The following is a 108,599-nucleotide window of genomic DNA, read 5'->3' as shown; positions in this document are numbered from 1 at the left end:
AAATTCGGCGTCGAGCTGCGCCATGCTCTCGATATGCGCAAAGGGCGAGTCCGCCGTCAGCACCCCGATCAGCTTGTCGTCCTGCTCGCCGCCGTCGAGCATCTTGAGCACGCCGATCACGCGCACGTCGACGATCTCGCCACGTGGGGCGGCCTGCCCGAGGATGATGATGTCCAGCGGGTCGCCGTCGCCGCCCAGCTCCTTCGGCAGGGCGGTGCCGGGAATGCTGCCGTAGTTCCCGGGGTAGCCGAGGTAGTCGACGATCCGCGGCGCATCGTTGCGGAACTCCCAGTAGACGGCCCGAGGGTCGTCCTTGCTGACCTCCCACTTGGCCGAGGTGCCGGTCGGGATCTCGACGATCGCCCGGACGCTGCCGTCCGCGTTCATCGGCGACAGGGCCATCAGGTCTTCCTCGCCGACGATCGTGTAGGCGTCGGACGGCGTCATGGCGGTGCTGTGGCGCGTCGCATCGGAGAAGGCGAGGCCGCCGATGGTTTCGGCTTGCGCCGCGGCGGACAGGGCGGCGAGGAAGAACGTTCCGGACAGGATCGCGAGATGTCTCATGGCAGTCTCCGTTGATCGGGCCACGCCTTGTAACCTCATCAACGTGACGGTTTCTTCACGGTCCACCCGACGCGATGCCGATGAACCGGCGCAGGCGACCGACTCGGGGCAGAGGAGGTGCGAAGCGTGGCACGGCCGCGTTTCGCAGAACCGTTACGGTGTCCTGCCATGACACGGGCTCGTCTCTCTCCGCTGAGGAGCCTCGACATGACTCGTCCCTTCAAGCGCAGCGCCGGGGCGCTGCTCTGGGGCGAACCCTCATGGCTGGGATGGCGCCATCGTGGACAACACCGCGGTGTTCCACCTGATGAACCGCGTCTTCGCCGAAAGCGCCGGGGTGCCGCAGCCGGGCCAGTGAGCCCCGACGCCGGGACAGGGTTCCCTTACGGCAAACCGCGGGCCCCTCCGGTCGGTCGAACGCGTGAGGCCGAAACGCATGAAGCCGCCCGGTCGCCCGGGCGGCTTCGTCGTCTTCGCTCGTGCCGTCTCGCCCCGGGCCGTTCGGCCCGAGGACGAACCATCAGCGCGAGTAGAACTCGATGACGAGGTTCGGCTCCATCTGCACCGGGTACGGCACCTCGGAGAGGGTCGGGATCCGGGCGTAGGTGGCGACCATCTTGGAATGGTCGACGTCGATGTAGTCCGGCACGTCGCGCTCGGGCAGCTGCGCGGCCTCGAGCACCACGACGAGCTGCTTGGAGGCCTGCTTGACCTCGATCACGTCGCCCGGCTTGACGAGGTAGCTCGGGATGTTGACCCGGCGCCCGTTCACCCGGATGTGGCCGTGGTTGACGAACTGGCGGGCGGCGAACGGGGTCGCCACGAACTTCGAGCGGTACACCACCGCGTCGAGACGGCGCTCGAGCAGACCGATCAGGTTCTCGCCGCTGTCGCCCTTCTGGCGGATCGCCTCGGCGTAGTAGCGGCGGAACTGCTTCTCGGTGATGTTGGCGTAGTAGCCCTTGAGCTTCTGCTTGGCGCGCAGCTGCGTGCCGAAGTCGGAGATCTTGCCCTTGCGGCGCTGGCCATGCTGACCGGGGCCGTACTCGCGGCGATTGACGGGGCTCTTCGGGCGGCCCCAGATGTTCTGACCGAGGCGGCGGTCGATCTTGTACTTCGCCTCAATGCGCTTCGACATCGCGGTTCCTCTTTTGCGTTGTCTGGTCTTCGAGGAACGCGCCCTCCTCTTCCCCTTCGGCGAACCGATCGGGACGACAGGCCCGGCCTGCCGGCCGGATCCGCGGGTGCGTGAACGAGAACGCGGGCCTCTGGCGAGACCCGCGCTTCGACGGGCGACATAGCCGAGGCGGCGGCGGGTGTCAACGAAGGGGGCGCGGCGACATCGCCGTGGACAAGCGCGCCGGGACGCTTCACGACCCGCGTGGCGCGCGCTACGTCTTCGTCATGCACGCGCGCGCGCCTCTCCACCTGCTCAAGCTCTGCGTCGGCGCCGAGTCGATCGCCGATCTCGAGGGCTGGATCGAGGAGAACCGGCTCTGGGCGGCGCGGGCGGGCCGGGCGTACGAGCAGCGGCACACGACGCGGATGGTGCCCAAGCGGATGGACGAGATCGCCGGGCGCGGCTCGCTCTACTGGGTGATCAAGGGCCAGCTCTGCGCCCGCCAGCGGCTCCTCGAGATCCGCCCCTTCACCGACGACGGCGGAATCGGGCGCTGCCATCTCGTGCTCGAGCCCGTGGTCGTGCCCGTCCAGCCGCGCCCCTGCCGCCCGTTCCAGGGCTGGCGCTATCTCGAGGAGAAGGACGCGCCGGCGGATCTCTCGGGCGAGGCCGCCGCCGGGCTCGCCGAGATGCCCGAGGGGCTCAGGCGGGAGCTGGCGGAGCTGGGGCTGCTCTGAACTCGCGCTCCCGCCCCATCGGGGCAGGGACGGTCCGCGCAGCGGATCAGGGGCGGGGTCCCGCAGCGCGACGGGTGCGAGTTCGGCTGCCGCCGAAGCGCCTCGCGGCGTACCCCCTCCGTCTCGTCGCTTCGCGCCGATCCACCTCCCCCGATGGGGCAGGAGCGCTCCCGACAGCCCGCCTTCAGGGCGAAGACCGCGGGCTCGCCCAAGCCTCGCGTTCGAGTCGATACACCACGCAGTCGTCCTTCCCGAAGAACCGCCGCTCCACCGCTCGGAAGCCCAGCCGCTCGTAGAACCGGCAGGACCGGACGTTCTCGGCGAGCGGGTCGAGCAGCACCGCCGTGACCGAGGGGTCGGCGAAGCATCGTGCCAACGCGAGTCGCATCATCGCCGTGCCGAAGCCGCGGCCGCGATCGCCGGACGCGCCGATCCAGACGTCCAGCGCCCGCAGGCCCGGGCCGCAATCTCCCCAGTAACGGCTCTCCTCCCGAGCCGGGTCGATCGAGACGAGGACGCCGATCGGCCGGCCCTGTGCCTCGAAGATCAGGATCTCACGCCAGTCCACCGTGCGGGGAATTTCGCCCGCCCAATCGAAGGCGTCGTCCGCGCCTGTGGAGGCGACGACGTCGGGGTCCTCGTTCCAGGCGAGCAGCGTCGGCAGGTCTGCGAGCGTGGCGGGCCTCAGGCGCATCGTCGTCTCCCCTCCCCCGTTCGTCGGCGATGCTCTACCATAGCCCGATGCAGCGCATCGATCACGTCTTCGTCCTCACCGGCGCCGGGATCTCCGCCGAGAGCGGGCTCGGCACGTTTCGCGACGTGGGCGGCATCTGGGCGACGTTCGACCCATCGAGGCTCGCCACCCCGGAGGCCTTCGCCCGCGATCCCGAGACGGTCCAGGCCTTCTACAACGCGCGGCGGCAGAACCTGCTGGCGGCGGAGCCGAACCCCGCGCATCGTGCGCTTGCCCGGCTGGAAGCCGGCCTCGCCGAGCGGAGCGGGCGGCTCACCCTCGTCACCCAGAACATCGACGACCTGCACGAGCGCGCCGGCCACCGCGAGGTGCTGCACATGCACGGCGAGCTGCTGAAGGCGCGCTGCACGGCCTGCGAGGCCGTCGCGGAGGTCCGCGCGGACCTCACGACGGCGGACCCCTGCGGCGCCTGCGGGTGCGCCGGCGGCCTGCGCCCGCACGTCGTCTGGTTCGGCGAGATCCCCTTCCACCTCGACGTGATCGAGGAGCGGCTGATGGCCGCCGACCTGTTCGTCGCCATCGGCACGTCGGGGGCGGTCTACCCCGCCGCGGGCCTCGTCGGCGCCGCGCGCCGGGCGGGGATCGCCACGCGCGAGATCAACCTCGAGCCGTCGGACAACGCTCACCTGTTCGACGCGGCCGACTACGGACGCGCGAGCGAGACGGTGCCGCGCTGGGTCGACGGGATGCTGCGCCACGGACCCTGCGCGGGGCCGTAGGCCGGGTGCGGCCGACGGCTCGCCGCGCTCGATCAATCGTAGCGCAGCGCGCCGGCCTTGCCCTTGAAGATCCAGTAGGACAGCGCCGTGTAGCCGAGGATCATCGGCAGGACGAGGCAGGCCCCCACCAGCATGATCATCAGCGACGCGTCGGCCGCCGCAGCCTCCCAGATCGTCATCCGCTCCGGCACGACGTAGGGGAAGAACGAGTAGGCCAACCCGTAGAAGCCCAGCGCGAACAGCGCGATCGCGCCCGCGAAGGGCACCCAGGAGAAGCGGTCGGTGCGCGTCGGCAGCGCCTTCAGCGCGAGGTGGAGCACGACGAAGATCGCCGCCGCCGTCGCCGGGAGCGGCGCGAGCAGCACGATCCAGGGCAGCTCGAACCACTTGGCGAAGATGCGCTCGCTCATCAGCGGCGTGACGATCGAGACCGCGACGAAGCCGAGCGCGACGAGCCAGAGCGTGCCGCGCGCCCAGCGAACCGCCCGCCGCTGCAGATCGCCCTCCGCCTTGAGGATCAGCCAGGACGCGCCGATGAAGGCGTAGCCCGCGACGAGCGACACGGCCGTGAGCAGCGAGAAGGCGACGTTGACCGCCGTGCGCTCGAAGCCGACGATGTAGAGCCCGAGCATGTAGCCCTGCGTCAGCGCCGCGAGGGTCGAGCCGGCGAAGAAGGCGCGGTCCCACCAGATCCGGTGCCCGTCCACCGCCTTGGCGCGGAAGTCGAAGGCGACGCCGCGCAGGATCAGCCCGAGCAGCATCAGGGCGACCGGCAGGTAGAGCGCGCCGAGCACGACGCCCTGCGCGAAGGGGAAGGCGACGAGGAGGAGGCCCACCGCGAGCACGAGCCAGGTCTCGTTGGCGTCCCAGAACGGCCCGATCGAGGCGATCATCCGGTCCTTGTGGGCGGCGTCCTCCCCCGCGCCGAGGGCGCCGGTGAGGATGCCCACGCCGAGGTCGTAGCCGTCCAGGACGACGTAGAGCAGGATCGAGAGCCCGAGCAGGCCCGCGAAGGCGATCGGCAGCCAGGATTGGCCTTGGGTGATGACGTCCATCGTCTGTCGCTTTCGATTCAGGCGGAGGCGGAAGCGGCGAGGCGCTCGCCGCCCTGCGCGATCGGGTCGGTCTTCGCGGCGCGGCCGGTCGCGGCGACCGTCGCCTTCCCGGCGAGGTGGTAGAGCGTGCCGACATAGGCCGCGAGCAGCACCACGTAGATCGCGAGATACATCGCCAGCGACGTCCAGACCATGCCGGCGCCGGCGGTCCGCGTCACGGCCTCGGCAGTCGTCAGCACGCCGGTCACGAGCCAGGGCTGGCGGCCGATCTCGGTGACGTACCAGCCCGCGATCGTCGCGACCCAGCCGGAGAAGGTCATGGCGACCAGCGTCCAGGCCAGCACCGTGCCCGGCTCGCCGCGCTTCCACAACCGCCAGCCGGTCGCCCAGGAGACCGCCAGCATCAGGAAGCCGACGCCGACCATGATGCGGAAGGCGTAGAAGACCGGCGCGACGGGGGGATGCTTCACCGTGCCGTCCTCCGCCACGAAGTCGTTCAGGCCCGGCACGACGCCGGCGGGGTCGTGCTTCAGGATCAGGCTCGCGCCGTTGGGGATGGCGATTTCGAGGCGGTTCTCGCGCGCCTCCTCGTCGGGGACGGCGAAGAGCACGAGGGGCACGTTGCCGCGCGTCTCCCAATTGCCCTCCATGGCCGCGACCTTGGCCGGCTGGTGCTCCAGCGTGTTGAGCCCATGCATGTCGCCGGCGAGGATCTGGAGCGGGATCAGCCCCGCCGCCAGGACCACGCCGGTGCGCAGCGCCACGCGCACGCCGCCGGAGCGGTCGCCGCGCAGCCAGCGCCAGGCGGAGAGGCCGGCCACCAGGAAGGCGGCGGTGAGCCCCGACGCCAGCAGCATGTGCGCGAGCCGGTAGGGCATGGACGGGTTGAAGACGATCGCCCACCAGTCGGTCGCGTGCACGACGCCGTCGATCACCTCGTAGCCCGCGGGGGTGTGCATCCACGAGTTCAGCACGAGGATCCAGAAGGCCGACATCGTCGTGCCGAAGGCGACGAGCACTGTGGCGAGCGTGTGCAGCCAGTTCGGCACCTTGCGGAAGCCGAACAGCATGATGCCGAGGAAGGTCGCCTCCAGGAAGAAGGCGGTGAGGATTTCGTAGGCGAGCAGCGGCCCCGCCACGTTGCCGACCGTCTCCATGAAGCCCGGCCAGTTCGTGCCGAACTGGAAGGACATGGTGATGCCCGACACCACGCCGAGGGCGAAGGAGAGCGCGAACACCTTCACGAAGAAGCGGTAGGCGTCCATCCAGCTCTCGTCGCCGGTGGCGTTGAAGCGCAGCTTGAAGAACAGGAGCACCCACCCGAGCGCGATCGTGATCGTCGGGAACAGGATGTGGAAGGTGATGTTCGCGCCGAACTGGATGCGCGAGAGGAGGAGGGCGTCCATCATGACGGTGTCTCGAAGCCTCGGGCGGGGGAGTGGGCGACGGCGTCTCGGGGGGAAGCGGCGTCGTCACGGTTCGTCGGGATCGCCTCCGGGGCGCTGTTCCCGGCGGTCGGAGGAAGCGTCGTCTGCGACGCCGGGCGTCGGTTTCTTCTTCTTCGGCGCCATGAAGTTGAAGCGGTCGGCGGCCTCGAGCACGCGGGTGATGCGCGAGCCGAGCTTCATCAGCTGGACGAGACGCTCCGTCTCGATGCGGCGCACGTCGTCGTACCAGTCCGACATCATGTCCATGAGCTCGTGCATCACGCGCATGCGCTCCTGCGCGTGGCGCTCGTAGTCGCTCTCCGGACGCTCCATCAGCGCCTCGCGCAGCATGGAGAGCGTCGGGTCGATCTCGCGCTTCTTGCGCTCCTCGACGAGCGTGCGCACGATCTGCCAGACGTCGTCGGGGGCGGAGTAGTAGTCGCGCCGGTCGTTGGGCTTGTGCTGCAGGCGCACCAGGTTCCAGGCCTGGAGCTCCTTGAGCCCCATCGACACGTTGGAGCGCGAGACGCCGAGCGCGTCGACGATGTCGTCGGCGACGAGCGGCTGCGGCGAGACGAACAGCAGGGCGTAGATCTGCCCGACCGTGCGGTTGACGCCCCAGCGGCCGCCCATCTCGCCGAAATGGAGCACGAAGGTCTGGACGAGGGGAGGGAGGTTCATGGCTTCGGCCCGAGTGTTTCCGGCGGGGGATGCCGTCGTTTCCGTACTTTCAGTGTTTTCTGAAATATCGGAAGTGCTAGGACCATATCCATGCGACGGGACGTCGCGACGGCCGTTTCGGTGAACGATTTCCCACCCGCGGGCCCGAGCGCTTTTTTCTCGCCGGCCCCGAAACCCGGCGCCTCCTCGCCCCGTACCTGCGCCCCGACGGACGCCGACGCGATCCCGCGCCGGCCCGCTCGCCACCAACGTCAGGGAGACAGACGCATGATCACCCGCACGCTCATCGCCGCCGCCGGCTTCGCCGCGCTCGCCACCGCCGCTCTCGCCCAGGACGCGCCCATGATCGAGGCCGTGGACCAGGACGTGTCGAACGGCGTGGTCTCGGCCACGGCGGTCAATGCGCCGGCGAACGGCTGGCTCGTCGTCCACCGCACCGACGACGACATGACGCCCGGCCCGGTCGTGGGTTACGCCCCGCTGCGCGCGGGCATGACCCAGGACGTCGCCGCGATCCTCACCGAGGAGATCGCAGCCGGCGACATGCTCATGCTGATGATCCACTCCGAGGACGGCGGCATGGAGACCGGCATCTTCGAGTACACGCTCGGCGCCACCGAGGACGGCCCGATCCGTGTCGACGGCGCGCTCGTGACGACCATCGTCACGGCGCAGTGACGAACGCCGCCTCGCCAGGTGTGGCTCACCCGTCGGCGGAGGCCGGCGGGTGGTGCCGCGCGGGGGCGAAGAGTGCGCGGATCGTCCCGCGCAGCGTCAGGATCTGTCGCGACAACGCCGACGGCTCCTGCAAGGCCTTCGACAGGACGATCCCTCCCTCCAGCACGGCCGAGACGAAATCCGCCAGATCGTCCAGATCGACCGGCTCCCTCGGCGGATAGATCTCGGCGATCTCGCCGAGCATCGCTCGGAATCGCCGCCGCCAGATCAGCGCCGCCTCGCGGTTGAGGTCGCGTACCTGTCGATCGAACAGGCGTTCGCCATAGCAGCTCACCGCGACGAGACAGCCGGGATGCCCCTTGGGCATGTCCGCCATCAGCTCGGCGAGCAGCTTCAGGCCCACGAGGAAGCTCTGCAGCGGATCGTCCGCGAGTTCGCGGGCCCGGGAGAACACCTCGTCGTAGATCTTCTCGTCCGCTTCGACATAGCGCTCGATGAGTGCGCGGGCGAGTTCGTTCTTGTCCTTGAAATGGTAGAAGAAGCCGCTCTTCGTCAGCCCGGTCGCGGCGATCAGCTCGTCGATCGAGGTCGCTGCGAACCCCTTCTCGAGGACGAGGGTTTCCGCCTCGTCGAGAACGCGCCTGCGGGTCTCCTCGCCTTTGCGCATCCGGCCCACCTCCCGCCGACTGTACCGCCGGTACGGTTCTCGCGGGGCGAACCCTCGCGCACTCCCCGTCGCGGACGCTCAGGATGGCCCGCAAACGCCCGCGGCGCCAGCAGAATTCATCCGTGCCCGCGGACGTGTACCAACCGCCCGCTGGATCGCGCGCGAGCATCCGGTCGATAAGGCGTGCAGCCGAGCGGTCGCCGGACGCGACCGCGCAACGCCCACCGGAGCCCGCAGCATGATGTCCTGCGCCCCCCCGAGCGCGCGCCTCGCCGCGCGCCTGAACGACCTGCCGTTCCTCTGCGACGGCGGCCTCGAGACCCACCTCGTCTTCCACGAGGGGATCGATCTGCCGGCGTTCGCATCGTTTCCCCTGCTCGAGACGGCCGCGGGACGCGCGAGGCTCGAGAGGTGGTTCGCCCGCTTCATCCGTCTCGCGACGGAGCGCGGCGTCGGCTTCATCGTGGATACGGTGACCTGGCGCGCCAACGCGGACTGGGGCGCCCGGCTCGGCTACGACGCGGCAGCGCTCTCGCGGATCAATCGTGAAGCCGTGCGCTTCGCACGCGACCTCGTCGCGCGCTACGCGACCCCGGATGCGCCCATCCTCGTCGCCGGGATCGTCGGCCCCCGGGGAGACGGCTATCGTGCCGGCCGCGTCGACGTCGACGAGGCGCAGGCCTACCACGCGCCGCAGATCTCGACCCTCGCGTCGGCCGGCGTGGACCTCGTCTGTGCGATGACGCTGTCGACGGTCGAGGAGGCGATCGGCATCGTCCGCGCCGCGGCGGCGGTCGATGTGCCGAGCGCGATCTCCTTCACGGTCGAGACCGACGCCCGTCTCGCCGACGGGACGCCCCTCCCGGACGCGATCCGCTGGACGGACGCGGCGACGGGATCCTCGGCCGCCTACTACATGATCAACTGCGCGCACCCGAGCCACTTCGCGCCCGCGCTGACGAGCGGCGACGACGGATGGCGCGCGCGCATCCGCGGGGTGCGCGCCAACGCCTCGACGAAGAGCCATGCCGAGCTCGACGAGAGCGAGACGCTCGACGAGGGCGATCCGAGCGACCTCGCGGAGCGGACCCGCGCGCTGCGCGCCCACCTGCCACGGCTCTCGATCATCGGAGGGTGCTGCGGAACCGGCGAACGCCACATCCGGGCGATCTGCGAGGGCGTCTTCGCCCCGGCCCCGCTCGCCGGACGAACCACGCCGCGAACCGCCTCGCGAGCGACTCTGCATGGAGACCCGACATGACCGCATTCGACCTTTCCGTCTCGTCCGCGACCCCGGCTCTGCGCCCCGCGACGCCCGACGACGCGCCCCATCTCGCCCGCTTCGTCGTCGCCGCCGGCGAGGGCATGCCGCTCGTCTTCTGGGCGGAGGCGGCCGGCCCCGGCGAGAGCGTGTGGGACGTCGGAACCGCCCGCGCCCGGCGCGATACGGGTGCATTCTCCTGGCGCAACGCGACGATCGCGACGATCGACGGCCGCGTCGTCGGGGGCGCGATCTCCTACCCGCTGCCCGACGTCCCGGAGGGCGACGACACCTCCGATCGCCCCGCCATCGTGCGTCCGCTCCTCGCGCTGGAGGCACGGGCACCCGGTCATGTCTATCTCAACGTGCTCGCGGTCGATCCGGAGGCGCGTGGCCGCGGGGTCGCCCGCGCGCTCCTCGACGCCTTCGAGGCGTCGGCGCGCGTCTGCGGGCGCACGACGGCGATCATCGTCGACGACGCCAACGTCCGCGCCTTCGATCTCTATCGGGGCTTCGGCTACCGCGAGATCGCCCGCGAGGCGATCGTCACGAGCGACCGATGGCGCGCGGCGGGCGAGCATTGGGTGCTGCTGACGAAGGGGTGATCGCGCGCGCCATCACCCCGGCAGCGCGAAGCGGTCGACGTCGCGCAGGAGCGCGACGAAGGCCCGCGCCCCGAAGTCCGCCGCAGCCGCGCCCTTCTCGGGCGTCGCCGCGGCGGCATCGCCCGCGACGCCGGCGGGATGAATGTCCTGCGCCATCCAGCCGAAGCCCGTGGGCTGGATCGCCGAGAGATGCGCGTTCTCGCGTGCCATGCGCACCATGATCGGCTCGAAATCCGCAGCCCGCTCCATGCGCACGAGATCCGGGCGGAAGGCGAGCATCAGCGAGGTCTCGATCTCGCCCCCGTGGATGCCGTGGCGCAGCTCGTGGGCGGAGAACAGCCCCTCCGGATAGCCGAGACGGTGCCAGGCGCTCGTCACGCACAGCATGCCGTGCCGCACCCGCAGCTCCCGCGCGACGATGTCGACGACGGGGACGTTGCCGCCGTGGGAGTTGACGAAGACGAGCTTCCTGCAGCCGGCGCGCAGGACGCTCTCGCCGATCTCGCGCCAGGCGGCGATGGTCGTCTCCGCCGAGAGCGTCAGCGTGCCCGGGAAGGCGAGGTGCTCGTTCGACTTGCCGATCGCCTGGGTGGGGAGCAGCAGCACGTCGAGATCGTCGGGCACGAGCGGGCGCACCCGCGCGAGATAGCCCTCGGCGATGAGCGTGTCGACGCCGGTCGGCAGGTGCGGACCGTGCTGCTCGATCGCCGCCACCGGCAGGACCGCGACGGCGCGGGACATGTCGCGCTCGGCGAAATCGGCGGTGGAGAGGGCGTGCCAGTCGAGGAGCGGCATCAGGCGGCCTCCCCGCCCTCGCCGCGCCCGTCCATCTTCGCCGCGATCACCTCGATCTCCACCTTGAACACTTCCCGCGCGAAGCCCGAGACGATCATCAGCGTCGAGGCCGGTGCGGGCGAGGGCACGAATCGGTCGCGCGCCTCCATGTAGGGCTTCAGGTACGCGCGATCGGACACGAAGGCATCGATGCGCACGATGTCCGCCGGCCCCATGTCCGCGGCCGCCAGCACCGCGGCGATGTTGGAGAAGCACAGGTCCGCCTGCGCGCCCGCGTCCTCCGGCACGTGCTCGTCCTTCGCGATGCCGAGCTGGCCCGAGGCGAAGACGAGCCGCGCCCCCGGCGGCACCTCGACGGCGTGGGCGTAGTTGGCGAAGGGCGGGCGGATCGTGTCGGGGGTGATGCGGCGCATGGGTTCGGCGGTCTCGTGCTCGCGGCGGGGACGCGCATCTTGGACCCGCGCCGCGCGTCCGCCAAGCCCGCCGCGGATCACCAGGGCGTCCAGTTCGAGGGCGTGGCGATCGCGACCTTCGGGGGACGACACCTCCAACTCGGGCCTCTCCGAGCGCGGCTCGATCGGCATCGCGGACGACGAGTGCCGTCGAATTATCTCACAGGGAGCCTCCAAGACATCTCCGGGGGTCGCTCCAGGCGATCCGCGCAGCCCGCTCACGCCTTCGTGCTCTTGCGTCTTCGCAAGAACCTCTCTGCCGTCGAGCATCCGATCCTGCCTTTTTTGCACAGCCGATCTCCACTAGCTTGCAGTCCCGAAGCGCCCGCGGGGCGCGCCCGACACGTCCTTCGGAGAGCCTGACCCATGCTGCGCATTCCCTCCCTCGCCGGCGCCACGCTGGCCGCCGCCCTCCTCGCCGCGCCCGTCGCGCAGGCCGAGACCTACGTGCTCGATCCGAGCCACAGCCAGATCCTGTTCTCGTACGACCACCTCGGCTACTCGACGACCTGGGGCATGTTCTCCGGGTTCGAGGGCACGATCGAGTTCGTGCAGGACGATCCGGCCGCCTCCTCGGTGGAGGTGTCGTTCCCCGTGCGCTCGATGTTCACCGGCTGGGAGGCGCGCTTCGCGCACTTCATGGCCGACGACTTCTTCGGCGCCGACGAGGACGAGATGGTGACCTTCGTCTCCACCGGCATCGAGGTCACGGGCGAGAACACCGCGCTCATCACCGGCGACCTGACGCTCAACGGCATCACGCGACCCGTCGTGCTCGACGCGACGCTCAACCAGGCCGGCATGCACCCCATGGAGAACAAGCCCTGGGCCGGCTTCGACGCCACGACGACGCTGGTCCGCAGCGACTACGAGCTGGGCATGTTCGCTCCCTTCGTCGGCGACGAGGTCGAGGTGCGCATCTCCATCGAGGCCATGCGGGCCGAGTGATCCGTACACCGAGCGATCCGCGTGCGGATCGAGAGGCCGGGCCGCCGCGTGCGGCCCGGCGACGGCGTTCGACGGAGGTCGCCATGCAGGCACGCAACACCACCACCGGCTACGGCGCGGTGTCGAAGGCCCTGCACTGGGCGGTCGCCGCGCTGATCCTCGGCATGATCCCGCTCGGGCTCGTGGCGGTGGAATGGCCCTACGACACGTCCGACGCGCTCGCGACGAAGGCGCTGCTGTTCTCGATCCACAAGACGCTCGGCGTGGCGGTGTTCTTCCTCGCGCTCGTGCGAATCGGCTGGATGCTGACCCAGCCGCGTCCGGCCCCGCTCCATCCCGAGCGGCGTCTCGAGACCGCCCTCGCCGAGGGCGTGCACTGGCTCCTCTACGTCTCCCTCGTCGCCGTGCCGCTCTCGGGCTGGGTGCAGCACGCGGCCGCCGCCGGCTTCGCCCCGATCTGGTGGCCGCTCGGACAGACGCTGCCCCTCGTGCCGCAAACCCCGGACGTCGCCGCGGCCGCGGGCGCGGTGCACGCGACCTTCACCAAGCTCTTGATGGCGGCGCTCGCGCTGCACGTGGCGGGCGCGCTGAAGCACCATCTCGTCGACCGCGACGGGACGCTCGCGCGCATGCTGCCCGGCCGCCCCGCGCACGCCTCGACCGCGCCGCTGCCGGCGCGGCGCCACGCCCTCGCCCCGGCGCTCGGCGCGCTGCTGGTCTACGGCCTCGTCGGCGGCGCCGTCGTGACGCTGGCGCGGAGCGGCGGCGAGAGCGGCGCGCGCCCCGGCGTCGCGCTCCCGGCGGCGACCGCCGCCGCCACCCCGTCCGCCTGGATCGTCGAGACCGGCGAGCTGACCTTCACCGTGCGCCAGATGGGCTCGCCGATCACCGGCGGCTTCGGGCGGTTCGACGCCGACATCGCCTTCGAGGAGACGCGCGACGCCGCGGGGCACCACGGCTCCGTCACGGTCGCGATCCCGATCGAATCGATGACGCTGGGCTCGGTCACGCAGCAGGCGCGCGGACCCGAGTTCTTCGATGCCGAGGCGCACCCCGCCGCGCGCTTCGCCGCCGACATCGTGGCGGCGGAGGGGGGCGGCTACCGCGCCGAGGGCACGCTCGCACTCGCCGGTGCGGAGGTGCCGGTCACGCTGCCCTTCACGCTCGACATCGTCGACGGCGTCGCGACGGCCTCCGGCACCGTCACCGTGGACCGCCGCGACTTCGGCATGGGCGAGAGCTACCCGGACGAGGCCACGGTCGGCTTCGCGGTGGAGATCGCGGTCTCCCTCACGGCGCGCCGCGGCGGGGCGGGCGAGGGCGGCGGCGCCTGACCGGCGTCACGCGCTCGCCATCTGCGAGCGCTGCGCCCAGCCGGTCATGCGCTTCTCGACGATCGCGGTCGCCGCGTACATGATCACGCCGAGCACCGCGAGCGCGATCAGCGCCGCGAACAGGAGCGGCACGTTGAAGTCCGCCGAGGCGCGGGCCATCAGGTTGCCCACGCCGAAGTTCGAGGCGTTGTACTCGGCGATCACCGAGCCGACGAAGGCCAGCGTGATCGCCACCTTCAGCGAGCCGAAGAAGTAGGGCATCGCGCGGGGGATGCCGACCTTGACGATGATGTCGCGTTTCGAGGCGCCGAGCGCGCGCAGCACGTCCTCGGTCTCCGGCTCGATCGTGGCGAGCCCCGTCGCGACGTTCACGACGATGGGGAAGAACGAGATCAGGAAGGCGGTGAGCACCGGCGGCAGCCAGCCCACGCCGAACCAGATCACCAGGATCGGCACCACCGCGACCTTGGGGATGGCGTTGAAGCCGACCAGGAGCGGGTAGGATCCCGCGTGCACCAGGCGGGAGGCGCCCAGCGCCATGCCGAGCAGGAGCCCGAACACGACGGCGAGGACGAAGCCCGCGAGCGTCATCCAAGCCGTGTGGAAGGAGTGCACCGAGAGCGGACCGCGGAACTGCCAGATCGCCTCCGCGATCACGCTGGGCGCCGGCAGGACGAAGGTCGACATCCCGGTGACGCGCACCAGGATCTCCCAGAGCGCGAAGAAGCCCACCGTGAAGATCCACGGGGCGGCGGCGAGCATCGCGCGGCGGCGGCGCTTGACGTGCATCACGACGGGCCTCCCCTGGCCCTCAGGCCGCTTGCCGCGCGTCGGCGATGTGGCCGCGCAGCTCGTGGACGATGTCGGTGAAGGCGGCGGTGTACATGATCTCTAGGTCCCGCGGCCGCGGCAGGTCGACCCGCCGCTCGGCGATGATCCGCCCGGGCCGCGCCGACATGCAGAACACGCGATCGGCCAGGAACACCGCCTCGCGCAGGTCGTGGGTGACGAGGATCACGGTGAAGCCCTGCTCCGCGTGGAGATCGCGGATGATGCACCACAGCTCCTCGCGGGTGAAGGCGTCGAGCGCGCCGAAGGGCTCGTCGAGCATCAGGAGCTTGGGCTCGTGGATCAGCGCCCGGCACAGCGAGGCGCGCTGCTGCATCCCGCCGGAGAGCTGCCAGGGGAACTTGGATCCCTGGCCCGCGAGCCCGACCTCGGCCAGCAGATGCTCGGCACGGGCGACGTATTCCGCCTTGTGGCGGCGCAGCCGTGCCCGATGCGGCTGGACGATCTCGAGCGGCAGCAGGAGGTTGTCGAGGGTGGTGCGCCAGGGCAGCATCACCGGGTTCTGGAACGCCATGCCGGCGAGCTTGACCGGCTTCGTCACCTCCTCGCCGGCGACGATGACCGTGCCCTTCGCGGGAAACTGCAGGCCGGTAGCGAGCTTCATCACCGTCGACTTGCCGCATCCCGAGGGACCGACGATGGCGGCGAACTCGCCCTCGCGCACCTTCAGCGTCATGTGCTCGACCGCCGGCGCCCCGTCCTCGGCGCCGGAATAGACGTGGGTGACGTCGTGGATGTCGACGAAGGCCTGCACGCGTCTCTCCGGATGCGTCGGCCCCGGCGCATGGCCGGGGCCGTCCTCGTTCGGGGCGATTGCGTCTCGCGCCCCGCTCACTGGAGCATGCGCTCCTCCTTCGGCGGCAGGAACTCGGCCGTGAACACGTCGTCGAGCGCCGGACGGTTCTGGAAGTCGAAGGTCAGGTCGATCTGCTCGAGCGCCCGCTCGTAGCGATCGGGATCGATGTCGCCGAAGCCGTTCTGCGCGACCTCGTCGGTGAGGATGTTGTTCTCGATCGTCATGCGCCAGCGGTCGGCCTCGACCTCCTGGCGGGCGACGTCGTTGTACTTCACCACGAAGCCGGCCCCCTCGTTGGGGCTCGCGATCGTGGCCTCGAGCCCGCGGATGAAGGCGCGCAGGAAGCCCGCCACGGCGTCGGGGTTCTGCTCCATGAACTCGGGCTTGGCCATGATCACGTTGCCGTAGAGCTCCACCCCGTAGTCGCCCATGTTGAGGACGACGATGTCGTCCATCGGCACGCCGCGGGCGGCGAGGTTGATGGCCGAGGACATGGCGAAGCCGAACACCGCGTCGACCTCGCCCTGCGCGAGCATCGGCTCGCGCACGGGGAAGCCGACGTTCTCGAACGTCATCTCCCACTCGGCCTCGTCGATGTCGTTGACGTCCTTGAAGATCGGCCACTGCGCATAGGCGGCGTCGGCGGCGGGGGCGCCGAAGGTCTTGCCGCGCAGGCTCTCCAGGTCCTCGGTGATGCCGCGCGAGGCGCGCCCGACGATGGCGAAGGCGGGCTTGTTGTAGACCATGGCGACCGCCTTCACCGGCACGGAGGCGGGGTCCGAGCGGTAGCGGATCAGCGAGTTGAAGTCGCCGAAGGCCATGTCGTAGGGGCCGGACGCCACGCGGTTGATCGATTCGACCGAGCCGTTGCCCGCGTCGATCGTGACGTCGAGCCCCTCCTCCTCGAAATACCCCTTCTCCAGCGCCGCGAGGAAGGGCGCGGACGGCCCCTCGAAGCGCCAGTCGAGCGAGAAGCGCAGCGGCGTGAGGTCCTGCGCCACGGCCGGGGCCGCGGCGAGGCCGCAGAGCGCGACGCCCCCGGCGAAGGCGGCGATCAGGCTGCGGCGGGTGAGGCTGGCGGGGCGGGAAGACATGCGGCGGCGCTCCTGCATACGGGTACGGGTGATCTCTCGTGGGGCGACCCTGGCAAGGGCCGTGCCGGACCGGGCGGGCGGAACCGGGCGCGGCCATGCAAGCACATGGCTCCGCAGCGTCAAGCGAAATGCCTCATCGTTGGGCATGATCGACGTCGCAGGGCGCACACGGGGGAGGCAGGGTGGGGCCGCTTCCCCCGCTTCGGAGGGCGCGCTACACTGAAACCCTACGGAGATACGGCATGGCCGAGCCCGCCCCACGCGACTGGACGATCGACGAGTTCCTCGCCTGGCAGGAGCATCAGCCGGAGCGCTGGGAGCTCGTGGACGGCCAGCCGCGCGCGATGGCGGGCGCGAGCAATGTTCACGACGACATCGTCGTGAACATCCTCACGGAGCTGCGGCGCCTGACGAGGGGAGGTCCCTGCCGGCCCTTCACCGGCGACGGCGCCGTCGAGACGCGTCCCGGCCGCCTGCGGCGCCCGGATGTCGGCCTCGACTGCGGGCGCCGCGATCCGCAGGCTCGGATCGCCGCCCGGCCCCGTCTCGTGGTCGAGGTCCTCTCGCCGTCGACGCGCGACTTCGACGCCTTCGAGAAGCTCGAGGAATACAAGCGTGTCGCCAGCATCGAGGCGATCCTCCTCGTCGAGCCCAACCGCCCGCTCGTTCTCGCCTGGACGCGCGAGGGCGACGATGCCTGGAGCCGGACGACGGTGGAGGGACCGGAGGCCCGGCTCGACCTGCCGGCCCTCGACCTCTCCCTGCCCCTCGCCGCGATCTACGCCGACGTCGCCTTCCCGAAGGAACCGCCGCGGGTGGTCGGCGGGACATGACGCGCGCTCAAACCGGCAGCGCCCCGTCCGTCTTCACCTCCTCCATCACCGCGTAGGTGCGCGTCTCGCGCACGCCCGGCAGCGCGAGGAGGACGTCGCCGAGGAAGCGGCGGTAGGCGGCCATGTCGGAGATGCGGGTCTTGACCAGGTAGTCGAAGCCGCCCGCCACCATGTGGCACTCGAGCACCTCGGGCGCGCGCCGCACCGCGTCGGCGAAGCGCTCGAACACGTCGGGCGTGGTCTTGTCCAGCGAGACCTCGACGAAGACCAGCAGGCCGAGCCCGACGCGGTGCGGGTCGAGCAGGGCGGAGAAGCCGAGGATCACGCCGTCCTTCTGCAGGCGGCGCAGGCGTTCGCCCGTCGCGGTGGGCGAGAGGCCGATGCGCTCGGCGAGCTCGACGGCGGAGATGCGCCCGTCCTCCTGGAGCACGCCGAGAATGCGCCGGTCGACCCGATCCAGCTCCGTGATCTTCACTGCCAACCCCCCGAGTTCCTCGCGCTTTCGACGGCACGGATCACGATACTCCAGTGGAAGCGCGGCGCAAGTCGCGCTATGCTGGGATATCGCCCGATGCCCCTTCGGCCATCGCCGGGAGCCCCGCCATGGACGCCCTCTCCCCCGCCTTCCCGCCCTTCTCGGCCCCCTATGCCGAGGACGACGTCGCCCTCGCGAAGCGCCTGTTCTCGCAGGTCCGCGCCACGCCGGCGACGGAGGGCGCGGCGGACGCGCTCGCCCGCGACCTGATCGGCGCGATCCGCGCGCAGGAGCGGGGCTTCGGCGGCGTCGAGGATCTCCTGCGCGAGTACGCCCTGTCCACCCGCGAGGGGCTCGCGCTGATGGTGCTGGCGGAGGCGCTCCTGCGCGTGCCCGACGGGGCCACCGCCGATCGCCTGATCGAGGACAAGCTCGGGCAAGGGGACTTCGCGCATCACGAGGCGAAATCCGGCGCGTTCCTCGTCTCGGCCTCGGCCTGGGCGCTCGGCGTCACCGCGCGCGTCATCCGCCCGGGCGAGACGCCGGAGGGCATCCTCGGGCAGATGACGAAGCGGCTGGGGCTCCCCACCGTGCGCACGGCGACGCGCCAGGCGATGCGCGTGCTCGGCTCGCACTTCGTGCTCGGCCAGACCATCGAGGAGGCGCTCTCGCGCGCCCGCACCGGCAAGGGCCGGGTCTACCGCTATTCCTTCGACATGCTGGGCGAGGGCGCGCGCACGGCGCTCGACGCCGAGCGCTACTTCGAGAGCTACGCGGAGGCCATCGACGCCATCGGCCGCGGCGCCGGCGACGAGCGCCTGCCCGATCGCCCCGGCATCTCGGTGAAGCTGTCGGCGCTGCATCCGCGCTACGAGGCGCTCTCGCGCGAGCGGGTGCTGGCCGAGCTGACGCCCCGCGTCGTCGCGCTCGCCCGCAAGGCCAAGGCCTGGGACCTCAATTTCACCGTCGACGCCGAGGAGGCGGACCGGCTCGAGCTCTCGCTCGAGGTGATCGCCGCCGTCGCCGCCGACCCCTCGCTCGCCGGCTGGGACGGCTTCGGCCTCGCGGTTCAGGCCTACCAGAAGCGCGCGCCCGCGGTGATCGACTGGGTCGCGGCGCTGGCCGAGCGGCTCGGCCGGCGCTTCATGGTGCGCCTCGTCAAGGGCGCCTACTGGGACACCGAGGTGAAGCGCGCCCAGGAGCGCGGGCTGCCGGACTACCCGGTCTTCACCCGCAAGGCGATGACGGACCTCTCCTTCCTCGCCTGCGCCGAGCGGCTGCTCGCCGCGCGCCCGCGGCTCTTCCCCCAGTTCGCCACCCACAACGCGCTCACCGTCGCCGAGATCGTGGCGCGGGCGGGGGACGGCGTCGGCTACGAGTTCCAGCGCCTGCACGGCATGGGCGAGGCGCTCTACGGGCGCCTGCGCGCGCGCCATCCGGGACTCGGCTGCCGGGTCTACGCCCCCGTCGGCGGGCATCGCGACCTCCTCGCCTACCTCGTGCGGCGGCTGCTCGAAAACGGGGCGAACTCCTCCTTCGTCTCGATCGCCGCCGATCCGAACGTGCCGGTCGAGCGCCTGCTCGAGCGTCCGCAGGCGATCATCGGCACGCCGGAGCGCGCGCGCCATTCGAGGCTGCCGTTGCCGCGCGACCTCTTCGGTGCGGCGCGTGCGAACGCGCAGGGCGTCGAACTCGGCGACCGTGCGGCGCTCGCCGCCTTCGCCGCCGAGATCGAGGCGGGCCGCGCCGGCGCGGCGCTGGCACGGCCGGTGATCGGCGGGCGAGCGCGCGACGGCGCGGCGCGAGACTTGGCGGCGCGCGACGTCACGAGCCCGATCGACGGGCGCACCGTCGCCGGACGCGTCGTCGAGGCCTCCCTCGCGGATGTCGACGCCGCCATGGCCGCGGCGCTTGCGGCGCATCCCGACTGGGCGGTCACCCCCGCCACCCCGCGCGCGGGCGCGCTGCGGCGCATGGCCGACCTGATGGAGCGCGATCGCGGGCGGCTCGTCCACCTCATGCAGGTCGAGGCGGGCAAGACCGTCGACGACGCGCTGGCGGAGATCCGCGAGGCGGTCGACTTCTGCCGCTACTACGCCGCGGAGGCCGAGCGCGTCTTCGGCGCGCCGATCGACTTCCCCGGTCCCACCGGCGAGACGAACCGCATGACCCTGCGGGGGCGTGGCGTCTTCGTGGCGATCTCGCCCTGGAACTTCCCGCTCGCGATCTTCGTCGGCCAGGTCGCCGCGGCGCTCGTCGCGGGCAACACCGTCGTCGCCAAGCCCGCCGAGCAGACGCCGCTCGTCGCGGCGCACGCGACGGCGCTCTTCCACGAGGCGGGCGTCCCCGCGGGCGCGCTCGCCTTCGTGCCGGGCGACGGCGCGATCGGCGCACGGCTGGTGGCCGACGCGCGCGTCGCCGGCGTCGTCTTCACCGGCTCGACGGAGGTGGCGCGGATCATCAACCGCACGCTGGCCGGCAAGGACGGACCGATCGTGCCGCTCGTCGCCGAGACCGGCGGCATCAACGCCATGATCGTCGACGCCACCGCGCTCCCGGAGCAGGTCGCCGACGACGTGGTCATGTCCGCCTTCCGCTCCGCCGGCCAGCGCTGCTCGGCGCTGCGGCTGCTGTGCGTGCAGACGGACGTCGCCGACAAGATGATCGAAATGATCGCCGGCGCCGCCCGCGAGCTGAAGGTCGGCGACCCGCGCGACCTCTCGGTCCAGGTCGGCCCCGTCATCGACGCCGAGGCGAAGGCGAAGCTCGACCGGCACATCGAGGCCACCAAGGCGCGGGCGCGCCGCACGCATCTCGCCATGGAGGCGCCTTCCGAAGGCACCTACGTGGCGCCCCACCTCTTCGAGCTGGCGCGCCCCGAGGACCTCGGCGAGGAGATCTTCGGCCCCGTGCTCCACGTCGTGCGCTACCGCGCCCAGGACCTCGACACGCTCCTCGACGCCATCGACGCCAAGGGCTACGGCCTGACGCTCGGCGTGCACTCGCGCATCGAGGCGACGATCGAGCGGGTGGTGCGCCGCATGACGACCGGCAACGTCTACGTCAACCGCAACATGATCGGCGCGGTGGTGGGCGTGCAGCCCTTCGGCGGCCATGGCCTCTCCGGAACCGGCCCCAAGGCCGGCGGCCCGCACTACCTCCAGCGTTTCGGCACCGAGCAGGTGGTGACGGTCAACACGGCCGCCGCGGGGGGGAATGCGGCGTTGATCGCGATGGAGGAGTGACGGACGTCCGCGAAGGCCGCCGCGGGTCTCCCCTCTCCCTCGTGGAGAGGGGCCGGGGGTGTGGGGCGTGCAGAACTGCGACCGGCGCGGACGCCGGGCTCCGGCGACGCCCGCCGGCATCGACGCCGCGCCCCATCCTGCACGCCCCACATCCGCCACCCCCTGTCCATCGGCGAGAGGGGAGCTCCCCATCGCGAGTCGGTGCGAACCGGCTTTGCCGCTCGCGTCCGACGCGCTAAACCTCGCCTCCCCACGAGGAGACCCGAGGTCGATGCTCGACGAGGCCCGCGACTACGACAGCCTGAGGCGCGCGTTCCGCTGGGGCGTGCCGGAGCGCTACAACATCGGCGTCGACGTGTGCGACCGCTGGGCCGCCGTCACGCCGGACCGGATCGCGATCGTCGAGGTGGACGGCGCGGGGGCGGTCGTGCCGTGGAGCTACGGGCGTCTGCGGGAGGCCTCGAACCGGCTCGCCAACGCCCTCGTCGCCGGCGGCATCGGCCCCGGCGACCGGGTCGCGATCCTGCTGCCGCAATCCGCCGCCGTCGCCGTCGCCCACGTCGCGCTCTACAAGATCGGCGCGATCGCCCTGCCGCTCGCGCTCCTGTTCGGCGTCGACGCGCTCGGCTACCGCCTCGCGGACGCCGGCGCCAAGGGCCTGATCGCCACCGGCGCGGGGCTCGACAAGATCGCGGGCCTCGACCTGCCGGACCTCGCCTGCGTACTCTGCGTCGACGGTGCGATCTCCGGCCCCGGGCGAGAGGCGGCCTCCTTCCACGCCGCGCTCGAGGCCGCGAGCCCCGACTTCACTGCGCGCGACACCGCCGCCGACGATCCGGCGATGATGATCTACACGTCCGGCACGACGGGCCAGCCCAAGGGCGCGCTGCATGCGCACCGGGTCCTGCTCGGCCACCTGCCGGGCGTGCGGATGCATCACGAATTCCTGCCGCAGGCGGGGGATCGCCTGTGGACGCCGGCGGACTGGGCCTGGGCCGGCGGGCTCCTCAACGTGCTGCTCCCGGGCCTGCACTTCGGCGTGCCGGTGGTCGCGCGCAAGTTCGAGAAGTTCGAGCCCGACGCCGCGTGGCGGCTGCTGGTCGAGCAGGAGATCGCCAACGCCTTCATCCCGCCGACCGCTCTGCGCATGCTGCGCGCCGCCGGAAAGCCTCCCACGGGCCTCGCGCTGCGCACCGTCGGCTCCGGCGGCGAGGCCTTGGGCGCGGAGACCTTCGCCTGGGGCCGCGAGGTGCTGGGGCTGACGATCAACGAGTTCTACGGCCAGACGGAGTGCAATCTCGTGCTCTCGTCCTGCGCCGCGATCGGCGTCGCCCGTGCCGGCGCCATCGGCAAGCCGGTGCCGGGCCACGTCGTCGCCGTCATCCGGGAGGACGGCACGGTCTGCGACCCGGAGGAGCCCGGGCAGATCGCAGTGCGCCGCCCCGACCCTGTGATGTTCCTCGGCTACTGGAAGCGCGAGGCGGCGACCCGCGCGAAGTTCGTCGGCGACTGGATGACGACCGGCGACCAGGGCGTCGCCGACGCCGACGGCTACGTGCGCTTCGTCGGGCGCGACGACGATCTCATCACCTCGGCGGGCTACCGCATCGGTCCCGCCGAGATCGAGGATTGCCTGCTTCGCCATCCCGCGGTGTCGCTCGCCGCCGTCGTCGGCAAGCCCGACCCCGTGCGCACGCAGATCGTCAAGGCCTTCGTGGTGGCGCGCGAGGGCGTGGTGCCGTCGGACGCGCTCGTCGAGGACATCCGCGCCTTCGTGCGCACCCGGCTCTCGGCGCACGAGTACCCGCGCGAGATCGTCTTCCGCGACAGCCTGCCGCTGACCACGACCGGCAAGGTCATCCGCCGGCTCCTGCGCGACGAGGCCTGACGGCCGACGCCGACCGTTCCGCCCCCACCGCCAGCCACGCGCAAGCTCGAAAGCGTCTCATCCTCGGCAAGGACCCTCATCTTGCCTCACGGAGACGCGGACATGAGCCTCTACGGAGTGATGCGCACGGGCGTGTCGGGCATGGCGGCGCAGTCGTCGAAGCTCGCGACCGTCGCCGACAACATCGCCAACGCCAACACCAACGGCTACAAGCGCGCGAAGACCGAGTTCTCCTCGCTGATCCTCGGCAACTCCTCGGGCCAGTACAATTCCGGCGGCGTCACGCCCCACGTGCGCCACGCGATCAGCCAGCAGGGGGCGCAGGTCTTCACCACGTCCTCCACGGACCTCGCGATCAACGGCCGCGGCTTCTTCGTCGTCTCCGACGGCAACGGCACGCCCTACCTCACGCGCGCCGGCTCCTTCGTTCCCAACGGCGCGGGCGAACTCGTCAACGCGGCGGGGTTCAAGCTGATGGGCCAGCGCATCGACGGCGCCACGCCCGCGATCGTGGTCAACGACCTCCAGGGCCTCCAGGCCGTCAACATCGGCCAGACGGCGCTCGAGGCCACCGCCTCGACCGCGGGCACCTTCGCCGCGAACCTCGATTCCAACGCCGACGCGATCGCCGCCCCGGCGACGCTGCCCTCGGGCAACGCCGCGACCGCGGCCTACGAGGCGACTTCGTCGCTCGTCGCGTACGACAACCTCGGCAACGCCGTCGTGCTCGACGTCTACTTCGCCAAGACGGGGCCGAACACGTGGGAAGCCACGGTGTTCAACCGTGCCGACGCCCCCGCCGGTGGCGGCTTTCCCTACGGCGCCGGCCCGCTCGACACGGTCGCGCTGACCTTCGACCCGGCGAACGGCCGGGTCACCGGCGCGCCGGCCCTGAACATCGCCATTCCCGGCGGCCAGCCGCTCGCCCTCGACCTCTCGCAGATGACCCAGGTCGGCGCCGACTACACGGTGATGCGGGCCTCGGTGAACGGTAACGCGCCCTCCGCCATCCGCGACGTCGAGATCTCCGACGACGGCATCGTCTACGCCGTGTTCGAGAACGGCGAGCGCCGGGCCACCTGGCAATTGCCGCTCGCGGACGTGACGAGCCCGGACAACCTGATCCCGCAGGCCGGCAACGTCTACTCGCTGGGTCTCGAATCCGGCGACGTGAAGCTCGGCGCGGCGGGTCAGGGCGGGCTCGGCGGCATCGTCTCGGGGGCGCTCGAGCAGTCCAACGTCGACCTCGCCGCCGAGCTGACCTCGATGATCGAGAGCCAGCGCAGCTACACCGCCAACTCCAAGGTCTTCCAGACCGGCTCCGAGCTGCTCGACGTGCTCGTCAACCTGAAGCGCTGATCGCGCCGGCGCCGTCGTCGCCGACGGCGTCCTCTCGCACCGAGGCCCCCCGATGTCCCTCTCGCTCGCGCTCAACTCCGCCCAGACCGCGCTCTCCGTCACCTCGCAGCAGACGGCGATCACGGCGCGCAACATCACCGGGGCGAACGATCCGTTCTACTCGCGCAAGACCGCGAACGTGGCGACGACCGGGCTCGGCTCGACCTACGTGGCCTCGATCGGCCGCGCGCAGGACCAGGCGCTCTACGCCCGCATGCTCGAGGCCCGCTCGGACGCGGCGGCACGCACCGCCCACCTGGAGGGGCTCGGGCGCCTCGCCCTGACGGTCGGCGACCCGCAGGACGACTTCTCCGTCGCCGGCGCGCTCGGCGCCTTCCAGAACGCGCTGCAGATGCACGCCGACGGGCCGAGCGATCCGATCCTCGCCGGCGCCGTGCTCGGCCGCGCGCAGGACCTGGCCGAGCGGCTCAACCTCGCGACCCGGACCGTCCAGGGCGCCCGCGCCACGGCGGACGCCGAGATGGCGACCTCGGTCGGCACGATCAACGACCTGCTCGCGCGCTTCGAAACCGTCAACCGCGCCGTCGTCGCCGGCACGGCGGCGGGGAGCGACGTGACCGACCACCTCGACACCCGCGCGCGGATCCTCACGGAGCTGTCGCAGGAGATCGGCGTCACGACGATCACGCGCGGCGACAACGACATGGTGATCTACACCGATTCCGGCGTCACCCTCTTCGAGAAGACGGCGCGGGCGGTCACCTTCGAGCGCACCTTCGCCTACGATGCGGGGATCGACGGGGCGGCGGTGTTCGCGGACGGGGTTCCGATCACCGGGCCGAACGCCACGATGGCGATCGAGTCCGGCGCGCTCTTCGGACACGCGACGCTCCGCGACGAGACGAGCGGCGTCTACCAGAAGCAGCTCGACGAGATCGCCCGCGGGCTGATCCTCGCCACCGCCGAGACCGACCGGCTCAACGATCCGCCGGTGCTCGCGCCGCTCGCCGGGCTGTTCACCTGGGACGGCGGCCCCGCGCTGCCACCGGGGACGGCGGCGATCGACAACCTCTCGGCGCGCATCCGCGTCAATCCGGGCGTCGACCCGGCGCAGGGCGGCGACCTGACGGCGATCCGCGACGGCGGCATCAACGGTGCGGCCTACGACTACAATCCCGCCGACGCCGCGTCGTATTCCGGCCGGCTCCAGGGGCTCCTCGGGACGCTCGGCGCACAGCAGCCCTTCGACGCGACCGCCGGGGTCGACCCCGACACGACGCTCGCGCGCTTCGCGGCGGGCTCGGTGGGCTGGCTCGAGGCCGCCCGCAAGCAGGCCGACGCCGAGGCGGCCTATCAGGTCACCTTCCTGGAACGCACCCAGGAGGCGCTCTCCAACGCGACCGGCGTCAATCTCGACGAGGAACTCGCCCTGATGCTCGAGCTCGAGCGCAGCTACGGCGCCTCGGCGCGGATCATCGCCGCGGTCGACGCGATGCTCGATTCGCTCCTGCAAGCCGTGAGGTGAGATCCGATGAAGACCTCCTTCGTCTCCACGCTGGGCGTCTCGAACGCCACCCGCCTCTCGCTGGTGAAGAGCCAGTCCGAGCTCGCCCGCGCGTCGCACGAGCTCTCCTCGGGCCGCCACGCCGACGTCGGGCTCAAGCTCGGCGCGCGCACCGGGCAATCGGTCGAGCTGCGCCAGGAGCTCGCGCGCATCGAGACCATCCTCGACACGAACGGGCTCGTCTCGGCGCGGCTCGACACGATGCAGGCGGCGCTCTCCAACGTGCAGGGCACGGCGGAGGACTTCCTCGGCGTCCTCATCGCGGTGCGCGAGAACGCCCAGGCCGCGGAGGTGGTGGCGCCGCAGGCGGAGCTCAACCTCAAGGGGCTCGTCGGCACGCTCAACGCCAACCTCAACGGCCAGTATCTCTTCGCCGGCATCGACACCGACACGCCGCCGCTCGCCGACTACGCCGGGCCGCCGGCCTCGCCGGCGAAGCTCGCGGTGGACGCGGCCTTCCTCGGCTTCTTCGGCTTCGACCAGGACGATCCCGCGGTCGCCGGCATCACCCAGGCGCAGATGGCGACCTTCGTCGACACCCAGCTCGCGCCGCTCTTCGCCGATCCGCAATGGGGCACGATCTGGTCGAGCGCGTCCGACGAGAACCTGTCGAGCCGCATCTCCGGCAACGAGGTCATCGCCACCTCGGCCAACGCCAACGAGCAGCCGTTCCGCGACCTCGCCATGGCCTATACGATGCTCGTCGGGCTCGGCGGCGACGGGCTCGCCCAGCCCGCCTACCGCGAGCTGGTCGAACGCGCGATCGGGCTCGTCGGCGGCGCGATGCAGGACGTCACCACCGTCCAGGCGCGCCTGGGCGTCGCCCAGAATCGCGTCGCGGACGCCACCGAGCGCATGGGCATCCAGCGCGACATCCTCACACGGCAGGTGACGGGCCTCGAGAACGTCGATCCCTTCGAGGCAGCGACGCGGGTCAACGCGCTGATGTCCCAGGTCGAGGTCTCCTACTCGCTCACTGCGCGCATCCGCCAGATGAGCCTGCTCAACTACCTCTGACGCCCAACCGAAAGAGGCGACGATGTACCAGTTCTCCTATGCAGAGATCGTCGAGGACACGTTCTCGGACACGCGCGCGCGCGAGCGCGAGGCCGTGGAGCAGGCGATCGGCCTGCTGCGCCGGGCGCAGGCGGCGGGTGCCGCCTCGCGCGAGACCGTCGAGGCGCTGCACTTCACGCGCCAGCTCTGGGCGATCCTGATCGAGGACCTCGCCAGCGCCGAGAACGACCTGCCGCAGAAGCTGCGCGCGGACCTGATCTCCATCGGCCTGTGGGTCATGCGCGAGGCCGAGGCGATCCGCATGGGCCAGACGGAGGACTTCACCGCCATCATCGAGATCAACCAGACGATCGCGGAGGGCCTGCGATGAGCCGCACCATGCGCCTGTCCCTGCGCGCCGGCGAGCGCGTGTGGATCAACGGGGCCGTCGTGCGCGCCGAGCGCAAGACCACGCTCGAGATCCTCAACGACGCCACCTTCCTGCTCGAGAGCCACGTGCTCCAGCCCGACGAGACGACGACGCCGCTGCGCCAGCTCTACTTCGCGGTGCAGACGACGTTCATCGACCCCAAGGCCGCGGGCGAGGCGCAGGCGCTGTTCGAGCGCTGGCTCGCCGCGGCGCTGCGCACCTTCGCGAGCCCGGAGATCCTCCAGGGCCTCCTCGCGGTGCGCGACCAGATGGCGGCCGGCCGCCGGCTCGACGCCATGAAGACCCTGCGCGCGCTCTTCCCCGCCGAGGATGCGATCCTCGCCCTGCCTGCGGCGCGCCGCAGCGCCGCCTGACCCGCCACGACACCGGAGCCCGAGAGATGGACGTCGCCTCCGCCACCGCCGCGCAGCCCGGCGCCCCCGCCGAGGGCGCGGCCCGCGCCACCAGCGCCGGCAGCATGGACTACGACAGCTTCCTGCGCCTGCTCATCGCGCAGATGAAGAACCAGGACCCCCTGAACCCCATGGATCCCTCCGAGCAGGTGGCCCAGCTCGCGACCTTCTCCATGGTCGAGCAGGCGATCATGACGAACAAGAAGCTCGACGGCCTGCTCTCCGCCACCTCGCTCGCCCAGGCGAGCGACCTGATCGGCCGCACCGCGACCTCCGCGGACGGGTCTGTCTCCGGCGAGATCACCGGCGTGCGCCTCACCGACCAGGGGCCGCTCGCCACGCTCTCGGGCGGCGAGACGCTGCTCGTCGGCCCCGGCGTGAGGCTCGCCTGATGAACGCGGTCGACGCGCTCGACCTCGTCCAGGCGGCGATCTGGACCGTCATCGTCGCCTCCGGCCCGGCGGTCGCCGTGGCGATGGGGGTCGGCGTCGTCATCGCGCTCGGCCAGGCGCTGACCCAGATCCAGGAGATGACGCTGACCTTCATCCCCAAGATCGTCGCCATCCTCCTGATGATCCTCGTCACCGCCCCCTTCATGGGCGCCCAGCTCTTCACCTTCACCGAGAGCGTCTACGGCAGGATCGAGACGGGGTTCTGACGCGGCGCACGCGACGCGACGCGTGAACCGACGTGCCCCTGCGGGGAAGGACGTCAATCCGCGATCTTCTCCACCGACACCGCGTGCAGCGGCGCGCCGGTCCTCGCGAAGGCGTCGATGTTGGCGAGCGTCGTCTCGGCGATGTTGCCGAGCGCTTCCTTGGTGAAGAAGGCCTGGTGGCCGGTGATCAGCACGTTGGGGAAGGTGAGGAGCCGGGCGAAGACGTCGTCGCCGAGGATGGTGTTCGACAGGTCCTCGAAGAACAGGTCGCCCTCCTCCTCGTAGACGTCGAGCGCGAGGTTGCCGATGCGGCCGGACTTCAGCCCCGCCAGCACGGCGGGCGTGTCGATCACCGCGCCGCGGCTCGTGTTGACGATCATCACGCCGCGCTTCATCCGCGCGATCGCGTCGGCATCGATCATGTGGCGGGTCTGCGGGGTGAGCGGGCAGTGCAGCGAGACGATGTCGGCGCGTGCGAACAGATCGTCGCGCGACACGTAGGCGATGCCGCGGGCGACACAGTCCGGGTTCTCGGCGACGTCGTGGGCGATCACCGTGCAGCCGAAGCCCTGGAACAGCCCCGCGGCGATGGCGCCGATCTGGCCGGTGCCGACGATCCCCACGGTCTTGCCCTGGAGATCGAAGCCGAGCAGGCCTTCCAGCGCGAAGTTGCCCTCGCGCACGCGGTTGTAGGCGCGGTGGATCTTGCGGTTCAAGGCGAGCACGAGGGCGAGCGTGTGCTCGGCCACCGCGTGCGGCGAGTAGGCCGGCACGCGCGCCACCGCGATGCCGAGGCGCCGTGCCGCCTGGAGGTCGACGTTGTTGAAGCCCGCGCAGCGCAGCGCGACGAGCCGCACGCCGAGCTCCGCGAGCCGCTCGAGGGCGGCGGCGTCGCAATGGTCGTTGACGAAGACGCACACGGCCGTCGCCGAATCGGCGAGCACCGCGCTGTCCGCGGTGAGCGTCGCCTCGACGAAGACGAGCTCGTGGCCCAGGGGGCGCGCGGCCTGGTGCAGGAAGGCGCGGTCGTAGGGCTTGGCGCTGAAGACGACGACTTTCATCCGGTCCGGTTCCTCGCTCGCTGTGGTCGATCTCGCGGTCTCGCGTCCCGTCACGCGCCGATCTCCGCGCGCAGGCGCGCGACGTCGGCGCGCTTGCACAATTCCGTCCCGGGCGTCAGCACCGCGGCGGTGCCCGCCGCCATGCCGAGCACGAAGGCCTCGCGCGGGGAGAGGCCGGTCGCGAGGCCGAAGGTCATGCCGGCGACGAAGGAATCCCCCGCTCCCACCGCGGAGCGCACCTCCACCCGGGGAACTTCCTCGCGCACGACGCCCTCGCGCGAGGCCAGGATCGCGCCCTCGTGGCCGAGGGTCACCGCGACGAGATCGACCTTGCCGGCGGCGACGAACTCCATCGCCGCCGCGCCGATCGCCTCGGCGTCCGCCAGCGGTCGCCCGATCGCCTTCTCGAGTTCGCCCTGGCTCGGCTTGACGAGATGGATCCCGCCGTGCGCGAGCGTGTCGGCGAGCGCGGCGCCGGACGTGTCGAGCACGAGCTTCGCGCCCTTGGCGGCGGCGATGTCGGCGATGCGCGCGTAGAAGCCCGGCGGCGTGCCCCGCGGCAGCGAGCCGGAAGCGACGATCCAGTCGACGTCGCGGCCCTCGATCTCGGCGAGCACGGCCGCGCACTCGCCCTCGCGCAGCAGCGGCCCCTCCGGCACGAAGCGGTATTCCTTGCCGGACGAGCGCTCGAACACGACGTGGCTGATGCGCGTGTCGTCGTGGATCGGGATGCGCGTGAAGGCGATGCCGCGCTGGGCGACGAGCGTGTCGAGCACGCCCCCGGTCGCGCCGCCCGCGGCGTAGACCGCGCAGGCCTCGGCGCCGAGCTCGACGAGCACCCGCGCGACGTTGATGCCGCCGCCGCCGGGATCGTAGCGCTCGTTCGAGGTGCGGATCTTGTGCGTGTGGCGCACGGTGTCGGCCTCTGCCGAGCCGTCCACGGACGGGTTGAGGGTGAGCGTGAGGATGGGCTTCATGCGCTCTCCGTTGGCATGCGCGCTCCACTTGGCCGGGCCGGGCGCGCCGGCATCCCGTCGACGGCCGGGCGGCCCGATCGTTCCGCGTCGCGGCTGCGAGGACCGGGATCGGCCCGCACCCTCGACGACTTCGCTGCGCTGCGCAATTGCGGGCATGTCCGGACGCGCGAACGCCGCGGGCCGCGGAACCGTGGCGCTGTTCCGCGGCTTGCCTAGCCGACGATCACGACCGGACGACGACGAGACAGGACCCATGGACGCCCCCGCCCCGCCGCCCCGCCGCGACGCGCCCCCCGCGCGCATCCCCACGCTCGGCCTCGTCGCCGCGACCGCCATCGTCGCCTCGGCGGCCTGGCTGCGCCGGGACAGCCGGGCGCGCGGCCCGGTGGAACTCGCCGGGGACGATCCCCGGAGCGTGTCCGCCCGCGAGAGCCGTGCCGGCCCGCGCCCCTCGTCGCCCCCCGATCGGCCCGCCGAGCGCGACCCCGCCCGCGGCCGGCTCGCGACGACGCCTCACGAGATCCCCCGCGGGGGCTGGATCGACATCGCCCAGCGCGTCGTCACCGCCTTCTCCCGCGACCGGCTGATGTCGGTCGCGGCGGGCGTGACCTTCTATGCGCTCCTCGCGCTGTTCCCGGCGATCGCCGCCTTCGTGTCGCTCTACGGCCTCGTGTTCTCCCCCGAGCAGGTGAGCCGCCAGGTGGCGAGCCTCTCGGGCGTGATCCCGAGCGGCGCCATCGACATCGTCGAGGGCGAGGTCGCGCGCGTCGCGTCCCAGGCGGGTGGCGCGCTGACGCTCGGTTTCGCCGGCGGCCTGCTGCTCACGCTCTGGAGCGCGAACGCGGGCATGAAGGCGATCTTCGACGCACTGAACGTCGCATACGGCGAGGAGGAGGCGCGCGGCTTCCTCGCGCTCAACGCGCTGACGCTGCTGTTCACGCTGGGGGCGCTGGTGATCGGCGGCGGGCTCGTCGCCGCGATCGCCGTGCTGCCGGCGGTGCTCGCCGCCGTGCCGCTCGGCGCCGAGATCGAGACGCTGCTGCGCTGGCTGCGCTTCCCGATCGCGCTCGTCCTGGTGGCGGGGCTGCTCGCCCTGATCTTCCGCTACGGCCCGAGCCGCACCCGGGCGCGCTGGCGCTGGGTCCTGTGGGGCGCCGGCGTCGGCGCGGTCGCCTTCGTCGGCTTCTCCATGCTGTTCACCTGGTACGTGTCGAACTTCGGCTCCTACAACGCCACCTACGGCTCGCTGGGCGCGGTCGTCGGCTTCATGGTGTGGATCTGGCTCTCCACCACGATCGTGCTGCTGGCCGCCGAGCTCAACGCCGAGATGGAACGCCAGACCGCGCGCGACACGACCGTCGCGCCCGAACGCCCGCTCGGCCGGCGCGGTGCGCAGGCGGCGGACACGGTGGCGCCGTCGCCGTGACGCGACAGGTGCCGGCCGACGTGCTTGCATGGGCGCCGCTTCCACTTCATGGATGAACCGACAGCCGAGCCGTTCGTCCGGATCCCATGCCCGCGTTCCTTCGCATCGCCGCCGCCGTCGCCAGTGCGAACCTCGCGATCGTCGCGGGCGCGCACGCCGCGAGCCTCGACCGGCTTCCCGTCACGATCGAGAACCGCCCGAGCGCGCCCGATCTCGCGTTCGGGCGCTTCGAGCCACGTTGAGGAGAACGGGATGCGCATCGCCGGCCTCTACCGCTACCCCGTGAAGGGGCTCTCCCCGGAGCCGATGGCCCGCGTCGCGCTCGCGGCCGGCGCTTTCGTGCCGGGAGACCGCATTCACGCCATCGAGAACGGTCCCTCCGGCTTCGACCCGGCGGCGCCCGTGCATCGCTCCAAGCGCCACTATCTGATGCTCATGCGCAACGAGCAGCTGGCGCGGCTCGAGACCGCCTACGACCACGAGACCGGCGTGCTCGTCGTGCGCGAGGCGGGATCGGAAGCGGCGCGCGGGGATCTCGGCACGCCGGAGGGACGCGCGGCGATCGAGGCGTTCTTCGCCGGCTTCATGGGAGATGCGCTCGACGGCCCGCCGAAGGTGCTGAGCGCGCCCGACGGCTACCGCTTCACGGATTCGCCCACCGGCCACGTCTCCCTCGTCAACCGCGCGAGCCTCGCCGAGATCGAGGCGCGCGTCGGGGCGCCCGTCGACCCGCTGCGCTTTCGCGCCAACCTCCTCGTGGAGGATATGGCGCCCTTCGCGGAGCACGATCTCGTCGGGCGTACGCTGGTCGCGCCGTCCGGCCTGCGGCTCGTCGTACGCGAGCGAACGGTGCGCTGCGCGGCGACGAACGTCGATCCGGCGACCGGCATCCGCGACCTCGCGATCCCGCGTACGCTGATGCAGGCCTGGGGCCACATGGATTGCGGGGTCTACGCCGAGGTGGTGGCCGACGGCACGCTCGCGGTGGGCGAGCGGCTCGCGATCGTCGCTCCCGAGGAGACGCGACGCCCTGCGCTGCCGTTCTGACGCCGCTCCGGGGCGGTGCCGTCATCCGCGGGCGGTCAGGCGAACTTCTGGTCGAGGGCCTTCAGGTAGCGCTCCACCTTCTCGCGGCCGTCCGCCGTGAGGCGCACGAGGATGCGCCGGCCGTCGCCGGGGTCGCGGCGGCGCTCGATCAGGGCGGCGGCGGCCATGTCGTCGAGCCGCCTCAGCGCCGTCGTCGTCGAGACGCCCGAGACGAGGCACAGGCTGGTGACCGGCACCTCCTCGCCCCGCGCGGCGGCGTTCGCGAGGTCGAGCAGCATCTCCCAGACGGGGTCCTCGAACAGGTCGGGCCCGAAGATGCGCTTGCGCTCCTTGCGGATCGCGAGCACCGATGCGAGCCGCTCACCGGCCGTCGGGTTGCGGCGCTGCGCTTCTGCGGGGCCGGCGGGCGCAGGGGCGTCCTCGCGGCGTGCGGTGGCGGCGCGCAGGGCGGCGGCGACCTCGTGCGCGTCGACGGGCTTCTGGAGGAAATCGTGCGCCTCGACCCTGAGCGCCGCGACGGCGCGCTCGAGGGTCGCCTCGCCGGTGAGCACGATCGCCGGCAGCGGGCGCTCGCGCCGGCGCGCGCGCAGCTTGCGGAGCAGTTCGATCCCGTCGATGCGCGGCAGGCCGACGTCGACGACGACGACGCCGATCTCCGGCACGCGGTCGACGGCGGCGAGCGCCTCCGCGGCATCGTGGGCGCACACGACGCGCAGGCCCAGCCGCTCCAGGCCCTCGGCGAGCTCCTCTAGGAAGGCCACGTCGTCGTCGACCAGGAGCGCGGTCGGGGCCTGCGCCGCCGCCGTCGTCGTCTCCTCGCGCGTGCCCGCCGCAGTCCCGATCACGACCGTCCTCGCTCGCTCTTCGTTCGATACGCCTACGATAGCCCACAGGTCTTCACGTTTCGTATGCGCGATCCTCCAAAGCGGCGATCAACTCCTCCGGCGCGAAGGGCTTGCGCAGCACGCCCGCCGCGCCGGCGGCGAGCGCCTGGGCGAGGCCCGCGTCGCCCTCGTGCCCGGTCATGACGAAGAAGCGTCGGTCGCGCCGGGCGCAGGGATCGCAGCGCGCGGCGCGCATCAGGGCGAGCCCGTCGAGGCCGGGCATGCGCCAGTCGGTCACGACGACGGCGATCTCCGGGCGCAGCGCCAGCAGGTCGAGCGCCGCGCGCGGCCGGCTCTCGCCGACGACGGCGAGGCCCCGGCGCTCCAGCATCTCGACGAGTTCCTCGAGGAGCTCCTCCTCGTCGTCCACGACCAGGATCATCCGTTCTCTCCCTCAGGCGGCGGCGGCCCGGGCCGGCGCGGCGAGCGGCAGGCGCACCTCGAACAACGCCCCGCCCGCGACCGTGTCCGCGCCGATGCGCCCGCCCATGTCGACGACGATCTTGCGCGACAGCGCGAGCCCGAGCCCGGTGCCCTCCCCGGCGGGCTTCGTCGTCACGAAGGGCTCGAACAGGCGCTCGGCGATCTCCGGCGGCAGGCCGCCGGCGTTGTCGTGCACCTCGACGACGAGCATCCCCTCCTCGACGCGCGCACGCACCCGCACCCGCGGCTCGCGCGTGTCCGGCGCCCTGCGCTCGGGCGGGCCGAAGGCGTCGTGGGCGTTGACGAGCAGGTTGACGAGCACCTGCTCGAACAGGGTCGGGTCGCCCGAAACGAGGCTGCCGCGGGCGTCCTCCACCCGCAGCGCCAGCGCGATGCCCGCGCGCTGGTACTGCTCGGCCACGGCGCCGACCGCGAGCTCGATCGCGTCGGGCGGCGAGAAGGGCGGGTGCGGGCGATCGTCCCCGCGCCGCACGAGCCGGCGGATCTGGTCGGTGATGCGCCGGGCGCGGTCGACCTGCGCGTCGATGCGCGCGAGCTTGGGGCGGAGTTTCTCGGGCGGGCCGCCCTCGTCGAGGAGGGCGAGTGCGTTGGAGGAGGCCATCTTCATCGTGGCGAGCGGCTGGTTGATCTCGTGCACGATCGCCGCCGCCATCTCGCCGACGGCGGCGAGCGTCGAGGCCTGCATGGCCTCGCGCTCGGCCGCGCGCGAGCGGGTGGTCTCGACGAGGGCGTAGAGGCTCTGCTCGCGGCCGTTCCAGACGATGCGGCTGTGGAGCACCGTGCAGCTCATCAGCCAGCCGCCGGGATGGCGCAGCGTCACCGGCACGGACGGGTCGGCGGGACGCCGGGCGAGCGCGCCGCGGGCGCCGACGGCGCGGCGGCACTGGCCGATCGCCGCGCGCCAGGCGCCGTCGCGCGGATCGTCGGCGACGAGGGCGGCCGCGCTCGCGTTGATGAACACGGCGGCGTCCGTGTGCGGGTCGGCGACGACGAAGGCGACGGGGGCGGCCTCGATCATGCGCCTCAGGCTCGCCTCGTTCTCCGCGGCCTGCGCGCGCGCGGCGCGCATCTCGTCGAGCCCGTGCTCGGCGCGGCGGACCTGGACGATCAGCAGCCCGACGAGGATCGCCCCCGAGATCACGAGCGAGCCGAGCGGCAGGATCGCGGTCGCCTCGCTCAGCTCGTTCTCGCGCCGGTAGAGCCGCTCGTTGTAGGCGACGGTCTGCTGGAGCATCTCCTGGAGCGGCACCTCGAAGGCGGCGATCCGCGCCCGCCAGCCGTCGATGCGCGCGCGGATGCCGGGCTCGTCGAAGTCCGCCGTGTAGACCTCGTCGGCGACCGCCGCGACCTCCGCCTCCATCCGCGCGGCGAGTTCCGGCACGCCCGGCAGCGAGGCGAGGAAGTCGCCCTCGTCGGAGGCGGTGATCAGCGGCAGGCGCGAGAGCAGGATCTCCAGCCGCAGCGCCGCCTCCGCGAGCCCGTCGGCGGAGGGGCCACGCGCGGCGAGCTCGAGCGCGGCGAGGCTGCGCACGTGCTCCAGCTTGGCCTGGTAGGCGGTCCAGCCCGACGCGCGGATCGTTTCCGTCAGCAACGCCTTCTGCTCGATCTGGCGCACGTAGACCCCCGCCGTCGCCGCGATGAAGACGCCGCAGGCGAGGATGAGCAGCGCGACGAGGGCGACGCGCCGGCGCCGGATCATGGCCGGACGCGCGACCGGGCCGCTCATTCGCCGGCCACCGCGAAGACGATCTCGCGCACCTGCCAGATCATGCGCGCATGGTAGCGCTGGTTCTGGAGCGCGGGATCGGCGTCGAGCGGGTAGACGAGCCAGATCGGCCCGCGGTCGCGCACGCGCATGCGCGTGCCGTCGAGCCGCGTCGCCAGCACCGGGTCCCATCGCGACCAATCCTCCGCCGGCACCGCGATCGTATAGTCGTTGAGCGCGGTGAGACGCGCCTCGACGATCTCGCCGGCATCGGGCTCGAGCGCGGCCAGGGCGCCGAGCCGTGCGCCTTCGAAGCGCACGACGCCCCGGGTCCAGGGGGTGGTCGTCTCGATCGCGATCGGGTCGAGCGCGTCGAGCGCCGCGAAGTCGAGGCCGCGGCGGACGATCTCGCTTCCGTCGGGGCCGACCCAGCGGGCGACGAGGACGTCCTGCGCCGCCGCCGGCGGGGCGGGCAGGGCGGCGGCGAGGAGCGCCGTCGCGAAGGCGAGGACGAGGGCGAAGGCGGGGATGCGGTACATGCGCGAGGGTCTCCGCGGGACGGCTCGGCGCGGCGGCCCGCTCGCGGGCCGGCCACGCCTGGTTTCGTTCGCACGAGGAAAGCAGAAATTCCTTGCTCAATTCACCGCGCCGTCTCTCCGAATCGATAACGACCTGCCCGAAACCGCTCCATTCTGGAGTGATCGCCGATCGAAGGACGTCCCATGCTCCTGAACGACTTCTCCCGTGCCGACGGCGACGCCGTCCCGGACACGCGCACCTGGCGCCTGATCTCCGACCGGGTGATGGGCGGCGTCTCGGACGGGCGCGCGATCGTCGAGACCGTCGCCGGCCGCCGGGCCCTGCGGCTCACCGGGCGCGTCAGCCTCGAGAACGACGGCGGCTTCGTGCAGATGGCCCGCGATCTCGCCCCCGACGGCGCGCCGGTCGACCTCGGCGGCTTCGCGGGGCTCGAGCTCGAGGTGATCGGCAACGGCGAGGGCTACGGCCTGCACCTGCGCACCCGCGACGTGACGCGGCCCTGGCAATCCTATCGCGCCGGCTTCGTCGCGGGGCCGGAATGGACGCGCCTGCGCCTGCCCTTCGCCGGCTTCCGCCCGCATCGGATCGAGACGCCGCTCGATCTCACGGGGGCACGGCGCATCGGGCTCGTCGCCATCGGGCGGGCGTTCGAGGCCGACCTCGCACTCGCGCGGCTTTCGCTCTACCGCTGAGCCGCGGCCTCGCCGCGGGCCGCGCGGGCGCCGTGGCGGATGCGATCGGCCACCATGCGCTCGTGCAGCTCGGTCACGGCGCGCGAGCCGGTCCTTGTGCACAGGAACGGGAAGACGCCGTGGACGAGACAGGCGAGCCCAGCGAGCAGCAGGCGCCCGCCGAAGGAGAAGGCGACGCCCATGTGCTGGAGATAGGTCTCGCCGACGGAGGCGGGGTGGTCGGTGAAGGACAGGCGGCGCGGGGTCTCGCGGGGTGTCTCGCGGGTCATCGAGCGTCTCCGGGGTGGCGTCTCGTCGAGGAGGCCCATCCTGGCCCGGCCGGCCCGGCAGCGCTTTGCCAATGTCGCGTCCGCGCGCTAGGTTCGCGCAACGTCTTTGCGCGAGATGTCGCGATGCCGGAAAAATTCACCCTGGACGCCATCGATCGCAGAATCCTGGCCTGTCTCCAGGAGGATGCGACGCAGCCGCTCGACGCGCTCGCGGCGCAGGTCGGGCTCTCGCCCTCGCCGCTGTGGCGGCGCATCCGCAAGCTGGAGGAGGCGGGGGTGATCGTGCGCCGGGTCGCGCTGCTCGACCCGGATAGGCTCAACGTCGGTGTGACGGTGTTCGTCATGGTGCGCACGAGCCGCCACGAGGCGGACTGGGCGCGACACTTCTGCGAGGCGGTCTCGAAGATCCCCGAGGTGGTCGAACTCTGGCGCATGAGCGGTCAGGTCGACTACCTCCTGCGCGTCGTCGTGCCCGACATCGCCGCCTACGACCGGGTCTACAAGCGGCTGATCGCGGTGGCGGACCTCTACGACGTGTCCTCGTCCTTCGCCATGGAGCGCATCAAGAACACGACGGCGCTGCCGCTCGACTACGCCTGAGCGGCAGCGATCGCTCCGGATCCGCTCGCGGGCGTCAAACGCCGGCGCCGCCCTCGAGCACGGTGACGCCCCGGCGGTTCTGCGACTGGCAGGACGCGTCCGAGCAGGCGGCGGCCGGGCGCTCCTTGCCGTAGGAGACGGTGCGGATGCGACCCGTGTCGACGCCGCGTGCCGCCAGGTAGTCGCGCACCGCCTGCGCGCGGCGGGCGCCGAGCGCGAAGTTGTACTCGCGCGTGCCGCGCTCGTCGGCGTGTCCCTCGATGAGGATCGCGTAGCGCGGATAGCGGGCGAGCCACTGCGCCTGCAGGTCGAGCGTCGCCTGGGCGGTGGAGGTGAGGGTCGACTGGTCGGTCTCGAAGAAGACGCGGTCGCCGACGTTGACGGTGAAGTCCTGGGCGGAGCCGGGCGTGGCGGAGCCGGCGACGCCGCCGGCGCCCGCGCCGAGCTCGGCGCCGGGCGGGGTCGCCGCGCAGGCGGCGAGCGCGAGGGGCAGGGCGACCACGGCCGCGAGGCGGAGGGCGCGAACGGAAGAGAGCGACGCGAGCATGGCGGACCTGTGACTCCTGGCGAGACCGGGTGCGGGCGGGCGCGCGTGCCCCGTCGCACGCCGGCCCGTCCCTGTGTGTGCCCCGCCGTGGTTGACGAAGCCTTGACGCACGCGGCGCGAATCCTCCGCGCCGCGTTTCGAATCGGTCAGGGTTAATCGATCGTGAATACGGCGTAACGGCGGCGCGCTCGGAACGGGGCGGCGCGCGCGTCGATCACGGGCTCGCGAGGTCGGCGAGGATCGGGCAGTCCGGCCGGTCGTCGCCGGCGCAGCACTGCGAGAGGTGCTCGAGCTGGTCGACCATGGCCTGGAGGTCGGCGATGCGCGCCTTGAGGTCCGAGACGTGCCGGTCGGCGATCTCCTTCACGTCCCGGCTCGGCCGCCCCCGGTCGCGCCACAGCGCCAGCAGGCGGGCGATCTCCTCGATCGAGAAGCCGAGCGCGCGGGCGCGGCGGATGAAGACGAGCTCGTGCAGCTCGCGCTCGTCGAAGTCGCGGTAGGAGTTGCCCGCCCGCCCCGCGGGGGCGAGCAGGCCGATCTCCTCGTAGTAGCGGATCATCTTCGCCGAGACGCCGGAGCGCCGGGCGGCTTCGCCGATCCTCATGCTGCGCCTCCCGACCCCGTGCCGGCGGAGCGCGCCTTGGGCTTCCAGCGCCGCAGCAACAGGGCGTTCGAGACCACCGACACGCTGGAGAAGGCCATCGCCGCCCCCGCGACGATCGGGCTGAGCAGTCCCGCCGCCGCGAGGGGAATGCCCGCCGTGTTGTAGGCGAAGGCCCAGAACAGGTTCTGGCGGATCTTCGCCTGCGTCGCCCGTGCGATCTCGATCGCGTCGGCGACCGCCTCGGGATCGGCACGCATCAGGGTGACGCCCGCCGCCTCCATGGCGACGTCGGTGCCCGAGCCCATGGCGATGCCGAGATCGGCGGCGGCGAGCGCCGGCGCGTCGTTGATGCCGTCGCCGACCATGGCGACCTGGCCGAAGCGCGCCTTCAGCTCGGCGACGATGCGCGCCTTGTCCTCCGGCAGCACCTCGGACACGACTTCGTCGATGCCGATGGCGCCGGCCACCGCCCGGGCGGCGCCGGCATTGTCCCCCGTCAGCATCACGGAGACGATGCCCATGGCCTTCAGCCGCGCGACGGCGTCCGCGGCGGTGCCGCGGGGCAGGTCGGCGAAGGCGAGGAGGGCGACGAGCCGGGGCGCCTCGTCCGGCGTCGCCCCGAGCCGCGCGAGGTAGGAGACCGAGCGGCCCTCCTCCTGCGCGCCGCGCGCCGCGTCCGCGGCCGTCTCGATCGCGACGCCGAGATCGGCCATGTGCCGGGCGCTGCCGACGGCGACGCGCGCATCACCGACGCGGCCTTCGAGGCCTCGGCCGGCGACGGCGCGCACGTCCGTGGCCGCTGCGGGCACGACGCCCTCGGCGGCGGCCGCGTCGACGACGGCGCGGGCGAGCGGGTGCTCGCTGCCCGCCTGGAGGCCCGCCGCGGTGGCGAGCGCGGCCTCGCGCGCGCCCTCGAAGGCCGTGAACGTCGCGAGCCGTGGCCGGCCCTCGGTGAGCGTGCCGGTCTTGTCGAAGGCGACCGCACGGATCGCCTTCGCCCGTTCCAGGCTCTCGGCGTCCTTGATCAGAACGCCGCCGCGGGCGGCCGCGCCCGTCCCGGCCATGATCGCGGTGGGGGTCGCGAGCCCGAGCGCGCAGGGGCAGGCGATCACGAGCACGGCGACGGCGGTGACGATCGCGGTCTCGAGATCGCCCGTGATCGCCCACCACGCGACGAAGGTCCCGACGGCGATGGCGACGACGATCGGCACGAAGATCGCCGCGACGCGATCGACCAGCTTCTGGATCGGCGCCTTGGAGGACTGCGCGGTCTCGACGAGGCGCACGATGCGCGCGAGCGTCGTGTCGCCGCCCACGGCCACCGCCTCGGCGACGAGGACGCCGGAGCCGTTGACCGAGCCGCCGATGATGCGCTGGCCGGGCTCGCGGGTCACGGGCAGGCTCTCGCCGGTGACCATGCTCTCGTCCATCTCGGAGGCGCCCTCGCGGATCGTCGCGTCGACGGGCACGCGCTCGCCGGGGCGCACGACGATCGCGTCGCCGAGCGCCACCTCGGAGACCGGCACCTCGACCTCCGACCCGTCCGGGCGGCGCAGCCGGGCGACGTCGGGGCGCAGGGCCATCAGCGCCCGCACGGCGTCCGCCGTGCGTCGCTTGGCCCGCGCCTCGAGGTGCTTGCCCAGCAGCACGAGGGTGATGATGACGGCGGAGGCCTCGAAGTAGAGCTCCGGCGCGTGGTGGCCCGAGGCCGTCAGCAGCAGGTAGAGGGACAGGAAGTAGGCCGCGCTCGTGCCGATGGCGACGAGCAGCTCCATGTTGCCCGTGCCCGCCCGCAGCGCCTTGAAGCCGACGCGGTAGAACCGCAGTCCAAGCCAGAACTGCACGGGCGTCGCGAGCAGGAGCTGCATCCAGCCCGGCGGCATCGCGTGCACGCCGAAGGGCATGGCGAGCATCGGCAGCGCCAGCGGCGCGGTGAGCGCGAGGCCGATCGCGACCTGGACCCGCTCGTGCCGCTCCTCGCCGGCGATGCGCGCCTCGCGGGTCGGCTCGCCCTCGTCCACGACGGGCTCGGCCCCGTAGCCCGCCTCGCCGATCGCGCGTCGCGCCGCGTCCTCCAGCTCGCGGCCGAAGCCGACGATCGTCGCGCGCTCGCTCGCGAGGTTGACGCGCGCCTCGATCACGCCCGGCACCGCGGCGAGCGCCGTCTCGACGCGGGAGACGCAGGAGGCGCAGGTCATGCCCTCGACGGCGAGGGTGATCGTCACCCGCCGCGGCTCGTAGCCGGCCTCCTCGATCGCCGCCGCGACGGCGGCGGGACCGGCGCGGGCGGGGTCGTAGCCGAGGCTCACGCGCTCGGCGCCGAGATTGACGGCGACCTCGGCGACGCCGGGCACGGCGCCGACCGCGCGCTCCACGTGGCGGACACACGACGCGCAGGTCATCCCGCCGACCTCGAGATCGAGCCGGGCGAGGGGGGCGGCGTCCGTCGGCGTCTTCTGGGCGATGGTCATCGGGATCTCCGGGACGGGGGGAACGCGCCCGCTTCCTCTGGTGTCCCGGGATCGTTAGACCCTCCCATCATGGGAAGGTCAATGCGTGTTTCCGCGTGCTCCCGCGGCGGTGCCGGCTCGTCCCGCGGGCGCCTCGGGCCGGCCCCCGGCGGCCCGCGCGGCGCGGCGCGCGACGAGGAAGCCGCGTACCCTGCCGCCGACGCGCCCGACGAGCCCGCCCGGACCCTCTCGGCCCTCCTCCTCGAACTCGACCACGGCCTTGGCGACCTGGTCGTCGCGGATGGCGGTGGCGAGGAGGAAGGCGGGCTCGATGGCGATGCGGTCGCCGATGTCGACGCGGTCCTCGAAGCGCTCGGCGAAGCCTTCGGCGACGCTGAGCCCCTTGAGGTCGGCCGGCACGTGCAGGCCGTAGAGGGTGCACACGTCCTCGATCGCCGCATCCCCCCCGAAGGAGAAGGTCCCCACCGCGAAGGCGGAGGCGCCGTCGAGCGTCGCGAAGAGCCGGTCGAGGCGCCCCACGCGGGCGGGCGGGGCGAGGACGTAGACGTAGTCGCCCACCGCGAGCTCCCCCGCCGATTCGGGGGTGAGCACCTCGCCGCCGCGCACGATCATCACGGTGCGCATCCAGGAGGGGAACACGGCGCCGGCGAGGACGGGGCTCGAGGGCGCGACGGGATACCCGACGAGCTCGAGCTCGAGCTGGCCCGGCAGGTCGATCTCGAGCCGCTTGATCTCGGGTCCCGCGTCGCGGACCTTCAGCCCGAGCCGCCCCGCCGCCCAGGCCACCGTCCAGCCCTGGACGAGGAGCGAGACGAGCACGACGAAGAAGGCGACGTTGAAGTACGTCTCCGCGTTGGGCAGGCTCGCGAGCGTCGGGATCGCGGCGAGGAAGATCGAGACCGCGCCGCGCAGGCCCACCCAGGAGACGAAGGTCTTCTCGCGCCGGGAGAAGCCGAAGGGCGTGAGGCACAGCCACACCGCCACGGGCCGGCCCACGACGATCAGGAAGACCGCGAGCAGCGTCGCCGGCAGCGCGTACTCGACGAGGGTCGAGGGGGTGACGAGGAGCCCCAGCACGAGGAACATCACGATCTGCGAGAGCCAGGTCGTGGCGTCGTGGAAGGACAGGATGGACGGGAAGGCGCGCACCGGCCGATTGCCGAGCATCAGCCCGGCGAGGTAGGCGGCGAGGAAGCCCGAGCCTTCGAGAACGCTCGCGAGGGCGAAGATCAGCACCGCCGCGGCGACGACGAGGAGCGGGTGGAGGCCCTGCGGCAGGCTCACCCGGTTGAGGGTCGCGGCCAGCGCGAGGCCTCCGGCGACGCCGATCGCCGCGCCCACCAGCGCCTGCCGGCCGAGGATGAGCGACACCTCGACCCACCCCGTCGCCTGCGGCGCCAGCACGAGCTCGACGAGGACGAGTGTCAGGAAGACGGCGACGGGGTCGTTGGTCGCGCTCTCGATCTCGATCGTGTTGGCGACGCGCCGGCGCAGCTGCACCCCCTTCGAGCGCATCAGGAAGAACACCGCGGCGGCGTCCGTCGAGGCGATGATCGCGCCGACGAGCAGGCCCTCGACGAGCCGCAGGTCGAGAATCAGTACCGCCGCCGCGCCTGTGATCGCGGCGGTGACGACGACGCCGATGGTCGACAGGAGCAGCGCGGGCGCCAGCACGCCGCGGAAGCTCGCGAAGCGCGTGCGCAACCCGCCGTCGAACAGGATCACCGCGAGCGCCAGCGAGCCGACGATGTAGGCGAGGCGGAAGTCGTTGAAGACGACGCCGCCGAGCCCGTCCTGGCCGGCGAGCATGCCGAGGCAGAGGAACAGGAAGAGCAGCGGCGCGCCGAAGCGCGAGGCGAAGAGGCTCGTCGCGATCCCCGCCACGACGAAGACCGCCCCGAACAGGAGCGCGACGTTCGAGACCTCGAGGCTCTCCATGCCGCTTTCGCCGCCTCCGTCCCGGACATCGGGACCCGAGCGGCATCCTTAGCCGAGAGGCGGCGCTTCGCGAAGTGCGTTGGCGAGATGCCTCGCGGGTCGGTCGCGCCGCACGATCGCGCCGTACCAGCCGAGCCCCGCGTAGGTCTCGTAGCCGGGGGTGGCGTGGAAGGCGACGAAGCCGCCGTCCGCCTGGTGCTCGAAGCCGGCGCGGCGGCCCTGGATCGGCAGCGAGAGCCGCTCGGAGAGGACGCCGCGTCCGTCGGAGGCGGCGAGGACGCGCTGCTCGGCGTCGAGCAGCAGCACGCGCGTCGCCTCACGCTCCTCGGGGGCGATCCGCACGCCCTCGACGATGGCGCGCGCCTGCGGCTCCCAGTCGAAATGAACGGCGAGCACCCCGAGCGGGCGTCCGTGCGCCTCCCCGCCCGTGCGCACGCCGGCGCAATAGGTCGCGACCTGCGCGTCCGCGAGACGGGCCTGGCGGGAGACGTCGGCTGCGACGTAGTCGTCTCCCGACGCGAGGCTCGCGGCGCGGCGGAACCAGGGCTCGTGGGCCACCGAGGACCCGCAGACGCGGTAGCGATCCGGCCGGCCGTTGGCGACGATGGTGCCCTGCATGTCGCAGAGCCACAGGTCGAGGTAGACCGTGTAGGCGTCGAGGATCACGCCCAGCCGCTTCGAGGCGTGGCGGCAGGCCTCCTCCGACGGGTCGGCGGCGGCGTCGACGACGGCGGAATCGGTGGCCCACCAGCGCACGTCGCAGGTGCGCTCGTACAGGTTCCGGTCGATCAGCTCGATGGCGTTGAGGGCCAGATCGACGTAGCGTTGCCCCTGCGCCTTCTCCGCCAGCGCCTCGACCTCGGACTGGAGGTGGTGGATGCGCTGGGCGAGGTGATCCTCCAGCTCGCGGGAGACGGAGGCGACGATGTCGCCGACCGAGCGCACCTCCTGCGCCACCACCGAGAAGCCGCGCCCCTGCTCGCCGGCGCGCTGCGCCTCGATCATGGCGTTGAGGGCCAGGATCTTCATCTGTCCGGTGATCTGCTGGATGCGGCGCGTCTTCTCGACGGCGACGGTCCGCAGCTCGGCCGTCCGCGAGGCGATGGAACTGAGGGAGGCGTCGGAGCCGGTCGGCTGTGCTGGTGGCATGGTGCGTCCCTGTCGGCGTGTCGTCGGCAATGCTGCATGATTTTCGAAGGCAGCTGAACCAATCATTAATAACAATGAATTCGCGAGGCCTGAAGCTGCGTTTCTTTTGTGCACGGGCGACGGCGCGCATCCGTGCTATGCGGCCCGCCCGATCAGGAAGCCGGTGCATGCCGGCGCATGCGAGCGATCGTCATGACAACCCGCCGCCTCCGCGCAGAGAACCCCGCCGCGATCGCGGACGCCGCCGCGCTGCTGCGCGCGGGCGCGCTGGTGGCGTTTCCCACCGAGACGGTCTACGGGCTGGGCGCGGACGCGACCGACCCTTCCGCCGTCGTGCGGATCTACGAGGCGAAGGAACGGCCTCGCTTCAACCCGTTGATCGCCCATCTGCCGGACGTCGCGGCGGCTCGGGTGCAGGGCCTGCTCGACGACCCCGCGCGCCGCCTCGCCGAGGCCTTCTGGCCGGGCCCGCTGACCCTCGTCGTGCCGCGTGCGCCGGAGGGCACCGTCTGCGACGTCGCCCGGGCGGGCCTCGACACCGTGGCCCTGCGCGTGCCCGCGCATCCGGTCGCCCACGCGCTGCTCATGGCGGCGGAGCGTCCGATCGTCGCACCGTCCGCCAACAGGTCCGGCCGCGTCAGCCCGACGGCCGCGGACCACGTGCTCGACGATCTGGACGGGCGAATCGCCGCCGTCCTCGACGGGGGCGAGACACGGGTCGGCGTCGAATCGACCATCGTCGCCTGCATCGACGGGACGCCGCGGCTGCTGCGGCCCGGCGGCGTGCCACGCGCGGCGCTCGAGGTGGTGCTTGGGACCCCGCTCGCGGGCTCGCGGGAAGACGAAGGCGTGCGGGCGCCGGGCATGCTCGCCTCGCACTACGCCCCGCGGGCGCGGGTGCGCCTCGACGCGGCGGAGATTCGCGACGGCGAGGCGGCGCTGCTGTTCGGCGGGGCCGAGCCGGAGGGGCTCGCCCGCGCGGTCGCGACGCTGAACCTGAGCCCGCGCGGCGACCTCGCCGAAGCCGCCGCGCGGCTGTTCGGCGCGCTGCGCCGGCTCGACGCCAGCGGCGCGGCGACGATCGCCGTCGCGCCGATCCCGGGCCACGAGCTGGGCGAGGCGATCCGCGACCGCCTCGCCCGCGCCGCCGCGGAGCGGTGAGCGGGATGCGTCAGCCCGCGAGCTTGCCCGCGATCCCGGCGACGTGACGGCCCTGGAAGCGGGCGCCCTCGAGCTCGATCGCGGAGGGCTGGCGCGAGCCGTCGCCGGCGGCGATGGTCGAGGCGCCGTAGGGCGAGCCGCCCTTCACCTCCTCCACGCCCATCTGCCCGGCGAAGGCGTAGGGCAGACCGACGATCACCATGCCGTGGTGCAGGAGCACGGTGTGGAACGACAGGATCGTCGACTCCTGCCCGCCGTGCTGCGTCGCCGAGGAGGTGAACACCGAGCCCACCTTGCCGACGAGCTTGCCCTGGGCCCAGAGCGCGCCGGTCTGGTCGAGGAAGTTCTTCATCTGGGCGGCCATGTTGCCGTAGCGCGTCGGCGTGCCGAAGATGATCGCGTCGTAGTCGGCGAGCTCGTTCGGGTCGGCGATCGGCGCCGCCTGGTCGAGCTTGTAGTGCGCACCCTTCGCGATCTCGTCGGGGACGAGCTCGGGCACGCGCTTGACCACGACCTCGGCGCCGGCCTCGCGCGCGCCCTCGGCGGCGGCGTTCGCCATCTGCTCGATGTGGCCCCAGGTGGAGTAGTAGAGGACGAGGACCTTCGCCATGACCGGGATCTCCTGCGTTGTCGGGGCGCCTCGGCGCGGGGTCGCGCGCGGGCAGGCGCCGTCGACGCGAAAAGTAGACTTTCCTCGACGCAACGCTAGCTGTATCCTCGACAGCGAAACTTTGCGCGGACGCAAGAGATCATGACCACCAGCCAGCTCGCCTGGGACGACTTCCGCCTCGTGAAGACCATCGCGGAGGCGCGCGGGCTCACCGGCGCCGCGGCGGCGCTCGGCGTGAACCACTCCACCGCCTTCCGCCGGCTCGGCCAGCTCGAGACCGCGCTCGGCGTCAAGCTGTTCGACCGCCACCGCACCGGTTACGTGCTGACCACGGCGGGCGAGGAGATGTGCGCCATCGCCGAGCGGATGGACGAGGACATCAACGGCTTCGCCCGCAAGATCGCCGGACAGTCGATCGCGCCCGCCGGCGAGCTGCGGGTCACGACGAGCGATTCGCTGCTCGTCCACCTGCTGATGCCGATCTTCGCGGAGTTCCGGCTCCGCTATCCCGAGATCCGGCTCGACCTCGTGCTGGCCAACCAGGCGCTCAACCTGTCCAAGCGCGACGCGGACGTCGCCGTGCGCGCCACCGACGCCCCGCCGGAGACGCTCGTCGGCCGGCGGCTCGCGACGATCAACTGGGCCTTCTACGGGCGGCGCGCGGACTTCCCCGATCCGCAGCCGCCGGACATCGCCTCGCTCTACGCGCGCGACTGGGTCTCGCTCGGCGACAACCTCTCTGGGCTCAAGGTCGCGAAGTTCGTGCGCGACCACGTCGCCCCCGAGCGCGTCGCCGCCAGGATCTCCACCGTGCTGGGGCTCGCGGAAGCCATCGAGACGGGGATGGGCATCGGCGCCATTCCCTGCCTGATCGGCGATGGCCATCCCGCCCTGCGGCGGCTCTCCGACCCGCGGCCGGACTTCTCGGCGGGGCTGTGGCTCCTCACCCATCCGGACCTGCGCCGCTCGGCGCGCGTGCGCGTCTTCCTCGACTTCGTCGCCGCCGAGATCGGCGCGCGCCGGGCGCTGATCGAGGGCTGAGATGCGTCGCCTCATCGTCGAGGACCCGATGTCGCGGCCGGCGACCTGGTCGCTGCGGTTCGGCTGGCTCGGGCTGGCCGTCCTCCTGATCGCGGGCCTCGTCGTGCGCGCGCGGCGCGTCGAGCTGGAGCCCGGCCTCGCGGCGCTCGCCGCCGCCTGCGTCGTGGCGTGCCTCGCCGCGCTGCTCGCGCTCCTCGCCTTCGTGCGCATCTGGCGCGAAGGGCATCGCGGCTTCGGGCGCGCGGTGGGAGGACTCCTGCTCGCGGTCCTGACGCTCGTCTATCCCGCGCTGCTGGGCGTGCGCGGCGTCGCCGGCCCGCCGATGCTCGACGTGACGACGCGCGCCGCCCCGCCGCTGACGTTCTCGGCGTCGCGTGCCGCGAGCGAGGCGCGCGACGGCTGGCGCCCGGCACCGACGCCCGCCGGCCTGCGCGAGCGCCAGCGGGCGGCCGCCCCGGCGCTCGCCGGGCTCGACGTCGCCCTGCCGGAGGACGCCGCCTACGCGCTCGCCCGGGAGGCGGCGGACGCGCTCGGCTACGCGGTCCTGGAGGCCGTGGCGCCCGGCGGACGCGGCCCGGTGGCGCGTCTCGAGGCGCGCACGGAAACCCTCGTGCTGCGCTTTCCCGTGGAGCTGACGCTGCGCGTCTCCCCGACGGCGACGGGAGCCCGCGTCGACGCCCGCGCCGTCACCCGCGCCCCCCTCGCCGACCTCGGCGGCGCGCGCTGGCGCATCGAGCGGCTCCTGGCGGAGATCGACGCGCGCGCGAGCCTGCTGTGAGCGCACGCACGGTCACGATGGGGAGCGCGCGGTTCAGCCGACGCCGACGGGGGTGCGGGCCTGGCCCGGCTCGGGGACGGCGAGGCCGGCGGCGGTGTACTCGTTGAGCTTGTTGCGCAGCGTGCGGATCGAGATGCCGAGGATCTTGGCCGCATGGGTGCGGTTGCCCAGGCAATGGTCGAGCGTGTCGAGGATGAGGTCCTGCTCGACCTCGGCCACGGTGCGCCCGACGAGCGCGCGGGTCACCGCCTCCGCCGTGCGCGCCGCGCGGGCGGCCGCGTCCGGCTCGGCCCCGAGGGCGTCGCCTTCGGGCGTCATCAGCGCGTCGGGCCCGATCTCCGCGCCGGACGCCAGCAGGACGGCGCGATGGACCGCGTTCTCCAGTTCGCGCACGTTGCCGCGCCAGGGGTTCTTGAGCACGACGCGCTTGGCGTCGTGGGAGAGCCCGCGCTCGGGCAGGCCGTTCGCCTGGGCGTACTTGCGGGCGAAGTGCTGGGCGAGCTCGATGATGTCGCCCGGCCGCTCGCGCAGCGCCGGCAGGCGCAGGTGGACGACGTTGAGGCGGTAGAACAGATCCTCGCGGAAGGTCCCGCCGCGCACGGCGTCGGCCATGTTGCGGTTCGAGGTGGCGAGCACGCGGATGTCCACCGGCACGGGCTTGGCCCCGCCGACGCGGTCGATCACCCGCTCCTGGAGCGCCCGGAGCAGCTTCGCCTGCAGCCGCACGTCCATCTCGGAGATCTCGTCGAGCAGCAGCGTGCCGCCGTTCGCCTCCTCGAACTTGCCGATGCGCCGCGCCACCGCGCCGGTGAAGGCGCCCTTCTCGTGGCCGAACAGCTCGCTCTCGAGCAGCGCGTCGGGGATTGCGGCGCAGTTGACGCACACGAAGGGCTTCGAGCGGCGCGCGGAGCGCTGGTGCAGGTGGCGCGCGAGCACCTCCTTGCCGGTGCCGCTCTCGCCGGTGATCAGCACGGAGGCGTCCGACCGGGCGACCTGCTCGGCCATCTTGACGACCTTCTCCATGGCGGGATCGCGCCACACGAAGGCCGCCTGGTCGGCGGCGACGGCCTCCAGGATCGCCGCGATCATGTCGGCGTCGGGCGGGAGCGGGATGTACTCCTTCGCCCCGGCGCGGATCGCGTCGACCGCGCCGCGGGTGTCCGCCCCCGCGCCGCAGGCGACGACGGGGGTGCGGATGCGCTCGGCCTCGAGCGCGCCGACGAGGTCGGCCACCGAGAGCGCGACGTCGACCATGATCAGGTCGGCGCCCTTGGCGCGCAGCACCGCGAGCCCCTGGTCGAGGTCGTCGGCCTGGACCACGGCGGCGCCGCGGCTCATGGCGATGCGCGAGGCGGTGGTCAGCTCGCCGTCCAGGCGTCCGATGATGAGAAGGCGCATGATCCGGCTCCTTAATGGTCGCTCTTGATGATCTCGGTCATCGTGATGCCGAGGCGATCCTCGACGAGGACCACCTCGCCGCGGGCGACGAGGCGGTTGTTGACGAAGATGTCGACCGCCTCGCCGACCTTGCGGTCGAGCTCGAGCACGGCGCCCGGCGCGATCTTCAGGAGATCGCCCACGGGCATGCGCGCGCGCCCGAGGACGGCGGAGACGGCGACGGGAACGTCGAAGATCTGCTCGAGATCGGCGGCCGTGCGCTGGATCACGGGCCCGTCGCGGGTCGATTCCGCCGGCAGCGCCGCCTGCGGATCGAAGCCGATGTCCTCGTCGTCGAGCTGGGGCAGTGTGAACTCGTCGCTCATCGCGTCGCCGCTCCGGGTGTGCTCTCGTCGGGTGCGTCGGTCCGGGGGGCGTCGCCACCCTCGCCGACGAGCTTGCGGGCGATCTCGGCGGCGAGCGCGGCGCCGTCGCGCACCACTCCGCCGTCGGCCCATTCGAAGCGCGCGTCGCCGCGCGCGATGTCGGTCTCGCCGATGACGACGAGGCGGCCCTCGAAGCCGCGCTCGCGGGCGAGGCCCTTCATCATGCGCTCGACGTCGTCGACGAGGCTCTCTTCGACGCGCACGACGAGGTGCGGCACGCCGCGCAGGTGCGCGAAGGCCTCGCGCGCCGCCTCCATGATCGTATCGAGCGGGAAGCGATCCAGCGCCGCGCCGGCGAGCGTGCGCGCGAGCGTGTCGGCGAAGGCGATCGACTCCGTCTCCAGCGCGCGCCCGCGGGCGTCGGCGTCGGCGAGGAGGGCGCGGGAGGCCTCGGCGACGCGCGCGAGCGCCTCCCGCAGGCTCCCGTCCGCCTCGGCGTGCGCCGCCGCGCGGCCCTCCGCGAGACCGCGGGCGTGCCCGCGCGCCTCCGCCTGCGCGAGCGCCGCCTCCGCCTTCGGCGAGGGCGTGCCCTTCGGGCGGGAGAAGTCGCGGTCGAAGACGAACCCGGCGCTCATCTCAGCCTCTCTCGTGGATCCACTGGCGCATCACGGACACGGTCTCCGAAGGGCTCTGCTTGACGAGGTCGGCCACGCGCTCGAGCGATTCCTGCTGCACCTGCCCGTTCACCTTGGCCATCTCGATCATCTGGGAGGTCGCGTCCGAGCGCGCCGGGAGCGCCGCCGTCCCGCCGCCGCTGCCGTCGCCGCCGGCGATCGCCGCCGCCTCGCCGCCGCCGGCGCCCGCCGCCACCAGAACCGGAGAGGCGGAGAACGCCCGCATCATCGGTCGCAGGACGGTGAAGATCACGACGAGGGTGAGGAGGAAGAGCACCGCGAGCTCGATCGCGCGCAGCACGTCCTCGCGGGTGGGGTCGAGCAGGCTCTCGAGGAGGGTCGGCGCCTCGGGCAGGAACTCCGGCTGCGGTCCCTCGGCGAAGCGCAGGTTGACCACCTCGATCTGGTCGCCGCGGTCCGCGTCGAAGCCGATCGCCGTGCGCACCAGCGCCTCGATGCGCTGGAGTTCCTCGGCGGTGCGCGGCTCGTAGGTCACGCTGCCGTCCGGCCCGGTCGCGTAGGCGCCGTCGACGAGGACGGCGACGGAGAGTCGGGCGAGCCGCGGGCCCTCCAGCATCTCGACGCGGGTCGAGCGCGAGATCTCGTAGTTGATCGTCTCCTCGGTCGTTTCCTGCTGGTCGCGGGGGCCGGCGCCGGCCGCGTCCCCGCCCGCGCCGGGCAGCTCGTTGCCCACGGTGACGCCGGCATCGCCCTGGGTGGAGACCGCGTTGTCGGTGCGCGTCTGCATCGAGCGCGCGACCTGGCCGTTCGGGTCGAAGGTCTCCGAGCGGGCCTCGACGCGGTTCGTGTCGAACTCGGCGGCGATCTGGACGCGCGTTCGCCCGCGCCCGACGATGCCCGCCACGATGTCCTCGACCTGGGCGCGCAGCCGGTTCTCGAAGCCGATGCGGGTCTCGTCCGCTGCGGCGGCCGCCATCGAATCGCCGGCGGTGGCGCCGTCGGCGAGGAGCCGTCCGCCCTCGTCGACGATCGAGATCCGGTCGGGCCGCAGGCCCTCGACCGCGGTCGCCACGAGGTGGCGCACGGCGCGCACCTGCGCCTGGTCGAGCTCGCCACGCACGCGCAGCACGATGGAGGCGCGCGGGTCCTCGCGGTCGCGCTCGAACAGCCGCCGCTCGGGAATCGCGAGATGCACCCGCGCCGCCTCGACCCGCGCCAGCGAGGAGATCGTGCGCGACAGCTCGCCCTCCAGCGCCCTCAGCTGGTTGATGTTCTGCACGAAGCTCGTGGAGGAGAACGAATCGCCACGGTCGAAGATCTCGTAGCCGACGCCGGCACCCGCCGGCAGCCCGTCGGAGGCGAGCTCCATGCGTAGACGCGCGAGATCGTCGCGCGCGGCGAGGATGACGCCGTCGCCACGCGTCTGGTAGCGGACACCGCGGCTCTCGAGCGCCCGCACCACGGCGCCGGCGTCGGACATGGACAGGTCGGCGTAGAGCACGCCCATGTCCGGCTGCGACATGCGCATGATGACGAACGCGAAGAAGCCCACGAGCGCCAGCGTGACGGCGCCCATCACCGCGAGGCGCGCCGGGCCGAGCCGGGTCAGGATCTCCATCGTCTGGTTCACGCGCGACACGCCCCTCGAAATCGTCCGTCCACCGGGCCGCGTGCGCCGCGACCGGTAGGCAGGAATTTCCCAGCGGACGGTGAACGACTGGTTAACGGCGCGCCGATCGGCCGGATCGCGCGGACCCGGTCGCTTTTCGGGTATCGCGCCGACGCGATCCGCGCTATGACGCTGTTCTCCATACGTTCGGCTGCAGGCGCATGGCTTCGCGCAACGTCACGATCGTGGTGCTCTGGATGGCCGGGGCGCTCGTCTCCTTCTCGGCCATCGCGGTAGCGGTGCGCGAGCTCTCGGGCGCGCTGTCGGCGTTCGAGATGCTCGCCTTCCGCAACGCGGCCGGGCTCGGGGCGATTCTCGTTTCGGCCGTGCTCTTCGCGCGGGTGCGCGCGAGCCTCTCGGCCCGGCGGCTCGGGCGCCATGCCCAGCGCAACGTCGTGCATTTCGCCGGGCAGTACGCCTGGACGGTGGGCGTCACGCTGCTGCCGCTCGCCGTCGTCTTCGCGGTGGAGTTCACGGCCCCCGCCCTCACCGCGCTCCTCGCCGTCCTGCTGCTCGGCGAGCGGCTGACGCGCACGCGCGCGCTGGCGATCGGGCTGGGCTTCCTCGGCGTTCTCGTGATCGTCCGCCCCGGCGCCGGCGAGATCGGCTGGCCGGCGCTCTACTTGCTCTTCGCCGCCTTCGCCTTCGCGCTCACCGCGATCGCGACGAAGAGCCTCACCCGCACCGAGACGACGGCCTCCATCATGCTGTGGATGAACGCGATGCAATTGCCGCTCAACCTCGCCGGCGCGGGGGAGGGGTATCTCTCGCGGCTCGCGGAGGCGCCGGCGCTGCCGCTCGCGGCGCTGGCGATCTGCGGCTTCACGGCCCATTGGTGCCTCACCAACGCCTATCGCAACGGAGACGCCATCATGGTCGTGCCGCTCGATTTCCTGCGCATCCCCCTGATCGCGGTCGTGGGGCTCCTGCTCTACGCCGAGCCGCTCGACCCCTTCGTGTTCCTCGGCGCGGGAATCATCGTCGTGGGCATCCTCGTCAACCTGCGCGCCGAGACGGCGCGTGCGCCGCGGCCGCGGGGGGCGTGAGATGGCCTGGTCGGGACAGCAGGAGGCGGCGCTCGCCGCGGTGGGCGCCTGGCTGAAGACGGGCGAGCCGCAGGTGTTCCGCCTGTTCGGCTTCGCCGGCACGGGCAAGACCACGCTCGCGCGCCACCTCGCCGAGGGGATCGACGGCGACGTCGCCTTCGGCGCCTTCACCGGCAAGGCGGCGTCCGTGATGCGTGCCAAGGGCTGCACGGACGCCTCCACCATCCACGCCATGATCTACCGCTCGCGCGGGGACGAGGAGGAGGGGCCCTCCTTCACGCTCAACCGCTCGGGCCCCGCCGCCAAGGCCGACCTCATCGTCGTCGACGAGTGCTCGATGGTGGACGAGGAGCTCGGCCGCGACCTCCTCGGCTTCGGCAAGCCGGTGCTGGTGCTCGGCGATCCGGCGCAGCTGCCGCCCGTCAAGGGTGGGGGCTTCTTCACCGACGCCGAGCCGGACGTGATGCTCACCGAGGTCCACCGCCAGGCGGCGGACAACCCGATCGTCCACCTCTCGATGCTGATCCGCGACGGCGGGCGGCTCGACTACGGCACCTGGGGCGAGAGCCGCGTCATCCACCGCCGCGACGTCGACGCCGGCATGGTCCAGGGCGCGAATCAGGTCCTCGTGGGCATGAATAAGACCCGGCGCCTCTACAACGGGCGCATCCGCGAGCTGAAGGGCCTGCGCGACCCGTATCCCGCGGCGGACGAGAAGCTCGTCTGCCTGCGCAACGACAAGAGCAAGGGCCTCCTCAACGGCGGGCTGTGGTCCGTGACGGAGGCGAAGCACTGGCCCAACCGCGGCCTCGTCGCCATGCGCATCGCCGCCGAGGAGAACCCGCGCCAGACCGTGAAGGTCGAGGTCCCCACCGCCTTCTTCGAGGGCGGCGACGAGGAGCTGCCCTACGCCCTGCGCCGCCAGCACGACGAACTCACCTACGGCTACGCGCTCACCGTCCACAAGGCGCAGGGCTCACAATGGGACGACGTGGTGCTGTTCGACGAGAGCTTCGCCTTCCGCGAGCACCGCGCCCGCTGGCTCTACACGGGGCTGACCCGCGCGGCGGAGCGGATCGTGGTGGTGCGGTGACGCACGCCGCGCGCGGGCGCTTGCGGGCGCGCGCGCGCGCTGCTACTCGGCAGGCGGACGAGGCGCCGCGGCCAGAGCGGACGAGGAAACGACAGAGTGCTCAACCGCTTCCGCAGCACGGAGTCCCGCACCGCCCGGCGGCTGGCGCGCATCGCGCGCTGGGACCGCCCGATCGAGGGCGCCTTCGGCCGCGTGCGGGCGTGGGCGCACATGGCCCTCGCCGACCACGGCGTCTTCCGCTTCGCCTACCTCAACCTGCACCGGGTGTCCGGAGACCTCTGGCGCGCCGCGCAGCCGGCGCCGCACCAGCTCGCGCGCCTGCGCGACGAGGGCCTGCGGACGGTGGTCTACCTGCGCGGCGGGCGCGAGCACGGCTCCTGGCAATTGCAGAAGGAGAGCTGCGAGGCGCTCGGGCTCGAGCTCGTCGACTTCGTCGTGCGCTCGCGCGCGGCGCCCGACAAGGAAACGCTCCTGCGCGCCCGCGCCTTCTTCCGGGACCTGCGATACCCGGCGCTCGTGCACTGCAAGTCGGGGGCGGACCGCGCCGGCTTCATGTCGGCGCTCTACCTCGTCGTCCACGAGGGCCGCAGCGCGGACGAGGCGCTGCGCCAGCTCTCGCTGCGCTACGGCCACTTCCGCTTCGCCAAGACCGGCATCCTCGACGCCTTCTTCGAGCGCTGGCGCGACGACGGCGAGGCGCGGGGGCTGACCTTCGAGGAGTGGGTCGAGACCCGCTACGACCCCGAGGCGCTGACCCGGGAGTTCGAGCCGGGCCTCGTTTCCGACATCCTGGTCGACCGGATCATGCGCCGCGAGTGAGCGGCGGCCGGGGCGGGGTGTCGGCGGCGTCTCGCCGCCGGCCGCGTCGCCTCACTGCGGTGCGGGCGCCGCGCCCGGCACCGCCCCGCCTTGCGCCGCCGCGCCGGGGCGGGCGATCTCGACGCCCTCGCGCAGCGACAGGAGCAGGGTCTGCTGCGCCTGGCGGGCGAGGAAGGTGTCGATCTGCTCGCGCATCTGCTCGAAGCTCGGCGTCGGCCGATCGCGGCGCTCCTCGGCCTTGATGACGTGCCAGCCGAACTGGCTCTGCACCGGCGCGGAGACCGCGCCCGGCTCGAGCGCGAAGGCGGCCTCGGCGAAGGGCGCGACCATCTGGCCGCGGGTGAAGAAGCCGAGATCGCCGCCCTGGGCGGCGGAGCCCCGGTCGGTCGAGAGGTCGGTCGCGATCTCCTCGAAGGACTCGCCGGCCGCGATGCGGTCGACGACGGCCTGCGCCTCCTCCTGCGTGTCGACGAGGATGTGGCGGGCGCGCACCTCCTGCTCGGGCTCAACCTCGGCGACCATCTCGTCGTAGACGGCGCGGGCGGCCTCCTCCGTCACCGCGGCGTCGATCGTGTCCTCGAGCAGCGACTCCAGCAGCAGCTTGTCGCGCTGGTAGGCGAGGCGGCGCTCGAACGACTCGCTCGCGCCGATGCCGGCCTCCTCGGCCGCGCGGGCGGCGAGCTCGAGGTTGACGAGGTAGTTGATCAGCGTCTCGCGGCGCTGCGCGTCGTTCATGCCCGGCAGCGGGAGGGCGGGGTCCTGTGCCGCGAGCGCGATGTCGCCCTCGGTGATCTCGGCCCCGTTCACGGTGGCGACGACGGTCGCCGGGTCGACGGGCGCGGCGGCCGCCGCGGTCTCGGCGACGGGGGCGGCGGTGTCCTGCGCGAGCGCGGAGGCGGGGATCGCGGCGCCGACGAGGAGCGCGAGGGCGAGGCGGGGGAGTAGGGCGTTCGACGGCATGCGTTTCCTCCGGGCGCGGCGGACGGGCGAGGGGCGCGCCCTCGGCGCGACGGGTTCCGGCCGCAGGTCTGGCCCATCGGGCGATGCAATGCAAGCCGGGCGGGGGGGCGGCCGCCGCCGTCACCGCCCCGTGATCGCCCCTGTGCCTTTCGGATGCGCTCCGCGATGATTAGGTCTATATAGCGCGCGGCCCTCCGCGGCATCCGACGACCCACTGAGACGACAGGACCCCATGTTCGGCGCACTCGCGAAGAAGCTCTTCGGCTCGGCCAACGACCGCCGGCTGAAGTCGTACGCATCCCGCATCCAGGCCATCAACGACCTGGAGAAGGAGCTGGAGGCCCTGTCCGACGACGCGCTGCGCGCGCGCACCGAGGACCTCAAGGCGCGGGTCGCCAAGGGCGAGAGCCTCGACGACGTGCTGGTGCCCGCCTTCGCCACCGTGCGCGAGGCCTCCAAGCGCGTGCTGGGCCTGCGGCCCTTCGACGTGCAGCTGATCGGCGGCATGGTGCTGCACGAGGGCTCGATCGCCGAGATGAAGACCGGCGAGGGCAAGACGCTGGTCGCCGTGCTCGCGGTCTACCTCAACGCGCTCGCCGGCCGGGGCGTGCACGTCGTCACCGTGAACGACTACCTCGCCAGCCGCGACTCCGAGTGGATGGGGCGGATCTACCGGTTCCTGGGGCTGACCGTCGGCGTCATCGTGCACGGGCTCGACGACGCCCAGCGCAAGGCGGCCTACGCCTGCGACATCACCTACGGCACCAACAACGAGTACGGCTTCGACTACCTGCGCGACAACATGAAGTACGACTTCGGCCAGATGGTGCAGCGTGGCCACGTCTACGCCATCGTCGACGAGGTGGATTCCATCCTCGTCGACGAGGCGCGCACGCCGCTGATCATCTCCGGCCCGCTCGACGACCGCTCCGAGCTCTACCAGGCGGTGGACAAGCTGATCCCGCAGCTGACCCCGGAGCACTACGACCTCGACGAGAAGCAGCGCGCGGTCTCGCTCTCCGAGGCGGGCACCGAGAAGATGGAGGAGGTCCTGCGCGCACACGAGCTCCTCAAGAGCGACGACCTCTACGACGCCCAGAACGCCACGCTCGTCCACCACATGAACCAGGCGCTGCGCGCCCACAAGCTGTTCACCCGCGACAAGGACTACATCGTCCGCAATGGCGAGGTGGTGATCATCGACGAGTTCACCGGCCGCATGATGCCGGGCCGGCGCTATTCGGAAGGGCTGCACCAGGCGCTCGAGGCGAAGGAGAACGTCAAGATCCAGCCCGAGAACCAGACGCTGGCCTCGATCACCTTCCAGAACTATTTCCGCCTCTACGACAAGCTCGCCGGCATGACCGGCACCGCCTCGACGGAAGCGGACGAGTTCGCCGAGATCTACAACCTCGACGTGGTCGAGATCCCCACCAACCGCCCGGTCGCGCGCCTCGACGAGGACGACGAGGTCTACCGCACCGTGCAGGAGAAGTACGACGCCATCATCCGCGACATCGAGGAGGCCTCCGCCAAGGGCCAGCCGACGCTGGTGGGCACGACCTCGATCGAGAAGTCCGAAATGCTCGCCGCCCAGCTGAAGAAGGCGGGCTTCACCCAGATCGACTTCGCCGACCCGAAGGCGCTCTCGCCGCTGTTCGAGGCGGCCCGCGCCGCCACCGCGCCCAAGACCTTCGCGGTGCTCAACGCGCGGTTCCACGAGCAGGAGGCCTTCATCGTCGCCCAGGCCGGCGTGCCGGGCGCGATCACGATCGCCACCAACATGGCCGGACGCGGCACCGACATTCAGCTCGGCGGCAATGCCGACATGCGCATCGGCTTCGAGCTCGCGGACCTGCCCGAGGGCGAGGAGCGGACCGCGCGCGAGGCGGCGATCCGCGAGGAGGTCGCGGCCTTCAAGCAGCGCGCGCTGGCCGCCGGCGGCCTCTACGTCATGGGCACCGAGCGCCACGAGAGCCGGCGCATCGACAACCAGCTGCGCGGCCGCTCCGGCCGCCAGGGCGACCCGGGCCGCTCGAAGTTCTTCCTCTCGCTGCAGGACGACCTGATGCGGATCTTCGGGTCGGACCGCATGGACGGCATGCTGACCAAGCTGGGCCTCCAGGAGGGCGAGGCGATCGTCCACCCCTGGATCAACAAGGCGATCGAGAAGGCGCAGTCCAAGGTCGAGGCGCGCAACTTCGACATCCGCAAGAACATCCTCAAGTACGACAACGTCATGAACGACCAGCGCAAGGTCGTCTTCGAGCAGCGCCGCGAGTTCATGGGCGAGGCCTCCGTGCGCGAGACCATCGACGAGATGCGCGAGAGCGTCGTGGAGGACGTCGTCGCCCGCCACATCCCCGCCGACGCCTATCCCGAGCAGTGGGACACGGACGGCCTCGACAAGGAGGTCCGCCGCCTGCTCAACCTCGACCTGCCGGTGATCGACTGGGCCAAGGAGGAGGGCATCGCCGACGAGGAGATGCGCGAGCGGCTCCTGAAGGAGGCGAACGAGGCCTATGCCGCGCGGATCGAGAAGAACACCACCGAGGTGATGACCTACGTCGAGAAGCAGGTGCTGCTGCAGTCGCTCGATCAGCTCTGGCGCGAGCACATCGTCACGCTCGAGCACCTGCGCCAGGTCATCGGTTGGCGCGGCATGGCCCAGCGCGATCCGCTCAACGAGTACAAGTCCGAGGCCTTCCAGCTGTTCGAGGCGCTGATCGCCCGCCTGCGCGAGGTTGTCACCTCCCAGCTGATGCGCATCGAGGTGGTCTACCAGCGCCCGCCCGAGCCGAAACTGCCCGAGATGGCGGCGCACCACGCCGATCCCGTCACCGGCGAGGACGAGATGGCGACGGGCGGCTCGACCGGGCTCGGCTCGCCGGGAGCTGCGGGCGCGGGCGTCGCGGTCGGCCTCGTGGCGCCGGAGAACCGCGACCCGAACGACCCCGCCACCTGGGGCAAGGTCGGCCGCAACGAGGCCTGCCCCTGCGGATCGGGCAAGAAGTTCAAGCACTGCCACGGCGTGCTGGCGTGAGGGCGCGATGGACGAGCCCCTGATCCTGATGCCCGCCCGGATGATGCCGCTCGTCGTCGAGCGGCTCTCCGAGCGCTTCGGCCTCGCGCGGCTGTGGGAGGAGGCGGATCGCGAGGGCTGGCTCGCAGCGCACGGCGCCCGCGTGCGCGGGATCGCGGCGGGGGCGCACCGCGCGATCGACGACGCGTTGATGGCGCGCCTGCCGGCGCTCGAGATCGTGGCGAGCTTCGGCGTCGGCTACGACCACGTCGACGCGGCGGCCGCCGCGCGCCGGGGCGTGATCGTCACCAACACGCCCGACGTCCTCACCGAGGAGGTGGCGGACCTCACGATCGGCCTCCTCCTCGCGACGCTGCGGCGACTGCCGCAGGCGGAACGATGGCTGCGCGCCGGGCGCTGGACGGCGGACGGCGCGTTCCCGCTCTCGCCGACGCTGCGCGGGCGCACGGTCGGCATCCTCGGCTACGGGCGCATCGGCAAGGCGATCGCGCGCCGGCTCGACGCCTTCGGGGTGGAGGTGGTCTACCACGGCCGCCGGCGCCAGGAGGGCGTGGCGCACCGCCACTTCGACAGCCTCGTCGCGATGGCGCGCGCGGTGGATACGCTGATCTGCGTCGCGCCCGGCGGGGCGGGCACGCGCCACCTCGTCTCGACGCCGGTGTTCGAGGCGCTCGGCCCCGACGGCGTCGTGATCAACGTCGGCCGTGGATCGGTGGTGGACGAGGCGGCGCTCGTCGCCGCGCTCGAGGCGGGCACGATCCTCTCGGCGGGCCTCGACGTCTTCGAGGACGAGCCGAACGTCCCCGACGGGCTCCTCGCGCGCGACGATATCGTGCTGCTCCCCCACGTCGGCTCCGCCTCGGTGCACACCCGCGAGGCGATGGGCCGGCTCGTGGTGGACAACCTCGTCTCCTGGTTCGAGGGCGCGGGGCCGCTGACGCCGGTGGCGGAGACGCCGTGGGGAGGCGAGGGCGCCGCGGCGGGGTGATCAGGGGTGGGTGGCGGCGTTGGTCGACGCCGCGGCCAGCCTTCACGGCGCGCCCCCACAAAGCAGAAAGGCCGCCTCGCGGCGGCCCTTCGTCGTCTCTTGCAGGCGTCGCCCGTCGGGCGGGTCAGAGCCCCAGCCGGGCCTTCACGTCGCGCAGCTGCGCGACCGTGTCGGCCGCCTCCGCCTTGAGGACGGGGTCCTCCATCGTCTCGTGCTCCGCCTCGGCGCGGGAGATCTCCCGGGAGAGGATGTCCCCGGTGACCTCGGAGACGGGCATGGCGCGTTCGGCGAGCACGGTGGCACCCTTGGGGCCGACGTCGACGAAGCCGCCCTGGACGAGGATGCGCTCCTCGCCCTTGCCGGACCCGACGACGAGGAAGCCGGTCTTGAGCGAGGCCATCATCGGGGCGTGGCTCGCGAGCAGCGTCATCTCGCCTTCCGTCGCGGGGATCACCACCGTCTCGACGTCGCCGGAGAAGACGATGCGCTCAGGCGAGACGAGCTCGAAGGGGAAGCTGGCCATGGAACCCTCTTGGAACCCTGGTGGATTGGACACCGGGCGCGCCGCAGGGCGCGCCCGTCGGGGGTCGTCCCGGTGACGGCGGTCAGGCCGCCTGGGCGAGGCGCTCGGCCTTCTCGACCGCCATGTCGATGGAGCCGACCATGTAGAAGGCGGCCTCCGGCAGGTGGTCGTACTTGCCCTCGACGAGGCCCTTGAAGCCCTTGATCGTGTCCTCGAGCGACACGAGCTGGCCCGGCGAGCCGGTGAACACCTCGGCCACGAAGAAGGGCTGCGACAGGAAGCGCTCGATCTTACGGGCGCGCGCCACCGTCATCTTGTCCTCCTCGGACAGTTCGTCCATGCCCAGGATCGCGATGATGTCCTGCAGCGACTTGTAGCGCTGGAGCACCTGCTGGACCTGACGGGCGACCTGGTAGTGCTCCTCGCCGACGATGCGCGGGTCGAGCATCCGCGAGGTCGAGTCGAGCGGGTCCACCGCCGGGTAGATGCCCTTCTCCGAGATCGCGCGGTTGAGCACGGTCGTCGCGTCGAGGTGGGCGAAGGAGGTGGCGGGCGCCGGGTCGGTCAGGTCGTCGGCGGGCACGTAGATCGCCTGCACGGACGTGATCGAGCCCTTGGTCGTCGTGGTGATGCGCTCCTGCAGCTGGCCCATGTCGGTGGACAGGGTCGGCTGGTAGCCCACCGCCGAGGGGATGCGGCCGAGCAGCGCCGACACTTCCGAGCCCGCCTGCGTGAAGCGGAAGATGTTGTCGACGAAGAACAGCACGTCCTGGCCCTGGTCGCGGAAGTGCTCCGCGATGGTGAGCCCGGTGAGGCCGACGCGGGCGCGGGCGCCGGGCGGCTCGTTCATCTGGCCGAACACGAGGGCGCACTTCGAGCCCTCGGTGGAGCCGTTGTTCTCGTGCGGGTCCTTGTTGACGCCCGACTCGATCATCTCGTGATAGAGGTCGTTGCCCTCGCGGGTGCGCTCGCCGACGCCGGCGAACACCGAGTAGCCGCCGTGGGCCTTGGCGACGTTGTTGATCAGCTCCTGGATCAGCACGGTCTTGCCGACGCCGGCGCCGCCGAACAGGCCGATCTTGCCGCCGCGGGCGTAGGGGGCGAGCAGGTCGATGACCTTGATGCCGGTGACGAGGATCTGCGCCTCGGTCGACTGGTCGGCGTAGCTCGGCGCCTCGGCGTGGATCGGGCGGTAGGCCTCGGCCGGGACCGGGCCGGCCTCGTCGATCGGCTCGCCGATGACGTTGACGATGCGGCCGAGGCAGCCGGCGCCGACGGGCACGCGGATCGGTGCGCCGGTGTCGGTGACCGGCTGGCCGCGGGTCAGGCCCTCGGTCGTGTCCATGGCGATGCAGCGCACGGCGCTCTCGCCGAGCTGCTGGGCCACCTCGAGCACGAGACGCATGCCGTTGTTGTCGGTCTCGAGCGCGTTCAGGATCTCGGGCAGGTGCCCTTCGAAGGTCACGTCGACGACGGCGCCGATGACCTGCGAGATGCGTCCGGTGGGTTCAGCCATGGGTCTCGTCCTCGTTGACTGCTCAGAGCGCCTCGGCGCCCGAGATGATTTCGATGAGTTCCTTGGTGATCTGAGCCTGACGCGTCCTGTTGTAGGTCAGCGTCTGCTTCTTGATCATCTCGCCGGCATTGCGCGTGGCCGAGTCCATCGCCGACATGCGCGCGCCCTGCTCGGAGGCGCCGTTCTCGAGCAGCGCCGAGAAGATCTGCACCGAGACATTGCGCGGCAGCAGCTTCTCCAGGATCTCCTGCTCGGAGGGCTCGTACTCGTAGATCGCGCCCGAGCCGGCCTCCTCGACCTGCGGGATCTCGGTCGGGATCAGCCGCTGCGCGGTGGGGATCTGCTGGATCACCGAGCGGAAGCGCGAGTAGAACAGCGTGGCGACGTCGAACTGGCCCTCGGCGTAGAGGTTCAGCACCTTCTTGCCGATCTCCTCGGCATTCGCGAAGCCGAGCACCTTGACGTTGCGCAGCTCGATCAGCTCCATGATCAGCTTGCCGTGTGTGCGGCGCAGGACGTCGTAGCCCTTGCGGCCCACGCAGATGATCTTGACCGTCTTGCCCTCGGCCAGCAGCCGGTTGGCGGTGTCGCGGGCGAGGCGCGAGATCGAGGAGTTGAAGGCGCCGCAAAGGCCGCGCTCGGCGGTGCAGACGACGAGCAGATGCGTGTCCGTCTTGCCGGTGCCGGACAAAAGCTTGGGCGTCTCCGGCCCGATCTGCACGCCGGCGGCGACGTTGCCGAGCACCTTCGCCATGCGCTCGGCATAGGGGCGCGCCGCCTCCGCCTGCATCTGGGCGCGGCGCAGCTTCGCCGCCGCGACCATCTGCATGGCCTTGGTGATCTTCTGCGTCGCCTTCACGGAGGCGATGCGGTTGCGCAGATCCTTCAGAGACGGCATCGAGCGCCCAGACCTCTTCTCGTGTTCGCGACGGGTGCGGAAGCCCCGCCGCCGGCGGGCGGCGGCGAGGGTCTAGGGCCGCCTCAGGCGGTGAAGGTCTTGGCGAAGTCCGACACGACCGTCTTGAGCTTCTCGGCCACGTCGTCCTTGAGATCCTTGCTCTCGCGGATCGCGTCGAGGATCTCCGAGTGCTTCTGGCGCAGCAGCGACAGGAGCCCCTCCTCGAAGGCGCGCACCTTCGCGACCGGCAGGGCGTCGAGGTAGCCGTTCACGCCGGCGTAGATGACGCAGACCTGCTCCTCCATCTTCAGCGGCGAGAACTGCGGCTGCTTCAGGAGCTCGGTGAGGCGCGCGCCGCGGTTGAGCAGGCGCTGGGTCGTGGCGTCGAGGTCCGATCCGAACTGCGCGAAGGCCGCCATCTCGCGGTACTGCGCGAGCTCGCCCTTGATCTTGCCGGCGACCTTCTTCATCGCCTTGGTCTGCGCGGCGGAGCCGACGCGCGACACCGAGAGGCCGACGTTCACGGCCGGGCGGATGCCCTGGTAGAACAGGTCGGTCTCGAGGAAGATCTGCCCGTCCGTGATCGAGATCACGTTCGTCGGGATGTAGGCGGAGACGTCGTTCGCCTGCGTCTCGATCACCGGCAGCGCGGTGAGCGAGCCGAGCCCCGCGTCCTCGCCCATCTTGGCGGCGCGCTCGAGCAGGCGCGAGTGCAGGTAGAACACGTCGCCCGGGAAGGCCTCGCGGCCCGGCGGGCGGCGCAGCAGCAGCGACATCTGGCGGTAGGCGACGGCCTGCTTCGAGAGGTCGTCGTAGATGATGACCGCGTGCATGCCGTTGTCGCGGAAGTACTCGCCCATGGCGCAGCCGGCGAAGGGCGCGATGAACTGCATCGGAGCCGGGTCGGAGGCGGTCGCCGCGATGACGACCGAGTACTCCATCGCGCCGTTCTCCTCGAGCGCCTTCACGAACTGGGCGACCGTGGAGCGCTTCTGGCCCACCGCGACGTAGACGCAATAGAGCTTCTGGCTCTCGGGCGCGCCCTCGACGTTGAGCGGCTTCTGGTTGAGGATCGTGTCGAGCGCGATCGCGGTCTTGCCGGTCTGGCGATCGCCGATGATCAGCTCGCGCTGGCCGCGGCCGATCGGGATCAGCGCGTCGATGGCCTTGAGGCCCGTCGCCATCGGCTCGTGCACGGACTTGCGCGGGATGATGCCCGGCGCCTTCACGTCGACGCGCGCGCGCTCGGTGTACTGGATCGGGCCCTTGCCGTCGATCGGGTTGCCGAGCGCGTCGACGACGCGGCCGAGCAGGCCCTTGCCGACAGGCACGTCCACGATGGAGCCCGTGCGCTTGACCGTCTGGCCCTCGGAGATCTCGCGGTCGGAGCCGAACACCACGACGCCGACGTTGTCGGTCTCGAGGTTGAGCGCCATGCCGCGCACGCCGGACTCGAACTCCACCATCTCGCCGTACTGGACCTTGTCGAGGCCGTAGCAGCGCGCGATGCCGTCACCGATGGACAGCACCTGGCCGACTTCGCTGACCTCGGCCTCCTGGCCGAAGTTCTTGATCTGCTCCTTGAGGATCGCGGAGATCTCGGCTGCACGAATGTCCATCAGCGGGCCTCTTTCAGGCTGAGACGAATTGCATTGAGCTTGGTGCGCAGGGACGCGTCGATCATGCGCGAGCCGACCTTGACGACGAGGCCCCCGATCAGCGCGGGGTCGACCTTCACGTCCAGCGACACCTCGGATTGGGCGATGTCGCGCACGGTGGCGCGAATCTCGTCGAGCAGGGCGGGGGAGGGCGCCTCCGCGACGCGGATCTCGGCGGGGACGATGCCCTTGGCCCGCGCGTTCAGCGCCTTGTAGGCGCGGATCATCTGCAGGAGGAGGAAGAGACGGCGCTTGGAGGCGACGAGCCGCACGAAGTTGCCGGCGAGCCCGCCGATCCCGGCCTTGTCGAGCAGCGCGCCGATGGCGCCCTTCTGCTCGTCGGCGGTGTAGATCGGGCTCCTGAGCAGGCGGCGCAGGTCCTCGCTCTCGGCGGCCATCGCCTCGATGCGGGCGAGGTCCGACTCGACCGCGTCGACCGCGTTCTGGTCCTGCGCCAGCTCGAACAGGGCGGACGCGTAACGGCCGGCGACCCCCGACACGATCGAGCCGCCGGACGACGACCCGCCTTCTTGATTTCGCTCAGCCACCGAAAGTCTCTTCCCGAATGGGAGCGCTCGGCCGCCGCGGGGCTGCGAAGGAGCGCTCGCTGAGGTCTGGATTGCGGCTCGGCCGCGGGTGTGCGAGGCACCCGGTGCCCGCGAGGCGTGGCTGCGATACCATGGGATCTCAGGGGGCGCAAGCGCCGCGCACGCCGTTGCGGCACGGCTTCGCCGCAGCGCGAAAGACCCCCGCGAGAGGCGGGGCGAGCGACGGCTTTCAGGCGCGCTTGCGCGCCGCCGGCTCCTGCGCCCGCACCGTCGTGCCGGGGGCCCGCTCGGCCGGGGAGGGATCCTCGCGGTCGCGCTGGAGCGGCAGCCGCGGCGGCGCGTCGATGCGCTGCCTGAGCTGCTCCATCTGCCGCGCCACGGTGGCGATCTGCTCGATCATGGCCTGGGCGACCCGCGCGGGCGGGATGCCGGCCTCGCCGGCGAGGCCCTCGGGCGCGAAGGTCCGCGACACGCCCACCGCCTTGCGCCGGTCCGCGAAGGACGCGTTCTCCATCGCGGCGATGTAGGCGGCGCAGCCCGCGGCCATTCCGGCCACGCCGTCGATGGCGCTGGCGAGCTTCTTGATGGCGGCACGGGTCTCTGCGTCCACGTCGTTCGGCCCCTGGTCTGCCCCCCGGCGCATTCCGGGACGGGCGGAGCGTAGGTGGCGACCCGTCACCTTTGCGTTAAACGCGACGCATGCGGTCGGGCCTCCGGCGGTTGCCGCGGACCTGCGACCGCTGGACGCGGGGGCGCGTCGCGTCGGGGGCGTGACCCGGCCTCGGGAGGCGACGGGGAGGAACCCGGGCGCGAGGGGCCGCCCGCGGCTTGCGCCGCGCCCCGCCCGAGCGGGGGCTCCGCGGCGATTCAGTCCGCCGCAGGGGCGGCGGCGCCGTCGAGCTCGATCATGTGCCCCGCCTTGTCGCGCTTGGTCGCGAGGTAGCGCACGTTCTCGGGGTGCCGGCGCCCGGTGCTGCGCACGTCGGCGACGACCTCGAGCCCCGCGCCGCGCAGCGCCGCGATCTTCTCGGGGTTGTTCGTCATCACGCGCACCCGCGCGACGCCGAGCTGGCGCAGCATCTCGGCGGCGAAGCCGAAGCGGCGCTGGTCCTGCCCGAAGCCGAGAGTCTCGTCCGCCTCGTATGTGTCGAAGCCCTCCGCCTGGAGCTGGTAGGCGCGGATCTTGTTGGCGATCCCGTTGCCGCGGCCTTCCTGGTCGAGATAGAGGAGGATGCCGCCCCCGCCCTCGGCCATGGCCTGGACCGTGCCGCGCAGCTGGTCGCCGCAGTCGCACTTGAGCGAGCCGAAGAGATCGCCGGTCAGGCAGGCGGAATGCAGACGCACGAGCACGGGCTTGGCGAGATCGGGCTCGCCGACGACCACGGCGACCTGGTCGCGCATGCCCTCGCCGCCGCGGAAGACGACGAACTCGGTCTGGGGCGCGCCCTCGAGCGGCACCGGCGCGCGGCTCGCGATGCGCAGCGTCTTCGCCTGGCGGGCGCGAAAGCCGCGGATCGCCTCCGCCGACACGCGCAGCAGGCACGGCTCGCGCTCGATCCCCGCGCGCACGGGGAAGGTCACCACGGCCGGCGTCACGAAGGAGAGGCGCGCGAGCTCGAGCGCGTCGGCGTCGAGCGTCTCGATCGGGTGGGCGGGGGCGTCGAGCCGCGTCTCGGTGCGCCGGGAGAGGCACTCGATGCGCTGCGCGTCGAGCCGCGGCAGGGCGACGGCGCCGGGCTCCGCGCGCTCGCGGCCGATGCGCGACAGGCGCTTTCCGGTGAGCACGAGACGGGCGGAGCCGCCGGCGACGACGTCGAGCCGGGCGCAGGCCTCCGCGTCGAGGTCCTCCACGCCGAGCGCGACGATCGCCCCGTCGCCGTCCTCGATCAGCACCGGACGGGCGTGGCGGAACTCGGCGATGGCGCGCTCGACCCGCGTCAGGTCGATATCCCCGCTCAAGCCCATTACGAGACGCATCATGACTTCCTGGCCTTTCACCCGTGGCGGGACACGCTCTTCGCCAGAGGGCCGCACGACAAGCGTCGACCCTGGCCGTTCGTTCCCGCCACGCTAGTTCGAGAGGGTCTCTCCGCGAGACGTTACTCCAGTCGCGCGCGCCGAATGCCGGCTCGCGTTATATCGGGCGCAAGTCGCGCGAGGCAATTCGGGTACGGCGCATGCGAAATCACGGATCAGGGAGGAGCGCGGCCGTATTGCCGCAGGGGGACGGTGCGGCGGCGCCCCGAGCGCCCGAGCGTGTGCCGCCCGAGGCCGTCTTCGCCCCCTTCGCCGCGGGGCGTCCCGGCGCGCCCTTCGTCGTGGGCCAGCTCGGCCAGTCGCTCGACGGGCGCATCGCCACGGTCACGGGGCACTCGAAGTACATCAACGGCACGGCGGCGCTCGATCACCTCCACGCCATCCGCGCCCGGGTCGACGCGGTGCTCGTCGGCGTCGGCACGGCGCTCGCCGACGATCCGCTGCTCACCGTGCGCCGCGTGCCCGGCGAGAGCCCCGCCCGCGTCGTGCTCGACCCGAGCGGGCGCCTGCCTCCCACGTCCGCGGTCTGGCGGGCGGACGGCGCGCGGCGCATCGCGCTGCGCCGCGCCGGCGTCGAGACGCCGCTTCCCGCTGGCGTCGAGGCGCTCGCGCTGCCGGCGGACGAGGCCGGCCGCGTCGATCCGAAGGCGATCGTCGCGGCGCTCGGAGGGCTCGGCATCGCGCGGCTGCTGGTGGAGGGCGGGGCGGACACGGTGTCGCGCTTCCTCGCGGCGGGGGCGCTCGACCGGCTCCACGTGCTCGTCTCGCCGATGCTGATCGGCTCGGGGCGCCCGGGCCTGACGCTTACGCCGATCGAGACCATCGGGGAGGCCTTGCGCCCGAGCGCGCGGGCCTATCTCCTGGCGGACGGGGACGTTCTGTTCGACTGCGACCTGCGGTCCGAGGCCGCGGGGGGCGAGTGAGGGAGGGAGCCGATGGCGGGACGAGACATCGCGGCCGTGCCGCGCTACGCGGCGGTGCAGATCTGGATCCACTGGCTGACCGCGCTGGTGATCGTGGGCATGATCGCCGCGGGGTTGACGATGACGCGCATCGGCCCCGGCGCGCTGACGAACGCGCTCTACGAACTGCACAAGTCCTTCGGGCTCGTCGTCGTCGGCCTCGTGATCCTGCGCCTCGTCGCTCGCGCGGTCCACGGTGCGCCGGCGCACGCGCCGATGCCGGGATGGCAGCTCCTCGCCGCGCGCATCAGCCACGGCGCGCTCTACCTCCTGCTCGTCGTCGTGCCGCTGTCGGGCTGGGCGGCGACCTCCGCCTGCTGCGCGCCGGTCAACCTGTTCTGGAGCGTCGAGATGACGCTGCCGGTCGCGCGCGGCTTCGAGGTCGCGCGGCCGATCTTCGCCGTGCACAACTATGCGGCCTACCTGCTCGCCTTCGTCGTGCTCGTACATGCGGGCGCGGCGCTGCAGCACCACTGGCTGCGGCGCGACGACACCCTGGCGCGGATGACCGGAGGTCGCCCGCGCCGCGTCGGCCTGACGCGGGGCTGAGGCTCACGCCTCCGCGGTGCTCGCGCTCACCCCCGTCGGGCAGGAGACGCCGGTCCCGCCGAGCCCGCAATAGCCGCCGGGGTTCTTGGCGAGGTATTGCTGATGGTAGTCCTCGGCGAACCAGAACGGGCCGGCCTCGCGGATCTCGGTCGTGATCGCGGGGAAGCCCGCCGCGCGCAGGCGCTCCCCATAGGCCGCCCGCACCGCCTCCGCCGCGCGGCGCTGGCCCTCGTCGTGGACGTAGACGCCCGAGCGGTACTGGGTGCCGACGTCGTTGCCCTGGCGCATGCCCTGGGTCGGGTCGTGGCTCTCGAAGAAGGCCTCGAGCAGCCGCTCGTAGGAGATCGCGGCCGGGTCGAAGACGACGCGGACCACCTCGTTGTGCCCGGTCATGCCCGAGCAGACCTCCTCGTAGGTCGGGTTGGGGGTATGCCCGGCGGCGTAGCCCACCGCGGTGACCCACACGCCGGGCAGCTGCCAGAAGGCGCGCTCGGCGCCCCAGAAGCAGCCGAGCCCGAAATCGGCGATCGCCGCGCCCGGCGGGTACGGACCCTGCAGCGGGCGTCCCGAGACGTGGTGGCGCTCGGCCGTCGGGATCGGGCGATCGCGGCCCGGCAGCGCCTCGGCCGGCGTCGGGATGGTGGTCTTCTTGCGCATGAAGAACATGGGAGAGGCCTCCTCGTGGCGTCCCCCGTCATATGGCGCCGCGGGCCGCTCGTTGCGAGGGGCGGGGCCGTCGCGGTGCGGGCCCTCACCGCTCCGTGAGGTAGCCCACGGGCTCCGGCCGCTTCTGGGAGAGCCACAGGAGCAGCGCGCCGAGCACGAAGGAGACGATCGAGGCCGGCCAGAGCAGGATCGTCAGCAGGACGGGGTCCCACAGGACCGGCGAGACGTGGCGCGTGATCGCCGGCTCCAGCATGGGGAAGCTCTGCGGGAAGGCCTGGAACAGCACCTCGCCCAGCGGCGTGAAGGCGATCTCGTGGTTGGCGATCGAGCGCGTGCCGTCCACCACGAGCCCCACGAACCCCGCCGCGACGAGGAGGAGACCGAGTACACGCACGATGAAACGGATCATGGGGACACGCTCGCGAACGCGGAAGGACACGATGTTGCCACAAGCCTTACCCGCTCGCGGCAATCGCGCAACAGCGAAATGCGGCCACGCTTCGCCGTGCGCCGCGGGATCCGGGCGACACACGACTCGGGGCCGGGGCTCGACGGCGGAGCCGGAATGGGGCTTGCGCCGCGGGGGGCGCCGGATATATGCAGAGCCTCCGCGGGCGGGCGTCGCGGAATTCGGCGCCCCCCGCGATGCGGACAGGTGGCCGAGTGGTTTAAGGCGCACGCCTGGAAAGTGTGTATACGGGAAACCGTATCGCGGGTTCGAATCCCGCCCTGTCCGCCACCTCGGACCATGCGGGCGAACGCCGTTCGCCCCACTCCTGCGCCATTCCCGGAAATCGGGACCCTCGAAAGTCCGTGGCGCGAGCCCAGGATCCGAACCTCGCGCCCGGCGGCCTCGACCCGCAGGGCGAGCGCCCACGGACGATCCCGCCGAAATCGGCCGTCCGATCGTTTCGCCTGGCGTGATGTAGCTGACGCGAGTGCCATGGACCATCAGGACCATGCCCTCGACGCGGTGGAGGGTCTGCGCCCGACAACGGGCGAGGTTCCCTTCCTTCCGATGCGCCGTAGCGGCCGGCGGGCTCCGAGGTGCAGGACGCTCTGCCCGTCCGCATTGTGCCGCGCGCGACTGTCGGTCGGTCGGCAATGTCGACCCGTTCGATCGCACATTGTTTTCGTCCGATCGGGCGAAAAAAGTTGCGCGCGGTGCGCGACTCGCTTATTTCGTCCATATGGACGATGAAAGGAGGTCGGGATGCCCGAGAGAATCCTGCAGGCCGGGGCAACCGGTCATCTCGGGCGCGCGCTTGGTGCTGCGCCCGTATCAGCCGGCTACGATGTACGCGCTCTCGTGCGACGAAGCGAACGGGACGCCTCGATTGCCCGATGGGCCGACGAGGTGGTGTGTTCTCCCGCGACCGATCGCAATGCTCTGAAGGGATCTGCGCGCGGCGTGGATGCCGTCGTCGGCGCCATCGGAATCACGCTGCAGAACGACGGCATGGCCGACGAGGACGTGGATTACGGGCTGGCTGCCTGCGAGATCGGCGGCAATGCGTAGCGAATCGGCTGAGGAGGTCGCAGCATGACACAGGCGACAACATCCCACGTCATCGAGGTGCCGAAGTGGCTGCGCGAGCTTCACGGAACCCGCAGCACGCGGCGCGATCTGGTGCTCGTGCAGGGCTGCGCGTGGGGCGTGACGGCGCTGGTCGCCGCGCTCGCTTTCGCCGAGGGGCTGCCGCTCTGGGCGGTGGCGCTGCTGGCGCTGCTGGTCGTGGACATCGCCGGCGGCGTCGTGTCGAACGTCACGCCGGGCACCAATGCGCATTACAACAGAAGTCGGCGCGCGCGTGTCGTGTTTCTGGCGCTCCACGTACTGCAGCCCGCAGCGCTCGTCTGGCTCTTTCCGGGCTGGGCCGTGCCGGTCGCAGGGATCGCGGTGCTCACGCTCGTCACGGCTTTCGGCATCGAGGCCCAAGGCCGCCGCGCTGCGGCTGCGCCCGTTGCCGTCTCGGCTGCCGTCGGGCTGGTCGCACTGATCATGCTCGCCCCGGCCGCGTTCGGCACGGCCCCCTTCCTCGGACTGCCGCTGATCCTCGTGCTTTACGTCCTCAAGGTCGCCGTGGCCTTTCCGGTGGACTGGCACCCGACGCACGGGCACGGCGGCTGATGCCGAAGATCGTCGATCACGATGCGCTCCGGGCCGATCTGGCCCGGCGCGCGATCCCCGTCTTCCAGGCGCATGGCTATCACGGCATCGGCATGCGCAAGATCGCCGAGGCGCTGGGCGTGCCGAAGAGCTCGCTCTATCACTACTTTCCCACCAAGCAGGATCTGTTCATCGCCTGCACCGGGGCGCTCGACTTGTCGCCCGCCGAACCCGAACCGGACCCGGTCGCGGCGCTGGTGCAGATGATCGCGCGGCTGGAGGAGAGTTTCAGCGGCGAATTGCGGCTGATGGTCGATTACGTCGGCGCCCGGTCGCGGGCCGAGATCGCCGACGACGCAGCGCTCACGCTCTATCGCGAGCGCATGGACGCAGCGATCCGCCAGACCGTCGGCCCGGAGTGGCTGCCGCTCGCGCGGGCGTTGGTCTACGGCCTCCTGCTGGACCGCTGGCTCGCGGGCGAGAGCGGCGATCTCGATGGCGTTCGTCGGCTGATCGAAGGCACGCTCGGTGCTGCAGCCGACGCCGATTGAGCGCATGCGGCGCGCTCCCGGTGGCGCTCGCCTTCACCCATCCTGTGGTTCCGCGTTCCGCCCGGCCCGATGACGGCCGGGCGAACCGTGACCGTCATCCGGCTTCGGGCGCATCTCCGCGGCCCTTCCCGATGTCGCGATGCTCCCCGTCCGTCGCTCGCCCGTGTTCGACGCGCGGCCCGTTCCGGCGATCCCGCCCCCTCACGGCCTCGTCGTCCCGCCGGAAACGGACATCGGTGATCCGCCCCGACCAGAAGGGCATGATGTCTCCGTCGGCCATGCGCGAGACCTCGAAGGCCATGGGAACCCGCACCTCCCCGACCAGCCGGTAGTCGGACCGGGTCACGTGTTCGCCCGAGCCATGGTAGGGCGTGGTCAAATCCCCGTCCTCCTCGGCATGCATGCTGATCAGCGCGCCGCGTTCATCGAAGCCGGCGACCATGCTGGCCCGATGGCCATGCGCCTCGACGACGGCGCGGGCGCTGTTCTCGTCGATCGCCTCCCACTCCACCAGACCGCCGGGAAGCAGCGCATAGGGGTTGGTCGGTGTCTCGAGCAGCCAGCGACGCAGCGAGATGCGGTCGAGTTCCGGCGAGCTGGTCTCGTGCATGACCGAGACGGCCGAGAGCACCCGCGCCTCCATCTCCATCTCGCCGTCGATGAAGGCGTCGTAGGCGATAGCCCGGATCGGCCCCCAGACCGGCGTGTCGGCCGCGAACACCAGATCCGGTGCCCCCGTCGCGACGACCTGCCGCGCCGTGGTCGGCGCGAAGCTCTCGGTCTGCGGGCGGCGGAAATCGCCCGCCTGGTCGAATTCGATCCAGGCGGGGATCTCGCCGCCGTCCTCCGGCACGCCGCCCGGGAAAACGAAGGCGAGATAGCGCTGTACCGGTTCGGGGAGCTCCGATGTCCTCTCCGGTACGAAGGACCGTCGATCCATGGCGGCTTGCATCAAGCTGCGTTCATGGGCGGTGATCTGCTCCTGCGTGGCCTTGCCCGACCAGGCCAGCCAGCCGGCGGTGCCGAGGGAGAGGGCAGCGCCGCCGATCAGGAAGAGTATCCCGGGTTTCATCCTGTGTCTCCTGTCATGGGGATTGGGGTCGTCCGGCCTGTCCGGGCCGGTCCTGTCGATCTCGCCCGGCGCCCGAAGGCCCCAGCGCTCGCAGCGCGAGGGCGGCCGCCGTCAGTGCGGCGATCGTGCGCAGCCCATTCAGCCGGCCCCAATCCGCGGCATAGCCGGGCCAGGCGGCCCGGAGCGCTTCGGGACCAGCGATGACGGCGAGCTCCCGGTTCAGCGGCACGTTACCGGCGGCGGTCACGGCGAGGACGCCGGCGAGGTAGCAGCCCGCTGCGGCCAAGAGCCAGGACCAGCCCGGCGCCCGCCCGAGGAGCGCGGTGGGCAGCGCGACCACGGCCAGCCCGACCGCCCCCCAGAATCCGAGCGCGAAGAGCGGGTTGGCGACGGCGGCGTTGACGGCCTGCATGGCGACGGCCGCCTCGGCCGGAGGCAGGCGGTCGAGCCCCGGCATCACCACTGCCGCAAAGGCGAAGAAGAAGCCCGCCATCAAGGCGAACCAGAGCGAGCAGGTCGTGGTCAGCATGCGCACGGGGATGTCCTTTCGCGTGTCGCCGCGCCGTCGTCGGCCGATGGTCGTCGGCGGAGGCCCGGGGCGCCTGCCCGAACCAAAAGCGTATACATCCATACGCCTTGCACGATGCCGTATCAATCTATACGGCTTCGCGCAAGGGGTCCGAGGGAAAACCATGAAGGACGACAGACGGGAGAACCGCGAATCCGCCATCGAGACCGCCGCCTATGCGGTGTTGGCCGAGCGCGGTTACGGCGGCACGTCCATGCTGAACGTCGCCAAACGCGCGAAAGCCTCGAACGAGACCATGTATCGCTGGTTCGGCGACAAGAACGGGCTGTTCGCGGCCCTGGTGCAACGCAATGCGCAGCGCAGCGCAGAACGGCTCAGGGCCGCGATCGAGGGCAGCGGCGAGCCGCTCGAGACGCTGCGCGCGGTCGCGCCCGTCCTGCTGTCGATGGTTCTGGGCGAACGCGCGGTCGCGCTGAACCGGGCCGCGGCCGGCGATCCCACCGGCGGCCTCGGCCGGATCATCGCAGAAGGCGGGCGGGCGCGCATCGTGCCTCTTCTGACGTCGGTGATCGCCCGGGCATCCGAGACCGGCGCCCTGCCACCGGGCGACCCGACGGAGCGCGCCGAACTCTTCGTCACGCTCCTGATCGGTGACCACCAGATCCGCCGCGTCATCGGTGCCCTACCCGAACCGACCGAGCGGGACGTTCGGGCGCGCGCGGAAGTATCGCTCTCGCAGTTCATGACGTTCTGCACGGCGCCGGTGCCGAGCACCTGAGGCAACGCTTCTCCCGCGTCCGTCGTCGCGGCGCCGCGTCCGAGCGCGGACCCGCTTACGACCCGGCGACGGACGCGTCCCCGCTTCGGTGCCGGCCCAGACGGGACAGGAGATCGTGCGTCACGAGGCGCGACGAGAGCTTGAAGGGCGTTCCATCCGCGAGCGCCGACGCGACCGCGTCGATCGGCAGCCGCCGGCTCTCCTCGATCTCGCCGTCGAGGTGCACGGGACGAAAGTCGGCGGGAATCGCGAGGTCGTAGATCGCGATGAGTTCCTGGTGGAAGCCGCGCTCGCTCACGTATTGCACGATCATCGTCCGGACGAAGTCGGCCCGCGCCACGACGTCCGCGTCGAGGCCGACCTCCTCGTGCGCCTCCTTGATCAGGGTTTCCCGACGGCTCGCGTCGCAGGGTCGCCCTCCGGCGACCAACGTGTCGAAGGCCAGCGGGTTGGAGGGCGCGGTCCTGGCCCGCAGGGACAGCCAGACGCCCGACGGCCCGCCGCCGGGATCGACGGCGATGCCGTTGACGTGGATCTTCTCGGCCCAGAACCCCAGGGCACGCAGCGCGCTCCGGTCGACCCGGGCGATCTCGGGACCGTCGCAGCGCGCCCGCACCGGCATCGGCTCGTCGCGCCGCGGGCCGATCAGGCCGGCATGGGCGAGGCTCTCGCGCACGTCCTCGAGACGATCCGTGAGACGTGCGGCGGCGTCGAGCCGCAGGCCGGCGTCGACGCCGCAGGCGAGGCCCCGGCGCACCAGATGATCCGCGACGGCGAGGGTCGCCGTGCCGATCGGTCCGTCCGCGTGGGGAACGTGGAGCGGGACGAAGACGGTATCGTGCATGTCCATCGGCTCGGGCCTCACGACGGGAAGACGATCGCCGCGTCGGGCGTGAACGCCAGCACGACGGAGGCGTCGGCAGGGACGGGCGCGGGGGCGTTCGTGGAGACGCTCTCGCCCTCCACCGCCACGACCACGCGCCAGTCGCGCCCCTCGTAGAGGGCGTGCACGACACGGCCGGCGAGCCGCGCCTCGCCGGCTGCTACCGGCGCATCGACGGGCAGCAGCCGGGTGCGGGCCGGATGAAGCATGAGGGTCACGTCGTCGCCCGCCGCGACGGCGCCGGCGGCCGCCGCGTGCGGCACGACGATCGTCTGCGCGCCGACGTCGAGCGCGAGATCCGAGCCGCGGATCTCCGCCACCCGCGCCGGCAGCCGCGCCTCGTAGCCGGCGAGCGTCGCGATCCAGGCGGAGCGCGGGCGCGCGAACAGCGCCTGCGGCGCGCCCGCCTGCTCGATCGCGCCCGCCCTCATCACGACGAGGAGATCGGCGAAGGACGCCGCCTCGAGGGGATCGTGGGTGACGTAGAGCACGGTCCGGCCGAGCCGGCGGAACAGGTCCGCGAGCTCGATGCGCATGGTCATCCGCAACTGGACATCGAGGTTCGACAAGGGCTCGTCGAGGAGCAGCACGTCCGGGTCGGTCGCGAGCGCGCGGGCGATGGCGACGCGCTGCTGCTGGCCGCCCGAGATCTGCGAGGGCAGCCGATCGGCGAGCGCGTCGATGCGCATCGCGGCGAGCAGCGCGTCCACCCGCGCCGCCCGCGCCTTGGCCGGCAGCCGGGCGAGCCCGTAGCCGACGATCGCGCGAACGGTCATGTGGGGCCACAGGGCGTAGTCCTGGAAGACCATGTTCAGGCGGCGCCGCTCGGGTGCCAGCGCCCAGCCCGGGGCCGAGATCGGCTCCCCGCGCAGGAGGATTCGGCCGTCGTCGGGCCGGTCGAGCCCGGCGACGAGGCGCAGGATCGTCGACTTCCCGCAGCCCGACGGCCCGACGAGGCACGTCACGGCGCCCTCCGCGATCTCGAGGTCGATGCCGTCGAGCACGGTGCTCGTGCCGAACCTGCGGGTGAGGCGTTCGAGGGTGAGCATCAGGCGGTCTCCGGTGCGGCTCGGCGAGGTGGTGCGAACAGCCCGCGCATCAGCCGCCGGGCGAGCGCGTCGACGCCGGCGATGATCGCCACGGTCGTGCCGCCGGCGACGAGGGTCGCGGCGGTCGCCGCGCCGAATTCGCCCTGCTCGAAGGCGCGGTTGACGTAGACGGGCAGCACGTCGAGCCGCGGCGGGCGCAGGATCGCGTTGATGGCGAGGTCGAAGACCGCCGAGCCGAAGGCGGTCAGCGTCGCCGCCACGAGGGCGGCGGCGACGAGGGGAACGACGATGGTCAGGATGCGCCGCACGAGCCCCGCGCCCTGCAGCGCCGCGGCGGAGAGCTGGCTCGCCGGGACCTGCGCCATGGCGCCGATGAGCACCCGCACGGCGATGGGGATCGCGCCGGCCATGCCGGCGAGCACGAGGAGGTGCCAGGTGCCGTAGAGAGAGAGGCCGGCGCGGTCCAGGAACGGTGCGTTCCACACGAAGATGTACCCGATGCCGAGGACGACCCCCGGCACCGCGAGGCTGAGCGTGCAGGTGAGGTCGATGAGGCGGTTGAGGCGGAAGTCGCAGAAGGTCATCACGTAGGCCGCCGCGCCCGCGATCACCGCACTGCCGAGCGCCGCCAGCGCGGCGATCCCCATCGAGTTGCCGAGCGCCGACAGGAAGGCGCCGCCGGTCTCGAGCACGAAGGCGTAGTGACGCAGCGTGAAGTTGTCGGGCGTGAACCCGCCGTGCAGGCGGTCCGCGATCGAGACGAGGAAGCTCGAGCCGATCGGCAGCACGAGCGCGACGAGGAGCGCGAGCGCGACGACGGCGTCGGGCCAGCCGAGCCGCGTTCCTCCGGTCGCCTCCCCGACCCGGGCCCGGGCGCCGAGGAAGTCGTAGCGTCGCCGCCTCAGGATCCAGAAATAGGCGCAGACCGCGGCGAGCATGATCCCCGTCACGTAGAAGGCGAGCACCCCGGCCAGATCGAAGCGGATCGGCGACTGGTTGATCGCGACGTAGATCGCGTAGGTCAACGTCGGGAAGCGGTAGGTGGTGGCGAGCGCCGCGGGCAGCCCGAAATCGCCGAGCACGTCGATGAAGATCAGCACCGCGCCGGCGAGCACCGCCGGCATCAGCATCGGCACGCGCACCGTCGCGAGCACCCGCAGGGGGGACGCGCCGCACAGGCGCGCGGCGGCGACGTAGTCGTCCATGCGCCAGTGGAGGGCGGCGCACACGGTGATGTAGGCGTAGGGAAACGCCTTGAGGCTCATCACGACGGCGAGGCCCCACGGGTTGAAGACGAGGTCGGGGACGAAGGACAGCCCGAGCCACTGGTTGGCGATGCCGCCGCGGCTCGCGAACAGGATCCAGCCCTGCGCCACGATGAAGGAGGGCAGGATCAGGATCGCCCAGGCGGCCGCGTCGAGCGCCCGTCCGAGCACGAGCCCGCTCCCGTGCCGCAGGATCGCGAGCCCCGTCCCGAGGGCGCAGCCGACGACGGACGCGATTCCCGCGAGGAACAGCGAGTTCTCCAAGGCGCGGCGCCAGAGCGGGCGCTCGAAGATCTCCAGCAGGCCGTCGATGCCGATCGCGCGCACCCGGCCGCTGAACAGACCCGGCACGAAGGCCTGGACGACGACCGTCGCCATCGGGGCGAGGACGAGCACGACGAGCGCGCCGACGACGAGGAGCCCGAGCCAGTCCTCCGCCCGCAGGCGGCGTGGAGGGCTCGATGCCGCGTGCGGTGGGGAGACGGCCGTGGCGGCGGCGTCTGGCATCGGACGAGCTCCGGGCATCGCGGGGCGGGAAGACGGCCCGGTCGCAGGGACCGGGCCGCGGTGCGCGCTCAGTTCAGGGCCTGATCGGCGAACCAGGTCTTGATCGCCTCCTCGTGCTCGACCGCGAAGGCGTCCGGCGCGACGCGGTAGACCGCGCCCTCGGGCGGGCCGTCGGCGCGGCGCTCGGCGCCGACGACGGTCGGCTCGAACAGCCCGTCGCTGGGGACGGCCTGGGCGAGATAGGTCTGGGTCGCGGGCTCGAGCAGCCACTCCACGAAGGCCTTGGCGCCTTCGGGGCGCGCGGTGCGCGCCTGGATCGCGACGCCGCGCACCGAGCCCGGCGCTCCCTCCTCGGGCCACACCACCTCGACCGGCGCGCCGGTCGCCTTGAGCGAGAAGGCCACCTGCGAGGTGATCAGCGCCACGGAGACGTCGCCCGACGCGATGGCGCGCCCGACCGGGCCATTGGTGCGGAACACCCGCAGCCCGTTCTCGAACAGGGACGAGAACAGGCCCTGCGCGTCCTCGAAGCCGCGCGCGTGGAAGAACTGCGCGACGCACGGGTAGGCGGGGGCGGCCACCGCCGGATCGGCCATGCCGACCATGCCGTTGAAGCGCGGATCGGCGAGATCCTCGAAGGTGGCGGGCGGGTTCTCGACGAGATCCGTGCGATAGAGCATCACGCAGGAGGAGGAGAGGCCGATCGGGAACCAGGACAGGCTCTCGGGCAGGTAGGTGCGCCCGATCTCGTTGAGGTTGTCGAGATTGGCCGGCGTCACGCCGCGCAGGAGTTGCTCCTGCAGATCGAGCCCGTGCATCACATAGGAACCGTTGAAGATCAACGCGTCCCATTGGGGGTTCGACGCCTCGGCGGCGATGCGCGCGAGGAGCTCGCCGCCGCTCATCTGCACGACGTCGATCTCGCGGCCGGTATCGGCCTCGAACCGCTCGGTGACGACGCCTTCGAAGTCGTTGGTGTAGAGCACGAGCGGGCCCGTGGCGTCCTGAGCGAGCGCGGCGCTCGCGAGGCCGGCGGACAGGGCGGCCGCGCCGACGGCTTTGAGGATCGGGGTCATGGTCGTCTCGCTTTCGAGGTCGTTCGGACACCCGTCCTCGGCGACGGGCACGACCGGGGTAGGCGCCGCACATGACGTTTGGACAACATTTGCCGGGCGCGAAAGCGGGATGCGGGGTCCCATCCATGGAACCCCCGCGGCGAGCGCGTGCGCCTTGGCCGCCTCGGCCAGCGTGTCGGCGACGAGCCGGGTCGTCGCCGACATCAGCCGCCGCGGCGGAGTGAGGAGCGTCACGGCGATCGGCGGGGCGGCGAAGCCCGGCAACGTCCGCAGGAGGCGCCCGGCGGCGAGATCCTCGCGCACCGCGATCTCCGGCACGATGGCCAAGCCGGCGTTCGCGAGCGCCGCCTCGCGCAGGAGCGCGACGGACACCGAGACGAGCCGCGGGGCGAGGGCGACGCCGGTCTCGCTCCCGTCCTCCCCGCGAAAGCTCCAGGGGGTCGTGCTCGCGAGGCCGTAGACGAGCACGTCGGCCGCGGCCAGGTCGGCGGGGTCCGCCGGGTGCCCGGCGCGATCGAGGCTCGCGCGCGTGCCGACGACGACGAGCGGATTGCGCGCGACGCGCCGCTGCACCAGCGCGGAATCGCGCAGGGTCCAATGGTGCGCGCGCAGCACGAGGTCGAAGCCGTCGCCGATCTGGTCGGCGTCCCGCTCGGCGATCTCCACCGAGAGGGCGAGCCGAGGGTGCGCGGCGGTGATCCGGGCGAGCAGCTCCGGCAGGAGCGGTGCGAAGAGGTCGCAGACCGACAGCGAGACATTGCCGCCGATCTCGCGGCGGGCCTCGAGCAGGCGCTCCTCCGCCCGCCGCGCCGCCTCCACCATCGCGAGCCCGTGGGCGTAGACCTCGGCGCCCACCGGGGTGAGGGCGAAGTCCTCGCCGCTGCGTACGATCAGCCGCGCGCGCAGGCTCTCCTCGAGCGACGCGAGCCGCCGGCTGATCGTCGATTTCGGCAAGGCCAGCGCGCGCGCGGCTTTCAGTATTCCCTGATAGTCGACGATGTGGACGAACAGGCGCAGGTCGTTGAGGTCGAGCATGCCGGTACCTCCTTCCCGACGGCCGCAGCCGCCCGCACGAGCCGCTGCCGTCCTCGGCGCGGGAGCGCACCCGCGCCGCCCCGGGAGAGCCACCGGTCGACCGCGCGCAGGATACCGACGGGCGATCGGCTCGCCCACCGCCCCGAGGATGATCGTGAGCTTCGGAAGGCGGGTCGCGAGCGGTACATCCGCCGCGTGACGCCTGGATGACGTCGCCCAGCCGAGCCCGCCGGCACGCACACGGTGGCGGGCTGTTCGCGGCCGTGCCCAGGGCTCGCCGGCGCCCGCGCGCCCGGCGGGACGCTCACCCGCCCCCGTCCCGGGTCGGGCTCGTGCCGCGGAAGATGTTGGTCTCGCCGATCATCCGCTCCAGAGCCGAGATGCGCTCCACGCTGGAGCGGGAGCTGCGGCTCTGGACCTCGGCGATCAGGCTCTCCGCCAGGATGTTGATGGACAGCGTCGAATCCCAGCTCGACGGTACCTCGACGGCGCAGCGGAACGTGTGCAGCGCGCAGCGCTCGATCGGCGAGCCCCATTGGTCGGTGAACAGCACGACGCGCGCGCCCTGCTTCACCGCGAGCTGCGCGAGCTTCTCGAGTTCTCGCTCGTAGCGGCGGATGTCGAAGCAGATCAGCGTCGAGGTCCCGTCCATGTCGAGCAACGATTGCGGCCAGACGCTGGGGGAGCTGTCGAGCAGGAAGACGCGCGGGCGGATGATCTGCAGGTGATTGTAGAAGTAGTGCGCGTTCGAGCGGGTGATGCGCCCGCCGACGAGGTGCAATTGCTGCTCGGGCGCCGACAGGAGCGCGGCGACACGGTCGAACTCGTCGAGGTCGATCTGCTCGAGCGTGCGGCCGATGTTCTCGAAGGCGGCCTTTCCGAAGCGCGCCAGGATGTGGTCGCGCGGGGCCTGCGGCTCGGCCATCTCGAGCTTGGCGAGCGGCTGCTTGATGCGCGCGGCGATCTCCTCGCGGATCGCGTCCTGGAGCCCGCCGTAGCCGTCGAAGCCCAGCTTGCGGGCGAGACGGATGACGGTGGGCGTCGAGACCTCGGCGCTCTCGGCGAGCTTCGTGATCGACTGCAGCCCGCCCACGAGCGAGTCCTGGAGGAGAACCGCGGTGAGCCGGCGCTCGGCCGCGGTCAGCTCCGCCTGCCTGCGCCGCAGGAGGTCGCGCACGAGGGGCTTCCTGCTCAAGAAATGTCCTTTCCGCTTCAGCGCAGATCGATGATGATCGATCTGCTACAGAAACAAGCTTGACACGCCTCGAACCCCTGTAGTGAATTTTACATGCGCTCGGCAAGGGGTTTCGGCCGCGGGGCGAGGGGAGGGTGCGGGGTGGCGGAGTCCGGGTGGACGGCGGTGGAGATCACGGGATCGGCCGGCGCCGCGCCGCTCGTCCTCGTGTGCGAGCACGCCTCCCGCGCGATCCCCGCGGAGCTCGACGCGCTCGGCCTCGACGACGAGGCGCGGAGCGCCCACGTCGCATGGGACATCGGCGCCGCCGTCCTGGCGCGCCGCCTGTCCGAGCGGCTCGACGCGCCGCTGGTGTCGGGCGGCCTGTCGCGGCTCGTCTACGACTGCAACCGCCCGCTCTCGGCACCCGACTGCATCCCCGCGCGCAGCGAGCGCTTCGACGTCCCCGGCAACCGGGGCCTCGACGAGGCGGCACGCCGGCTGCGCTTCGAGCGCGTGCACGAGCCCTTCCACGCCGCGCTCGCCGACGTCTGCCGCACCCAGGAGCGGCGCTGCGGGCGCGCCATCGACCTCGTCACGGTCCACAGCTTCACGCCGGTCTATCTCGGCGTTTCCCGCGCGGTGGAGATCGGCTTCCTCCACCACGATGAACCGGCGCTCGCGCGCGCCGCCCTCGCCGCCGAGCGCGCGCGCGGCATCCATCGCGCGGAGCTCGACGAGCCCTATGCCGCCGCCGACGGCGTCACCTACACGCTCGCGCGCCACGGCGAGGGTGCGGGACGGCGGTCCTTGATGATCGAGGTGCGCAACGACCTGATCGCCAGCGACGCGGCGGCCGCACGCATGGGCGATCACCTCGCGGGCACGCTGGCGCGCGCGCTCGCGGTGGCGCCGCAGGCGGCGGGGGCGTCGCCATGAGGATGCTGCGCGCCTACGTCGCCGTCGTCGACCGCTGCAACTGGGCCATCGGCCGCGTGGTCATGTTCGGGCTCTTCGCGTTGATGGGCATCCTGCTCTGGTCCTCCATCTCGAAGACCTTCTTCGTGCCGTCCCTGTGGACGCTGGAGATGGCCCAATTCGTGATGGTCGCCTACTTCATCCTGGGCGGCCCCTACGCCATGCAGATGGGCTCGAACGTGCGCATGGACCTGATCTACGGCGCGCTCTCGCCCCGGCGCAAGGCGCTGATGGACGCGCTCACCGTGGGCTTCCTGATCTTCTATCTCGGCGTCCTGCTCTGGGGCGGGATCGAGAGCACGATCTACTCCTTCTCCTTCGGCGGCGAGCGCTCGTCCTCGGCCTGGAGGCCGTACATGTGGCCGATCAAGGTGACGATCTGCATCGGCGTGACGCTGATGCTGCTCCAGGCGCTGAGCGAGCTGGCCAAGGACGTCCTGTTCCTCGCCACCGGCGAGCCGCCGCGCCACCAGGACCGGGAGCGGACGAGCAAGGAGCAGAAGGGCGAGGAGGCTCGCGATGCCCTATGAGCTGATCGCGATCCTGATGTTCTCGACGATGATGCTGATGCTGTTCACGGGCCAGCGCGTCTTCGCGGCGATCGGCTTCGTGGCGGTGATCGCCGCGATCCTGCTCTGGGGCGACCGCGGCGGCTACGATCTCGGCTTCTCGGCCATCATCAAGGTGATGCGCTGGTACCCGCTGCTGACGCTGCCGATGTTCGTGTTCATGGGCTACGTCCTGTCGGAATCGAAGATCGCCGACGACCTCTACCGGATGTTCCACGTCTGGACCGGCGGCATGCCCGGCGGTCTCGCCATGGGCACGATCGGGCTCATGGTGCTGATCTCGGCGATGAACGGGCTCTCCGTCGCCGGCATGGCGATCGGCGCGACGATCGCCCTGCCGGAGCTGCTCAAGCGCAACTACGACAAGCTGATGGTGACGGGGGTGATCCAGGCCGGGTCCTCGCTCGGCATCCTCGTCCCGCCCTCCGTCGTGCTCGTGCTCTATGCGATGATCGCGCGCCAGCCGGTGGGGCAGCTGTGGCTCGCCGGCGCGATCCCCGGGCTGATGATGGCGGCGCTGTTCATCGTCTACATCGCGATCCGCTGCCGCCTGAACCCGAAGCTCGGCCCCACGCTCTCGCTCGAGGAGCGCGAGCAGATCACGCGTGCCGAGAAGATGCGGCTGCTGCGCGCCGGGCTCCTGCCGGTGGGCATCTTCGCCGTCATGATGGTGCCCTTCGTCAACGGCTGGACGAGCCTCGTCGAGAGCTCGGCCGTGGGCGCCATCGCCGCCTTCCTCGCCGCCGTCGCCAAGCGGCGCATGACGTGGAGGGTGTTCGAAACGAGCGTGCGCCAGACGCTCGGCATCACCTGCATGTTCATGTGGATCATCACCGCGGCGCTCGCCTTCGGGGCGGTGTTCGACGGGCTCGGCGCGGTGCGCGCCATCGACGACCTCTTCACCGACAAGCTGGGGCTCAACCCGTGGGTGATCCTCATCCTGATGCAGCTGAGCTTCATCCTGATGGGCACGTTCCTCGACGACACGGCGATGCTCGTCATCGTCGCGCCGCTCTACGTGCCGCTGGTGGCGGCGCTCGGGTTCGATCTCGTGTGGTACGGCGTGCTCTACACGATCACCTGCCAGATCGCCTACATGACCCCGCCCTTCGGCTACAATCTCTTCCTGATGCGCGCGATGGCGCCACCCGAGATCGCGCTCGGGGACATCTATCGCTCCATCATCCCCTTCGTCTTCATCATGATGCTGGCGCTCGCGCTGGTGATGATCTTCCCGCAGATCGCGCTCTGGCTCCCCGCTCGGGTGTACGGTCTGTGATCGCAAGGACCAGAGCCGGGGCAACCGGCCGGCCAATCGAACCAGAGGAGAAGCCGAGATGACCACACGACGCACATTCCTGAAGAGCGCCGCCCTCGCGGCACCCGCCACGCTCGCCGCCCCGGCCATCGTGCGCGCCCAGTCGCCGATCCGCTGGCGCTTCCAGACCTATGCCGGCGCCGCGCTCGGCGAGCACGTGACCAAGCCCATCATCGACGCCATCAACGCCGCCGCCAACGGCGAGCTGGAGATCGAGCTGTTCTACGCCGACCAGATCGTGCCCACCGGCGAGCTGTTCCAGGCGCTCCAGCGCGGCACGATCGACGGCGTCCATTCCGACGACGATTCGATGGCCTCGCCGACGCCGCTGCGCGTCTTCGGCGGCTACTTTCCCTTCGCCACGAAGCACATCCTCGACGTGCCGGTGCTGTTCGACCAGTACGGGCTGGCCGAGATCTGGGACGAGGAATACGCCAAGGTCGGCGTGAAGTGGCTCTCCGCCGCGGGCCAGGACCCGTGCAACTTCAACACCACGAAGGAGATCACCTCCGTCGCCGATCTCGAGGGCCTGCGGCTCTACACCTTCCCCACCGCCGGGCGCTTCCTCAGCCGCTTCGGCGTCGTGCCGGTGAACATCCCCTACGAGGACGCCGAGGTCGCGGTGCAGACCGGCGAGCTCGACGGCATGGCCTGGTCGGGCATCACCGAGGACTACACGGTCGGTTGGGCCGACGTGACGGACTACTTCCTGACGAACAACATCTCCGGCGCCTGGATCGGCTCCTTCTTCGTCAACGAGAGGCGCTGGGCGGACCTGCCCGACCACCTCGAGCGGCTCGTCCTGTCGGCGATCGACGCGGGCCATACCTACCGTAACCAATGGTACTGGGGCGGCGAGGCGCGGCTGCGGGCGACCGGCGACAAGCTCGCGCTCCGCACCGTGCCGGCCGAGGAATGGGCCGAGGTCGAGAACGCGGCCAAGGAGTTCTGGACCGAGATCGCCGAGGAGGGCGAGGTGCACGCCAAGATCGTCTCGATCTTCCGAGAGTACAACGAGATCATCAACCAGGCGGGCCCGCCCTACACGTTCTGACCTCCGCCCGCCTCGAAGAGAACGAGGGCGGCCCCGCGCGGGCCGCCCTCCCGCGCCCGCCATCGGAGCCCGCCATGCCCGCGAACCTGACCCTCGAGACCCTCGCCGCCAAGGCCGCCTCGGGCGAGATCGACACCGTGCTCGTCGCCATGGTGGACATGCAGGGCCGCCTGATGGGCAAGCGCTATCACGTCGCGAACTTCCTCGAGCACGGGCACCGCGAGACCCATTGCTGCAACTACCTGCTCGCCACCGACCTCGTGATGTCCACCCCCGACGGCTACGCCGCGACGAGCTGGGCCAAGGGCTACGGCGACTACGTGATGCAGCCGGACCTCTCGACCCTGCGCCTCATGCCCTGGCTGCCGGGCTCGGCGCTGGTGCTCTGCGACGTGCTCGACCACCACACGCACGCGCCGGTGCCGCATTCCCCGCGCGAGATGCTGCGCCGGCAGGCGGCGCGGCTCGAGGCGATGGGCCTCGAGGCGATGATGGCGACCGAGCTCGAGTTCTTCCTGTTCGAGGGCGACTACCGCAGCCTCCAGAAGCGCGGCTACCGCGATCTCGTGCCGCTCAACGGCCACAACGAGGACTACAACCTCTTCCAGACCACGAAGGAAGAGGCGGTCATGCGGCCCCTGCGCAACCACCTGGTGGGCGCCGGCGTGCCGGTGGAGAACTCGAAGGGGGAGGCCGAGACCGGCCAGCAGGAGCTCAACATCCGCTATGCCGGCGCGCTCGACTGCGCCGACCATCACACGATCGCCAAGCATGCCGTCAAGGAGATCGCCTGGATGAACGGCTGCTCGGCGACCTTCCTGCCCAAATGGGCGGCGAACAAGGTCGGCTCGTCGAGCCACGTGCACCTGTCGGTCTGGAAGGACGGCGAGCCCGCCTTCCACGACCCCAAGGCCGCGCACGGCATGTCCGAGACGATGCGCAGCTTCACTGCGGGGCTCCTCGCCTATGCCCGCGACTACACCATCTTCCTCGCGCCCTACGTGAACAGCTACAAGCGCTTCGCCGCGGGCACATTCGCGCCGACGAAGGCGGTCTGGTCGGTCGACAATCGCACGGCCGGTTTCCGATTGTGCGGGGAGGGGACGCGGGGCGTGCGCATGGAATGCCGTATCGGCGGCTCCGACATGAATCCCTATCTCGCCCAGGCGGGGATGATCGCCGCGGGCATCAAGGGCATGGAGGAGGGGCTCGTCCTGGAGCCGCCCTACCAGGGCGACGCCTACGCGAGCGGCGACGTCGTCGAGATCCCCCGCGCGCTGCGCGCCGCCATCGGGACCTTGCGCGGCTCGACGATGCTGCGCGAGGCCTTCGGCGACGCCGTCGTCGACCATTACGTCCGCTGCGGCGAGTGGGAGCAGGAAGAGTTCGACCGCGCGGTCACCGACTGGGAGATCGAGCGGGGCTTCGAGAGAGCGTGAGCATGACGCAAATCCTCAGATGTATCTCGCCGATCGACGGATCGGTGTTCGCCGAGCGCCCGGCTCTCTCCACGGACGCCGCCCGCGCCGCCGCCGCGCGCGCCCACGCGGCGCAGCCGGCCTGGGCGGCGCGCTCGATCCGCGAGCGGGCGGAGCTGGTCCTCGCCGGCATCGCCGCCGTCGGCGCCATGAACGACGAGGTGGTGCCCGAACTCGCCCGCATGATGGGCCGGCCGGTGCGCTACGGCGGCGAGTTCCGCGGCTTCTCCGAGCGTGGCACGCACATGGCGGCGATCGCCGAGGAGGCGCTGGCGGACATCCCCGTGAGCGACGACGACGCCTTCCGCCGGTACATCCGCCGGCTGCCCTGGGGCGTCGTCCTCGTGGTGGCGCCGTGGAACTACCCGTACATGACGGCGATCAACACCGTCGCACCGGCGCTGATCGCCGGCAACACGGTGCTGCTCAAGCACGCCACGCAGACGCTGCTCGTCGGCGAGCGCATGGCGAAGGCCTTCCACTCGGCCGGGGTGCCGCAGGACGTGTTCCAGAACGTCTTCCTCGACCACGACGCGACGAGCGGGCTCATCGCCGCACGCGCGGTCGACTTCGTCAACTTCACGGGCTCCGTCCCGGGCGGCCAGGCGATGGAGCGGGCGGCAGCGGGCACCTTCGTCCCGGTGGCCACCGAGCTCGGCGGCAAGGACCCCGGCTACGTCATGGACGACGCCGATCTCGACGCGGCCGTCGACGGGCTGATGGACGGCGCGATGTTCAATTCCGGGCAATGCTGCTGCGGGATCGAGCGCATCTACGTCCACCAGAGCCTCTACGACGCCTTCGTCGAGAAGGCGGTGGCGTGGGCGAGCGGACAGCGCCTCGGCGATCCGCTCGACCCGCAGACGACGCTCGGCCCCATGGCGCACGTGCGCTTCGCCAAGCTCGTGCGCGAGCAGATCGACGAAGCCGTCGCGGCCGGCGCGACGGCCCACCTGCCCAAGGACCCCGCCGACGACGGCGGCGCGTACCTGACGCCGCAGGTGCTCACGAACGTCACCCACGACATGGCCGTGATGCGCGAGGAGAGCTTCGGCCCGGTCGTCGGCATCATGCCCGTGGCCGACGACGCGGAAGCGATCCGGCTCATGAACGACAGCCGCTTCGGCCTCACCGCGAGCCTCTGGACGGCCGATCCGGAGCGTGCGATGCGCGTCGGCGACCGGGTCGAGACGGGCACCGTGTTCATGAACCGCGCCGACTACCTCGACCCGGCGCTCTGCTGGACCGGCTGCAAGGACACCGGCCGCGGCGCGGGGTTGTCCGTGCTCGGCTACCACGCCCTCACCCGCCCGAAATCGTACCACCTCAAGAAGGTTCGCTCATGAGCCCGCCCGCCGGTCCCCGCGCCACCTGGTCCTACCCCACCGCCATCCGCTTCGGCGCCGGCCGCATCGCGGAATTGCCGGACGCCTGCCGCGCGGCGGGGATCGGCAAGCCGCTGCTCGTCACCGATCGCGGGCTGGCGTCCATGGAGATCACCGCCCGCGCGCTCGCGATCCTGGAGGAGGCGGGGCTGGGCCGCGCGCTCTTCGCCGAGGTCGACCCGAACCCCAACGAGATCAACCTCGGGGCCGGGCTCGAGGCCTACCGGGCCGGCGGGCACGACGGCGTCGTCGCCTTCGGCGGCGGCTCGGGGCTCGATCTCGCCAAGATGGTCGCTTTCATGTCGGGCCAGACCCGGCCGATCTGGGATTTCGAGGACATCGGCGACTGGTGGACCCGCGCCGACGCCGCCGGCATCGCCCCCATCGTCGCCGTGCCGACGACGGCGGGCACCGGCTCGGAGGTGGGGCGCGCGAGCGTGATCACCAACTCGCGGACCCACGTGAAGAAGATCATCTTCCACCCGAAGGTGCTCCCCTCCGTCGTCATCGCCGACCCGGAGCTGACGGTGGGCATGCCCGAGGCCATCACCGCGGGCACCGGGCTCGACGCCTTCGCCCATTGCGTCGAGGCCTTCTCGAGCCCCTTCTACCACCCTATGAGCCAGGGCATCGCGCTCGAGGGCATGCGGCTCGTGATCGAGAACCTGCCGCGCGCCTACGATACGCCCGGCGACATCGAGGCGCGCGCCAACATGATGTCGGCCGCCGCCATGGGCGCGGTGGCCTTCCAGAAGGGGCTCGGCGCCATCCACGCCATGAGCCACCCCGTGGGCGCGCTGTTCAATACGCACCACGGCACGACGAACGCGGTCTGCATGCCCGCCGTGCTCGACCTCAACGCGCCGGCGATCCGCGCGCGCTTCGACCGTGCGGCGCCCTATCTCGGCATCGAGGGCGGGTACGAGGGCTTCCGCGCCTTCGTCCAGGCCTTCAACGACCGCTTCGGCATCCCCCGGCGCCTGTCCGACCTCGGGGTCACCGCGGACCGGATCGACGAGATGGTCGCCATGGCGCTCGACGACCCGTCCTGCGGCGGCAACCCGGTCACGCTCACGGCACAGAACGTGCGGGGGCTGTTCGAGGCGGCGCTCTGAGGGGCCGGGGTGCGCGGGCGTGGCTCGGGGTGGGGGGCGTCAGGGAATCGTCAAGGCGCCCCCGCTAGCCTCCTGCGCGTCCCCCGCCGCCAGGAGCCCCGAGCCCGCCCATGCCCTTCATCGAGCTGACCGTCGAGACCGTCCAGAAGCCCAAGGTGCTGATCAACATCGCCCACATCGTCCGCGTCGAGCCCCACCCCCACGCCAAGGGCACGCTCGTCTACACGAGCCCGAAGGCGGACGGCAGCCCGGCCGTGCACGCGGTGGAGGGGTACAAGGCGATCAGGGATCGGTTGATGGGGGAGGGGTGAGGGGGGAGCGCTCTACCGTCGGCCGCCCAGCACCTCGGGCCCGTCCAGCGGCCATGCCGGGACGTCGTCCATCCAGTCGAGGAAGTCCGCGGGAAGCGCGTCCAGGCGTGCCAACGCGGCCTCGAAGTCGGCGGAGCCCGTCGCACCCCGTGGCTTGCGAAGGCGAACCTTGCCCGAGGGAGCCACGGCGACGGCATACGTGAGCACGTGCCCCGCCCGGGACGTGCGGGTCTTGATGGACGCCCGTCGAATCGTGCCCGTCGTCGCTCTCTTCGTCATCTCGGTCATCTCGCGGCTCTCTCCTTCGCAAGATAGCGCGAAAGCTCCGGGTCCGCCACAGGCAGGTAGCCGCGAAGGCCGTACCAGGCAATCAGATCCGGGTCCGGGTCCTCCAGCATCGTCCGCGTCGATCCCAAGGCCGCAGCCAGAGTCTCGAGAACAGCGATCGCCAGATCGGTGATGTGCCCTTTCAGGACGTGCTCGCCAGGGGCGCCCTCCAATCGAGTGAGCGCCGGCCCGTGCGTCGTGATCTTTCCGTACGCCAAGCCGCAGAGAGTCTCGTCGACCCAGAACGCGGCGTCGATGCGCCGAACCTCCGTCCGCTTCGTGATTCGGGTCCAGTCCCAGTCGACCTTCCGGTCCGTCATCGGCCACTTCCTCGCGGCCGCCCTGGCGCGGAAGCCGATGGCCTCGATGGCGAGGCCCGGATGGGCATGTCGGCGAGCGCGGGCGACGACATCGCGGGACGCCGCCCGGAGCCGGTCCAACTCGTCCGGAGTCACGCGGCACCCTCTCCCGTACTGGTGAGGGTATGCTACTCTTCGGCGAGAACGGCGGCAACCTCGAACCGAAGACGGCGATTGCGTCGAATTTCGCCGGAAGGGTCGAGCCGGCGGCCCGTCGTCCTGCCGCCTGGGAATGGAGCGCTCGGCAGTACTCGACGCCCTCGCTGCGCGCGGAAGCGGGCACGGCAAGAGAATAGAACATCCGTGCGCAGCACGGTGCGGCATCGAGAATTAAATCCGGATCCGGGAGCTCGACGCACAACGGCATTGCCGGTGCTTGGTGCCCAGGAGAGGACTCGAACCTCCACGGCTGTTAACCACTGGTACCTGAAACCAGCGCGTCTACCAATTCCGCCACCTGGGCCCGCTCGCGCGGTGGGGGGCTTCATAGCAGGTCCGCGGGCGCCGTCAATCGTCTTTCTCGCCGCCTTCTCGCATCCGCGAGAATGGCGTCCCCGGCGACGTTCCGCCGCGTCTACCAGGGAGATGCAGGAAATCCGTAACGGGGACGGATCCAGAATGGCCTCGGATGCGTACTCTTCCATAGACGCGCTCTTGCTCGAGAAGGAGGGCCGCCATGCGTGCCCTGATGAAGCAGCCGCTGATCCGCCTGTTCGTGACGAACGGGTTCCTGGGGATCGGCTTCGGCATGGCGATCGCCGCCGTGCTCGTCGCGGTCGACTTCCGCGGCGTGGCGACCCTCGCGCTCACCGATCCCAACGGCTTCGTCGCCGTGATCCTCCTCGCCTTCGGGCTCGCCGTCACCTGCGGCGGCGCGGCCATCGCCACCGCGGTGATGCTGCTGCCCTGGGAGGACGACGACCACGAGGGCGGCTCCGGCGGCGGGGGCGGTGGGCATCGCGACGAGGATCGCATGCTGCGGCCGATCCCGGTGCGCGTCGCCGACCGCGGCCGCCACGGCGTGCCGCAGATTCCGCGGCGCGATTGACGCGCACGGATTCGGAAGCCGGAAAGCCCGCGCCGGGCGCGGCAAATTCACCGCGCGCCCTTCCCCAGCGCTGCGGAACGCTCTAGAGATCCCCCGCATCGTGAGCGAGGGGTGAGGGACCATGCAGGCGGCAGGCTGGCCGAGCGCGAAACTGATCACCGTCTTCGGCGGATCCGGCTTCCTCGGCCGGTACGTCTGCCAGATCCTGGCGCGGCGCGGCTACCGCGTGCGCGTCGCCGTGCGCCGCCCGGATCTCGCCTACCACCTCCAGCCGCTCGGCACCGTCGGGCAGATCATGCCTGTGCAGGCGAACCTGCGCTTCCCCGAGTCGGTGCGCGCCGCGATGAAGAACGCGGACGGGGCGATCAACCTCGTCGGCATCCTCCAGGAGGGCGGCAAGCAGACCTTCTCCGCCGTGCAGACGGAGGGCGCCGCCGCCGTCGCGCGGGCCGCGGCCGAGGTCGGCGCGCCGCTCGCCCACGTCTCCGCCATCGGCGCCGATCCCGAGAGCGCGTCCCGCTACGGCCGCACCAAGGCGGAGGGCGAGGCGCGGGTGCTCGAGGCGCTGCCCGACGCGGTGGTGCTGCGCCCCTCGATCGTGTTCGGGCCGGGCGACGGTTTCTTCACCCGCTTCGCCGTGCTCGCGCGCGCGCTCCCGGTGATGCCGATCGCCGCCGCGGGCACCCGTTTCCAGCCGGTCTACGTCGCCGACGTCGCCGAGGCGATCGCCCGCGTGATGGACGGGACGGTCGCCGGCGGAAAGGTCTACGAGCTCGGCGGGCCGGAGGTCTTCACCTTCCGCGAGGTGGTGGAGCTCGTGCTGCGCTACACCGAGCGCCGCCGCCCGATCCTGACGCTGCCCGACAAGCTCGCGCGCTTCCAGGCGGGGCTCACCGAGACGCTCGACAAGGTCACGCTCGGCCTCCTTCCCGACGAGATCGTGCTCACCCGCGACCAGCTGAAGATGCTCGCCTCCGACAACGTCGTGTCCGAGGCGGCGAAGGCCGAAGGCCGCACGCTCGAGGGGATCGGCATCGCGCCGACGGCGGTCGAGGCGATCGTCCCGGCCTACCTCAAGCGCTTCCGCAAGCGCGGCCAGTTCGAGGCCCCGCGTGACCCGCGGGAGGGGACGGCGGCGTAACGCGTCGCGCGTCCTCGCCGCTTGACAGCGCAGCCGCCCGGCTCCTTAACCTCCGGCGATCCACAGCCGTCCGGAGGCCGCCCGTGCCCGCTCTCGCCGAACTCACCACAGACGCCCTGCGGGCGCTCGCCGCCGACGTCGCGCGCGACATCGAGGCGTTCCGGGCGAAGGGGCTGAAGCTCGACATGACCCGCGGCAAGCCCGCGCCCGAGCAGCTCGACCTCGCCAACGCCATGCTGGCGCTGCCCGGCAACGGCGACTACCACACCGAGGCCGGCGAGGACGCGCGCAACTACGGCGGCCTGCAGGGCATCGTCGAGGCCCGCCGGCTCTTCGCCGGCATGGTGGGCGCGCCCCCCGAGCAGGTCGTGGTCGGCGAGAACGCGTCGCTCGCGATGATGCACGATTGCCTGGTCTGGGCGCTGCTGCACGGGGCGCCCGGCGGCGCGGGTCCCTGGTCGCGCGAGGCGGGGGGCATCGCCTTCCTGTGCCCGGTGCCGGGCTACGACCGCCACTTCGCCATCACCGAAGGCTACGGCGTGCGGATGATCCCCGTGCCGCTCACGGGCGAGGGGCCGGACGTCGACGCGGTTGCGCGCGCCGTCGAGGACCCGTCGGTCAAGGGCATGTGGTGCGTGCCGAAGTACTCCAACCCCACCGGCGAGACCTATGCGCCGCGGGTGGTCGAGGCGCTGGCGGCGATGAAGACCGCGGCGCCGGACTTCCGCCTGTTCTGGGACAACGCCTACACCGTCCACGACCTCGTGGAGGAGGGCGACACGCTCGCGAACGTGCTCGACGCCTGCGCGGCCGCGGGAAACCCGGACCGTGCCTTCGTCTTCGCCTCGACCTCGAAGGTGACCTTCGCCGGCGCGGGCCTCTCCTTCTTCGGGTCCTCGCCCGCCAACGTCGCCTGGTACCTCGCCAAGGCGAGCCTGCGCACGATCGGCCCCAACAAGCTCGCCCAGCTGCGCCACGTGCGCTTCTTCGGCGACGCGGCCGGTCTCGCCGCGCACATGGACCGGCACCGCGCGCTGCTCGCGCCGAAGTTCGCGGCGGTGGAGGCGGCGCTCGAGGCGCGTCTCGCGGGCACCGGCGCCGCGCGCTGGGCGCGCCCGCGGGGCGGCTACTTCGTCTCGGTGGATGTGCGCCCGGGCACGGCCAGGACGGTCGTCGCCACCGCCAAGGCGCTCGGCATCGCCATGACGCCGGCGGGCTCGACCTGGCCAGGCGGCACCGACCCGCGCGACGAGAACCTGCGCATCGCCCCGAGCTTCCCGTCCCTCGCCGACGTGAAGGCGGCGGCGGAGGGCGTCGCGCTCGCCATCCTGGCGGCGGCGGTCGAGGCCGAGCAGCAGGCCCGCGGCGAGGGTGGCGCGCCGGCCTGAGCGGCGGCGCCTGCCCGCCCGGACGGCGCCTCCACGCGCCATATTTTGGCCGCCCGGGGCGACTGTGGTATCGGGAGGTTCCCCCGCTTCGATCGGTACCGCGCTCCATGCTCCTTCCCCGTTCCCATCGCGTGCTCGCTCCGGCGCTCGCGCTCGTCGCGCTCGCCTTCGCCGTCCCGTTCGCGGCCCTCCTCGCGGGCACCGCGCCCGTGCGTGCCCAGAGCGCGACGGAGGTCGTCGTGCGCCTCAACCAGCTCGAGGAGGAGGTGCGCCGCCTCTCCGGGCAGGTGGAGGAGCTGACGTTCCAGAATCGCCAGCTGCGCGAGCAGCTCCAGCGCTTCCAGGAGGACGTCGACTTCCGCTTCCAGGAGATGGGCGGCCCCGCCTCCGCCCTGCCGCCGCCGGCCTCGGCGCCGTCCGGAGCGCCCTCGGCCGCGCCCGGCCAGCGCTCCGACGCCTTCGACCCGGGCACGAGCCCCTCGGCGCCGGGAGCGCCGCAGCCGCTCGGCACCACGACGCCCTCGGCGCCGCTCGGCGCCGCCGAGGCGCCCCCGCCGGAGGGCGGCGGCGCGCCGCTCGACATCGCCGCGATCCTGCGCGGCGAGGCGCCGCTGCCGTCTGTGGAGCGCGCCGGTCCGTCCATCGCCGCCACCGGCTCGGAGGACCCGCGCTTCGACTACGATTCCGCCTACGCCTACCTGCTGCAGCGCCAGTACGAGCGCGCCGAGATGGGCTTTCGGCAATACCTCCAGTCCCACCCGCGCGACGCGCTCGTTCCGGACGCCACCTTCTGGCTCGGCGAGACCTACGCCCAGCGCGGCCGCCACCGGGAGGCGGCGGAGCAGTTCCTCAAGGTCTCGACCGAGCACGCCGACTCGCCCAAGGCGCCCGACGCGATGCTCAAGCTCGGCACCTCGCTCGTCGAGCTCGGCGCCCGCGAGCAGGCCTGCGCCACCTTCGCGGAGCTGACGCGCCGCTACGACGACGCCTCCATGCCCGTGCGCGAGGCCGTGGAGCGCGAGCGCCGCCGCGCCTCCTGCGGCTGAGCCTTCGCCCGCGATGGCCGTGCCGGACGACGCTCCCCTCGCCGATGCCGAGGCGCGGAGCCGTCTGACGCCGCTCTTCCGTGATTTCCGCGACACCGGGCTGATCCTCGCCGTCTCCGGCGGCCCCGATTCGGTCGCGCTCATGCGCCTGGCAGCCCCGCTCGCCCGCGAGACCGGCACCCCCGCCCGCGTCGTCACGGTCGATCACGCCCTGCGCCCCGGCTCGGCCGACGAGGCGCTGCGCGTCGCAGACTGGGCCGACGAGGCCGGGCTTCCCCACGAGATCCGCGCCTGGTCGGGCGAGAAGCCGGCCCGAGGCCTCCAGGACGCCGCGCGCGCCGCGCGCTACGCCCTTCTCGCGGAGGCGGCCCACGCGGCCCGCGCCGGCGCGATCCTCACCGCGCATCACCGCGACGACCAGGCCGAGACCGTGCTCATGCGGCTGTGCGCCGGCTCCGGCCCCGCCGGCCTCGCGGGGATGCGTCCACGCGCCGACCTCGACGGGCTCGTGCTGGCGCGGCCCTTCCTCGACCTGCCCAAGGCCCGCCTCGTCGCCACCTGCGTCGCGCGCGCGTGGGACTTCGTCGAGGACCCGTCGAACGCGGCCCCGCGCTTCGCCCGCGCCCGGCTGCGGCGGATCGCGCCGCTCCTGGCGGCGGAAGGCCTCGGCCCCGCGCGCCTCGCCCGGCTCGCGGCGCGCGCGGCGCGGGCCGAGGACGCGCTCGAGGCGCAGAGCGCCGCCGCCTTCGCGCGGCTCGCGATCGGGGAGGCTCCGCTCGCGCTCGACGCCCCCGGCCTCATGGCCGAGCCCGAGGAGATCGCGCTGCGCGTCCTGTCGCGGGCGCTTCGGGAGGCGGGGGGCGCCGCGGGCTACGACAGGCTCTCCCGGCTCGAGGCCTTCTGGAGCCGCCTCGCCCCGGCGATCGCGGCCGGCGCGCCGTTCCGCGAGACGCTCGGCGGCGCGCTCGCGACGCTCGCGGCGGGGCGGCTGGTGCTGACGCCGGAGCCGCCGCGGCGCGGGCGTTGATCTCCTTTGCACCGGGCGTCGGGAGTGCTAGGAGCCCTGCCCATGCTCGAAGGCCTGCACCCCAACCGCCCGACCCACGTCATGCGCCTCGCCACCAGCGAGCGCGCCGCGCGTGCCACGACCGACGTGATCGGCGAGATGTTCGACCCCGCCGAGACGGCGGTCGCCGCCTTCGAGGCCGAGGACGGCAGGACCTGGCTGCTCGAGGCCTACTTCGCCTCGCCGCCGGACGAGGACGCGGTGCGCGCCATGATCCGGCCGGTGATCGGCACGGAGGCCGATCGGGCGGTGTTCGAGGCGATCGCGCAGAAGGACTGGGTGGCGGCGTCGCTGGAGGGGTTGAAGCCCGTGCGCGCCGGGCGCTTCCTCGTGCACGGATCGCACGACCGGCACACGCGCGCGGCGAACGATCTCGCCATCGAGATCGAGGCGGCGCTCGCCTTCGGCACGGGGCATCATGGCACGACGCGCGGCTGCCTCCTGGCGCTCGTCGACGAGCTCAAGCGTCGGCGGCCGGCGCGGGTGCTCGACGTCGGCACCGGCACGGGCATCCTCGCCTTCGCGGCGGCGAAGGCGGTGCGGCGGCGCGTGGTGGCGGGGGACATCGATCCGGTGGCGATCGCGGTGGCGCGCGACAACGCGCGGGCGAACGGCGTGGCGCCCTGGCTCGACCTCTACGTAGGCCCGGGCATCCGCTCGGGCTCGGCCGCGCGGACCCGGCATTTCGATCTCGTCTTCGCCAACATCCTGGCGCGGCCCTTGAAGCGCCTCGCGCCGGATCTGGCGCGCGTCGCGGCGCCGGGCGGGACGCTGGTCCTGTCGGGCCTGCTCGCGCGCGACGTGCCGGGCGTGCTCTCGGCCTATCGCGCGCAAGGCTTCGCGCTCGCGAAGCGGCGCGACCTCGAGGGCTGGGCCGCGCTCACCCTGAAGCGGGGCGGCGCGGCCGCGAGGCCAGTGGGTCGCTGATCAGCGCACGAAGGGCAGGCGGGCGTCGTCGGCGAGGCCGGCGGTACGCACGCCCTCGTTCTCCATGCGCGCCTCGAGATGCGGCGCGTAGAGGCGCAGCTCCCGGCGCACGCGCTCCATCTGCGCGGCCTGCATGCGGCGCAGGATGCGCGTGAACAGGCCGGGGCGGGCGGTCTCGCCGGCGGGAGCGGCGGTGTCGCGGGCGGCGCCGCGGAAGGTATCGAGGGCATAGGCCATGGTGCGGTCTCCGATCGTGGATCTCGGCTGTGGGACGGCCCGAGCGTTTCCTTGTTGCGACGCAATATAGGTCAGTGACGCTGTCCTAGCTACGCCGTAGGCACGGGAGCCGTCATGCGTCTCACGCAGGCCTCGCTCGAGATGTGAGCCGAGGTGCCCATTTTCTGCATGGTTCGTGGGCAGTCGAGGCGGCTCCCCGACGCCGCCGCCGCGGCTCCCGTTGCACGTGCGCCCGCTTGCGCGTACCCCTTGGCCATGAGCCGCTTCCAGACCTTCGACGACCTCGCCGATCCTGCCCGCACCGCCCCGCGTGTCGCCGCGCTGCGCGCCGAACTCGCCCGCCGCGGCATCGACGGTTTCGTCGTGCCGCGCTCGGACGAGCACCAATCCGAGTACGTGCCGCCGAGCGCCGAGCGGCTCGCCTGGCTCACCGGCTTCACCGGCTCCGCCGGCGCGGCGGTGATCCTCGCCGATCGCGCGGCGCTGTTCGTCGACGGGCGCTACACGCTGCAGGCGCCGGCGCAGACGGACACGGGGGTGATCACGGTCGTCGACAGCGGCGAGACGTCGGCCGCGCGGTGGGTCGAGGCGAACCTGGCCGAGGGCGCCGTCCTCGGGTACGACCCCTGGCTCCATACGGCGGACGCGGTGGCGCGGCTGGAGCGCGCCGCGAAGGCCGCGGGCGGGCGGCTCGAGCGGCTCTCGCCGAACCCGATCGACGTGATCTGGGAGGACCGCCCGGCGCCGCCGAAGGCGCCCGTGAGACCGCATCCCGAGGAATACGCGGGCCTCTCGCGGGGCGAGAAGATCGCGCGGGTGCGCGAGGCGCTGGCCGCGGAGAAGCTCGATGCGCTCCTGATCTCCGATCCGCACGCGCTCGCCTGGCTGTTCAATCTGCGCGGCGGCGACGTCGCCCACACGCCGCTGCCGCTCGGCTACGCGCTGGTGCCGCGGGAGGGCCCGGCCACGCTCTTCCTCGATCCCGACAAGGTGACGAACGAGGCGGGCGACGCCGTCGGCGACGTCGCCGCCTTCCGCGCGCCCGACGCGCTCGCGCCGACCCTGGCCGAGATCGCCCGGCGCGGCGCGCGCATTCGCGTCGACCGCGACACCGCGGCCCGGGCGCTGTCCGACGTCGTGCGTGCCGCCGGCGCCGAACCGGACGTCGGCGTCGACCCGATCGGGCGGATGAAGGCGATCAAGACCGATGCCGAGATCGTCGGTGCCCGCGCCGCGCACGTGCGCGACGGCGCCGCGGTCGCCCGCTTCCTCGCCTGGTTCGCGGCGACCGCGCCCGGCGGGCTCACCGAGATCGACGTGGTGGAGAAGCTGGAAGCCTGCCGGGAGGAGACCGGCGCGCTCGTCGACGTCTCCTTCCCCTCGATCGCGGGAGCCGGGCCGAACGGCGCCATCGTGCACTACCGCGTCAGCCGCGCCACCAACCGGGCGCTGGCGGCGGGGGAGCTGTTCCTGATCGATTCGGGCGCGCAGTACCGCGACGGCACGACGGACATCACCCGCACGCTGCCCGTCGGCGAGCCGACGCCCGAGATGCGCGACCGCTACACCCGCGTGCTCCAGGGCCACCTCGCGGTCTCCCGTGCGGTCTTCCCCAAGGGTGCGACGGGCGCGCAGATCGACGGCTTCGCGCGGGCGCCGCTGTGGCGGGCGGGGCTCGATTTCGACCACGGCACCGGCCACGGCGTGGGCAGCTTCCTCTCGGTGCACGAGGGGCCGCAGCGCATCGCCAAGACCGGGACGACGCCGCTCGAGCCGGGCATGATCCTCTCCAACGAGCCGGGCTACTACCGCACGGGCGCCTACGGCATCCGCATCGAGAACCTGATCCTCGTCGAGCGCCGGGAGATCCCCGGCGCCGAGCGGGAGATGCGCGGCTTCGAGACGCTGACGCTCGCGCCCTACGCGCGCGACCTCGTCGACCGCGCGCTGCTCGACGCGGGCGAGATCGCCTGGATCGACGCCTACCACGCCCGCGTCCTGGAGACGCTGGCGCCGCTGGTCGACGAGACGACGCGCGGCTGGCTCGCCCGCGCCTGTGCGCCCCTCGGCTGAGGGGGTTGGCGGGCGGACGCGGGCCGCCCGCTTGCCCCCGCGTGCCGGCTCTGCTTGAACGGGAGCCCAGCCTGGAGCCCCGCATGACCGACAATTCCAGCCACGACCGTCCGTTCTCCAAGCCCAGCCTGTCCAAGCGCAGCCTCGCCGTCCAGGCGATGGGGCGGGTCGATCCGGTGACGAAGGCCGTGGTGCCGCCGATCCACGTCGCCACGACCTACCTGCGCGACCCCGACAACGGCTATTCCTCCGGCTTCGTCTACGGCCGCCCGGACAACGCCACGGTACGCGAGGCCGAGGACGTGATCGCCATGCTGGAGGAGGCGTCCGCCGGCGCGCTGCTGTTCGGCTCCGGCATGGCGGCGGCCACCGCCGTCTTCCGCGCGCTCGACCCGGGCGACCACGTCGTGGCGCCCGCCGTGATGTACTGGGCGCTGCGGCAGTGGCTGCTGACGGAAGGGCGCCGCGGCGGGCTCGAGGTGACGCTCGTCGAGACCGCGGACCTCGAAGCCCTGCGCGCCGCCGTGCGGCCCGGGAAGACGAAGCTCGTGTGGATCGAGACGCCGGCGAACCCGCTCTGGACGCTCACCGACATCGCCGCCGCCGCCGAGATCGCGCACGGGGCGGGGGCGCGGCTCGGGGTCGATTCGACCTGCGCCTCGCCCTTCCACACGCGCCCGCTCGCGCTCGGCGCCGACGTCGTCATGCACGCGGCGACGAAGATCCTCAACGGCCATTCGGACGTGGTGGCGGGGGCGCTCGCGATGCGGGAGAACGACGCCTTCCGGCAGCGGCTCGTGACGATCCGCAAGGGCGAGGGCGGCATCCTGGGGCCGTTCGAGGCCTATCTCCTGATGCGCGGCATGCGCACCTTCCACCTGCGCGCCGCCGCTCAGGCGTCCTCGGCGATGGTGCTGGCCGAGCGGCTGTCGGCGCACCCGCGGGTCGCCGCCGTGCTCTACCCGGGCCTGCCCGGCCACCCGGGGCACGAGATCGCGCGCCGGCAGATGGAGAACGGTTTCGGCTTCATGCTCTCGATCCGCGTCGCCGGCGGCGAGCGGGCGGCGATCGCCACCGCGGCCGGGGTGCGGCTGTGGACGCGGGCGACCTCGCTCGGCGGCGTCGAGAGCCTGATCGAGCACCGCGCCTCGATCGAGGGCCCGGACACGCCCTGCCCGCCGGACCTGCTGCGGCTGTCGGTGGGCTGCGAGGACGTGGACGACCTCCACGCGGACCTGGACCAGGCGCTGCGCGCGGCGCACGGGTGAGGTCGGGCAAAAGAAGAGAGGCGGTTCGCGCCGCCTCCCCGGGAAAGATCGACTGCGGAAAATGCGTGATCATCTGCCCGCGAAACGGGCAGCGAACACGCGTCACGGCCTGAGCGCGACGAGGCTCAACTCGGGACCGGGCATGGCCAGCAGGGCGAGGACGGCGCTCAGCCCGACGGCTGCGAACACGAAGGACAGGCTCACGATCGGCATCAGGTCGCGGTTGGGCATTCTGAAGAAGTGCATGATCGGTCCCTCCATGAACGGTGGATGAACAACGCACACGATGTAGTCAGGTTCCCGGAGCTATGCAATATCGGGTCCAACCGCACCCGGCTGCCTGTATTTTCCGCGGCATTCAATTTTCAAACGCCTGCGGTGCCGGATGGCTCCGTGGCGCCGAGATCGTAGCCGAGCGCCGCGGCGGCGCGCGCCAGCGGCTCCGGCACCGGCGCCGCGACCCGCACCGGCGGCTTCGCGCGCGACAGCGGCACGGCGATGCGCCAGGCGTGGAGGTGGAGCGCCGCGCCGCGCGGCGCGCCCCCGTAGATCGCGTCCCCCACGATCGGGAAGCCGGAGGCGGCGCAGTGGACGCGCAGCTGGTGCGTGCGCCCCGTGATCGGCTCCAGCGCCAGGAGCGCACGCGAGCCGTCCGGCGCCCGGGCGAGGACGCGCACCCGCGTCAGTGCCTCCTGTCCGTCGGGCGACGCCTTCATCCGCCAGGGCGTGTCCGGCGCGACCGGAGCCAGGGGGAGGTCGATCGTGAAGGCGTCCTGCGCCGTGGCGGGCGCGGGCGCGACGAGGGCGAGGTAGGTCTTCTCCACCCGGCCGGTCGCGAACAGATCCGCGAGACTGCGCAGCGCCTTGGGGTGGCGGCCGAGCACGAGGCAGCCGGACGTGTCGCGGTCGAGCCTATGGGCGAGCTCGGGGCGCCACTTCAGGCCGAAGCGCAGCGCGTCGAGGTGCCGTGCGAGCGTCTCCCCGCCGCCCGGACCCGGATGGACGGGCAGCCCGGCGGGCTTGTCGAGGACGAGCATGAGGCCGTCGCGATGCAGGATGCGCGACACTATCTCTTCGGATCTCATGCGAAATCCGCTAGAGCGGACGACGCGAGACGGCAAGCGCGAATGCGGGAGGCGCCGAGGCATGGCTGACGGGACCGAGAAACGCGGCTTCTTCTCGCGGCTGTTCGGGCGCAAGGCGGACGAGGCGCCGAGCGGCGAGACGTCGCGCGAGGAGGCGGCACCGGACGCCGCCTCCACCGTCACCGAGCCCTCGCCCGACGCGGTTACGGCGGTGCCGCCCGAGCTCGCGGGCGCCGACCTCCAGCCGATCGAGCCCGAGGGCGACGAGGCCCGCGAGGCCGCGATCGCGGAGGAGCCCGAGACGCAGCCCGGCCCCACCGGCACGCCGGCGCCCGAGCAGACGACGCCCGAGGCCCTCGTCGAGCCGGAACCCGCGCCCGCTCCGCCGCCCTCTCCCGCCGCCGCTCCGAAGGCCTCCTGGTGGAGCCGCCTGACGCAAGGGCTCGCGCGCACCTCCTCCTCCATGGGGGGCGCGATCACGAGCCTGTTCACCAAGCGCAAGCTCGACGCCACCACGCTCGAGGACCTCGAGGACATCCTCATCCAGGCGGATCTCGGCGTGCCGGCGGCGACGCGCATCACCGAGGCCGTCGCCAAGGGCCGTTACGACAAGGAGATCCCGCCCGAGGAGGTCAAGCGCGTGCTCGCCACCGAGGTCGAGCGCTCGCTCGCGCCGGTGGCGCGCCCGCTCGAGATCGACCGGGCGCGAAAGCCCTTCGTCATCCTCATGGTCGGCGTCAATGGCGCGGGCAAGACGACGACGATCGGCAAGCTCGCGGCCAAGTTCCGCGCGCAGAAGCTCTCCGTCACCATGGCCGCGGGCGACACGTTCCGCGCCGCCGCGATCGAGCAGCTCAAGGTCTGGGGCGAGCGCACCGGCGCGACGGTTGTCGCCCGCGAGCAGGGCGCGGACGCCGCCGGCCTCGCCTTCGACGCGCTGACCGAGGCGCGGCGCGCGGGCACCGACGTGCTCCTCGTCGACACCGCCGGGCGGCTGCAGAACAAGGCCGGGCTGATGTCCGAGCTCGAGAAGATCGTGCGCGTGATGCGCAAGGTCGACCCGAGCGCGCCCCACGCGGCGCTCCTCGTGCTCGACGCGACGGTGGGGCAGAACGCGCTCTCGCAGGTCGAGCTGTTCCAGAAGGCCGCGGGCGTCACCGGGCTCGTGATGACGAAGCTCGACGGCACCGCCCGCGGCGGCATCCTGGTGGCGCTCGCCGAGCGCTTCGGGCTGCCCGTCCACTTCATCGGCGTGGGCGAGGGCGTCGAGGATCTGGAGCCCTTCGCCGCGAAGGACTTCGCCCGGGCGATCGCCGGGCTCGACGAGGCGTGAGACCCGGGGTCGCACCGGGCGAGGATCGGGGGGACGACGGTCGGATGAGCGCACATCTCTACGAGGAGATCCGCGGGGGCATCGCGGATCCGAGCCGGATCTTCATCGAGACGCCGGCGGGGCGGCGGATCGGCTATGCCGAGGCCTTCGAAGAGGCCGGGCGCTTCGCCAACGCGCTGCGGGCGCTCGGCGTGGGCGAGGGCGACCGGGTGGCGGTGCAGGTCGAGAAGAGCCCGGAGGTGATCCTCCTGCTGCTCGGCTGCCTGCGCGCCGGCGCGGTCTTCCTGCCGCTCAACACCGCCTATACGCCCGCCGAACTCGCCTACTTCGTCGAGGACGCCGAGCCAGCCCTCCTCGTCTGCGATCCGAAGGCGCGCGAGACGCTGGCGCCGCTCGCCACCGCGCGCGGCGTCGGCGCCGTCGAGACGCTGGACGCCGAGGGCGCGGGCTCGCTGCGCGCGGCCGCCGACGGCGCCTCGCCCGCCTTCGCGGACGCGACGCGCGGGCCGGACGATCTCGCGGCGATCCTCTACACCTCGGGCACGACCGGGCGCTCGAAAGGGGCGATGCTCACCCACGAGAACCTCGCCTCGAACGGCCGGACGCTGAAGGAGATCTGGCGCTTCGGGGCGGACGACGTGCTGCTCCACGCGCTCCCGACCTTCCACACGCACGGCCTGTTCACCGCGACGAACACGATCCTGCTCGCGGGCGCCTCCATGCTCTTCCTGCCCCGGTTCGACGCGGACGAGGTGATGCGGCTGATGCCGCGGGCGACGACCATGATGGGGGTGCCGACCTTCTACGTGCGCCTCATCCAGCATCCCGGGCTGACGCGGGAGGCGACGGCGCACATGCGCCTGTTCGTCTCCGGCTCGGCGCCGCTGCTCGCCGAGACGCACCAGGCCTTCTCGGCCCGCACCGGCCACGCGATCCTCGAGCGCTACGGCATGACCGAGACCAACATGAACACGTCGAACCCCTACGAGGGGGATCGCGTGCCGGGCACGGTCGGCTTTCCGCTGCCGGGCGTGGACCTGCGGGTCGTCGACCCGGAGAGCGGCGCGCGCCTGCCCGATGGGGAGATCGGCATGATCGAGGTGCGCGGGCCCAACGTCTTCGTCGGCTACTGGCGCAATCCGGAGAAGACCAAGGCCGAGTTCCGCGAGGACGGGTTCTTCGTCACCGGCGACCTCGGGAAGGTGGACGCGCGCGGCTACGTCCACATCGTCGGGCGCGGCAAGGACCTCGTGATCACCGGCGGCTACAACGTCTACCCCAAGGAGGTCGAGACGGAGATCGACGCGCTGCCGGGCGTCGTCGAGAGCGCGGTCTTCGGCGTGCCCCATCCGGATTTCGGCGAAGGGGTGACGGCGGTGGTGGTGGCCGAGCCGGGCGCGGCGGTGGACGAGGCGGGCGTGCTCGCTGCGCTCGCCGACCGGCTCGCCCGCTACAAGCAGCCCAAGCGCGTTCTCGTGGTGCCGGAGCTGCCGCGCAACACGATGGGCAAGGTGCAGAAGGCGGCGCTCAGGGAGCGCTGGGCCGACCTGTACCGGAGCTGAGCCGGCTCAGACGCGAAGACGCCCCCCGCGCAGGGCGCGGAGGGCGTCGAACGAAAGCCGATCGGGCGAGCCCGCTCAGGCGGCGTTGGCCTCCAGCGTGCGCGGGGCCTTGTCGGTGGCCGCGATCGGGATCAGGCGGGGCTTCTTCGACTCGGGGATCTCGCGCACGAGGTCGATGTGCAGGAGCCCGTTCTCGAGGCTGGCGCCCGTCACCTGCACGCCGTCGGCGAGCTGGAAGCGGCGCTCGAACGCGCGCGCGGCGATGCCCTGGTGCAGGAACTGGGCGGGACGCTCGTCCTCGGCCTTCTTGCCGCGCACGGAGAGCGTGTGCTCCTTCACCTCGATGGCGAGGTCGTCCTCGGTGAAGCCGGCGACCGCGACGCTGATGCGGTAGGTGTTCTCGGCGCTGCGCTCGATGTTGTAGGGCGGGTAGCCCTGCGCGCCGTCGACGCCGGCGAGCTGGTCGAGCGTGGAGAACAGGCGGTCGAAGCCGACCGTGTTGCGATAGAGGGGGGAGAGATCGAAGTGACGCATGGCATATCCTCTCGCTGAAGCGACATGCTGGGTTTCGCCGTTCGGTCCGCCGCTGGGGCCGGACCGGGTCGATGTGCCGCCGTCTGGCCGGCACGTTTCCGAGATGGGAAGCGCCGGCGTGGCGTTCAAGAGGGATGCGCGTCACGCTGCCGTCGCCCGGGCGCGCTAGAGCCCGGCGGCTCGCGCCGTCGCGAGCCGCGGTCTTCGTCGAGGAGGAACCGACCGATGCGCCCCGTCGCCTGCACCATCTCCCGCCGCCACGTGCTCCAGGCCGCCGCCGTCCTGCCGCTGGCCGCCGCGCTGCCCAGGGGCGCGCGCGCCGCGCCGTCGGTGGCGGGAGACGTCCTGCTGATCGTGATGTCGGACCTGCACAGCCCCTACCGCCGCCTGCCGGCGATCCTCTCCGCGGTGCGCGCGATCGCGGCGGCGAACCCGGGGCGGCCGATGGCGATCCTGATCAACGGCGACGTGTTCGAGCGCGGCAACGTGGCGGCCCTGCGCTCGCGCGCGGCCGCCGACTGGATGTTCCTGGAGGCGCTCGCCCGCGAGGCGCCCGTCGTGCTCAACCTCGGCAACCACGAGACCGCGATCCTCGACGACATGGCCTCGCTGCCGCCGGAGGCGGCGGCCCGCGGCGTCGCCCTCGTCTCGAACCTGATCGACGCGCGCACCGGGCGCTTGTTCGCGCCCGCCGTCCAGCGGCTCGCGCTCGGCGGGCGCCGGCTCGCCGTCGTCGGGCTCGCGACCGACAATCCGTTCGTCTACCGCCAGCCCGTGCGCGACACGCTCGTGCTCGTCGATCCGGTGGACCATGCCGAGGCCGCGCTCGCGCCGCTCTCCGCCGGGGCGGACGCGACGGTCGTGCTCAGCCACGCCGGCGTCGTCGCCGACAAGGCGATCCTGCCGGGGCTCGCCGACGGCACGCTGCTCGTGGGCGGCCACGACCACCTGAGCTTCGAGCATGCGGCCGGCGCGACGCGCTACGTCCACACCGGGTCCTGGGGCGCGGAGCTCGCCGTGGTGGGGATCGGCTTCGCAGAGGGGGCGGACCCGCGCATCGACCTGGCGCATCACGCGGTCGGCGTCGCCGACGACGCCGATCCGGACCTCGCGGCGGCCATCGACGCGATCCTCGCCGAGCACCTCACGGAGGCCGACCGCGTGGTGATCGCCGATCTCGACCGCGCCCGCGACCTCCCCGAGAGCATCCTCCTCGCCACCGAGGCGGTGCGTGCGGCCGCGGAGGCGGACGTGGCCTTCCTCGGCCACACGACCTTCGGCGCACCCCTCGCCGCCGGGCCGCTCACCGCCTACGACTTCGACGCCTTCGTGCGCTTCGACGGCGACATCCGCGTCGCCGAGGTCGACGGCGCGACGCTCGCCGCGATGCTCGCGCGGGCGAACCAGCACCGGGCGGCGAGCCTCGACGCCCGCACGGGCGACTTCGTCCACGCGGCCGAGATCGCCGTCGATCCGGGGGCCCGTTACCGCGTCGCCGTCAACGGCTGGACGGCGACGAACCAGGAGGCCTACCTCGGCACCCGCGACATCGCCTTCGTGCCCGTGGAGGGGCTGGCGCTGAAGGCGGTGGTGGCGGAGGCGCTCGGGCGCCTGTGACCCGTGCCCGCGCGCCTCACCCCGCCTGGACGGGCGGGCGAACCTCCGGCGGGATCGGGCAGGAATAGGGCGTGCGCGCCAGCCGCGCCGCGTGCGCGGCGGCGGCGTCCCGGCGCAGCCCCTCGTCGCGCATGAGCAGCCGGGCGAGGCCCGCCATCGCCTTGGCGGCGTGGGCCATGCCCTCGTGCGCCGCCGGTGCCTTGCCCTGTGCCGTCATCTGCCAGGTGTGGAGCGGCGTGCCGATGGCGCAGGTGGCCACCCGCGCCTGCACGGTCGGCACCGCCCAGCTGACGTCGCCCACGTCCGTCGAGCCCATCCCGCCGAGGAAGGGGCGGTCGAGCGGCAGCACGAAGTCGCACAGCGGCGCCTCGTTCTGCGCGTCCGTCACCAGCGCGGGATCGATCCCCATGTCGCGCCAGGCGGCGGCGATGTCGCCGGGAGAGAGCGTGCGGCGGATCTCGGCGGCGAAGGCGCGGTCGGCGGCGTCGAAGGGCACCGGGCCGAGCCCCTCGAGGACGCGCTGCAGCGCCTCCTCCAGCGGCCGGTTGCCGACGAGGTTCGAGACGGCGGAGTGGACGCGGCTCTCCACCCGCGTGCCGGTCATCAGCGCCGCGCCGTCGGCGACTGCGCGCACCCGCTCGACGAGATCGGCGAGCCCGGCGAGGTCGCGCGCGCGGATCAGCTGGCGCACGGTGGCGCGCGCGGGCACGACGTTCGGCGCGATGCCGCCGGCGTCGAGATAGGCGTAGTGGACCCGCGCGTCGTCCGGCATGTGCTCGCGCAGGTAGTTGACGCCGACGTTCATCAGCTCCACCGCGTCGAGCGCGCTGCGGCCGAGCTCGGGCGCGCCGGCGGCGTGGGCGGCCTTGCCGTGGAAGGTGAAGTCGATGCGCGTGTTGGCGAGCGAGCGCGCCGGGTCGACGCCGGTGTGCGAGTAGGGATGCCAGGAGATCGCGGCATCGACGTCGGCGAAGAGCCCGTCGCGGACCATGTAGGTCTTGGCCGCGCCGCCCTCCTCCGCCGGGCAGCCGTAGTAGCGCACGCGGCCGGGGATGCCCTCCGCCTCCAGCCAGTCGCGCACGGCGGTGGCGGCGAGGATGGCGGCGGCGCCGAGCAGGTTGTGGCCGCAGCCGTGGCCGTGGCCGCCCTCCTCGACGGGTGCGTGGGTGGCGACGCCCGCCTGCTGGCTGAGTGCGGGAAGCGCGTCGTACTCGCCCAGGATGGCGATCACGGGCCCGCCCGCGCCCCACTCGCCGACGACGGCGGTGGGGATGCCGGCCGCGTTCTCGCCGACGCGGAAGCCCTGGGTGCGCAGCATCGCCGTGTGCTCGGCCACGGCGCGGCGCTCCGTGTAGGCGATCTCGGGGGCGTCGAAGATGCGGTCGGCGAGGTTCTCGAAGTCCTCGCGCTTGGCCTCCACGAGATCCCACACCGGATCGACGTTGCGCGTGTCCATGCTCGCTCTCCTCGGGCGTTCGGGGTTTCGGGCGCGATGCCCGGACAGGCGAGGGGTGTCGCGCGCGCCGGCGCGCCCGGTCAAGCGTCACGCCCGCGAGGACGATATCCGCGCCCGCCCACCGGCAGCGCCGATGCAGGCCGCGACCCGCCACCTCCCCGGAGGGGAGGACGACGGCCGC

At 72.1% G+C, this 108,599-nt stretch carries 108 protein-coding genes, 2 tRNA genes and 1 pseudogene (1 of these 111 running past the window's edge); 56 read left to right on the top strand and 55 right to left on the bottom strand.

The window, feature by feature from the left end:
• A protein-coding gene (locus tag AB9M23_RS11085) for an inorganic diphosphatase (RefSeq protein WP_372424600.1) crosses the window boundary here: on the bottom strand, positions 1–564 show its 5' portion. It extends 144 nt beyond the left edge of the window; the window shows 564 of its 708 coding nt (coding positions 1–564); its start codon is at positions 562–564; its stop codon lies off the left edge, out of view.
• A gap of 520 nt (positions 565–1,084) precedes the next feature.
• Positions 1,085–1,702 carry a 30S ribosomal protein S4 gene (gene rpsD / locus AB9M23_RS11080; RefSeq protein WP_372424599.1) on the bottom strand — a complete coding sequence of 206 codons (618 nt, stop codon included), beginning with the start codon at positions 1,700–1,702 and terminating at the stop codon, positions 1,085–1,087.
• Positions 1,703–1,968: 266 nt separating this feature from the next.
• On the opposite strand from rpsD, the gene AB9M23_RS11075 reads away from it, so the two are divergent.
• Positions 1,969–2,421, top strand: coding sequence for a DUF1489 family protein (locus tag AB9M23_RS11075; protein ID WP_372424721.1), 453 nt, complete (start codon positions 1,969–1,971; stop codon positions 2,419–2,421).
• Between the two features lie 184 nt (positions 2,422–2,605).
• On the opposite strand, the gene AB9M23_RS11070 is transcribed toward AB9M23_RS11075, so the two are convergent.
• The gene (locus tag AB9M23_RS11070) at positions 2,606–3,115 is read right to left on the bottom strand and encodes a GNAT family N-acetyltransferase (protein WP_372424598.1); all 510 of its coding nucleotides are present in this window, start codon (positions 3,113–3,115) and stop codon (positions 2,606–2,608) included.
• A 29-nt stretch (positions 3,116–3,144) separates the two neighbouring features.
• Between AB9M23_RS11070 and AB9M23_RS11065 the strand changes: the two genes are divergently transcribed.
• The gene (locus AB9M23_RS11065; RefSeq protein WP_372424597.1) at positions 3,145–3,894 is read left to right on the top strand and encodes an NAD-dependent deacylase; all 750 of its coding nucleotides are present in this window, start codon (positions 3,145–3,147) and stop codon (positions 3,892–3,894) included.
• A 32-nt stretch (positions 3,895–3,926) separates the two neighbouring features.
• Here the strand turns inward: AB9M23_RS11065 and AB9M23_RS11060 are convergent, their stop codons facing one another.
• The 3 genes from AB9M23_RS11060 to AB9M23_RS11050 form a co-directional block, all read right to left on the bottom strand.
• Entirely contained in the window at positions 3,927–4,949 is a 1,023-nt protein-coding gene (locus AB9M23_RS11060) for a cytochrome d ubiquinol oxidase subunit II (protein ID WP_372424596.1), read from the bottom strand.
• 17 nt (positions 4,950–4,966) lie between these two features.
• A complete protein-coding gene (locus AB9M23_RS11055; protein ID WP_372424720.1) occupies positions 4,967–6,355 on the bottom strand; it encodes a cytochrome ubiquinol oxidase subunit I in 1,389 nt (462 codons plus the stop codon).
• 66 nt (positions 6,356–6,421) lie between these two features.
• A complete protein-coding gene (locus AB9M23_RS11050; protein ID WP_372424595.1) occupies positions 6,422–7,057 on the bottom strand; it encodes a GbsR/MarR family transcriptional regulator in 636 nt (211 codons plus the stop codon).
• A 267-nt stretch (positions 7,058–7,324) separates the two neighbouring features.
• Between AB9M23_RS11050 and AB9M23_RS11045 the strand changes: the two genes are divergently transcribed.
• On the top strand, positions 7,325–7,735 hold the full coding sequence (locus tag AB9M23_RS11045; protein WP_372424594.1) for a DUF7282 domain-containing protein: 411 nt from the start codon (positions 7,325–7,327) through the stop codon (positions 7,733–7,735).
• Positions 7,736–7,760: 25 nt separating this feature from the next.
• Here the strand turns inward: AB9M23_RS11045 and AB9M23_RS11040 are convergent, their stop codons facing one another.
• Positions 7,761–8,402 (bottom strand): TetR/AcrR family transcriptional regulator, encoded by a 642-nt coding sequence (locus AB9M23_RS11040; RefSeq protein WP_372424593.1) that lies wholly within the window; start codon positions 8,400–8,402, stop codon positions 7,761–7,763.
• A gap of 238 nt (positions 8,403–8,640) precedes the next feature.
• Between AB9M23_RS11040 and AB9M23_RS11035 the strand changes: the two genes are divergently transcribed.
• Both AB9M23_RS11035 and AB9M23_RS11030 read left to right on the top strand, forming a co-directional pair.
• Entirely contained in the window at positions 8,641–9,663 is a 1,023-nt protein-coding gene (locus AB9M23_RS11035) for a homocysteine S-methyltransferase family protein (protein ID WP_372424592.1), read from the top strand.
• On the top strand, positions 9,660–10,268 hold the full coding sequence (locus AB9M23_RS11030) for a GNAT family N-acetyltransferase (RefSeq protein ID WP_372424591.1): 609 nt from the start codon (positions 9,660–9,662) through the stop codon (positions 10,266–10,268). Before AB9M23_RS11035 ends, AB9M23_RS11030 begins: the two co-directional genes overlap by 4 nt.
• A 12-nt stretch (positions 10,269–10,280) precedes the next feature.
• Here AB9M23_RS11030 and AB9M23_RS11025 read toward each other — a convergent pair whose 3' ends face one another.
• Together AB9M23_RS11025 and AB9M23_RS11020 are read right to left on the bottom strand one after the other, a co-directional pair.
• Positions 10,281–11,063: a creatininase family protein gene (locus AB9M23_RS11025; protein ID WP_372424590.1), complete on the bottom strand. Its 783-nt coding sequence runs from the start codon at positions 11,061–11,063 to the stop codon at positions 10,281–10,283.
• On the bottom strand, positions 11,063–11,476 hold the full coding sequence (locus AB9M23_RS11020; RefSeq protein WP_372424589.1) for a RidA family protein: 414 nt from the start codon (positions 11,474–11,476) through the stop codon (positions 11,063–11,065). Before AB9M23_RS11020 ends, AB9M23_RS11025 begins: the two co-directional genes overlap by 1 nt.
• 405 nt (positions 11,477–11,881) lie before the next feature.
• Between AB9M23_RS11020 and AB9M23_RS11015 the strand changes: the two genes are divergently transcribed.
• Both AB9M23_RS11015 and AB9M23_RS11010 read left to right on the top strand, forming a co-directional pair.
• Positions 11,882–12,463 carry a YceI family protein gene (locus AB9M23_RS11015; RefSeq protein ID WP_372424588.1) on the top strand — a complete coding sequence of 194 codons (582 nt, stop codon included), beginning with the start codon at positions 11,882–11,884 and terminating at the stop codon, positions 12,461–12,463.
• A gap of 83 nt (positions 12,464–12,546) precedes the next feature.
• On the top strand, positions 12,547–13,797 hold the full coding sequence (locus AB9M23_RS11010) for a cytochrome b/b6 domain-containing protein (RefSeq protein ID WP_372424587.1): 1,251 nt from the start codon (positions 12,547–12,549) through the stop codon (positions 13,795–13,797).
• A 6-nt stretch (positions 13,798–13,803) separates the two neighbouring features.
• Here the strand turns inward: AB9M23_RS11010 and AB9M23_RS11005 are convergent, their stop codons facing one another.
• The 3 genes from AB9M23_RS11005 to AB9M23_RS10995 form a co-directional block, all read right to left on the bottom strand.
• Complete coding sequence (locus AB9M23_RS11005) at positions 13,804–14,586, bottom strand: ABC transporter permease (RefSeq protein ID WP_372424719.1); 783 nt, start codon at positions 14,584–14,586, stop codon at positions 13,804–13,806.
• Between the two features lie 22 nt (positions 14,587–14,608).
• On the bottom strand, positions 14,609–15,400 hold the full coding sequence (locus tag AB9M23_RS11000; protein ID WP_372424586.1) for an ABC transporter ATP-binding protein: 792 nt from the start codon (positions 15,398–15,400) through the stop codon (positions 14,609–14,611).
• A gap of 77 nt (positions 15,401–15,477) precedes the next feature.
• Positions 15,478–16,536, bottom strand: a complete 1,059-nt coding sequence (locus AB9M23_RS10995; protein ID WP_372424585.1) for an ABC transporter substrate-binding protein — start codon at positions 16,534–16,536, stop codon at positions 15,478–15,480.
• Positions 16,537–16,778: 242 nt separating this feature from the next.
• Between AB9M23_RS10995 and AB9M23_RS10990 the strand changes: the two genes are divergently transcribed.
• Entirely contained in the window at positions 16,779–17,369 is a 591-nt protein-coding gene (locus AB9M23_RS10990; protein ID WP_372424584.1) for a Uma2 family endonuclease, read from the top strand.
• 7 nt (positions 17,370–17,376) lie between these two features.
• Here AB9M23_RS10990 and AB9M23_RS10985 read toward each other — a convergent pair whose 3' ends face one another.
• Positions 17,377–17,844: an Lrp/AsnC ligand binding domain-containing protein gene (locus tag AB9M23_RS10985; RefSeq protein WP_372424718.1), complete on the bottom strand. Its 468-nt coding sequence runs from the start codon at positions 17,842–17,844 to the stop codon at positions 17,377–17,379.
• A 128-nt stretch (positions 17,845–17,972) separates the two neighbouring features.
• Between AB9M23_RS10985 and putA the strand changes: the two genes are divergently transcribed.
• From putA to fliQ, 9 genes are all read left to right on the top strand, one after another.
• Positions 17,973–21,089, top strand: a complete 3,117-nt coding sequence (gene putA / locus AB9M23_RS10980) for a bifunctional proline dehydrogenase/L-glutamate gamma-semialdehyde dehydrogenase PutA (protein WP_372424583.1) — start codon at positions 17,973–17,975, stop codon at positions 21,087–21,089.
• 271 nt (positions 21,090–21,360) lie between these two features.
• Positions 21,361–22,977 (top strand): AMP-binding protein, encoded by a 1,617-nt coding sequence (locus tag AB9M23_RS10975; RefSeq protein WP_372424582.1) that lies wholly within the window; start codon positions 21,361–21,363, stop codon positions 22,975–22,977.
• A gap of 102 nt (positions 22,978–23,079) precedes the next feature.
• Positions 23,080–24,336, top strand: coding sequence for a flagellar hook protein FlgE (locus tag AB9M23_RS10970; RefSeq protein WP_372424581.1), 1,257 nt, complete (start codon positions 23,080–23,082; stop codon positions 24,334–24,336).
• 52 nt (positions 24,337–24,388) lie between these two features.
• On the top strand, positions 24,389–25,861 hold the full coding sequence (flgK, locus tag AB9M23_RS10965; RefSeq protein WP_372424580.1) for a flagellar hook-associated protein FlgK: 1,473 nt from the start codon (positions 24,389–24,391) through the stop codon (positions 25,859–25,861).
• A 6-nt stretch (positions 25,862–25,867) separates the two neighbouring features.
• Positions 25,868–26,917: a flagellar hook-associated family protein gene (locus AB9M23_RS10960; protein WP_372424579.1), complete on the top strand. Its 1,050-nt coding sequence runs from the start codon at positions 25,868–25,870 to the stop codon at positions 26,915–26,917.
• Between the two features lie 22 nt (positions 26,918–26,939).
• The gene (flaF, locus tag AB9M23_RS10955) at positions 26,940–27,287 is read left to right on the top strand and encodes a flagellar biosynthesis regulator FlaF (protein WP_372424578.1); all 348 of its coding nucleotides are present in this window, start codon (positions 26,940–26,942) and stop codon (positions 27,285–27,287) included.
• Positions 27,284–27,700: a flagellar biosynthesis repressor FlbT gene (gene flbT / locus AB9M23_RS10950; protein WP_372424577.1), complete on the top strand. Its 417-nt coding sequence runs from the start codon at positions 27,284–27,286 to the stop codon at positions 27,698–27,700. Before flaF ends, flbT begins: the two co-directional genes overlap by 4 nt.
• Before the next feature lie 26 nt (positions 27,701–27,726).
• A complete protein-coding gene (flgD, locus tag AB9M23_RS10945) occupies positions 27,727–28,131 on the top strand; it encodes a flagellar hook assembly protein FlgD (RefSeq protein ID WP_372424576.1) in 405 nt (134 codons plus the stop codon).
• Positions 28,131–28,397, top strand: a complete 267-nt coding sequence (fliQ, locus tag AB9M23_RS10940; RefSeq protein WP_372424575.1) for a flagellar biosynthesis protein FliQ — start codon at positions 28,131–28,133, stop codon at positions 28,395–28,397. The genes flgD and fliQ overlap by 1 nt, the downstream gene beginning before the upstream one ends.
• A gap of 53 nt (positions 28,398–28,450) precedes the next feature.
• Here fliQ and AB9M23_RS10935 read toward each other — a convergent pair whose 3' ends face one another.
• Both AB9M23_RS10935 and AB9M23_RS10930 read right to left on the bottom strand, forming a co-directional pair.
• Complete coding sequence (locus AB9M23_RS10935) at positions 28,451–29,458, bottom strand: 2-hydroxyacid dehydrogenase (RefSeq protein WP_372424574.1); 1,008 nt, start codon at positions 29,456–29,458, stop codon at positions 28,451–28,453.
• Positions 29,459–29,508: 50 nt separating this feature from the next.
• Positions 29,509–30,435, bottom strand: coding sequence for a 1-phosphofructokinase family hexose kinase (locus AB9M23_RS10930; RefSeq protein ID WP_372424573.1), 927 nt, complete (start codon positions 30,433–30,435; stop codon positions 29,509–29,511).
• A gap of 253 nt (positions 30,436–30,688) precedes the next feature.
• On the opposite strand from AB9M23_RS10930, the gene AB9M23_RS10925 reads away from it, so the two are divergent.
• The 3 genes from AB9M23_RS10925 (at position 30,689) to AB9M23_RS10915 (ending at position 32,908) form a co-directional block, all read left to right on the top strand.
• Positions 30,689–31,861: a YihY/virulence factor BrkB family protein gene (locus AB9M23_RS10925; RefSeq protein WP_372424572.1), complete on the top strand. Its 1,173-nt coding sequence runs from the start codon at positions 30,689–30,691 to the stop codon at positions 31,859–31,861.
• Positions 31,862–31,947: 86 nt separating this feature from the next.
• Entirely contained in the window at positions 31,948–32,103 is a 156-nt protein-coding gene (locus AB9M23_RS10920) for a hypothetical protein (RefSeq protein WP_372424571.1), read from the top strand.
• Positions 32,104–32,113: 10 nt separating this feature from the next.
• On the top strand, positions 32,114–32,908 hold the full coding sequence (locus AB9M23_RS10915) for an MOSC domain-containing protein (protein ID WP_372424570.1): 795 nt from the start codon (positions 32,114–32,116) through the stop codon (positions 32,906–32,908).
• 35 nt (positions 32,909–32,943) lie between these two features.
• On the opposite strand, the gene AB9M23_RS10910 is transcribed toward AB9M23_RS10915, so the two are convergent.
• Genes AB9M23_RS10910 through AB9M23_RS10895 form a run of 4 tightly spaced genes read right to left on the bottom strand, consistent with a single transcriptional unit; the run spans position 32,944 to position 36,480 of the window.
• On the bottom strand, positions 32,944–33,753 hold the full coding sequence (locus tag AB9M23_RS10910; protein WP_372424569.1) for a response regulator: 810 nt from the start codon (positions 33,751–33,753) through the stop codon (positions 32,944–32,946).
• A gap of 52 nt (positions 33,754–33,805) precedes the next feature.
• Entirely contained in the window at positions 33,806–34,174 is a 369-nt protein-coding gene (locus AB9M23_RS10905) for a response regulator (RefSeq protein ID WP_372424568.1), read from the bottom strand.
• Positions 34,175–34,186: 12 nt separating this feature from the next.
• Positions 34,187–35,962: a sensor histidine kinase gene (locus tag AB9M23_RS10900; RefSeq protein ID WP_372424567.1), complete on the bottom strand. Its 1,776-nt coding sequence runs from the start codon at positions 35,960–35,962 to the stop codon at positions 34,187–34,189.
• Entirely contained in the window at positions 35,959–36,480 is a 522-nt protein-coding gene (locus AB9M23_RS10895; RefSeq protein ID WP_372424566.1) for a putative pterin-binding protein, read from the bottom strand. The genes AB9M23_RS10900 and AB9M23_RS10895 overlap by 4 nt, the downstream gene beginning before the upstream one ends.
• A 183-nt stretch (positions 36,481–36,663) precedes the next feature.
• Here AB9M23_RS10895 and AB9M23_RS10890 point away from each other — a divergent pair, with 183 nt between their 5' ends.
• Positions 36,664–37,173, top strand: coding sequence for a CIA30 family protein (locus AB9M23_RS10890; protein ID WP_372424565.1), 510 nt, complete (start codon positions 36,664–36,666; stop codon positions 37,171–37,173).
• Here the strand turns inward: AB9M23_RS10890 and AB9M23_RS10885 are convergent.
• Entirely contained in the window at positions 37,164–37,442 is a 279-nt protein-coding gene (locus AB9M23_RS10885; RefSeq protein ID WP_372424564.1) for a DUF6356 family protein, read from the bottom strand. The genes AB9M23_RS10890 and AB9M23_RS10885 overlap by 10 nt on opposite strands.
• Before the next feature lie 141 nt (positions 37,443–37,583).
• Here AB9M23_RS10885 and AB9M23_RS10880 point away from each other — a divergent pair, with 141 nt between their 5' ends.
• A complete protein-coding gene (locus AB9M23_RS10880; protein ID WP_372424717.1) occupies positions 37,584–38,042 on the top strand; it encodes an Lrp/AsnC family transcriptional regulator in 459 nt (152 codons plus the stop codon).
• Positions 38,043–38,076: 34 nt separating this feature from the next.
• On the opposite strand, the gene pal is transcribed toward AB9M23_RS10880, so the two are convergent.
• The 5 genes from pal to AB9M23_RS10855 all read right to left on the bottom strand — a co-directional run bounded on the left by pal (position 38,077) and on the right by AB9M23_RS10855 (position 44,751).
• Positions 38,077–38,589 carry a peptidoglycan-associated lipoprotein Pal gene (pal, locus tag AB9M23_RS10875; protein WP_372424563.1) on the bottom strand — a complete coding sequence of 171 codons (513 nt, stop codon included), beginning with the start codon at positions 38,587–38,589 and terminating at the stop codon, positions 38,077–38,079.
• A 214-nt stretch (positions 38,590–38,803) separates the two neighbouring features.
• Positions 38,804–39,193, bottom strand: a complete 390-nt coding sequence (gene cueR, locus AB9M23_RS10870) for a Cu(I)-responsive transcriptional regulator (RefSeq protein WP_372424562.1) — start codon at positions 39,191–39,193, stop codon at positions 38,804–38,806.
• Positions 39,190–41,664, bottom strand: a complete 2,475-nt coding sequence (locus AB9M23_RS10865) for a heavy metal translocating P-type ATPase (RefSeq protein WP_372424561.1) — start codon at positions 41,662–41,664, stop codon at positions 39,190–39,192. The genes cueR and AB9M23_RS10865 overlap by 4 nt, the downstream gene beginning before the upstream one ends.
• Before the next feature lie 78 nt (positions 41,665–41,742).
• The gene (locus AB9M23_RS10860; protein WP_372424560.1) at positions 41,743–43,602 is read right to left on the bottom strand and encodes a potassium/proton antiporter; all 1,860 of its coding nucleotides are present in this window, start codon (positions 43,600–43,602) and stop codon (positions 41,743–41,745) included.
• A 48-nt stretch (positions 43,603–43,650) separates the two neighbouring features.
• Positions 43,651–44,751 (bottom strand): methyl-accepting chemotaxis protein, encoded by a 1,101-nt coding sequence (locus tag AB9M23_RS10855; RefSeq protein WP_372424559.1) that lies wholly within the window; start codon positions 44,749–44,751, stop codon positions 43,651–43,653.
• Between the two features lie 192 nt (positions 44,752–44,943).
• Here AB9M23_RS10855 and AB9M23_RS10850 point away from each other — a divergent pair, with 192 nt between their 5' ends.
• Positions 44,944–45,912, top strand: coding sequence for an L-threonylcarbamoyladenylate synthase (locus AB9M23_RS10850; protein WP_372424558.1), 969 nt, complete (start codon positions 44,944–44,946; stop codon positions 45,910–45,912).
• Between the two features lie 10 nt (positions 45,913–45,922).
• On the opposite strand, the gene wrbA is transcribed toward AB9M23_RS10850, so the two are convergent.
• Complete coding sequence (wrbA, locus tag AB9M23_RS10845; protein WP_372424557.1) at positions 45,923–46,522, bottom strand: NAD(P)H:quinone oxidoreductase; 600 nt, start codon at positions 46,520–46,522, stop codon at positions 45,923–45,925.
• A gap of 141 nt (positions 46,523–46,663) precedes the next feature.
• Between wrbA and AB9M23_RS10840 the strand changes: the two genes are divergently transcribed.
• Entirely contained in the window at positions 46,664–47,563 is a 900-nt protein-coding gene (locus tag AB9M23_RS10840; RefSeq protein ID WP_372424556.1) for a LysR family transcriptional regulator, read from the top strand.
• Between the two features lies 1 nt (position 47,564).
• Positions 47,565–48,341, top strand: a complete 777-nt coding sequence (locus tag AB9M23_RS10835; protein WP_372424555.1) for a DUF1499 domain-containing protein — start codon at positions 47,565–47,567, stop codon at positions 48,339–48,341.
• A gap of 33 nt (positions 48,342–48,374) precedes the next feature.
• Here AB9M23_RS10835 and flbD read toward each other — a convergent pair whose 3' ends face one another.
• Genes flbD through fliF form a run of 4 tightly spaced genes read right to left on the bottom strand, consistent with a single transcriptional unit; the run spans position 48,375 to position 52,369 of the window.
• The gene (gene flbD, locus AB9M23_RS10830) at positions 48,375–49,739 is read right to left on the bottom strand and encodes a sigma-54-dependent transcriptional regulator FlbD (RefSeq protein ID WP_372424554.1); all 1,365 of its coding nucleotides are present in this window, start codon (positions 49,737–49,739) and stop codon (positions 48,375–48,377) included.
• A gap of 11 nt (positions 49,740–49,750) precedes the next feature.
• A complete protein-coding gene (gene fliN, locus AB9M23_RS10825) occupies positions 49,751–50,104 on the bottom strand; it encodes a flagellar motor switch protein FliN (RefSeq protein ID WP_372424553.1) in 354 nt (117 codons plus the stop codon).
• Positions 50,101–50,739, bottom strand: coding sequence for a FliH/SctL family protein (locus tag AB9M23_RS10820; protein ID WP_372424552.1), 639 nt, complete (start codon positions 50,737–50,739; stop codon positions 50,101–50,103). Before AB9M23_RS10820 ends, fliN begins: the two co-directional genes overlap by 4 nt.
• A 1-nt stretch (position 50,740) precedes the next feature.
• Positions 50,741–52,369: a flagellar basal-body MS-ring/collar protein FliF gene (fliF, locus tag AB9M23_RS10815; protein WP_372424551.1), complete on the bottom strand. Its 1,629-nt coding sequence runs from the start codon at positions 52,367–52,369 to the stop codon at positions 50,741–50,743.
• Between the two features lie 200 nt (positions 52,370–52,569).
• On the opposite strand from fliF, the gene AB9M23_RS10810 reads away from it, so the two are divergent.
• The 3 genes from AB9M23_RS10810 to AB9M23_RS10800 all read left to right on the top strand — a co-directional run bounded on the left by AB9M23_RS10810 (position 52,570) and on the right by AB9M23_RS10800 (position 55,366).
• Complete coding sequence (locus AB9M23_RS10810; RefSeq protein ID WP_372424550.1) at positions 52,570–53,454, top strand: DMT family transporter; 885 nt, start codon at positions 52,570–52,572, stop codon at positions 53,452–53,454.
• A gap of 1 nt (position 53,455) precedes the next feature.
• Positions 53,456–54,547 carry an ATP-dependent DNA helicase gene (locus AB9M23_RS10805; RefSeq protein ID WP_372424549.1) on the top strand — a complete coding sequence of 364 codons (1,092 nt, stop codon included), beginning with the start codon at positions 53,456–53,458 and terminating at the stop codon, positions 54,545–54,547.
• Positions 54,548–54,643: 96 nt separating this feature from the next.
• Positions 54,644–55,366, top strand: a complete 723-nt coding sequence (locus AB9M23_RS10800; protein ID WP_372424548.1) for a fused DSP-PTPase phosphatase/NAD kinase-like protein — start codon at positions 54,644–54,646, stop codon at positions 55,364–55,366.
• A 51-nt stretch (positions 55,367–55,417) separates the two neighbouring features.
• Here the strand turns inward: AB9M23_RS10800 and AB9M23_RS10795 are convergent, their stop codons facing one another.
• Positions 55,418–56,326, bottom strand: a complete 909-nt coding sequence (locus AB9M23_RS10795; protein WP_372424547.1) for a peptidylprolyl isomerase — start codon at positions 56,324–56,326, stop codon at positions 55,418–55,420.
• 232 nt (positions 56,327–56,558) lie between these two features.
• On the opposite strand from AB9M23_RS10795, the gene secA reads away from it, so the two are divergent.
• Together secA and AB9M23_RS10785 are read left to right on the top strand one after the other, a co-directional pair.
• On the top strand, positions 56,559–59,369 hold the full coding sequence (secA, locus tag AB9M23_RS10790; RefSeq protein WP_372424546.1) for a preprotein translocase subunit SecA: 2,811 nt from the start codon (positions 56,559–56,561) through the stop codon (positions 59,367–59,369).
• A 7-nt stretch (positions 59,370–59,376) separates the two neighbouring features.
• Entirely contained in the window at positions 59,377–60,357 is a 981-nt protein-coding gene (locus AB9M23_RS10785) for a 2-hydroxyacid dehydrogenase (protein ID WP_372424545.1), read from the top strand.
• Positions 60,358–60,481: 124 nt separating this feature from the next.
• On the opposite strand, the gene AB9M23_RS10780 is transcribed toward AB9M23_RS10785, so the two are convergent.
• From AB9M23_RS10780 to ribA, 7 genes and pseudogenes are all read right to left on the bottom strand, one after another.
• Complete coding sequence (locus tag AB9M23_RS10780) at positions 60,482–60,880, bottom strand: F0F1 ATP synthase subunit epsilon (protein WP_372424544.1); 399 nt, start codon at positions 60,878–60,880, stop codon at positions 60,482–60,484.
• Positions 60,881–60,962: 82 nt separating this feature from the next.
• Positions 60,963–62,381, bottom strand: a pseudogene (atpD, locus tag AB9M23_RS10775) (F0F1 ATP synthase subunit beta); the annotation flags it as partial.
• A gap of 37 nt (positions 62,382–62,418) precedes the next feature.
• The gene (locus tag AB9M23_RS10770; protein WP_372424543.1) at positions 62,419–63,294 is read right to left on the bottom strand and encodes a F0F1 ATP synthase subunit gamma; all 876 of its coding nucleotides are present in this window, start codon (positions 63,292–63,294) and stop codon (positions 62,419–62,421) included.
• Positions 63,295–63,377: 83 nt separating this feature from the next.
• Positions 63,378–64,913 carry a F0F1 ATP synthase subunit alpha gene (gene atpA, locus AB9M23_RS10765; protein WP_372424542.1) on the bottom strand — a complete coding sequence of 512 codons (1,536 nt, stop codon included), beginning with the start codon at positions 64,911–64,913 and terminating at the stop codon, positions 63,378–63,380.
• Positions 64,913–65,500, bottom strand: a complete 588-nt coding sequence (locus AB9M23_RS10760) for a F0F1 ATP synthase subunit delta (RefSeq protein WP_372424541.1) — start codon at positions 65,498–65,500, stop codon at positions 64,913–64,915. The genes atpA and AB9M23_RS10760 overlap by 1 nt, the downstream gene beginning before the upstream one ends.
• A gap of 229 nt (positions 65,501–65,729) precedes the next feature.
• Positions 65,730–66,110: a hypothetical protein gene (locus tag AB9M23_RS10755; RefSeq protein ID WP_372424540.1), complete on the bottom strand. Its 381-nt coding sequence runs from the start codon at positions 66,108–66,110 to the stop codon at positions 65,730–65,732.
• Between the two features lie 257 nt (positions 66,111–66,367).
• On the bottom strand, positions 66,368–67,477 hold the full coding sequence (ribA, locus tag AB9M23_RS10750; RefSeq protein WP_443726248.1) for a GTP cyclohydrolase II RibA: 1,110 nt from the start codon (positions 67,475–67,477) through the stop codon (positions 66,368–66,370).
• Positions 67,478–67,758: 281 nt separating this feature from the next.
• Here ribA and AB9M23_RS10745 point away from each other — a divergent pair, with 281 nt between their 5' ends.
• Positions 67,759–68,460, top strand: coding sequence for a RibD family protein (locus tag AB9M23_RS10745; protein ID WP_372424538.1), 702 nt, complete (start codon positions 67,759–67,761; stop codon positions 68,458–68,460).
• 12 nt (positions 68,461–68,472) lie between these two features.
• Positions 68,473–69,048, top strand: coding sequence for a cytochrome b (locus tag AB9M23_RS10740; protein WP_372424537.1), 576 nt, complete (start codon positions 68,473–68,475; stop codon positions 69,046–69,048).
• Positions 69,049–69,051: 3 nt separating this feature from the next.
• On the opposite strand, the gene msrA is transcribed toward AB9M23_RS10740, so the two are convergent.
• Positions 69,052–69,714: a peptide-methionine (S)-S-oxide reductase MsrA gene (msrA, locus tag AB9M23_RS10735; protein WP_372424536.1), complete on the bottom strand. Its 663-nt coding sequence runs from the start codon at positions 69,712–69,714 to the stop codon at positions 69,052–69,054.
• An 85-nt stretch (positions 69,715–69,799) separates the two neighbouring features.
• Positions 69,800–70,123 (bottom strand): hypothetical protein, encoded by a 324-nt coding sequence (locus tag AB9M23_RS10730; protein ID WP_372424535.1) that lies wholly within the window; start codon positions 70,121–70,123, stop codon positions 69,800–69,802.
• Positions 70,124–70,363: 240 nt separating this feature from the next.
• Between AB9M23_RS10730 and AB9M23_RS10725 the strand changes: the two genes are divergently transcribed.
• The 4 genes from AB9M23_RS10725 to AB9M23_RS10710 all read left to right on the top strand — a co-directional run bounded on the left by AB9M23_RS10725 (position 70,364) and on the right by AB9M23_RS10710 (position 72,375).
• Positions 70,364–70,453 (top strand) — tRNA-Ser (locus tag AB9M23_RS10725).
• Between the two features lie 474 nt (positions 70,454–70,927).
• On the top strand, positions 70,928–71,233 hold the full coding sequence (locus tag AB9M23_RS10720) for an NAD(P)H-binding protein (RefSeq protein ID WP_372424534.1): 306 nt from the start codon (positions 70,928–70,930) through the stop codon (positions 71,231–71,233).
• 24 nt (positions 71,234–71,257) lie between these two features.
• Entirely contained in the window at positions 71,258–71,845 is a 588-nt protein-coding gene (locus AB9M23_RS10715) for a hypothetical protein (protein WP_372424533.1), read from the top strand.
• On the top strand, positions 71,845–72,375 hold the full coding sequence (locus AB9M23_RS10710) for a TetR/AcrR family transcriptional regulator (protein WP_372424532.1): 531 nt from the start codon (positions 71,845–71,847) through the stop codon (positions 72,373–72,375). Before AB9M23_RS10715 ends, AB9M23_RS10710 begins: the two co-directional genes overlap by 1 nt.
• Positions 72,376–72,469: 94 nt before the next feature.
• On the opposite strand, the gene AB9M23_RS10705 is transcribed toward AB9M23_RS10710, so the two are convergent.
• Together AB9M23_RS10705 and AB9M23_RS10700 are read right to left on the bottom strand one after the other, a co-directional pair.
• A complete protein-coding gene (locus tag AB9M23_RS10705; RefSeq protein WP_372424531.1) occupies positions 72,470–73,447 on the bottom strand; it encodes a DUF6920 family protein in 978 nt (325 codons plus the stop codon).
• A gap of 13 nt (positions 73,448–73,460) precedes the next feature.
• Positions 73,461–73,976 (bottom strand): anthrone oxygenase family protein, encoded by a 516-nt coding sequence (locus tag AB9M23_RS10700; protein ID WP_372424530.1) that lies wholly within the window; start codon positions 73,974–73,976, stop codon positions 73,461–73,463.
• A 163-nt stretch (positions 73,977–74,139) separates the two neighbouring features.
• Here AB9M23_RS10700 and AB9M23_RS10695 point away from each other — a divergent pair, with 163 nt between their 5' ends.
• Positions 74,140–74,754 (top strand): TetR/AcrR family transcriptional regulator, encoded by a 615-nt coding sequence (locus AB9M23_RS10695; protein ID WP_372424529.1) that lies wholly within the window; start codon positions 74,140–74,142, stop codon positions 74,752–74,754.
• Between the two features lie 55 nt (positions 74,755–74,809).
• On the opposite strand, the gene AB9M23_RS10690 is transcribed toward AB9M23_RS10695, so the two are convergent.
• The 5 genes from AB9M23_RS10690 to AB9M23_RS10670 form a co-directional block, all read right to left on the bottom strand.
• The gene (locus AB9M23_RS10690) at positions 74,810–75,598 is read right to left on the bottom strand and encodes an NUDIX hydrolase (RefSeq protein WP_372424528.1); all 789 of its coding nucleotides are present in this window, start codon (positions 75,596–75,598) and stop codon (positions 74,810–74,812) included.
• A gap of 17 nt (positions 75,599–75,615) precedes the next feature.
• Positions 75,616–76,686, bottom strand: a complete 1,071-nt coding sequence (locus AB9M23_RS10685; protein WP_372424527.1) for an ABC transporter ATP-binding protein — start codon at positions 76,684–76,686, stop codon at positions 75,616–75,618.
• The gene (locus AB9M23_RS10680) at positions 76,686–78,458 is read right to left on the bottom strand and encodes an ABC transporter permease (protein WP_372424526.1); all 1,773 of its coding nucleotides are present in this window, start codon (positions 78,456–78,458) and stop codon (positions 76,686–76,688) included. The genes AB9M23_RS10685 and AB9M23_RS10680 overlap by 1 nt, the downstream gene beginning before the upstream one ends.
• A gap of 68 nt (positions 78,459–78,526) precedes the next feature.
• Positions 78,527–80,569, bottom strand: a complete 2,043-nt coding sequence (locus tag AB9M23_RS10675) for an extracellular solute-binding protein (RefSeq protein ID WP_372424525.1) — start codon at positions 80,567–80,569, stop codon at positions 78,527–78,529.
• A gap of 304 nt (positions 80,570–80,873) precedes the next feature.
• The gene (locus tag AB9M23_RS10670) at positions 80,874–81,764 is read right to left on the bottom strand and encodes a MurR/RpiR family transcriptional regulator (RefSeq protein ID WP_372424524.1); all 891 of its coding nucleotides are present in this window, start codon (positions 81,762–81,764) and stop codon (positions 80,874–80,876) included.
• A 141-nt stretch (positions 81,765–81,905) separates the two neighbouring features.
• On the opposite strand from AB9M23_RS10670, the gene AB9M23_RS10665 reads away from it, so the two are divergent.
• The 8 genes from AB9M23_RS10665 to AB9M23_RS10630 all read left to right on the top strand — a co-directional run bounded on the left by AB9M23_RS10665 (position 81,906) and on the right by AB9M23_RS10630 (position 89,951).
• The gene (locus AB9M23_RS10665; RefSeq protein ID WP_372424523.1) at positions 81,906–82,682 is read left to right on the top strand and encodes an N-formylglutamate amidohydrolase; all 777 of its coding nucleotides are present in this window, start codon (positions 81,906–81,908) and stop codon (positions 82,680–82,682) included.
• Positions 82,679–83,251 carry a TRAP transporter small permease subunit gene (locus AB9M23_RS10660; protein WP_372424522.1) on the top strand — a complete coding sequence of 191 codons (573 nt, stop codon included), beginning with the start codon at positions 82,679–82,681 and terminating at the stop codon, positions 83,249–83,251. Before AB9M23_RS10665 ends, AB9M23_RS10660 begins: the two co-directional genes overlap by 4 nt.
• Positions 83,241–84,569, top strand: coding sequence for a TRAP transporter large permease (locus AB9M23_RS10655; RefSeq protein ID WP_372424521.1), 1,329 nt, complete (start codon positions 83,241–83,243; stop codon positions 84,567–84,569). The genes AB9M23_RS10660 and AB9M23_RS10655 overlap by 11 nt, the downstream gene beginning before the upstream one ends.
• 58 nt (positions 84,570–84,627) lie before the next feature.
• Positions 84,628–85,662 (top strand): TRAP transporter substrate-binding protein, encoded by a 1,035-nt coding sequence (locus tag AB9M23_RS10650; RefSeq protein WP_372424520.1) that lies wholly within the window; start codon positions 84,628–84,630, stop codon positions 85,660–85,662.
• A 74-nt stretch (positions 85,663–85,736) separates the two neighbouring features.
• Positions 85,737–87,101 carry a glutamine synthetase family protein gene (locus tag AB9M23_RS10645; RefSeq protein WP_372424519.1) on the top strand — a complete coding sequence of 455 codons (1,365 nt, stop codon included), beginning with the start codon at positions 85,737–85,739 and terminating at the stop codon, positions 87,099–87,101.
• A gap of 2 nt (positions 87,102–87,103) precedes the next feature.
• Positions 87,104–88,486 (top strand): aldehyde dehydrogenase family protein, encoded by a 1,383-nt coding sequence (locus AB9M23_RS10640; RefSeq protein WP_372424518.1) that lies wholly within the window; start codon positions 87,104–87,106, stop codon positions 88,484–88,486.
• Positions 88,483–89,640 (top strand): iron-containing alcohol dehydrogenase, encoded by a 1,158-nt coding sequence (locus AB9M23_RS10635; RefSeq protein WP_372424517.1) that lies wholly within the window; start codon positions 88,483–88,485, stop codon positions 89,638–89,640. The genes AB9M23_RS10640 and AB9M23_RS10635 overlap by 4 nt, the downstream gene beginning before the upstream one ends.
• Positions 89,641–89,750: 110 nt before the next feature.
• A complete protein-coding gene (locus tag AB9M23_RS10630) occupies positions 89,751–89,951 on the top strand; it encodes a hypothetical protein (protein WP_029029457.1) in 201 nt (66 codons plus the stop codon).
• 12 nt (positions 89,952–89,963) lie between these two features.
• Here the strand turns inward: AB9M23_RS10630 and AB9M23_RS10625 are convergent, their stop codons facing one another.
• The 3 genes from AB9M23_RS10625 to AB9M23_RS10615 all read right to left on the bottom strand — a co-directional run bounded on the left by AB9M23_RS10625 (position 89,964) and on the right by AB9M23_RS10615 (position 91,100).
• On the bottom strand, positions 89,964–90,239 hold the full coding sequence (locus tag AB9M23_RS10625) for a hypothetical protein (RefSeq protein WP_372424516.1): 276 nt from the start codon (positions 90,237–90,239) through the stop codon (positions 89,964–89,966).
• Positions 90,236–90,733 carry a hypothetical protein gene (locus AB9M23_RS10620; RefSeq protein ID WP_372424515.1) on the bottom strand — a complete coding sequence of 166 codons (498 nt, stop codon included), beginning with the start codon at positions 90,731–90,733 and terminating at the stop codon, positions 90,236–90,238. The genes AB9M23_RS10625 and AB9M23_RS10620 overlap by 4 nt, the downstream gene beginning before the upstream one ends.
• A gap of 281 nt (positions 90,734–91,014) precedes the next feature.
• Positions 91,015–91,100: transfer RNA gene (locus AB9M23_RS10615), tRNA-Leu, on the bottom strand.
• Between the two features lie 213 nt (positions 91,101–91,313).
• Between AB9M23_RS10615 and AB9M23_RS10610 the strand changes: the two genes are divergently transcribed.
• From AB9M23_RS10610 to AB9M23_RS10585, 6 genes are all read left to right on the top strand, one after another.
• Positions 91,314–91,685, top strand: a complete 372-nt coding sequence (locus tag AB9M23_RS10610) for a hypothetical protein (RefSeq protein WP_372424514.1) — start codon at positions 91,314–91,316, stop codon at positions 91,683–91,685.
• 121 nt (positions 91,686–91,806) lie between these two features.
• Positions 91,807–92,826 carry a complex I NDUFA9 subunit family protein gene (locus AB9M23_RS10605; protein WP_372424513.1) on the top strand — a complete coding sequence of 340 codons (1,020 nt, stop codon included), beginning with the start codon at positions 91,807–91,809 and terminating at the stop codon, positions 92,824–92,826.
• Positions 92,827–92,909: 83 nt separating this feature from the next.
• A complete protein-coding gene (locus AB9M23_RS10600; protein ID WP_372424512.1) occupies positions 92,910–94,214 on the top strand; it encodes an aspartate aminotransferase type Ic in 1,305 nt (434 codons plus the stop codon).
• Between the two features lie 107 nt (positions 94,215–94,321).
• Entirely contained in the window at positions 94,322–95,260 is a 939-nt protein-coding gene (gene ybgF, locus AB9M23_RS10595; protein ID WP_372424511.1) for a tol-pal system protein YbgF, read from the top strand.
• A 13-nt stretch (positions 95,261–95,273) separates the two neighbouring features.
• Positions 95,274–96,287, top strand: coding sequence for a tRNA lysidine(34) synthetase TilS (gene tilS, locus AB9M23_RS10590; RefSeq protein WP_372424510.1), 1,014 nt, complete (start codon positions 95,274–95,276; stop codon positions 96,285–96,287).
• A gap of 42 nt (positions 96,288–96,329) precedes the next feature.
• Positions 96,330–97,253 (top strand): 50S ribosomal protein L11 methyltransferase, encoded by a 924-nt coding sequence (locus AB9M23_RS10585; protein ID WP_372424509.1) that lies wholly within the window; start codon positions 96,330–96,332, stop codon positions 97,251–97,253.
• Here AB9M23_RS10585 and AB9M23_RS10580 read toward each other — a convergent pair whose 3' ends face one another.
• Positions 97,254–97,490, bottom strand: coding sequence for a hypothetical protein (locus tag AB9M23_RS10580; protein WP_372424508.1), 237 nt, complete (start codon positions 97,488–97,490; stop codon positions 97,254–97,256).
• 255 nt (positions 97,491–97,745) lie between these two features.
• Between AB9M23_RS10580 and AB9M23_RS10575 the strand changes: the two genes are divergently transcribed.
• Together AB9M23_RS10575 and AB9M23_RS10570 are read left to right on the top strand one after the other, a co-directional pair.
• Positions 97,746–99,563 (top strand): aminopeptidase P family protein, encoded by a 1,818-nt coding sequence (locus AB9M23_RS10575; protein ID WP_372424507.1) that lies wholly within the window; start codon positions 97,746–97,748, stop codon positions 99,561–99,563.
• Between the two features lie 83 nt (positions 99,564–99,646).
• Complete coding sequence (locus AB9M23_RS10570; protein WP_372424506.1) at positions 99,647–100,831, top strand: trans-sulfuration enzyme family protein; 1,185 nt, start codon at positions 99,647–99,649, stop codon at positions 100,829–100,831.
• 102 nt (positions 100,832–100,933) lie between these two features.
• On the opposite strand, the gene AB9M23_RS10565 is transcribed toward AB9M23_RS10570, so the two are convergent.
• A complete protein-coding gene (locus tag AB9M23_RS10565; RefSeq protein WP_372424505.1) occupies positions 100,934–101,077 on the bottom strand; it encodes a hypothetical protein in 144 nt (47 codons plus the stop codon).
• Positions 101,078–101,196: 119 nt separating this feature from the next.
• Entirely contained in the window at positions 101,197–101,916 is a 720-nt protein-coding gene (locus tag AB9M23_RS10560; protein WP_372424504.1) for an RluA family pseudouridine synthase, read from the bottom strand.
• Positions 101,917–101,977: 61 nt separating this feature from the next.
• Between AB9M23_RS10560 and ftsY the strand changes: the two genes are divergently transcribed.
• Positions 101,978–103,249 (top strand): signal recognition particle-docking protein FtsY, encoded by a 1,272-nt coding sequence (gene ftsY / locus AB9M23_RS10555; protein ID WP_372424503.1) that lies wholly within the window; start codon positions 101,978–101,980, stop codon positions 103,247–103,249.
• A gap of 44 nt (positions 103,250–103,293) precedes the next feature.
• Entirely contained in the window at positions 103,294–104,811 is a 1,518-nt protein-coding gene (locus AB9M23_RS10550) for a malonate--CoA ligase (RefSeq protein WP_372424502.1), read from the top strand.
• A gap of 75 nt (positions 104,812–104,886) precedes the next feature.
• On the opposite strand, the gene AB9M23_RS10545 is transcribed toward AB9M23_RS10550, so the two are convergent.
• Entirely contained in the window at positions 104,887–105,345 is a 459-nt protein-coding gene (locus AB9M23_RS10545) for an Hsp20 family protein (RefSeq protein WP_372424501.1), read from the bottom strand.
• Between the two features lie 225 nt (positions 105,346–105,570).
• Here AB9M23_RS10545 and AB9M23_RS10540 point away from each other — a divergent pair, with 225 nt between their 5' ends.
• Positions 105,571–106,962 (top strand): metallophosphoesterase, encoded by a 1,392-nt coding sequence (locus AB9M23_RS10540; protein WP_372424500.1) that lies wholly within the window; start codon positions 105,571–105,573, stop codon positions 106,960–106,962.
• A 16-nt stretch (positions 106,963–106,978) separates the two neighbouring features.
• On the opposite strand, the gene AB9M23_RS10535 is transcribed toward AB9M23_RS10540, so the two are convergent.
• Complete coding sequence (locus tag AB9M23_RS10535) at positions 106,979–108,418, bottom strand: amidohydrolase (RefSeq protein WP_372424499.1); 1,440 nt, start codon at positions 108,416–108,418, stop codon at positions 106,979–106,981.
• Between the last annotated feature and the right edge of the window lie 181 nt (positions 108,419–108,599).

This window comes from Salinarimonas chemoclinalis (assembly GCF_041514305.1).
Classification (GTDB): Bacteria; Pseudomonadota; Alphaproteobacteria; order Rhizobiales; family Beijerinckiaceae; genus Salinarimonas; species Salinarimonas chemoclinalis.
Note: the sequence above shows the minus strand (reverse complement) of the source record. Positions and strands in the feature narration are given on the sequence as shown.

Excerpts from the sequence above, each read along its gene's own strand:
- AB9M23_RS10690 (WP_372424528.1), bottom strand. The coding sequence starts at position 75,598 with ATGCACGATACCGTCTTCGTCCCGCTCCACGTTCCCCACGCGGACGGA.
- putA (WP_372424583.1), top strand. The coding sequence starts at position 17,973 with ATGGACGCCCTCTCCCCCGCCTTCCCGCCCTTCTCGGCCCCCTATGCC.
- flaF (WP_372424578.1), top strand. The coding sequence starts at position 26,940 with ATGTACCAGTTCTCCTATGCAGAGATCGTCGAGGACACGTTCTCGGAC.
- AB9M23_RS10655 (WP_372424521.1), top strand. The coding sequence starts at position 83,241 with ATGCCCTATGAGCTGATCGCGATCCTGATGTTCTCGACGATGATGCTG.
- AB9M23_RS10720 (WP_372424534.1), top strand. The coding sequence starts at position 70,928 with ATGCCCGAGAGAATCCTGCAGGCCGGGGCAACCGGTCATCTCGGGCGC.
- AB9M23_RS11075 (WP_372424721.1), top strand. The coding sequence starts at position 1,969 with ATGCACGCGCGCGCGCCTCTCCACCTGCTCAAGCTCTGCGTCGGCGCC.
- AB9M23_RS10890 (WP_372424565.1), top strand. The coding sequence starts at position 36,664 with ATGCTCCTGAACGACTTCTCCCGTGCCGACGGCGACGCCGTCCCGGAC.
- fliN (WP_372424553.1), bottom strand. The coding sequence starts at position 50,104 with ATGAGCGACGAGTTCACACTGCCCCAGCTCGACGACGAGGACATCGGC.
- AB9M23_RS10840 (WP_372424556.1), top strand. The coding sequence starts at position 46,664 with ATGACCACCAGCCAGCTCGCCTGGGACGACTTCCGCCTCGTGAAGACC.
- AB9M23_RS10915 (WP_372424570.1), top strand. The coding sequence starts at position 32,114 with ATGCGCATCGCCGGCCTCTACCGCTACCCCGTGAAGGGGCTCTCCCCG.
- AB9M23_RS10625 (WP_372424516.1), bottom strand. The coding sequence starts at position 90,239 with ATGACCGAGATGACGAAGAGAGCGACGACGGGCACGATTCGACGGGCG.
- AB9M23_RS10810 (WP_372424550.1), top strand. The coding sequence starts at position 52,570 with ATGGCTTCGCGCAACGTCACGATCGTGGTGCTCTGGATGGCCGGGGCG.
- AB9M23_RS10805 (WP_372424549.1), top strand. The coding sequence starts at position 53,456 with ATGGCCTGGTCGGGACAGCAGGAGGCGGCGCTCGCCGCGGTGGGCGCC.
- AB9M23_RS11055 (WP_372424720.1), bottom strand. The coding sequence starts at position 6,355 with ATGGACGCCCTCCTCCTCTCGCGCATCCAGTTCGGCGCGAACATCACC.
- AB9M23_RS10740 (WP_372424537.1), top strand. The coding sequence starts at position 68,473 with ATGGCGGGACGAGACATCGCGGCCGTGCCGCGCTACGCGGCGGTGCAG.
- AB9M23_RS10850 (WP_372424558.1), top strand. The coding sequence starts at position 44,944 with ATGACAACCCGCCGCCTCCGCGCAGAGAACCCCGCCGCGATCGCGGAC.
- AB9M23_RS10820 (WP_372424552.1), bottom strand. The coding sequence starts at position 50,739 with ATGAGCGCCGGGTTCGTCTTCGACCGCGACTTCTCCCGCCCGAAGGGC.
- AB9M23_RS10695 (WP_372424529.1), top strand. The coding sequence starts at position 74,140 with ATGAAGGACGACAGACGGGAGAACCGCGAATCCGCCATCGAGACCGCC.
- AB9M23_RS11020 (WP_372424589.1), bottom strand. The coding sequence starts at position 11,476 with ATGCGCCGCATCACCCCCGACACGATCCGCCCGCCCTTCGCCAACTAC.
- AB9M23_RS10645 (WP_372424519.1), top strand. The coding sequence starts at position 85,737 with ATGCCCGCGAACCTGACCCTCGAGACCCTCGCCGCCAAGGCCGCCTCG.
- AB9M23_RS11015 (WP_372424588.1), top strand. The coding sequence starts at position 11,882 with ATGCTGCGCATTCCCTCCCTCGCCGGCGCCACGCTGGCCGCCGCCCTC.
- AB9M23_RS10795 (WP_372424547.1), bottom strand. The coding sequence starts at position 56,326 with ATGCCGTCGAACGCCCTACTCCCCCGCCTCGCCCTCGCGCTCCTCGTC.
- AB9M23_RS10715 (WP_372424533.1), top strand. The coding sequence starts at position 71,258 with ATGACACAGGCGACAACATCCCACGTCATCGAGGTGCCGAAGTGGCTG.
- pal (WP_372424563.1), bottom strand. The coding sequence starts at position 38,589 with ATGCTCGCGTCGCTCTCTTCCGTTCGCGCCCTCCGCCTCGCGGCCGTG.
- ftsY (WP_372424503.1), top strand. The coding sequence starts at position 101,978 with ATGGCTGACGGGACCGAGAAACGCGGCTTCTTCTCGCGGCTGTTCGGG.
- AB9M23_RS10925 (WP_372424572.1), top strand. The coding sequence starts at position 30,689 with ATGGACGCCCCCGCCCCGCCGCCCCGCCGCGACGCGCCCCCCGCGCGC.
- AB9M23_RS10970 (WP_372424581.1), top strand. The coding sequence starts at position 23,080 with ATGAGCCTCTACGGAGTGATGCGCACGGGCGTGTCGGGCATGGCGGCG.
- AB9M23_RS10570 (WP_372424506.1), top strand. The coding sequence starts at position 99,647 with ATGACCGACAATTCCAGCCACGACCGTCCGTTCTCCAAGCCCAGCCTG.
- wrbA (WP_372424557.1), bottom strand. The coding sequence starts at position 46,522 with ATGGCGAAGGTCCTCGTCCTCTACTACTCCACCTGGGGCCACATCGAG.
- AB9M23_RS10630 (WP_029029457.1), top strand. The coding sequence starts at position 89,751 with ATGCCCTTCATCGAGCTGACCGTCGAGACCGTCCAGAAGCCCAAGGTG.
- AB9M23_RS10885 (WP_372424564.1), bottom strand. The coding sequence starts at position 37,442 with ATGACCCGCGAGACACCCCGCGAGACCCCGCGCCGCCTGTCCTTCACC.
- AB9M23_RS10785 (WP_372424545.1), top strand. The coding sequence starts at position 59,377 with ATGGACGAGCCCCTGATCCTGATGCCCGCCCGGATGATGCCGCTCGTC.
- AB9M23_RS10895 (WP_372424566.1), bottom strand. The coding sequence starts at position 36,480 with ATGTACCGCATCCCCGCCTTCGCCCTCGTCCTCGCCTTCGCGACGGCG.
- AB9M23_RS10545 (WP_372424501.1), bottom strand. The coding sequence starts at position 105,345 with ATGCGTCACTTCGATCTCTCCCCCCTCTATCGCAACACGGTCGGCTTC.
- AB9M23_RS10730 (WP_372424535.1), bottom strand. The coding sequence starts at position 70,123 with ATGATCCGTTTCATCGTGCGTGTACTCGGTCTCCTCCTCGTCGCGGCG.
- AB9M23_RS10960 (WP_372424579.1), top strand. The coding sequence starts at position 25,868 with ATGAAGACCTCCTTCGTCTCCACGCTGGGCGTCTCGAACGCCACCCGC.
- AB9M23_RS10635 (WP_372424517.1), top strand. The coding sequence starts at position 88,483 with ATGAGCCCGCCCGCCGGTCCCCGCGCCACCTGGTCCTACCCCACCGCC.
- AB9M23_RS10780 (WP_372424544.1), bottom strand. The coding sequence starts at position 60,880 with ATGGCCAGCTTCCCCTTCGAGCTCGTCTCGCCTGAGCGCATCGTCTTC.
- AB9M23_RS10770 (WP_372424543.1), bottom strand. The coding sequence starts at position 63,294 with ATGCCGTCTCTGAAGGATCTGCGCAACCGCATCGCCTCCGTGAAGGCG.
- AB9M23_RS10705 (WP_372424531.1), bottom strand. The coding sequence starts at position 73,447 with ATGAAACCCGGGATACTCTTCCTGATCGGCGGCGCTGCCCTCTCCCTC.
- AB9M23_RS10540 (WP_372424500.1), top strand. The coding sequence starts at position 105,571 with ATGCGCCCCGTCGCCTGCACCATCTCCCGCCGCCACGTGCTCCAGGCC.
- AB9M23_RS11045 (WP_372424594.1), top strand. The coding sequence starts at position 7,325 with ATGATCACCCGCACGCTCATCGCCGCCGCCGGCTTCGCCGCGCTCGCC.
- AB9M23_RS11030 (WP_372424591.1), top strand. The coding sequence starts at position 9,660 with ATGACCGCATTCGACCTTTCCGTCTCGTCCGCGACCCCGGCTCTGCGC.
- AB9M23_RS11060 (WP_372424596.1), bottom strand. The coding sequence starts at position 4,949 with ATGGACGTCATCACCCAAGGCCAATCCTGGCTGCCGATCGCCTTCGCG.
- flgD (WP_372424576.1), top strand. The coding sequence starts at position 27,727 with ATGGACGTCGCCTCCGCCACCGCCGCGCAGCCCGGCGCCCCCGCCGAG.
- AB9M23_RS10550 (WP_372424502.1), top strand. The coding sequence starts at position 103,294 with ATGAGCGCACATCTCTACGAGGAGATCCGCGGGGGCATCGCGGATCCG.
- AB9M23_RS10835 (WP_372424555.1), top strand. The coding sequence starts at position 47,565 with ATGCGTCGCCTCATCGTCGAGGACCCGATGTCGCGGCCGGCGACCTGG.
- AB9M23_RS10860 (WP_372424560.1), bottom strand. The coding sequence starts at position 43,602 with ATGGAGAGCCTCGAGGTCTCGAACGTCGCGCTCCTGTTCGGGGCGGTC.
- AB9M23_RS11070 (WP_372424598.1), bottom strand. The coding sequence starts at position 3,115 with ATGCGCCTGAGGCCCGCCACGCTCGCAGACCTGCCGACGCTGCTCGCC.
- AB9M23_RS10640 (WP_372424518.1), top strand. The coding sequence starts at position 87,104 with ATGACGCAAATCCTCAGATGTATCTCGCCGATCGACGGATCGGTGTTC.
- AB9M23_RS10535 (WP_372424499.1), bottom strand. The coding sequence starts at position 108,418 with ATGGACACGCGCAACGTCGATCCGGTGTGGGATCTCGTGGAGGCCAAG.
- AB9M23_RS10930 (WP_372424573.1), bottom strand. The coding sequence starts at position 30,435 with ATGAAGCCCATCCTCACGCTCACCCTCAACCCGTCCGTGGACGGCTCG.
- AB9M23_RS10580 (WP_372424508.1), bottom strand. The coding sequence starts at position 97,490 with ATGGCCTATGCCCTCGATACCTTCCGCGGCGCCGCCCGCGACACCGCC.
- secA (WP_372424546.1), top strand. The coding sequence starts at position 56,559 with ATGTTCGGCGCACTCGCGAAGAAGCTCTTCGGCTCGGCCAACGACCGC.
- flbT (WP_372424577.1), top strand. The coding sequence starts at position 27,284 with ATGAGCCGCACCATGCGCCTGTCCCTGCGCGCCGGCGAGCGCGTGTGG.
- AB9M23_RS11010 (WP_372424587.1), top strand. The coding sequence starts at position 12,547 with ATGCAGGCACGCAACACCACCACCGGCTACGGCGCGGTGTCGAAGGCC.
- AB9M23_RS10900 (WP_372424567.1), bottom strand. The coding sequence starts at position 35,962 with ATGAGCGGCCCGGTCGCGCGTCCGGCCATGATCCGGCGCCGGCGCGTC.
- ybgF (WP_372424511.1), top strand. The coding sequence starts at position 94,322 with ATGCTCCTTCCCCGTTCCCATCGCGTGCTCGCTCCGGCGCTCGCGCTC.
- AB9M23_RS10680 (WP_372424526.1), bottom strand. The coding sequence starts at position 78,458 with ATGCCAGACGCCGCCGCCACGGCCGTCTCCCCACCGCACGCGGCATCG.
- AB9M23_RS10610 (WP_372424514.1), top strand. The coding sequence starts at position 91,314 with ATGCGTGCCCTGATGAAGCAGCCGCTGATCCGCCTGTTCGTGACGAAC.
- AB9M23_RS10990 (WP_372424584.1), top strand. The coding sequence starts at position 16,779 with ATGGCCGAGCCCGCCCCACGCGACTGGACGATCGACGAGTTCCTCGCC.
- ribA (WP_443726248.1), bottom strand. The coding sequence starts at position 67,477 with ATGCGTCTCGTAATGGGCTTGAGCGGGGATATCGACCTGACGCGGGTC.
- AB9M23_RS10575 (WP_372424507.1), top strand. The coding sequence starts at position 97,746 with ATGAGCCGCTTCCAGACCTTCGACGACCTCGCCGATCCTGCCCGCACC.
- msrA (WP_372424536.1), bottom strand. The coding sequence starts at position 69,714 with ATGTTCTTCATGCGCAAGAAGACCACCATCCCGACGCCGGCCGAGGCG.
- AB9M23_RS10565 (WP_372424505.1), bottom strand. The coding sequence starts at position 101,077 with ATGCACTTCTTCAGAATGCCCAACCGCGACCTGATGCCGATCGTGAGC.
- tilS (WP_372424510.1), top strand. The coding sequence starts at position 95,274 with ATGGCCGTGCCGGACGACGCTCCCCTCGCCGATGCCGAGGCGCGGAGC.
- AB9M23_RS11005 (WP_372424719.1), bottom strand. The coding sequence starts at position 14,586 with ATGCACGTCAAGCGCCGCCGCCGCGCGATGCTCGCCGCCGCCCCGTGG.
- AB9M23_RS10560 (WP_372424504.1), bottom strand. The coding sequence starts at position 101,916 with ATGAGATCCGAAGAGATAGTGTCGCGCATCCTGCATCGCGACGGCCTC.
- AB9M23_RS10675 (WP_372424525.1), bottom strand. The coding sequence starts at position 80,569 with ATGCTCGACCTCAACGACCTGCGCCTGTTCGTCCACATCGTCGACTAT.
- AB9M23_RS10975 (WP_372424582.1), top strand. The coding sequence starts at position 21,361 with ATGCTCGACGAGGCCCGCGACTACGACAGCCTGAGGCGCGCGTTCCGC.
- rpsD (WP_372424599.1), bottom strand. The coding sequence starts at position 1,702 with ATGTCGAAGCGCATTGAGGCGAAGTACAAGATCGACCGCCGCCTCGGT.
- AB9M23_RS11035 (WP_372424592.1), top strand. The coding sequence starts at position 8,641 with ATGATGTCCTGCGCCCCCCCGAGCGCGCGCCTCGCCGCGCGCCTGAAC.
- AB9M23_RS10855 (WP_372424559.1), bottom strand. The coding sequence starts at position 44,751 with ATGCCACCAGCACAGCCGACCGGCTCCGACGCCTCCCTCAGTTCCATC.
- AB9M23_RS10935 (WP_372424574.1), bottom strand. The coding sequence starts at position 29,458 with ATGAAAGTCGTCGTCTTCAGCGCCAAGCCCTACGACCGCGCCTTCCTG.
- AB9M23_RS10905 (WP_372424568.1), bottom strand. The coding sequence starts at position 34,174 with ATGATCCTGGTCGTGGACGACGAGGAGGAGCTCCTCGAGGAACTCGTC.
- fliQ (WP_372424575.1), top strand. The coding sequence starts at position 28,131 with ATGAACGCGGTCGACGCGCTCGACCTCGTCCAGGCGGCGATCTGGACC.
- flgK (WP_372424580.1), top strand. The coding sequence starts at position 24,389 with ATGTCCCTCTCGCTCGCGCTCAACTCCGCCCAGACCGCGCTCTCCGTC.
- AB9M23_RS10685 (WP_372424527.1), bottom strand. The coding sequence starts at position 76,686 with ATGCTCACCCTCGAACGCCTCACCCGCAGGTTCGGCACGAGCACCGTG.
- atpA (WP_372424542.1), bottom strand. The coding sequence starts at position 64,913 with ATGGACATTCGTGCAGCCGAGATCTCCGCGATCCTCAAGGAGCAGATC.
- AB9M23_RS11025 (WP_372424590.1), bottom strand. The coding sequence starts at position 11,063 with ATGCCGCTCCTCGACTGGCACGCCCTCTCCACCGCCGATTTCGCCGAG.
- AB9M23_RS10710 (WP_372424532.1), top strand. The coding sequence starts at position 71,845 with ATGCCGAAGATCGTCGATCACGATGCGCTCCGGGCCGATCTGGCCCGG.
- AB9M23_RS11065 (WP_372424597.1), top strand. The coding sequence starts at position 3,145 with ATGCTCTACCATAGCCCGATGCAGCGCATCGATCACGTCTTCGTCCTC.
- AB9M23_RS10585 (WP_372424509.1), top strand. The coding sequence starts at position 96,330 with ATGCTCGAAGGCCTGCACCCCAACCGCCCGACCCACGTCATGCGCCTC.
- AB9M23_RS11040 (WP_372424593.1), bottom strand. The coding sequence starts at position 8,402 with ATGCGCAAAGGCGAGGAGACCCGCAGGCGCGTTCTCGACGAGGCGGAA.
- AB9M23_RS10865 (WP_372424561.1), bottom strand. The coding sequence starts at position 41,664 with ATGACCATCGCCCAGAAGACGCCGACGGACGCCGCCCCCCTCGCCCGG.
- AB9M23_RS10605 (WP_372424513.1), top strand. The coding sequence starts at position 91,807 with ATGCAGGCGGCAGGCTGGCCGAGCGCGAAACTGATCACCGTCTTCGGC.
- AB9M23_RS10650 (WP_372424520.1), top strand. The coding sequence starts at position 84,628 with ATGACCACACGACGCACATTCCTGAAGAGCGCCGCCCTCGCGGCACCC.
- AB9M23_RS10995 (WP_372424585.1), bottom strand. The coding sequence starts at position 16,536 with ATGTCTTCCCGCCCCGCCAGCCTCACCCGCCGCAGCCTGATCGCCGCC.
- AB9M23_RS10660 (WP_372424522.1), top strand. The coding sequence starts at position 82,679 with ATGAGGATGCTGCGCGCCTACGTCGCCGTCGTCGACCGCTGCAACTGG.
- AB9M23_RS10920 (WP_372424571.1), top strand. The coding sequence starts at position 31,948 with ATGCCCGCGTTCCTTCGCATCGCCGCCGCCGTCGCCAGTGCGAACCTC.
- AB9M23_RS10700 (WP_372424530.1), bottom strand. The coding sequence starts at position 73,976 with ATGCTGACCACGACCTGCTCGCTCTGGTTCGCCTTGATGGCGGGCTTC.
- flbD (WP_372424554.1), bottom strand. The coding sequence starts at position 49,739 with ATGCGCCTTCTCATCATCGGACGCCTGGACGGCGAGCTGACCACCGCC.
- AB9M23_RS11050 (WP_372424595.1), bottom strand. The coding sequence starts at position 7,057 with ATGAACCTCCCTCCCCTCGTCCAGACCTTCGTGCTCCATTTCGGCGAG.
- cueR (WP_372424562.1), bottom strand. The coding sequence starts at position 39,193 with ATGAGGATCGGCGAAGCCGCCCGGCGCTCCGGCGTCTCGGCGAAGATG.